This is a genomic window from Cryobacterium sp. SO1, from assembly GCF_004210215.2.
Taxonomy (GTDB): domain Bacteria; phylum Actinomycetota; class Actinomycetes; order Actinomycetales; family Microbacteriaceae; genus Cryobacterium.
The window spans coordinates 3,967,133-4,068,634 of record NZ_CP067394.1 but is presented as its reverse complement, the minus strand read 5'-3'; the positions used below and the strand labels follow the sequence as shown (position 1 = coordinate 4,068,634).

The following is a 101,502-nucleotide window of genomic DNA, read 5'->3' as shown; positions in this document are numbered from 1 at the left end:
GGTTCCCCACATTCTTTTTCTCATCCACCGGTCCGCGCGGCGCGGTCATCCATTTTGTGCACACAGGATGGCCCGTCGGGCGATTCATCCACAACGTTATCCACCGCCTGTGGGCAAATAACGACTGGATTCCCAGGGTTTACCCACAACCTGTGGATAACTTGTCCTCACGGTAGTCAATGACCGGCGGTCAGGCCAAATTAGCTTGCAGAATGCCAGCGTGTCTGTACCGGAAATGGGAATTCAATGGGCAGAATCGAGACTTTGGGCCTCGTCAGTTTGACCGCGGGCGAGCGAAGCCGTAGATTTAATCAGTTGACCCCAGCCCGTGGGCTACCTCACTCTTTCCCGGCCGCTCGTTTAGGCCTGCGGAGATCCAATACGTGGAGATTGAACAATGAGCAAGAGAACGTTCCAGCCGAACAACCGTCGTCGCGCGAAGGTGCACGGTTTCCGTCTTCGCATGCGCACCCGCGCCGGACGCGCCATCCTCGGTGCTCGTCGTCGCAAGGGTCGCACCGAACTCTCCGCGTAAGACCTCCCGTGCTCGCTCACGCCAATCGCATCACGAGCGGGAGCGACTATAAAGCTGTCGTTCGACGAGGTGTACGGGTCGTCGGCCCGCACACGGTGGCGTATCTGCGCCGCAACCCAGAACCCACTCCGGTGCGGTTCGGGTTCATCGTCGCCAAGAACGTTGGCGGCGCGGTAGTGCGCAACCGCGTGCGGCGTCGAATGAAAGCAGCAAGCTTCGATCTCCTTCCTGGCGTTCCAGCCGGGACGGAGATCGTTTTTCGCGCACTGCCCACATCGGTGCACGCCAGTTGGCCCGATCTTGTGGCCGAGCTGTCGAACGCCCTGATCAAGGGGCAGCGCGCACGATGAACAGGGCGATAGTCACGCTGTGGTTGCTCCCCCGGAACCTCGGGGTGATGTTGCTTCGCGTCTATCGCGCAGTAGTCTCACCGTTGTACGGCGATGTCTGCCGGTACTACCCGTCGTGTTCGGCGTACGCCCTTGGCGCCGTTCAAGAATATGGCCTGATCGTCGGCTCCTTTTTCGCCGCGCGCCGGGTTTCGCGTTGTCATCCTTGGGCTGAGGGCGGAATCGATGATGTTCCCCTGAAACGACACCGTCGCTATACCGTGACGTCGTTTGGATTTGTAGTTCCTTTAGCCACGGAAAGGGCTGACCCGCACGTATGGACCTCATAGGTACTATCCTCTGGCCGCTGAAATGGGCCGTTGAGCTTCTGCTCGTCGCCTTCCACTGGCTGTTCTCGAACCTGGGCATGGGCTACAACGACGGCCTCACCTGGGTGCTGTCCATCGTCGGCCTGGTCCTCGTGGTTCGTGCGGCGCTGATCCCCATCTTCGTCCGGCAGATCAAGAGCCAGCGCAAGATGCTCGAGGTGGCGCCGCAGCTCAAGAAGATCCAGGACAAGTACAAGGGCAAGAAGGACCAGTTCTCCCGCGAGGCCATGTCCCGCGAGACCATGGAGCTGTACAAGCGCACCGGGACCAACCCGCTCGCCTCCTGCCTGCCCCTGCTGCTGCAGATGCCGATCTTCTTCGCCCTCTTCTCGGTGCTGAACGACGCCCAGCGCTCCAACGCCGGTGTCGGCCCGCTCAACCAGGCCCTGGCGACGAGCTTCGGAAACGCCAACCTGTTCGGCGTCGCGCCCCTGCACGACACCTTCGCCCAACAGTGGGCGTTGTGGACCGGCGGAGCGGACTTCAACCTCTCCGTCATGATCATCGCGGCCACCATGGTCGTCCTGATGACCGCCTCGCAGTTCATCACTCAGCTGCAGATCGTCTCCAAGAACATGTCGCCGGAGACCAAGGCGAGCCCCATGTTCCGCCAGCAGAAGATCATGTTGTACCTGCTGCCGCTGGTCTTCGCCTTCTCCGGTGTGGCCTTCCCGCTCGGCGTCATGTTCTACTGGCTCACCTCGAACATCTGGACCATGGCCCAGCAGTTCCTCGTTATCCGCAACATGCCCACGCCCGGCAGCGAGGCCGCCAAGGCCCGCGAAGAGCGGCTCGCCCGCAAGGGCAAGCTCATCGCAACCGATGGCGACATCATCGTTGTCGATGAGCCCAAGAAGCCGGCCCAGCGTCAGCAGCCTGTTGGTAAGAACCGTGCCAAGAAGCAGACCGGCCCCAAGAAGTAAGAGGGATGGACAACGTGACTGAGAACACCGACGTGATCAATGCGGATGCCGCGTCCGACGCTGCGCCCACCATCGGCCAGCTGGAGCAGGAAGGCGACATCGCCGCCGACTACATCGAGGAATTCCTCGACATCTGCGACCTGGACGGCGACATCGACATCGACGCCCGGAACGGTCGGGCGTACCTTTCGGTGAACTCGTCCGAGCCGGAGAACCTGCGTTTGCTGTCCAAGCCCGACACCGTGAACGCCCTTCAGGAGCTCACCCGTCTGGCCGTGCAGAACAAGACCGGATCGTTCTCCCGGCTGATCCTCGACATCGGCGGATCCCGCGAGGCGCGTCAGGCTGAACTGACCCACCTCGTCGGCCACGCCATCGAGCGCATCGAAGGCGGCGCAACGGAGGCTTCCCTCCCCCCGATGTCGTCCTACGAGCGCAAGCTCGTGCACGACATCGTCTCGGAGCGCGGCTACGTGTCCGAGTCCCTGGGCGAGGGCCGCGACCGGCATACCGTCATCACGGCAGCGTAACCACGCCCCGTATGACTGAGACCCTCGAGGCTGAACCGGCGGTAGCCGTCGCCCTTTTCGGCGACCGCATCGAGGTCGCCAGAGAGTTCAGCCGGCACCTCGCCGAGCAGGGGGAGGAGCTTGGGCTGATCGGCCCGCTGGAACTTCCCCGGCTGTGGAGCCGGCACATCCTCAACTGCGCTGTCGTGGCGCCGCTTCTGAGGCCCGGCCTGGTCGGCGACGTCGGATCGGGTGCCGGCCTGCCCGGCCTGGTGCTGGCAATCGCGCGGCCCGATGTGTCCTTCGTGCTGATCGAGCCGATGGAGCGCAGGGTAGCCTGGCTCACCGGGCAGGTCGCCGCGCTGGGCCTGACCAACACGCGGGTGTTGCGAGCCCGCGCCGAAGACATCCGGTTGGACACCCCGCTGGACCAGGTCACCGCGCGCGCTGTAAGCGCATTCAAGACCCTCATCCCGCTGACCGCACCGCTGCTTCGCCCCGGCGGGGAACTCGTACTGATGAAGGGCGCGGGCGCTGCGGGGGAGATCACCAACGCGGCCAAGCCCATCGCGCGGTTCCACCTGCGCAATGTGGAAGTTCTCACCCTCGGCGAGGGCGTGCTCGAGGACGTCACTCGGGTCATAAGGGCTACAGTGGACTAACCCCCGGCAGCATCCGCTCGGTTCGAGAGGACAGTACCGGACGCCCTCACGGGTGGCTCATCAACCGTCGAACGCAAAGGTTTCACGTGAAACATCCTGGTGAAGACCAGCAGGCCGGCTCCACCGGTTCCGGCGTCGACAACAGCACCCCGCTGGCGCGGGAGATCTCAGATCTAACCCGCCGCCGCCAGGTGATCGCAGCGGAACGCCTGCCCAAACCGGACAGCACCCGTGTGATCACCATCTCCAACCAGAAGGGCGGGGTGGGCAAGACCACCACCGCCGTCAACCTGGCCGCGGCATTGGCGCGTCAGGGCGCGCGGGTGCTGGTGATCGACCTCGACCCCCAGGGCAATGCGTCCACCGCCCTCGGCGTGGAGCACCGCGCCGAAACCTCGAGCGTTTATGACGTCATCATCAACGATCTCCCGATGGTGGATGTGGTGCAGAAGAGCCCGGAGTTCGGTGCCCTGTATTGCGTGCCGGCCACTATCCACCTGGCCGGGGCCGAGATCGAACTGGTTTCCCTGGTCGCTCGCGAGCAACGCCTGCGCCGGGCGCTTGATCTGCACATCAAAGAAATGGCGGACCCGTACGATTACGTCTTCATTGACTGCCCACCGTCGCTCGGGCTGCTCACCATCAACGCCTTCGTCGCTGCGCGTGAGGTTCTCATCCCGATCCAGTGCGAGTACTACGCGCTCGAGGGGCTCAGTCAACTGCTCAAGAACATCGAGCTGATCGAGAAGCATCTCAATCCCGAGCTGGTGGTTTCGACCATCCTGCTCACAATGTACGACAGCCGCACCAATCTGGCCAACCAGGTGGCACAGGATGTGCGCGATCACTTCCCAAAGCAGGTGCTGGATACGCTGATTCCACGCTCTGTGCGGGTCTCTGAGGCGCCCAGCTACGGTCAGAGCGTCATCAGCTACGACCTGAACTCCGCAGGATCGCTCTCCTACCTCGAAGCAGCGGCCGAAATCGCCCGTCGGGGCGTTCCACGAACAGGAGATACCCAGTAATGGCGAAACGTACAGGGCTCGGTCGCGGTATCGGCTCGCTGATTCCAGTTCAGGACAACCCGTCGCAGGCTCGGCCAGTCGACGTGTTCTTCCCGTACAACGAGGTGCCGCATGCCGAGGGTACCGCCGGCGCTTCGCCGGTGGTCGGCGGGGCGCATTCCACAGCGGCGGAGATCGCTGTGGCGCCGGCGGCCGACGATGCGCTGGAGTTGCTTCCGGTTCCCGGTGCGCGCCTCGCCCATCTGAATCCTGCCGACATCGTTCCGAATGCCGTTCAGCCCCGCAGCGTGTTCGATGAGGACGACCTGGCCGAGCTGGTGCACAGCATCCGGGAAGTCGGTGTGCTGCAGCCCATCGTGGTTCGTCCCCTCGCCGAACAGCCCGGTAAGTACGAACTGGTCATGGGGGAGCGGCGTCTGCGGGCGACCAAGGAAGTCGGCCTCGACAGCATTCCGGCAATCGTTCGGGATACCGCCGACATCGACATGCTGCGGGATGCGCTGCTGGAGAACCTGCATCGTGCCCAGCTGAACCCGCTCGAAGAGGCATCCGCGTATCAGCAACTGTTGAGCGACTTCGGGATCACCCAGGAGGAGCTGGCCAGTCGCATCGGCCGGTCCCGCCCTCAGATAACCAATACCCTGCGCCTGCTGAAGCTACCGGAGGCCGTGCAGCTTCGAGTTGCGGCCGGAGTGCTGTCTGCCGGCCACGCTCGCGCGGTGCTGTCGGTGGGGGACTACGAGGGCATGCTTCACCTCGCCGACAAGATCGTGAACGAGGATCTGTCGGTGCGTGCGGCCGAGGCCGCCGCTGCCGCCGGACCCAAGACGGCGGTCGTCAAGCCGGCAGCCGGTAAGCGCCAGGGACACCTCAATGAGATCGCCGAACACCTCGGCGATCGCTTGGATACTCGCGTAAAGATCAGCCTAGGCGCAAGAAAAGGGCAGATCACGGTAGATTTCGCCACAATCGGTGATCTGAATCGAATCCTCGGCGTGCTCGGCGAGCCGGGCTTCGGAGCCAACTGAAGCCCAGTGTTTCACGTGAAACATTGCGGTTCCGCGCAGCCACGCTTTTGACCGGGCGTGTCAAGATCAGGTCATTCAGTGAGTCTTGTTAATATCGACCAGCGTGTGGGGCTCGTCCGCTGATTGAGCTCGTCGAAATCAGGTTACGTGCTGGTCTCGACGGGCTCGACCAACGTATGGGCAGCTTGCGCGGAGATGCTGGACCCCCTCCGCTGATTGAGCGCCTCGATGTCAGCCCCATGTAAGTTTCCACAAGCCCGACCGACGTGGGTGCACCTCCAGGCGTGCCCGCACGACCCCGCTGATTGAGCCTGTCGAAATCAAGGAGCGGCTGTGTGATCGGCAGGCGGGATGTTTCACGTGAAACACTGGCCGGCGGCGACAAGCAGCGGGACAGATGACCGACAAGACGTGGCAAAACCACTCAAAACAGGCTATTTTCGGTTCGCTGTACGCCACTCTCCCGATATTTGGGCATGCAGGGTTGTGCCGGATCGCGAGAGTGGCCGTCACATTGGCCCTCCCGACGCCATGTTTCACGTGAAACATGGCCGAACGCTACCTCTGGTCGGTGAACGCGGCGCGCGCCAGTGCAGCGTAGACGGTGCCGAGGGATTCGCCGGAGGCTTCGATGGACTGCGGGGCGAGGGAGGTTTCCGTCAGGCCGGGCAGCACGTTGGCCTCGAGGAACCAGGCAACACACTCGGCATCCACGATCAGGTCGATGCGGGAGAGTTGTGCCAGACCAAGCAGGGTATGGATGGCGACGGCCGTGTCGGCGATCCTCTGAGCCACCTCCGGTGCGATGCGCGCTGGCGTGAAGAACAGGGTCTCCCCGGCGTTGTAGCGGGCGTCGAAGCTGAACACGCCACTCACGGGAACGATCTCGACCGCGGGGAGAGCGACGGGCCCGGCCCCGGTGTCGATGACCGTCACGGCGAGCTCGGTGCCCTCGACCTTGGTCTCAACGAGGGCCGTTTCGTCATAGGTGTAGGCATCCACCATGGCACGGGGGAGACCTGCAGGGGTTTCGACGATCGTCACACCCTGGGCGGACCCGCCCTGCGCGGGCTTAACGACGAGCGGAATGCCAAGCGCGCGCACCAGGTGCTCGAGCACGCTGGCCGCGCCCAGGTCGCGAAAGGTCTCGCGTGAGAGGGCGATCCACGCCGGCGTGGCGAAGCCCGCACGACGCACGAGCTCCTTGGCCGTGGGCTTCGACCAGGCCAGGCCGGCGGCGGTGCCGCGCGGGCCCACGTGCGGGATCCCGGTCGTTTCGAGCAAGGAGAGCAGGGCGCCGTCCTCGCCGGTCGCGCCGTGCAGCACGGGCCAGATGACGTCGGGCCGGCGCGTGGCCAACTCGGTGAGGAGCCCGGCCTGGGGGTCGAGCACCGTCACGGTGTGGCCGAGCCCGGTCAACTCGTCGGCGACGCGGCGTCCGCTGCGCATGGAGACGTCGCGCTCGTGCGAGATTCCACCCGCGAGCACCACAATGTCAAGAAACTCTGATTCGCTCATGATCTGGGGTTTTCCTTAGCTCGAGCCGGAGAGAAACGCGGGGTCAGTTGATGTCTGGCGGCGGGGCGCCGAAGCGTCGTCCGTCATGGGCGGGATACAGCGAACCAGTGCCGGCGAAGGTGTCGAGCAGCTCGAGCTCGTCACGGATCACGGTGGCGAGGCGGCGAATGCCCAGACGGATGTGGTCCGGCGTCGGATAGCAGAACGAGAGCCGGATGTTCTGGCGCCCCTGTCCGTCGGCGAAGAAGGCGGTGCCCGGGGTGTACGCCACGAGTTCCTTGACGGCGCGGGGAAGCATGGCCTTGGAGTCCAGGGTGTCGGGCAGGTTGAGCCAGACGTAGAACCCGCCGTTGGGGTTGGTCCAGGTGAGCTCGGGCAGGTACTCCGTCAACGCCGAGAGCATGGCGTTCTTGCGTTCCCGATAGACGCCTCGGAAGGTGTTGATCTGGCCCTTCCAATCCGCGGTGGAGAGGTACTCGGAGATGACCAGCTGACTGAAGGAGCTGGGGGAGAGGACGGCCGCTTCGTTGGCCAAGACCAGCTTCTCCCGAATGGCGTGCGGCGCCAGCGCCCAGCCCACCCGGAAGCCGGGGGCGAGGGTCTTCGAGAAGGTGCCCAGGTACACAACGCCGTCCCGTTCGACGGAGCGCATCGCATCCGGCGCCTTCTGGTCGAAGTACAACAGTCCGTACGGGTTGTCTTCGAGGACCAGGATCTCGTTGGCCCTGGCGATCTCCAGGATTTCCAGGCGCCGAGCCCAGCTGAGGGTCACGCCGGCCGGGTTGTGAAAGCTCGGAATCGTGTAGAGGAACTTGATTTTGCGACCGTCGGTTTTGAGGCGGGCGATGTGCTCCCGGAGCGCCTCCGGGATCATGCCGTGCTCGTCCATCGGCACATGATCGACATCCGCTTGGTAGGACTTGAAGATCACCATGGCGGTGACGTAGCTCGGACCCTCAGAGATCACGACGTCGCCCGGGTCGAGGAAGAGCTTGCTCACCAGTTCCAGGGCGTGCTGGGAGCCGGTGGTGACGACCACGTCGTCAGCATTGGCTCGGATGCCCTCCAGGGCCATGACCTCGAGGATCTGCTCCCGGAATAGGGGAACTCCCTGACCAGAGCCATATTGCAGGGCCACGGGGCCCTGTTTGCGCATGACGCTGTCCATGGCGTTGATCACAAGGTCCTGCGGCAGGGCCGCAACGTAGGGCATCCCACCGGCAAGGGAGACGACCTCGGGGCGTGAGGCGACAGCGAACAGGGCGCGCACCTCGGAGGCCCGCAGGGCGGCGGCTCGCTCGGCGTAGTGGTGGTACCACGGGTCGAGGTTGTTACCGGCCTGGGGAGTGCCTATCGCTGTCACGTCATGTCCGTTCTGGTGAGGCCTCAATCGTATGGGGTGCGTTCCGCAGTGTACGCATTGCCCCGGATATGCGAAAACACCCGCCCGGCGGTTGCCGGGCGGGTGTGGGGTTCGGTCGGAACCTTCCGGCGGCTACTTGAGGTAGGCGGCCAGGTCGGCTTCGAGTGCGGGCTTCGGCTTGGCGCCGATGACGGTCTTGACGACCTCGCCCTTCTGGAACACCTTCATCGCGGGGATGGAGGTGATCATGTACTTCGCGGCCAGGGCCGGGTGGTCGTCGACATTCAGCTTGACGATGTCGATCTTGTCGGAGTTCTCTGCGGCGATCTGGTCGAGGATCGGGCTGACGGCGCGACACGGGCCACACCACTCGGCCCAGAAGTCCACCAGGACGGTCTTCTCGTTGTTGATGACTTCCGACTCGAAGGTGGCGTCGGTGACGGCGCGTGCTGACATGTGGTGCTCCTTAGTTGGTGACGCTTGCAAATTCGGGGTCGCCGGCAGCAGCCAGCAGATCCTCGGGAAGGGTGGCCAGGTAGTGTTCAGCGTCCAAGGCCGCCACGGTGCCGCTGGCGGCCGCGGTGACGGCCTGGCGGTAGGTGGGGTCGATGACGTCTCCGGCGGCGAACACGCCCGCCTGGCTGGTCTTGGAGGACCGTCCGGCTACGGCGATGGTGCCCTCGCTGGTGAGATCGAGCAGGTTGTGCACCAGATGCGTGCGCGGGTCGTTGCCGATGGCAACGAACAGGCCGCCGACCGGGAGGCTGGTCTCGGTGCCCGTGACGGTGTCGCGCAGGCGCAGCCCCTCGACGGCCTCCTCTCCGTCGATGCCGATGACCTCGGTGTTCCAGACGAATTCGATCTTCGGGTGCGACAACGCGCGCTCCTGCATGATCTTTGAGGCGCGCAGGGTGTCCTTACGGTGGATGATGTAGACCTTGCTCGCGAACCGGGTCAGGAAGGTGGCCTCTTCCATGGCGGAGTCGCCACCACCGACGACGGCGATGATCTTCTCCTTGAAAAAGAATCCGTCGCAGGTCGCGCACCAGGACACGCCCCGGCCACTCAGGCGCTCTTCGTCGTGGATGCCGAGCTTGCGGTAGGCGGAGCCGGTGGCGAAGATCACCGAGAGGGCCTCGTGCTTCTCGCCGTTGCCCAGTGTCACTGACTTGACGGTGTCGCCGAACTCGAGCTTGGTGACGTCGTCGTAGACGACCTCGGTGCCGAACTTCTCGGCCTGCTCCTGCATCTTGGCCATCAGATCAGGTCCCTGGATGCCATCGGCGAAGCCCGGGAAGTTCTCCACGTCTGTGGTATTCATCAGTTCGCCGCCGGCCTCGACCGAGCTGGCAATCAGGAGCGGCTTCATGTTGGCGCGCGCGGCATAGATGGCGGCCGTGAACCCGGCAGGTCCCGAACCGATGATGATGATCTGGCGCACGCGTAGACTCCTTGAAATCAGTGGGAGAGACGCCCTTCGGCGCCTCACATTCGGGTACAACACATCCTAATCGGATGCTATTCCGCCCCGTCCGGCCCTGGGCCGGTGTGCACAGCCGCCGTTCAGCAAGCGGTTAGCCGGCCGCCACTGGACGGGAGGGGCGGTTAGCGCCGAAGGCGGGCCTTCAGCGGGGCCAGGAAGGCCTGCAGTTCGCTGCTGCGCATCAGGAGCAGCAGGGCGAAGTACAACGCGGCCATCACCGTGCCGATCAGGATCATGGACAGGATCGCCGGGGCCACGGCCGATACCGCGAAGCCACCGTCAGTGGTGCCGCCCAGCGCGACCAGGACGCCCACGCCCGCGGCCACGGGGATGAGGACGGCGACGAAGTACTTCACCAGGCTGCGCAGGATGCGACGCCCGTCGATGCCGCCGAGCCGCTTGCGCAGCAACCAGGCGGCCAGGATCGCCTGGAGGGTCCCTGAGACGGTGACGACGAGGGCGATGCCGAACGCGATCCACTCGGGCGGAAGCAAAGCGCAACCGAGCACACCCGTGATGACGAGGACGACCTGGAACAGGGTGAAGAAGAACGGGGTGCGCGTGTCGCCGAGGGCATAGAACGTGCGCTGAACGACGAAGAGCACACAGAATGCCACCAGGCCCAGCAGGAAGGCGATGATCACGTTTCCGATTGCTTGCACCTGCGCGAATCCGGCCTCACCGAAGACCCTGGCGAACGGGTAGGCGCAGACCATGACGACCGCGCTGGCGAGCACGATCAGCAGGGTGGTCCCGCGGATGGCGGAGGAGGCATCCGTGCGGAGCTTGTCGGTGTCGTCGCGGGAGGAGTGCTCGCTCATCCGGGTGAAATACGCGGTGGCCACCGACACCGTGATGATCGAGTGCGGCAGCATGAAGATCAGCCAGGCCGTGCTCATGACCGTGGACGAGGCGCCCTCTCCAGAGGCGAGGGTCACCACCTGCGTTTCGACGATGCCGGCGACGGTGGTCAGGATGAGCATGCCGAACGTCCAGCTGGCCATCTTGCCGGCTGCACCTAGGCCGACACCCCTGAAGGCGAAGTCGGGCCGGTAGCGCAGGCCGATCCGGCGCCAGAAGAAATAGAGCACACAACCCTGCAGCACGACGCCGAGGGTGGCGCTGCCGGCCAGCAGGGCGGTCATGCCCGGCGTGAAATCGGCCGGCGGGCGCAGGCCGTTCGGGTCGACGCCGAACAGCAGACCGAAGAGCAGGAGTCCGCCGATGGAGATGACGTTGTTGATCACGGGGACCCAGGTGAACGGGCCGAAGGACTTGCGGGCGTTGAGCACTTCGCCCAGCACCGTGTAGAGACCGTAGAAGAAGATCTGCGGCAGGCACCAGTAGGCGAACCCCACGGCAAGGGCAAGCTGGTCGGGGGAGAAGCCCAGGCCGATGAACCGGGTGATCAGCGGGGCGAGCAGAGTCGCGGCCAGGGTTGTGAGCGCGAGGATGCTCAGGGCCAGGGTGACGAGCTTGTTGATGTAGGCGGTGCCGCCGTCGTCGTGCAGGCTCGCACGCACGATCTGCGGCACCAGCACCGCGGTGAGCACTCCGCCGGCCACGATCGTATAGACGGTATTGGGCAGTTGGTTGGCGACGGTGAACGCGTCGGGTACGTTTCCGATCTGGCCGACGATGTTGGCGAGGACGATGACCTTGAGAAACCCGAGCAGGCGGGAAACCATGGTTCCGGATGCCAGAATCGCGCTGGCGCGGCCGATGCCGCCCTGACTAGCCACGGGGTGCCGGGGGCAGGCTGTCGTCAGACGCCGGGGGAGTGGCGGCCGGGCCGGTGGGACGGTCATCGGGCGGCGCGGTGGTGAGGCGGGTCGGAGCTGAGCCGGCCGACGTGACCGCTGCGGCGTCGGCACCGGAGTCCAGGTCTGCTGTGGGATCGGCCTCGGCGGCGGCTCCTGCCCGGTCCCGGCGGCGGTGCACGATATTGCGCCACACTCCGAAGCCGAAGAACAACACGACCAGCGCAGCGAAGATGCGGGATCCGATGCCTTCCCAATCCGCGCGAACGTTGACCGAGATCAAGGAGGGCTGGCCCACCTCCGCGCCGGTGGGGGTGTAAAGCATCACTCGCAGGCTGACTGCGCCGTTGCCGACCGCAGCGGTCACGGGGATCGAGACTGTCCTGGCTGAATCCGCGTCGATGACGGCTTCGACGTCATTACCCACCACCAGGCGACCGTTGGACGGAAGGACCTGCACCCGCACGGAGACGGCCTGGCCGAGGGCGTTGTTCAAGGTGACGGGGATGTCGACCTTGCTTCCGACGACGTTGATCGGTCCCTTGGTGCTCACGGTCACCGAGCGCAGAACCTCGTGTGAGCTCGTCAGGGTGTCACCCACGGCGGTGCGCCACTCGTCGGGGGTGCTCTGCCAGGACGTCCCCAACAGGGCCAGCAGGGCGAGTCGGTACGGTGCGGTGACGGCCGCCGGCTCGGCGAGGGATCCGGAGAAGGCGACGACCTCGGCTTCTCGGTCGAGCAGTCGGTTCGCCAGGTCGACGCTGCCGGTCGGTTCGGCTTGCGGCACGAAGGTGACGTCGGCGGCCTCGGTCGCGACCGGGGTCGCGGCGGCCGCGGTGAGCGTGGTCGCCGCGTACCAGGGAAGGGCCGCCAGGCCGTCGATGGTTTGCGCCAGTCGCGGCGCGGTCGGCGGCCAACCGCGATCGAAGGTAGCGAGAAGGGTGCGGGCCTGGCCGGGGTTCGCGGATGCCACGACCGCGATCTGTGACGACAGTTCGGCCATGTATCCGCGCCAGGTGTCGTCGGTGGTGGCCATGACGGCCTTGCGCATCGCCTCCGAAACACCGGAATCCGCGACAAGCCCGAGCTCATTGGAGCCCAGTTCAAGCGCCGTGTTGGTGGTGGCCTCGGCGTCGTCCTGTGCCACATTCCCCGACTGAAGAATCGTGGTGGTGAGACCAGCGGCCGCGAATGCGGCCAAGTCGGACTGGGCGACGGCGTTGTCGGCGGGCCACGCGATGGTCGTCGCGGTGTAGTCCCAGGCGAGTATCTGCTCGAGGGTCGGGGCTGTGCTGCCGTCCTCGGGCTGCCCGGGCTGTGGCGCGCCCTCCGTAGATGTCGGTGCGGGAATATTCGGGTCGGCGGCGCTCTCGCCGGGCTCGGCGGCCGTGCTGGGCGCCGTCGGGACGAACAGGGCCGGGTCCATCGCGAAGGCTAGCGAGGTCGGCGCCAGCGGGCTCGCCGAACCGGCCTGAACGGCCAGGGACGGGTCAGAATCCGCATACCCGAGTGGGAATATGTCATTCTCCGCCAGAGTCAGCCGGTTCAGCCACGCCAGCGCGGATTCCGGGGCGCTGGTGCCGAGGACCCGGATGGACGCGATGATCATGGGGTCGATCGCGATGGCTACCGGCCGGTTGACCACCCCGTCCAGCTGACGGGTGAGGATTCCGGAATCGGCCGTGTAAGCGACAAGGTCCTCGGCGCTGATGAGGCCGGTGCTGTTCGCGGGGTGGTGATGGGCATTGCCACCGCGAGGTTGACCGGAGTGACCACGGGAGGCTGCACGACCGAGGCATCCGGATACCAGACGAAGGTGGACTGGCCTGATGCGCGCACCGAACCATCGGAGCTGAGGGATGCCGCGATGCCGCGCGGTCCCCACGGACTCCACTCGAAGAGACCCAGCGCGGCGCTTGGTACCGTGATGGCGATGGTGACGGTGCTGTGCGGCTGCACCGGAGCGGTGAGTGGGACGCTGGTCATCAGGTCGCCGGCGGCGTCGTCCTCGTCGGGGGTGAGCCAGCTGTCCAGGGCCGTCGAACTGGTCAGTGCGCGCTCCGCGAGGTAGACGTCGACGTTCCCGGCGGACACCGCGCTGGCCGAGTCGTTGGTGATGGTCACTGAAAGCTCGAGATCCTCGTTGAGGCGCAGGGCGGAGGAGTTGCTCGGTGTCACATGCAGCGCCACGGTGTCGTCGATGGTGGCCGCGACGGCAGGGCCGACCGCCGCGGCGGTTGCGGCGGTTGCCGGATTTGCCGTGGCCAGCGCCGGCCAGAGTAGTAGAAAGGCGCACAGTAGTGCGGCCACGATGCGACGTCTGGTTCCGGGGAGCGCAGGCCGACGCGCGTGATTGTGATCGGCCAGCATGTACGGGATTCTACGGCGTACCTGGGGGAGAACCCTCCGCGCTGGCTGGGCGGCGCGCGGGCACAGCGGGCGAGCAACTACCATTGGGGCATGCAGAGCGTCACGTCAGCCCTCGCAAGACTGGGCGACCTGGCTGCGTCCCCCACGGTGTCCCGTCTGGCGAACTCATTCGCCGAGGCCGGTTTTGAACTGGCCCTCGTCGGCGGTCCGGTCCGGGACGCGTTCCTGGATCGCGTCACCAATGACCTCGACTTCACTACCAACGCCACCCCGGATCAGATCCTCAGTATCGTCAAGCCGATTGCCGAGGCGCACTGGGATATCGGGCGGGCCTTCGGCACGATCGGCGCCCAGATTGCGGGTGAGAAGGTCGAGATCACCACCTACCGGGCCGACTCCTACGACGGCCAGACCCGTCGCCCGGATGTGGTCTTCGGCAGCAGCCTGGACGACGACCTGCTCCGGCGCGATTTCACGGTGAACGCGCTCGCCCTGCGGTTGCCGCAGATCACTCTCGTCGACCCGTCCAACGGCATCGACGACCTGCTCAACGGGGTTCTGCGCACCCCCACCGCACCCGAGATCTCCTTCGGTGACGATCCGCTGCGGATGATGCGGGCCGCCCGGTTTACCGCCCAGCTGGGCTTCACCCTCGACATCGACACCGCCATCGCCATGTCCGCCATGGCCGGGAGTATCAACATCATCTCCGCCGAACGGGTCGGCGACGAGCTCGGCAAACTGCTGCGCGCGGCCAACCCGCGGGCCGGCGTCGAATTGCTGGTCGAGTCGGGACTGGCCGCCATCGTGCTGCCGGAGATTCCGGCGCTGCGGCTGGAGATCGACGAGCACCACCATCACAAGGACGTGTATCAGCACACCCTGACCGTGCTCGACCAGGCGATCGGCTATGAGCATAGCCGCAAGAACCTCACCGAACCCGACCTCGTGGTGCGCCTGGCAGCGCTCATGCACGACATCGGCAAGCCGGCCACGCGGCGGCTCGAGTCCGGCGGGGTGGTGAGTTTCTACCACCACGATGTGGTCGGGGCCAAGCTGGCCAAGAAGCGCCTGCGGGCACTGCGGTTCGACAACGACACGATCGCCGCTGTCGGCAAGCTGGTGGAGCTGCACCTGCGGTTCTTCGGGTACACCGAGGGGGCCTGGACCGACTCCGCCGTCCGGCGGTACGTGCGTGACGCCGGCGACCAGCTCGAGCGGCTGCACATCCTCACTCGCGCGGACGTCACCACGCGCAACCGACGCAAAGCCGACCGTCTGGGCTTCGCCTACGACGACCTCGAGGAGCGCATCGGCGAGCTCGCGGCCCAGGAGGAGATGGACTCGGTTCGTCCGGACCTCGACGGCGAACAAATCATGACGATCCTGGGGCTGACCCCGGGCCGTGAGGTGGGCGAGGCCTACCGGTACCTCCTCGAGCAACGCCTCGATGACGGCCCGCTCGGCGCCGAGGAAGCCACCCGCCGCCTGCAGTCCTGGTGGGCGACCCGCACCGCCTGACCCCGCGTCGCACCCGCACCGCCCGGGACCACTTCGCCGAGTATCCCACCTGCGGACGAGCTGCCCCACCGCAGCAGGGCAACTCGTCCGCAGCAGGGCAACTCGCGGGCTGGCGCCCGTCCTCCACAGGCAGCGACGGCCTCTCGTTGGGCACCGCCTCGGTGGTGGTCGGGCCCCACCGGGTCCCTCGGCTGACGCTTGGCCGCATGGATAACCTGTCTTCCCGGCTGCCTCAGCTTCAGCTCACTCGCGATCAGCTCGGCCACGATGGGCGCGCCATCCGCCGCGACCGCGAGAACGGTGGCTCCGAGCGCCTGCGGCGCGGAATCTACGTGCCGCAGAGCATCTGGTCGAGCGCTGACGCGGATGCCCGCTACCTGCTGCGGATCCACGCGGCAGTGCTGTCCAGGCAGTCCCGCCCGGTGGCGAGTCATCTGTCGGCGGCTCGGGTCTGGGGTCTGCCGATCCTCGGGCAGTGGCCGTCCGAGGTGCATCTGCAGGGAGGCAGCGGGCAGACGCGCAGTTCGAAGAACGCGATCGTCTGGCATCACGACCCGCTGCCGGATGACGATGTCACCGAGATTGACGGCTTGCTGGTGACGACGAGGCTCCGCACCCTGGTGGACCTTGCTCGCAGCCAGCCCTTCCGGTCCGCGGTGATCAGCCTGGATGCCGGACTGCAGGAGCGGTTCGCGCGGCCCGGAGATGCGCAGTTGCCTGCCATCACGCGCGACGAGGTGCTGGACCGCGTCCTTCGGCTGGGTTCAGCGCGGGGCACGCGCCGTGCTCGCCAGTCCCTGGCCTTCGCCGACGCGCGGTCGGGATCGGTGGGGGAGTCCCTCAGCCGCACGGGCGTCTTCCTCGCCGCCATGCCGATGCCCGACCTACAGGTGGCATACCCCCACGCCTTCGGGGAAGACCAGGTGGACTTTCGGTGGAAGAGAAGGTTCCACGTGAAACGGATGCCTCTTCTCGGTGAGTTCGACGGGGAGATCAAGTACACCAGGGGCGAATTCATGGGCGGGCGCACGATCGACGAGGTCGTCTGGGCGGAGAAACGTCGGGAAGACCGGTTGCGCGCTCCCGGCCGGGGAATGGCCCGCTGGCTGTGGGCGGACGCTCTCCGACCCGAGCGCCTTCGAGCGTTGCTCGTCAATGCCGGACTGCGGCCAGAGCAATGACGGCGCCCAGGCGGGTGCGCACCGCGACCTGCCCGCAAACGGACGAGCTGCCCCGGTCTACCGGAGCAGCTGGTCCGCAGGAGGGCAACTCGCAACGAGTTTCCGGTGCGGAGGGCATCGGAAGGGATGGTGGCGATACGGCCGCGGTTCCGGTAGTCTTGGCAGGTTGTCTGTGTGCCGGATCCCGGCCTCCACGTTCAACACATGCACAACCCTCCTGTTGCAGAAATACTGCAGCCGTTTTAGTCCGAAGGAGGTGGGTTAGTCATGCACCAGTACGAATTGATGGTTATCCTCGATCCCGAGATCGATGAGCGCACCGTAGCTCCCAGCCTTGACAAGTTCCTCAACGTTGTTCGCAACGATGGCGGAACCATTGACAAGGTTGATGTTTGGGGTCGCCGCCGTCTCGCATACGAGATCAACAAGAAGGCCGAGGGCATCTATGCCGTCGTCGACTTCACCGCAAACGCCGCAGCAACTGCCGAGCTCGACCGTCAGCTGAAGCTGTCGGAAGCCGTCATGCGCACCAAGGTGCTTCGCGCAGAAGAGGGCATCGCCCAGGTTGCCGTCGCAAGCAAGCTTGCCGCCGAGAAGGCCGCCCGCAAGGCAGCCAACCCGAAGGCTGCTGCTGCTCCGGTCAAGGCCGACGCCCCTGCCGCAGCTCCCGCTGCCAAGGTCGCCGCATCCGCGAAGCCTGCCGCTGCCCCGGCAGCTCCGGTCGCCGTGGACGCTCCTGCCGAGGCAGACGCCGACAAGGCAAGCGACAAGTAGCCCATGGCCGGCGAGACCGTAATCACCGTGGTGGGCAACCTCACCAGCGATCCGGAACTGCGTTACACGCAGAACGGGCTGGCGGTAGCCAACTTCACCATTGCCTCTACTCCGCGCAATTTCGATCGCGCCACGAGTGAGTGGAAAGATGGCGAGGCACTGTTCCTGCGCGCGAGCGTTTGGCGTGAATTCGCCGAGCACGTGGCCGGTTCACTGACCAAGGGTTCCCGTGTCATCGCTTCCGGGCGTCTCAAGCAGCGTTCCTATGAGACCAAGGAAGGTGAAAAGCGCACGAGCATGGAGCTCGAGATCGACGAAATTGGTCCTTCGCTGCGCTACGCCACCGCCTCCCTCACGCGCGCGCAGTCGTCCTCTGCACCTCGCGGCGGCGCGCCCGTCGCGCAGCAGCAGGGTAACGACGAGCCCTGGGCACCCAGCGCCCCCGCAGCCAACACTGGCGGCGGAGACGTTTGGAACACCCCGGGCAACTTCAGCGACGAGACCCCCTTCTAAGCCGAACCTCACGGTTGACGGCTGCACTCACACGTTTTAGAAAGTTAGGAAATCATGGCTGGAAAGTCGAGCGGCGACCGCCGCAAGCCGCTCCGCGGTGCTAAGGGTGGCAAGAACGCCGCTCCCGCGAAGTCGATCCGGGTTGGTGTCATCGATTACAAAGATGTCCCCACTCTTCGGAAGTTCATCTCAGAGCGTGGAAAGATTCGCGCCCGCCGCATCACCGGCGTCTCCGTCCAGGAGCAGCGTCTGATCGCGCGCGCCGTCAAGAACGCCCGCGAAATGGCCTTGCTGCCCTACGCCGGCTCAGGCCGGTAAGGAGCCCTCACATGTCGAAACTGATTCTGACGCACGAGGTCTCCGGCCTCGGCACCCCCGGTGACATCGTTGATGTCAAGAACGGGTTCGCTCGCAACTACCTTCTCCCCCAGGGCTTCGCTGTTGCGTGGACCCGCGGTGGCGAAAAGCAGATCGAGCAGATCAAGGCCGCCCGCGTAGCCCGCGAGCACGCCACCCTCGAAGAGGCCCAGGCTCTCAAGGTCACCCTTGAGAACACCAAGGTCAAGCTGGTCGTCAAGGCCGGCGCCGGCGGACGCCTGTTCGGCTCCGTCAAGACCGCAGACGTGGCCGAAGCGGTTGCCGCTGCCGGTCTCGGTGCCATCGACAAGCGCAAGATCGAGCTCAGCCCGATCAAGGCGACCGGTGAGCACACTGCGACGGTTCGTCTGCGCGACGAGGTCAGCGCGACCATCAACCTTCAGGTTGTAGCCGCCAAGTAGTCTCGTTTCACTGAAAGTAGCGGCGGTTTCCGATAGGAGCCGCCGCTACTCCTTTTTAACGCACGCGCATAACCCCCATTCTTGGCACAATTTTCACCGGTTTTGCACGTCTTTGTGCACAGGCGACCACCTATTTCATCAACATTCAATAGGGTATTGAAACTAGTTTTTCCACACCCATGTGAATAGATTAATTAGCTGATCAAACCCAATTCGAGTTCAAAACTCCTGAGTTGTCCACAGCCGAGTGCACAGGTTGTGCACAAGTCACGCGGCGTTTCGCGCAGATTACTCACATAGTTATCCACAGGGTGGTTTGGCGGCGTGGAAGAGTCTCTCTATGGTGGGCAAGCAGGTATTCGCACCCGTGCGCCTGCGTGCCGGATGATCGCTGTCAGCGGCTCCTGATACACCAGAACCACACCAACACGAGGAGGCTCGGCGTGTCGATAGCTCACCTGGGTTACGCCGATCAACGCGGCTCAGATCAACGAGGCTCCGAGTACCGAAGCAACTCCGAACCCCGCCACTCCGAGCGCACCCCGCCGCACGATCTGCTGGCCGAGCAGAGTGCTCTGGGCGGCATGATGCTGAGCAAGGATGCCGTCGCCGACGTTGTCGAGACCGTGCGCGCCGCCGACTTCTACGTGCCCAAGCACGAGATCATCTTCGATGCGATCCTCTCGCTCTACGCGCAGGGTGAACCCACCGACGTCATTACCGTCACCGACGAGCTGACCAAGCTCGGCGAGATCTCCCGGGCCGGTGGCGCCGACTACCTACACACGCTCACCAGCCTGGTGCCCACCGCCGCCAACGCCGGGTTCTACGCGACCATCGTGGCCGAGCGGTCGATGCTCCGAAAGCTGGTCGACGCCGGAACCCGCATCGCGCAGATGGGCTACGCGGGGGAGGGCGAAGTCCTCGACCTGGTCAACACCGCCCAGGCCGAGATCTACTCGATCACCGGCAGCACCGAGACCGAAGACTACGTTCCCCTCACCGACGCCGTCACCGCCGCCATCGAGGACATCGAGGCCGCCAAGCTCAAGGACGGCCAGTTCACCGGAGTGCCCACCGGCTTCGCCGACCTCGACGAACTCACCAACGGCTTCCACGGCGGCCAGCTCATCATCGTCGCCGCGCGCCCCGCGCTCGGTAAGTCCACCCTCGCGCTCGACTTCGCCCGGGCCGCGTCGATCCACCACGACATGCCCAGCATCTTCTTCTCGCTCGAAATGGGCCGCAGCGAGATCGCCATGCGCCTGCTCGCCGCTGAGGCATCCGTGCCCCTGCAGAGCATGCGCAAGGGCAACGTCGAGGCGCGCGACTGGACCACCATCGCGGCCACCCGTGGGCGCATCAACGACGCCCCGCTCTACATCGACGACAGCCCCAACATGACCCTGGTCGAGATCCGCGCCAAATGCCGGCGGCTCAAGCAGCGGGTCGGCCTCAAGCTCGTCGTGATCGACTACCTGCAGCTGATGACATCGGGCAAGAAGGTCGAATCCCGCCAGCAGGAGGTCAGTGAATTCTCCCGAGCACTCAAGCTGCTCGCCAAAGAGCTGCAAGTGCCGGTGATCGCCCTGTCCCAGCTCAACCGTGGTCCCGAGCAGCGCGCCGACAAAATGCCCGCCATCTCCGACCTGCGCGAATCGGGCTCGCTCGAGCAGGACGCCGACATGGTGATCCTGCTGCACCGCGAGAGCGCGTACGAAAAAGACAACCCGCGCGCCGGCGAGGCCGACCTGATCGTGGCCAAGCACCGTAACGGTCCCACCCGCACCGTCACAGTGGCCTTCCACGGCCACTACTCCCGCTTCGCAGACATGGTGCCCGGCGCCTAGCGGGAGTTTCCTAGCTATCTCAGGGACGCCAGACTGCGCCGAATTGAATTCCGGTGTTGGTCTGGCGTTCTTCGGCGTGGTGGCGTGACTTTTGGTCCGTGAGAGCGTATGACCTAAAGTATGGCTAGTTTGTATAAGAAGACCATCAATGGGAAGCCGTACTGGTACTTGAGGGAGATGGCCCGTGTCGACGGCAAGCCCAAGATGGTCTCCGAACGCTATCTGGGGTCAGCGGCCGATATTGCGGCGTTGCATGACGGGCGCGAGGCCAAATCGTTGCCGTCGAAGTCGCAGCACCTGGGCTTTGGAGACACGGCCGCGGTCTGGGAGATTCTGAACCGGCTCGACGTGGCTGGGATCATCGACGATGTCGTCGGCGCGCGCCGCAGTGACGCGGGAGCGTCAGTGGGGACCTATCTGGTGCTGGCTGCGCTGAACAGGGTCGTGGCCCCGACGTCGAAGCTGGGCTTTGCGGAGTGGTGGAAAAGCACCGCCGCGGACCGGTTCACGAAGGTGCCGGCTGGCGTGTTGGATCATCGTCGGTTCTGGGACGCGATGCATAAAGTCACCGGGGACCAGCTCGCTGAGATTGAGCAGCGACTCGCGGTGGCGATGATCACCACGTTCGACCTGGATATTTCGGCGTTGGCGTTGGATATGACCAACTTCGCGACCTACATCGATTCCGCTAACGACAAGGCGCCCATCGCTCAGCGCGGCAAAGCGAAGCAGAAACGCACCGACCTGCGCCTGGTCGGTCTGGGTTTAGTCGTCACCCGTGATGGCGGCGTGCCTCTGGTCGCCCACGCTTACCCCGGAAACCGGCCCGACGTGACCCAGTTCCCACTGATGATCGACCTCCTCAGCGCCCGCCATGCAGCCCTCGCTGCCCAAGCCGGACGAGTGGCGCCAGCAGAGATGACGGTCGTCTTCGACGCCGGCCAAAACTCTCTGAGCAACTTCGCCCACGTCACCGCCACCGGTCTCTCTTTCGTGGGGTCCATCCCACCATCCGTCGTCGCCGATCTGCTTGCCCTGCCCGCGAGCGAGCGCCGCGTCGTCGATAAGGCCCGATTCGGCGGGCTCAGCGCGGTCGAGACCCGCCGAACGGTTTACGGCTCTGAACGGCGTGTGATTCTCACGCACTCCCCGACCCTGCACGACAAACAAGCCGTCGGATTCGTGCAAACCCTCCACAAAGCCCACGGCCTCCTGACTGAACTCGCCGCGACGCTGGCGCGTGGGAAAACCCGGCGCAGCACCGACCAAGTCACCGAGGAAATCCGAAGCATCACCCACGACTCCTGGGTTCGCCGCGTCCTGAACTGGGACCTGACCGGCAGCACGCCAGCCACGCATCAGCTCACGTTCACGGTCGATGATGACGCCCGCCTCGCGTTGGAGACAGAGGTGTTTGGCAAGCGCGTCCTCGTCACCGACCAGGACGAGTGGCCGATCGCTGATGTCGTGGCAGCCTACCGATCACAATCTGACGCGGAGTTCAGTTTCCGCCAGCTCAAAGACCCCCACGTGGTGTCGTTCTCGCCCATGCATCACTGGACCGAGCACAACATCCGCGTGCACACCTTCACCTGTGTCCTGGCACTGCAAATCGCGCACCTCATGCGACGCCAAACAGAGCAGGCAGGCCTGCACCTCTCGGTCCGGGAGCTCCTCGACCAGCTCGAGAAGATCCAAGAGACCCTCATGATCTACTCCTCGACCGGTGGGCGTCCCAAAGCGCGCCGAATGCTCACCACGACGACCCCCACCCAGGACCAACTCGCCGAGATCTTCAACCTCGACCAGTGGGCCCCGAAGAAAAGTTAGGTCATACACAACCCAGCCGCCAAAACCAGAGTTGACCAGCACTTCTGGAACTCTGACCGAGGCTAGCTAGGAAACTCCCGCTAGCTGTCATGTAGATTCCGGTCGAAGATCCAATACTCCGGTCGGGGATGCAACTCAGGTCAAGAACACGGACTGAGCCTGCCTCTAGTGCGACGAATCCTTGTCGGAGCCCGGACTCGGGATGGACCCTGTCGTGGCGGGGGGCTTCGTGGTGCTCGAGCATAAAGCCGGCATTCCAGCCGTAGCGGACGAAATCCAACGAAGAGAGGGCACAAATTGCCAAGTTTCGATGGGAACTCTCCCCCCGCGTTGCTGTCAAGCCTTGACGTCTTTGCATATGAGTTTCTCGCTCAGGCGGGCATCGACGAGCCTTTAAGCTGGGAGCCTGACGTCCCCGAATTCGGACAGTACAGCGGGACACGCGTCCACGAAGTCGACCGTTCTTCAATGAGAAAATTGCAGGAAAGCGGCGCGACACTCAGTGAGTCCGCCGGGAGGCTGGGGCCTCCCGCAGCAGTCGTGTTATATGCGCTCAAGATTGATCCAGGGCCCCAGTTGGAGTGCATCAACGAAGTTCCACCAAGAAATTGATGGGATAGCGCGATCGGCCTATTTGGCGTCCGTACAGGAAGGAGTATCAAGTCTCCCGTCGCGTCAGCCTTCCCGTAATTCCTCAGAACATTGCTGAGAGCGACTTCTTGGGACCTTGGACTACGGTCACGATATGTACAGACTCCAGCGGTTCATGAGAAACCTACAGGGCAATTCGTCGTAGCACCGCGGTCTCCGACTCACCGACGGGCTATTCGCTCCCGCGATCCTCGTCCTGCGCCCTTGGCTGCACCCTTCGACGAGCGGAGAGGTCGCGCAGCCCAGAGATCAACAAGAATAGGCCCAAAGCTGCGGCAGCAGCTGAGGTGATGAGCTGCCACCAGGGACCACCGGCGAATGCAGATGATGCGCCAAGTATCAGGACGCCCACACCGATGAGGATCTTTCCCCAGGCGAGACCGCCAGTTTCGTTCTTACCCGGGATCGACATGATCCGATGCTACAGCGTGAAAAGAGACGCGATATACGCGCCTGTCCTTAGTTCGTGCCGCGGTTGAGAATAAAAGCCTGTTACGACGGATGACGCGGCGGCGGTCACGTGGCTAACTGTCTTCCTCGACCGAACCTGGCAGCTCGCCGACTGCGCGTAGATCATTCCACTCTGCACGGAAGCGGGGGATAGACGTGATCCGACTTGTCCGTGTAGCCTGACCCAGGGGATCTCAGCAACGTCGTCAAGTGCTTCATCGCGACGATAACGGTGCTGAGATATGAGTAATTCTTGGGAGATCGGTATGTGGCGCCCTGCAACATTAAAGGGGGGGCCTTTTGAATACTGAAGTAAAAGATTCCATCGCAGCACGCACAATTCTCGAGTGGGTCAGCGGAGAGCGAACCGATGTTCGGCGCATCTTCTTTATCGCTGCCGAGGCGAATCCTGCCGGCCTCGAGCATGTGCTCGGCCGAGATGACGCAGTACTGCTCCCAGCTGGTTGCAGCTGGGTACCGACCCGCGGCAGGGTAGTGACCTACACCGGACAAATGTTAGATGCCGGTGATGAACTCTTTCTCAATGACCGTGGGGTCGAAGTGCAAGACTACTTGTCGGCAGGATTCATTGAGATCGTTGGCCCTACCGCCGTGCGCTTTTTTGACGACGCCGGCTGGCGAGCGTTCCTTGACGATGCGGATCTCGCCCGAATGACCGGCGTGTTTCCGTCCTCGCTCATTGATCCACGCGTGGTCTTGGCAGACCGCGACATGTTCGCCGCCGACCGCTTGACATCGCTTCCTCACGCGTTCCGGCTGGAAGCAGATGGAACCATCGGCCTGGGCATGCAAGGCATTCCGCTCGGGAACGCAGGGAACTGGGATGCCGCTGTTGGCAACCTCGTGTCCAAAGCTGACGCCTTAGGGGGCGCTGTCCCTCCAGAGGTCGTGCACGCCGACTTGGGAACCCATCCATGGCTTCCGCGGTACCTGAATGCCACAGAACTGATCAAGATGCTGCAGCTCGACAATGGGACCGCGAAGATCGACGGGTTCGGATGGTCCAATTTCGAGGACGAACGCGCGGACGCGGCACCACTGGCAGCGGACCCGTTCATGCTTGAGGCGTCAAGCGGACTCGTCTTGGCTGACGTCACAACAAGACGACGTCAGCTACTGACACCACTCACCGCCGAAATCGTATCGGCGATCCAGAGCTCCAGTTCGATGGAACTGGCGCGCGACCGCGTATCCGCCCGACGAGACATCGACGAAGATGCTGCCGCGAGGCTGTGCATCGACGCAATCGAGCTTCTCAATGTGAATCTTGGCTTGCAGAATGCACAGCTGATCGGTTCACCAAAGAACCTGGGATGAGCGCCCCGCAAGCGCTCTGGACCTCGCTTCTCCCCGCAGACGCAAGCTTCGCTGAGTATTAGCGCTTCTGGGGGCCACCGATATTGCCTTTGGGGGCCACCGGGCGATGTGCTCAGTAGCGCGCTTGGGGGCCACTGAATATTGCTGTTGGGGGCCATCTGCTTAGCTCCTTCCGCCGCGTGTATAGGCACGCGGCAGAAGGAGTAATCAACAATGGTACGAAGGATCAACGCGAAGCTCGTGCTTCAGCTCAGAGCCGAAGGTATGACCGGGCGGGCGATCGCGATCGCGCAAGGCATGTCGCGTAAGAGTGTGTTGGCGGTGTTCGATGCCGCCGAGAAGGCTGGCATTGGCAGTGACGGCCATGCCAGCCGCAGCGAGGCCGAGGTATATGCGCTGCTGTTCCCTGGTCGGGGCGAGCACGAGAGTGTGTTCGTGCAGCCTGATTGGGACGGGGTGCATAAAGAGCTCGCCAAGGTCGGGGTAACGCTGAAGCTGCTCCATGGCGAGTACGTCGACCGGTGCAAAGCGACGGGGCAGCCGGCGATGGGTTACGACCGATTCTGCAAGTCCTACGCGGCCCATGCTCTGGTCACTGGGGCGGCGTCCCGGGTGGGCCACAAGGCCGGGCGGACGGTCGAGGTCGACTGGTCGGGGCCCACGATGCAGCTCGTCAACCCGGTCACGGGCGAGACGTCGCGGGTGTATTTGTTCGTCGCGTGCCTGCCGTTCTCGAGGTATGCGTTCGTCGAGCCAGCGCTGGATATGCGCCAAGACACCTGGCTGCTGGCGAACGTGGCGATGTTTGAGTGGTTCGGTGGAACGGTTCCTAGGATCGTGCCCGACAATCTGAAGACTGGCGTGATCAAGCACCCTCGCGAGGGTGAGGTCGTGTTGAACGAGGCCTACCGTCAGATGGCCGCGCATTACTCGGCCGCGGTGCTGCCGGGACGCCCCCGGTCACCAAAAGACAAACCGTCCGTGGAAAACACCGTCTCTCATGTTGCGACCTGGGTCATCGCCGGGTTGCGGAACCAGAGCTTCGGAACCCTTCCCGAGTTGAGGGCCGCGATCCGCGAACGCATTGATGCTTACAACCGGGAGCCGTTCCAGAAGCGTGCTGGTTCGCGCCTGAGTGTGTTCGAAAGCGAGGAAAAAGCGTTGCTGCGGCCGTTGCCGGCGGCTCCGTATGAGATCAGCCGGTGGATCATCGGGCGCCGGGTGCAGAAGAACGGGCATGTGGTTTGGGAGAAGAACTTCTACTCCGCCCCCTACGCGCATATCGGACAGGCCGTCGACCTGCGCATCACCGCCCAAGTGCTGGAGGTTTACCGGAATCACGAGCGGCTCACCAGCCATCTGTTGTTCGGCGATCATGTCGTGAACGAATACCGCACCAACGATGCCGACCAGCCCCAGGGCGAGAAATATCGGGAGTGGGACACTGTCAGGATCCGGGCCTGGGCGGAGCGGGTCGGCCCGAACATGGTGACCGTGGTGAACAGGATCTTCGAGGCCGTGCCGGTGGAGGAGCAAGGCTTCGACGCCGCCCTGGCCGTGCTGCGGCTGAGCCGGCGCTACTCCAGCGAGCGAGTGGAAAGAGCGTGTCAGATCGCCCTGGAGGGTCGTGTTCGCTCGCCCCGGTATGCGCACTTGCAGCCGATCTTGGAGACCGGGCAAGACAAGACAGGCACCCGCAGGATTCCCCGTTTCGAGCCCACCGAGCCCGAACCGGGCGGATATGTCCGCGGGGCCGACTACTACGCCGGAGGCGGTGCACGATGAGCCGGCTCGATATCGAGACCAAACGGAAACTCCGCGAGATGGGCGTGACCACTCTGTTGGACGCGTTCAACGCCCAGGACGATGTCCTGACGCTGGGTTTGGCGTTCGAGGAAAAGATCAAACTGGCCGTCGATGACGCCCACTCCGTCTTCACCCAAACCAAGGTCGAGGGCCTGATCCGCCGGGCGAACCTACGCTACCCGAACGCGGACCTGCGTCGCCTGGACCTCGTCGAGGAACGCGGCCTCGACCGGTCGATGATCGCCGGCCTGGGCACGTGCTCGTTCATCGACCGGCAGCAGAACGTCGTGTTCCAGGGCTTCACCGGGTCGGGGAAATCGTATCTGGGCTGCGCGCTGGCGAAAGCGGCCTGCCGGCACCGGGTGCGAGCGCACTACATCCGGATGCCAGAGCTCGAAGAGGCTTGGCAGCTGGCCCGCGATAAGCCGTCCGGGTCGACGAAGTTCCTGAACAAGTACGCCGCGTTCTCGCTGTTGGTGATCGATGAGTGGCTCCTGGACGAGCCCGACGAGAGCACCAGGAGCATGCTGTTGGAGCTCCTGGAGCGGCGCTACGACCAGGCCTCAACGGTGTTCTGCACCCAGTACGCCCAGAAGGATTGGCATCAGCGTCTCGGTTCTGGAGTTCACGCCGACGCGATCATGGACCGCATCGTGCAGAACACCATTTGGGTCGAGACCGGCGGCCACAACATGAGAGAACACACCGCCGGCCAGGTCACGGCATAGACAGTCGCGCGGTCGGGCGCCGCTGGCCCCCGACCGCGCGACTGCGTGGCTCCCGAAGGCAATACCGGTGGCCCCCGAAGGCAATATTCACTGGCCCCCAAGCCTGCAAATACTCACGATGGTCGCGATCACCGACGCGGACCTGGCGAAGTGGTTCCCAGACGGGCGTCGGAAGGTTTCGGAGGAGTACGTCCAGCCCGATCTGGCCCGGGTGGTGGCGGCGATGAAGCAGAACCGGCACTTCACGTTGCTGTTGGCCTGGCGCCGATACGTCGATGCCAAGGACGCGGGAAAGAAGTATGGGTATTCGCAGTTCTGCGCCCTGTTCACCGATTACCTCCGCAGCCATGATCTGGTGGCGGTGCTCCGTCACGAACCTGGGCGGGCAATGCTGGTCGACTGGGCCGGAGACACGATGGACGTCGTGGACACGATCACCGGCGAGGTGATCCGGGCGGTGCTGTTCGTTGCGGTGTTGCCGTTTTCGGGGATGATGTTTTGCCGCGCTTATGCGGATATGAAGTCCCCGGCCTGGCTCGACGCTCACGTTCAAGCGTTTGCGTTTTATGGCGGTGTTCCGCAGATCGTCGTTCCGGACAACCCGACGACCTCGACCCATCAAACCCACAAGGGCGACGCAGAGCGGGTCGTGAACGCGAGGTATCAGCAGCTCGCCGATCATTATCAGTGCGCGATCGTCCCGGCTCGAGTGAAGCGCCCGCGCGACTATCCCGAGGATTCTGTTATCCCGAGTATCGGCCGCGATGCCTGTGCGGTGGCGGCCTGAGGGCTGATTTCCTCGGGATAATCACTTCAGCCCGGCGAGCTGCAGAATGAGGTCGTCGCCTCCGTTCCAGAGCGGTGCGAGGTCGGGTGTGGAGCTGCCTGCTTTCTGGATCGCCTCACGGACCATCTGGTTGTCGGCCGACGCATAAATGCTCGTGGTCGAGATGTTCGCGTGGCCGAGGAATTCCTTGATGTGGGGAAGGGGAACCCCGACGCGCAGCATCTGCATCGCGCGGGCGTGCCGAAGCTGGTGGGCATGGACCTTCTCCGGGACCTCCGAACAGTGTTGCCGTGCCGCGGTCGCGTGTTTGTTGAGCAGGTAGGAGATGTTGTCCTGGCTCATCGGGTGCCGGCGACCCGCCCGGACAGTGAAGAACAACAAGGCAGCCGAATTCGCCGCGCCGGGATGCAGCTCGGCCAGATACTGGTCGAGGTGGCGGGCGGTCTTGTCCATCAGCGGGACGGTCCTGCTCTTGCGGCCTTTGCCGGTGAGCGTCACCCGCGCGGCACCGATCGTGGTGTCGATATCCGCTGGGGTCAGGTCCAAAATCTCCTGGATTCGCGCGGCGGCGTCGAAGGTGAGCAGGATGAGGGTGGTGTCCCGGCGCCCGCGGCCGGTGTGCTGTCCGGGGGCGCGGATCAGCGCGTCGACGGCGGGCATGCTCAACCCGTCCGGGGCTCGCGTCGGCGTCCGGGCGGGTCTGACCTGGGTGACCTCCAGCCAGATCGACACCAGTGCCGGATCCTCGCCGGCGCAATACGACAGGAACGACTTGACCGCGGCCAGGCGCTGGTTCGCGGAGGAAGCTGCGAGATGCCGGGTCTCCAACAGCCAGGTGAGGAAGGCAGTGATGGTGGAGCGGTCGATGACCTCGAAGGAGACCTCGGCCAGGGCGAGGTGCTGCGACTCGCGCAGGAAGTCGAGCAGGGCGTTCAGCGCGGTTCTGTAGGAGCGGATGGTGTGCGGACTGAGCCGCCGCGACCGGGGCAGGTGGACCGTCAGCCAGGATCGGACCAGTCGGAAGAAGTCATCGGAGGCCATCGGGGGCCTCCAGGAGTGCGGATTCGATTCCGGTGTTGGCGATCCGGCGCAGGTCGACGTGGAAGTCCGCGGCAAGGTGGAAGTAGTACCAGGTGTCCTCCGTGTTGGCGTGTCCGAGATGCAGGCTCAAATAGGCCACCAACGCTTCCGGGTCCTTCCCGGCGAGGACCCACCGGTTGATGTTCTCGACCACATGGGCATGGCGGAGGTCGTAGACGCGCGGCGGCGAACCCGGGCTGGACACGACGGGCGGGTCGGCGGCGGCCAGCAGCTGCTGGAACCAGTAGTCGATCGTGCAGTCGCTATAGAAACCTCCGTAGCGATTCGGGAAGAACGGGACCCGGTCCGGATGGTGGACGCTGATCGTCGCGTCATAGTTGCGGCAGTATTCGTGCAGGTCTGGTGAGAGGAAGACGATGCGGTCCTTGTGCCCTTTGGACTGCCGGATGCTCACCGTGCCGCGGGCCAGGTCGACGTCGTTGCGGTGCAGCGTGCGGGCTTCGCTCGGCCGCAGCCCCAGGCAGTAGATCATCCGGAAGATCACCGGGATGATCACCTCCCGTCTGCCGCCATAGCCGGTGGCCTTGATGTCGTCGGCGGCGTCGAAGAGGGACCGTAGCTGCGCGTGGGAGTAGATGTGCGGGCGGTAACGAATTTGTTTGCCGGGGATGCCCGGCGGGATGACGAAGGCGCTCAGGCCGAGGGCGCCCATATGTTTGGCCAGTTGCCGGATCGGGGTGATCCGCCGCATCTGCCCGTTGACGTGCTCATCCGGGCGGGCGACGGCCCAGGACATGGCCATCTCCTTCGTCAGCGTCACCTCGCCCGGGTAAGTCTCAGCACACATCCTGTCGAAGCGGCGCAGATGCGACTCGGAGTTCACGTAGGGCAACCCGATCGCGTGCTTGAGCTCCAGCAGGGACTGCAGCGGAGCGGCCAGGCCGCTGACGAAGCCGCTCATCAGAGTGCTCCTCTCGGCTCGATACCGGCGAAGTCGAGGCAGCACTCCCGCATGCGCTCGTCGTCGGCCGAGAGGTAGTGTTTCGCCGAGGTGATCCCCCGGTGCCCGAGGGCGCCGGAGATCACCGGCAGCGGTGTGCCGTCCGCCAGCAGCCGGGTGGCGAACGAGGCCCGCAACACCCGGAAGCCGCGGCCGGTGCCGTTCTGGGTGACAGTGCCGGAGCGGGCGAAGGCCCGCGCGGCCACCCAATACAAACTGTGGGATAGGGTCAGGCCCACGTAGGGGGCATGGGAGCGCAGGAAAACATGGTCGTCGTCCCCGTCGACGGGTCTGCCATGCAACAGATACTCCGCAATCGCCTCACCGACCTCGGCCAGCAGCGGCAACGTCACCGACGCCCCCGTCTTGTGCTGGGTGAGAGTGATTCGTGCGTGCGGCCAGTCGATATCGCGCAACCGCAACCCTGCGATGTCCACCGGCCGCAGCCCCGTCCGGGCGCCAACCAGCAGCATTGCTCTGTCCCGTAAGCCCATCGGTGTGGACACCGCCGCGGAGTTCACCAGCGCGTCGACTCCGTCGGCCGAGATGACTCCCACCGAGCGGACACGCCGCACCCTCTGAGCCGGGACCGCCTGCGAGAGTCCGACGCCGTAGCCGGATTCCTCCCAGAAGCGACACAGCACGCGCAGCGCCGACAGCACTGTCCTCATGCTCCCCGGCTGGTACCGGCTGCCGAGAAACACCACCATTGCCGACACGTCCATTCTGGACAGCGCCCGAGCATCGGCCACGCCGCGGTCGGGCAGCCACGCCAACGCGGCGCGCGACACCGTCGCATACAGATTCTGGGTGCTGACGGCCAACGACCGGCCCTGCAGCCAGCGCTCGAACTGCTCCTGGACCGGGCGGAAGACCACGTCCAGCGCATCATTCGGATGCGCCGGGCGAGCCAGACACCACTCATAGGACCCGGTCCGTGCCACCTCCGACAGCACCAGAGCGGCCTTGCGCAGCAGCTTGCTTTTCCACCCTTTGAACCGGCCGTCCCGATACTCCGCGGCGACGAATTCAATAAACGCGGCGACGGCCTCCTCTCTGAACTCATCGATACCGTCGCGGGAACAGAACCTCGCGAACTGGGACCACGCCCACCGGTACTGCATCGTCGTCGATGGCGCATGCTGCAGTCCACTCATGGCAGCATCCGCCTGCACGATCAGCTCGCCAATAGAAACATTCATCTCGAAGCTCACCTCCAGTGAAATCGAAAGAGATGAGCCAGCGTAGGCGGGCCGCGATTATCCCGAGGAAATCAGCCCTCAGGCCGCCACCGCACAGGCATCGCGGCCGATACTCGGGATAACAGAATCCTCGGGATAGTCTTTGTTATCCCGAATTCGGGATAAGCGCGATAAGGCGGCGGCCGAGAACGCGGTGAACGTCGTGAACAAACGCGTCATCGGTTACCTCGACGACGATGTCTTCACGACCCTCAGCGAGCTCAACGACGCGATCAACGAGCGGGTGCGAGAGATCAACCACGACATTCGCCGCGCGGACGATACGACCCGGTGGGAGAGGTTCGACACCGAGGAACGAGACTTCCTTGAGCCGTTGCCGGACGCTGCTTTCGAGGACGTCTCCTGGAAGGAGCTCAAGGCCGGCCGGAACTACCACGTCACCGCCGACACGCAACGGTATTCGGTGCCGTTCGGCCTGGCGGGCAAGCTGCTGCGGGTGAGGCTGACCTCGTCACGGGTGACGGTCTTCGACGGGCACGAGATGCTCTGCGAACACCCACGGTTGACCGGCCGGAAGGGCCAGTACTCGACCCTGCCCGAGCACATTCCACCGCAGCACCGCAACATCGACGGGCTCTGGTCCCGACAGTGGTTCACCGACCGGGCCCGCAGCGTTGGACCGGCGACTGTGACCGTGATCGAGCAGATCCTCGACGGCCAGGCGATCGAGGCGCAGGGGTATCTGGCCTGCCAAAACATCCTGGACGGGCTCGGGAAGAACAATCGCGAGCGGCTGGACGCGGCCTGCCAAGAGCTGCTCAACCGTCGAGCCCATCCCACCTATACGACGCTGAAACACAGCATGGCCACGATCGACAGCGATGCGAAGAAGCCTCGCCCGGTGGTCCCGGCGGCCTCGACACGCAAACGCGTCAGCACCGTCGTTTTCCGCGACTCCATGCCAGACGTTTACGTTCGCGACGCCTCCCACTACGCACGCGACGAGGAGGGCAAGTGATGTTCACCAGCGTCGATTACGACAAGTTCCGGGCCCTGCGGGTGACGCACGTTGCGACCCGGCTGGAGGAACTCATCCAGGACGAAGATAACGACACGCTCACCCCCGAGCAGCTGTTCCTCACCGCCGTCGATGACGCCCTCGAGTCCAGGCGCATCAACAAGGTCGACAAACTCATCCGCCAAGCCGCGTTCCCTATCCCCGGCGCGACCGTCGCCGAGGTCGACTACCGCGAGGGGCGCGGCATCACCCCGGTCAGAATGCGCCGTTATGCGGACCATGCCTGGAGGGCAGACCCGACGAACCTGCTGATCATCTCGCCCACCGGCGGCGGCAAAACCTACCTCGCTTGCGCGCTGGCTATCGGCGCCTGCCAAAGCGAACACTCGGTCCTCTACTTCCGGATGGACGACCTCGCCCGACGGCTCATCATTGCCCGCGGCAACGGCATCGCTCACCAGAAACTGTTGAACGAGCTCTCCGACATCGACCTGCTCATCATCGATGACTTCCTCACCGTCGGCATCGACAGCGACGCCGCCAGCGATCTGTTCGCCATCCTCGCCAACCGAGAACACCGGCTGCCGACGATGATCGCCTCACAAACTGGGCCAACCCACTGGGTTGCCGAGTTGCCCGACCGGGTTGCGGCGGACTCGATCGTGAACCGCCTCGCCAACAACGCCCGAATCATCAACCTGGGCCAGATCGACATGCGCCGGCACCGCAACGATCAAGCGCGAGCCCAGGACGGCTACTGGGAGTGATACCCAAGCGGCCCGGGCACCCAACCCGGGCCGCTACCACCACCTCGGAATCCTGCTACCAAGTCGACAGATGTGTAATCGCATCACGTTGTTTACACACGTTCTCACCTCCTTGTTTACAACCGCTCTCATGACGTTGTTTACAACCTGTGTCGCCACGTTATGTACAACCAATCGCACGACGTTGATTACAGCCGGCGCAACTGCCCGGCCGACGAAGTCGGCAAGGACGTGTAGTCACGATCCGCCGGAAAATGCTCCTTCTCGTAGGTCTGATGTTTGTGGAGCCAGGCTGGTTTCGGGTCGCGGATTTTCGCTCCCTCGATTTGCCAGAGCGGGAAGGGTTCTTGGGCGGCGTCGGTGCGCATGGGCAGTGGGAAGTAGATGCTCTCGACTCCACTGAACGCGTCGAACATAGCGAATTCGGTCTCGGTGGTCACGACTTGGTAGGTCCCGACCAACGTCGTCGGGACCTTGATTCGGAGGCCGTGGAAGTAGAACTGCGGGTTGGCTCGCGTGATGACGACGTGGTCCGAGGAATCGCGCAACCGGCCACCATGCGGCACCTGCTGCGCGCCAGGCTCGGCGGGAATCGTTGTCTCCCTCAGATCGACACCTCCAAAGACAGCTACGCCCGACTGATCGGCGAGGGATTTGTCCCGGTACGAATCCGCTCGCGCCTGAAGCACGTCGTGGCTAATCGGGGTGCCATCGGCGGGGCGGTGTTCCGCGGCGTCCCAGGCCTGCCCGGGTGTCATCGATCCGGGCAGCGCCTGGTGCCGTCGGCGGTAGTTGTAATAGGCGCGGTAAGCAATGATCAGGGCGGTGAGCTGCTCCAGGGTATCGGGGGCGTTGGCATCGAGGAACCGCAAGATCGTTTGGTGGCTGCGTTCGTTCTTCCCCTGGGTCTGGGGGTGGCTTCCGCGCCCGGTGATGCCCAGACAGCCCCGGTCGGCGAGGAACCGTTCGGTGGCGGAGATGTTGCCGCGTCGGGCCTGGTTGAACGCAGTCCCGTTGTCGCTGAGTAGTTCTTTCGGAACCCCGTGGTCGGTGATGGCGGAACGAAGCGTGATGATGGCGTCGGTGCTGTTCTCCGGAGTGGCGAAGCACATCGTGCCGACGTCGAAGCGGGTGGAGTCGTCCAGCAGCTGGTAGACGGTGACCTTGGTGCCCAGCGCATTCGGGCCCTGCGCGTCGGCGAGACGGTACTCGAACGCGTCCAGCTGCCACATCTCCATCGCCGCGGCACGGGAGAACCGAAGCCAGGCCGTCCGTGGCCGTTTCCGCGGGTTCGCGTTCGTGACGCCGGATGAAGCGAGGATGCGGGCGATCGTCGCCACCGACGGGATGGGAGAAGCGAATTCGCCGGTGTCGATCCCGGTGAACCAGATTGATTTGGGCCCGTTGTCCCATCCTTCCTTCTTCAGTCGGGCGCGGATCCTCAGAACGATCTCGGTGGTCTTCTGGTCAAAGGTCCGCACCGGGTTCAGCGGCGCTGACGAGCGCGGATTCAGCGCCGTATTGCCCTCACGGAGGAATCGTCGCCGGATGTTGTAAAACGACGGACGGCTGATGTTCAGTCTTTGGCAGAACTCGGTAACGCTGGGCCCGTCGGCGGCAAGCGGGTCGTATTCAATGATCTGGCGGCGGACGGCGGGAGAAAGGGATCTAGGCACTCCCAATTATCAAAAACCACGTTCAGGGCGTGCTTCCTTGACCGCCGAACCTGTAATCAGGGTCGTGAGACATCCCGTAAAGAAGGTCCTGACACATGGTGACAACAACGTCGTGAGACAGGTTGTAAACACAGAGCTGAGACATCACATACCAAGTCGACAGAACACCGCTACCACCAAGCGCTACTCGCCACCAGATGGCATCCGCTGGCTCCGGCGTTACCTCCGTGACTTCGCGGAGAGCGGAGGAACAGTCCTGATCTCTAGCCACCAACTTGCGGAACTCGAACAGGTCGTCGACGAAGTCGTCGTCATCAAACGCCGAGCTCTTTTCGCGGGAAAGCTGGGGGACCTCGTGTCCCGCGAAGGCGACTCGCTCGAGAACAAGTATTTTGACCTCGTGGAAGAAGGTGTCGCGTGATCTCGGCAATCCGAAGCGAATCGCTGCGCTCTGTCAGTGGGCTCTCCCTCTCAGCGGTGTATCTCCTCGCGATCATTGTCCCCGTCGTAGTGCTCACCTCCGACCACTCCCTCACCGACCTGGACGGGTTGAGCGCCGGGGCCGCGACAGCCCAACTACTCCAGCCACTGGCATGGTCCTTCATCACCGCCTCGTTCGTGGGGGCGTATACGGTCACCCGCGAGTACTACTACGAGTCGATGGACCGCACCCTTGTCGCCCGTCGCGTTATTTGACGATGTCGGCGTCATCTCTGGTGACGATGCCGGGTCATGAAAAAGCCCCGCCGGAGGATTCCGGCAGGGCTTTCGTCAGGATGGTGACGTGGTGGTCGTCAGCCGTGACGCGGGCTCACTCGCTGTTCTCGGTGATCGCCGATTGCGCGGCGGCCAGGTCGACGATCGCTTTATCGGCGGCGTAGGTCGCGATCAAAGCGGCAACGGCGAGGTTGTTCACCGCCCGCGGATAACCGCGCGATGCGAGGTGGATGGCATGGATCGCGTCGTCGGAGAAGAGCGGGTCGGACCGGCCCGCGAACTTCAAGTGCTGACGGACGTAATCCGTGGTGTCGCCTGCGTTCATCCCGGTGATTGTGTAGCGCGTGGAGATGCGTTGATCCAGCGCCGAGAGCACCGCGAGCTTGAGCCTGCGCCGCAGCGTCGGCTGGCCGATGAGCAGCATCGCGAAGTGCGAGCCCGTGTCCATATCGCTGTTGGTGAGCATGCGAAGGGCTTCCAAATCGGTGTTGGTGAGCAGGTGTGCTTCATCGATCACGACCACGGGCAGGCGGGCGCGTTCGTCGAGCTCCCCGGCGAGCAGCGCCGCAGTTTGCGAGGCGAGCACTCCGGAGAAGAACGCGGGGGTGCCGCCGAGCGCGGTGACGATGCGAGTATGAATGCCGCGCATCGTGATCGTCGGATCGGGAATGTAGATCACCTGGTGCCGGGAGGGCTCCAGTTGAGCGAGGGCAGCGCGAACGGCGATGGTTTTCCCGGCGCCGACTTCACCGCTGATCACGCCGAGTTGGCGTTGACTGACGCACCAATCGATGCGGGCAATCGCTTCCCGGTGCGAAGGGTGCGGGTGCAAGGCTTGCGGCGGAATGTCCCGGGCGAAGGGCATGCGGGTGAAACCGTAGTGCGATTGCAGGGTGTCAATACTCATCGGACGGCCTCCTGGACGCTCGGCACGAAGACGACCGCGGCCCGTTTCGAGGTGGACGCTTTGACGAAACTGATCGGCTCGCCCGCCATGGTGCCCTTGTGACGGGTCTCGACCAGGCGGAGGTAGTCAATGCCGGAGACGGCGTTCTTCGCACCGGTCTCGATGCTGTCGGCAGCGGCCGTGGCGGCCTTTTTATGCACGTGCCGCCGGATCTCGCTCAAGACGGCGATGCCGGCCGGGACGCCGTTGCCGGCGGAGACGGTGATCAGCCCGGCGAGGTCGAAGGGGTCATAGACCAGCTCCACCCGTTTGCCGACGAGGAGCTGATCAACCTGGTAAGTGTTGGATTGCAACGACACCGTCGCGGACTTCGTCACGGTGCGGATCGTCGACCACCGGAACGCTTCCGCGATCTCGTCCCGCGATTTCCGCACCGGTTTGCGGCCGGCCCAGCTGGCGTCCCAGCGTTGCAAAGGTGTTTGCCCCGTCGTGGAGTGTGTGGCCTGGTGGTAAACCATCTCCACCCACGAGCTGAACAACGCATTCAACTCATCCAATGACGTCACCATGCTGCCCACCCCGGCATCGACGACGCCGGTCGCGGTGTCGACGACGGTGATCTCGGTGAGGAACTGCGAGTTGACGGTGTTGAAGAACCGCTCGATCTTCCCGCGGCCCTGCGGACGATACGGCTTCGAATGCGTCAACCGTATTCCCAGGCGTGCGCAGGTCCGAGAGAGGGACTCATCAACAAAAGCGCTCCCGTTGTCGACATAGATCGTGCCCGGAATACCGCGGGATTCCAACGCCGGGCGGAGGGCCGCCGTGAGGCGGACGGAGTCTTCGGCGTAGGCCCACCGGGCCGCGGTGACGAGGCGGGTGTGGTCATCGAGGAACGCGAACAGATACGTTTTCCGCCCGTTGATCCGGGGGCCGTGGAGGCCGTCACCGACCCACATTTCGTTGGGGTAGTCCGCTTCGAACCGGCCGAAGACCTCGCGGACTCCGGTCGGGAGTTCCAGCGTGCGGAAGTGCCGCAGCAACGTCGACTCGGAAGGTGCGTCGCCGAGGGTATCGATCATGATGCGGCGCACCTGCGCTGAGGTGCGGGCGGGCCGCTCGCGTTTCAGGGTCGCGGCCAAGGACAGGATCTGCGCCGGCGTCACGGCGCCCTGGGCGCGGCCGCGGGGTTTCAACGCGTCGAACCCGCCGGCCCGCCAGGCCCGAATCCACCGGTCGATGGTGTCTTTAGAAACCGTCACCGTGCCGCCAAACGGCCCCGGATGCACCATCGCCGCGAGGTCCCGCACCATCGGACCGCGCTGCCGCGTCGTGACGCTGGCATCGGCGGCAGCGCGGATGAGCTGATACCGGAACAGGGCGATCTTCTCCGTCCGGTCGCGGCGCACTGCCGTTTCCGACGGTGACCCGGCCGGCACGAGCAAAGACACGGCAGGGCGTGCCGGGGAAACCCGCGGCACTGCCGGTGGCAGCGTCGGAGGGAGGGTCGGCGGTGTTGCGGGCATGAAAGGTCCTCTCAAACAGTGAAGACGCCCATCACAGGGATATGGCAGGCGCTCCTGCCACCCTTCCCGCCGCCCCGGTCTGGCATAAGGGCCTGTTGGTGTTGGGAGCGCCAGCCCACCAGCTCGAGCAAAACAGCCGCCCGTTCGTCGTAGCGATACCCGCCTGGATCCACGTCACCGTGACGGTCGCGGCAAACCGACGCCCCAGTCCCTCCGCATACGCCATCAACACCGACAACGCCTCACCCCGAGCGGTGCCGGCCGGTTTGGGCCACAGCACCACCGAATCGGGAGCGTCCCGCACCAACAACCCCGTGAACCGCTCGCCGATCGCACCGGCCGAGGCGGCGAAAGCGCGCAACCAACCACGGACCGTCGAGACCGGCCTGCCGCAGCCCGCGGCAATCTTCCGGTGGCCCCAACCCAGCACTGTCCTCGCCTCGACCGCCGCCGCGATCACCTCGGCCGCATCGGCCCGCCGCACGGCCAACCGCACCTCGAGCAGCACATGCGTGCCGCCGCAGACCGCGCACCTCGACCTGCGCGGGCGAAGGCGACGACAAGCCCAATCCGTGACGAGGCCATCGCGGATCACACGCGCCCGGGCCCACCCCCACGGACGTAATCGGCCACCACAATCCGGGCAGACCACGCGCCCGACCCGCAGGTCCAACTCGACAACAACAGAATCATGACTTACCGTGAGCATCAGCGCGCCTTTACGCGTCAGAATGGCCCGGCGTGATCCGCAAAGATCGCACGCCGGGCCCTTCGTCTATCCGGACATCGTCAGCCTGACGCCGCCGACGAGCAGACACCAAATCCGGTCGCGCTAAAACACATCGTCACCGGCGACGACGCCTACATCGTCACCCCGCGAGACGTACAACAACCCTCACCGAACTTGGATACCGCCGAGCCTTCTGGGGCAAGATGGTTGCTGGGTTGATCACAGCCGTCGCTCTCGCGCTGTGCATGTTCGCGATCTGGACCGTAGTCGTGTTCTTCATTCTCAAGCAAGGAGGGCTCGCACTTAGTATCGATGAGGCAGGACTGCGGATCTATGCTGGTGCGCTCCTTGGCGTAATTCTGGGCGCTTTCGTCGGTGCGTCCGTGGGATGGATCTCACGCAACTATTACGTCGGCGCAGCGGTCGTCCTCGCGTTCCCGATTGGCGTGGAGTTTGCGCTCCTTGGGACGGCACCCGAGGTCGCGCGCTTTTCGCCAGGCATGGCAATCGCCGCGTTGAGCGTCCCGGAGTTTAAGGACCGTCTCCTTGAGTTCGCTTCCGCCGCGGGAATTGCAGGTGTTTGGACCGTCGGATTGGTGCTGATCGCTTGGCTCGTGGGACGTCGGCGCGTCGCATGATGGCCACCCAAGCCTTTCGTGCTCAGGCGCGAAGCCTTGCAGGGGATGTAGTTCTCCTATCGGTGGTCGGCGCAGCTTTCGTGATGGCGCTCTCGTTGGCGACAAGTGTCCCGACGGACTTCTCGGACGCTCCGGGTAGTGCTCGTCAAGAGTTCCTCGCTCCGTTCGAAACTGTGATGGCAACCTACGGTGCAGTCCTTGCAGCAATCTACGGTTCCTTCCGCTACACGGTCGACAGGCGAAACGGTGTTGTGGCGCAACGGCTCACGCTGCAGCCGCGGTGGGCTACCCTGGCGGCGAGGGTTCCGGCCGCAGCTCTTGGAGGAGCGCTCGTTGCCTTGAGTACTATAGTCGGTGGTCACGTGGCCCTCGCGGTCTCGATGGGCGGTACCAATGTTGACTGGCCAACTACCGCAGCGTCAGCTGCTGTCGGTGCTGCCGCCGGCATTTGGGGCCTCGGAGTCGGGCTCGTGGTCCAACAGCATCTCTTGGCTCTGTTTGTCGCTCCCGTGACTCTCGCGGTCGCTACGGTGGTCGCGATTTTCTGGAAGGCTGGCGCCGTATGGTTCCCTCTTCCAACGATGCTGTCCGCATTCGGGTTCGATGTCAGTGAGATCGGGTTCCAGGATGGGGCCGCTCTGGACCGACCTCTAGCGGCGACTTTTTCAGTCGTATGGATCTTCTTGATCCTGACGGTTGGTGCAATGTCATTTCTTCGTCGTGATGTGAAGTAGTAGCTTGGGCTTATCGAGCTATCGAGTCACCCCGCCTTCGACGAGGAGAGTCTGGACGTAATCTACGGCCTTGGCGTACGGAGGCTCGCCGCTCACTGCGGGGTGTCCCTCAAGCTCTTCCGCGGACAAGCGCCTCAGCCTTGGAGTCAAACCAGCGGCGGCCTATGTCGGGTGGCTCTGTCCGAATTTGTGGTGAGTACGATCGTCTGGTGGCAACGGCGACTCGGTCGTGGCTAACGAGGCGTTTTGGCCTGCCGCCCCCGGGATACTCCATAAGCGATCATGAATATCGTTGCTATACACGTTACAGTCCTTTGGTTTGTGATGTTTTGTGGCTCACAAGGAAAATCCAATTGCAAGTAGGCGTGGAATCTTCATGTCAGCTGACCGCAGGGTGTGTCGCGGCCCTAGCCCAGGGCAGCGCGGCGCGTGGTGTGCCGGGTGGGTACGGCGGACCAGGGGTCCTCCGGCCAGGGGTGCTTCGGGTAGCGTCCGCGCATCTCCGCTCGTACCTGCGAGTACGGACCTGCCCAGAAGGATGCGAGGTCGTCGGTCACGGCAAGGGGATGCCCGGCGGGGGAAAGCAAGTGGAACAACACCGGCACTTGTCCTCCGACGATTCGTGGGGTCTCTGCCCATCCGAAGCATTCCTGGAGTTTCACAGCCACAACGGGACGAGCCGACGAATCATCGGCGGGTGGGTAGCTGAGACGGACATGCGAACCGCTGGGAACCCGGAGCCGCTCCGGAACCAGAGCGTCAAGGTCGACCGCGGCGGGCCAGGGCAGAGTACGGCGGAGTGCAGGGGCAAGGTCGATGCGCGCGGCCGAAATGCCGGCGGCCAGGTCTGACAGCTCGGGGCCGAGCCAGGCATCGAGCGTAGCGAGCAGAACGGTGTCTGAGACATCCGGCCAGGGCGATCCGAGCTCGCGATGCAGCAGCGCGAGGCGACGCCGCAGAGCGTCCGCGGCGTCTGACCAGATGAACACTCCGAGGCCGTGCGCTGTGACGGCACGGCGGACGGCATCCCGTCCGCCCTCGTCCGCCGGTACGCGCACCGGCACGGACGAGCGAATGATCGCACCGATCCGACGTTCGCGGCGGGCCACGACGCGCCCGTCCACGAACCGTGCTTCGACCCGGTCTGTGCAGAGATGGGGCGCCACCTGCTCCGCCTGCTTCTCGGAGATGATGGCGGCAGAGCGGATGAGTGCTCCGGTTCCTGCGGCCGCTCGTCCCTCTGCCCGAGTGACGTCCGCCACCGCCAACCAGTCGGCACTCGCGAGCTGACCGGTGATCCCGGCACGGGTGCCGGAGGCGAGAAGAAAGGTTGCACCGTTGGGCGATTGATCGACGCGGCGGGCGATCCACGCGGGAAAGGCGAGCGCGATGATCAGTCCGGTCTGATCAGCGCCTCCTCGCGCCGTGTCATTCGCCCCGGCGAAGCGCTGGAGACGGCGGACGTCCTGCTCCCATCGGCGGGCATCCGGGCTTCGTCCAGTGCGTAGCGCGTTGAGGGTGGCCTGGGCGTCTCCGTCGTGAACGCGGAGGTCACCTGTGAGCAGCGCGATGACCTCGGCCGCTGTGCGCCCGCCGACCAGGGCACTCCCGGCGCGCAGTGCGTGGGCGAGGCGCGGAGCCGTCGGGACGCGGGCGAGCGCTCGCCCTTCGTCGGTGGCGCGTTCAGCGGCATCGATCGCGCCGAGCCCACGCAGCGCGGCGAGGGCCTCGTCCAGGCTGCCAGACGGGAGCGGATCGACCAGCCGCAGGCCCACGCCACTTGGGGCGCCCCAGCAGGCGAGGAGCAGGGCTGCATCGGTGAGATCTGCCGCCTGGATCTCGGGGGCAGCGTGCGACGGTGCCGTGGCGAAGGTGCGCTCGTCGACGCAGCGGACCACGACGCCAGGCCCCTGCCGGGTGGCGCGCCCCGAGCGCTGGACGGCGGAGGCCTTGGGCGTCGGGCCGGTGACGAGACCGCTCATGCCGCGCGCAGCATCCCGCTGCGGAGCACGAGACAGGCAGGTGTCGACGACCAGGCGTACGCCGGGCACGGTCAGAGATGATTCGGCCAGTGACGTCGTGACGATGATCCGTGCCGCAGCACCGGGGCTCCGCCCACTGATCACCGCATCCTGCTCTGCAGCGGGGATCTGGCCGTGCAGTTCCCGCACGTCGAACTCCGCGGCGAGAGAACGGATGCGTCCGGCGATCTCGGAGACCTCACGCGCACCCGGCGCGAAGACCAGAGCATCGGCGGCCGGATCGGTGCGCACGAGGGTGCGGTGTGCGGCAACCGCGGTGCTCGCGACGTGGTCGAGGAACGCCCAGGTGACCCCCCGCTCATCCAGTCGAGGTGAGGGAGAGGGCGCCCAGCGCACCTCGAGCGGATGGGCCGGTGCGCTCTGGGTCACGATCGGGGCCGGGCACGCATCCGTACCGAGAATTGTCGCGAACCTCTCGGCGTCGAGGGTCGCGGACATCGCGATGAGAACGAGGTCGTCGCGCAGCTCGCGGACCTCGCCGAGTAGCCCGATCAGCAGGTCCGTCTCCAAAGCCCGTTCGTGCACTTCGTCGATGATGACCGCATCGATCCCGTCGAGACCAGGGTCATCGAGCAGTCGGCGCAGAAGCACGCCGGCGGTAACGAACTCGATCAGGGTGGACGGACTCACCTGATGTGCGCCACGGACGGTGTATCCGACGCGAGAGCCGAGAGAGGATTCGTCCAACTGCGCGAGTCGTCGGGCGGCAGCGCGGGCAGCGACCCGGCGGGGCTGAGTGACGATCACACGACCCGGAACCCGATCGGCGAGGATGGGCGGCACGAGTGTGGTCTTTCCCGTGCCCGGCGGCGCACTGACGACCACGGTGCTGCTCCGATCAAGCGCAGCACTCAGATCATCGATCGCCGAGGCGAATGCGAGCCCGCGACCAAGTCTCGACGGATCGAAGGAAAGACGGGTCACGTCCTCAGTCTGTCGCGTTTGGGGGGTGTGTGCTCACGTGTCGCAGGTACCGAGCCTCGACTCTGGGCCCACCAGACGCAACTCAGAGCCAGTGGCCCGCTTCGGCAACCGACGATAAAGGCCTGACAGCGGGGATGGCCCCGCCTGTCAGGCAGGCTCTGTGAGCCACCCTTGGCTAACTGGGCTGGGTCTTTGGGCCCTGATAATCGCCGGGGGCCGGGGGAGCCCGACGGTACGCTACGAAGTGAGATCGCCCTGGGACGCGCGAACGACCCCGTTTGCGCTTGTCCGGTGGAAGATGCGTCAAAGGAGTGGTTGCTCGTGAAAGTTGGCATTGGGCGTGAACGCCGAAACGGCGAAAAACGTGTCGCGGCAACACCGGAAACGGTGACCCAGCTCATCGGCCTCGGGGTCGACGTCACCGTCGAAGCCGGCGCAGGACTGGCCTCCGGCTACTCGGACGCGGCCTACCAGAAGGCCGGCGCGCAGCTCGCCCCGGACTTCGACGCCACCGCGGTCGACGTGCTCTGCCACGTGCGCCCGCTGAGCCCGGAGCTGGCCGCCACGCTGCCGGCCGGCCTCATCACGGTGGGCCTGGCCTCGCCGGCCTCCGAACTGCCCACCGTGGCCGCCCTGGCCGCCGCGAAGGTCACCGCTTTCGCCCTCGAGCTGGTGCCGCGCATCTCCCGGGCCCAGTCGATGGACGCGCTCACCTCCCAGGCCCTGGTCGCCGGTTACCGCGCCGTGCTCGAGGCCACCATCCGCTTCCCCCGGTTCTTCCCGCTCTACATGACCGCGGCCGGCACCATCCCGCCGGCCCGGGTGCTCGTGCTCGGCGCCGGTGTCGCCGGGCTGCAGGCCATCGGCACCGCCAAACGGCTCGGCGCCCGCGTGTCCGCCTATGACGTGCGCCCGGCCTCGGCCGACGAGGTCACCTCGATGGGCGGCACGTTCATCACGCTCGACCTCGCCGCCGTCGAGGGCGCCGGCGGGTACGCCGGCGAACTGGCCGAGGACCGTGCCGTGCGCCAGCGCAAACTCCTGGCTCCGCACGTGGCCAAAGCGGATGTGCTCATCACCACCGCCGCGATTCCCGGCCGCCCCGCCCCGCTCCTGGTGACCCGCCAGATGGTCGCGGCCATGCCGGCCGGCTCCGTGGTCATCGACCTCGCCGCCGAAACCGGCGGCAACGTCGAGGGCGTGCAGCCCGGCGTCGACCAGCTGGTGCCCACCACGGCCGGTGACGGCTTCGTCACCCTGGTCGGCATGCAGGACGCCGCCTCTGCGATGGCCTCGGACGCGTCGCGCCTCTACGCCAAGAACGTGGCCAACCTGCTCGCCCTGATGACAAAAGACGGCCAGGTCGTCCCCGACTTCACCGACGAGGTCATCGCCGGCGCCTGTCTCACCGCCGACGGTGTGGTGCGTCACGCACCGACCGCTGCCGCGCTGGAAGGAACACACTGATGGATCCGATTACCCTCCTGACGGTCATCGTGCTGACCGTTTTCGTCGGCTTCGAGGTGGTCTCCAAGGTGTCCAGCACCCTGCACACCCCCCTGATGAGCGGCGCCAACGCCATCCACGGCATCATCCTGATCGGTGCGATCATCGTCGCCGGCCAGCTTGACGACCCGTGGTTGATCGCGCTCGCCCTTCTCGCCGTCGCTCTCGCCACCGCCAACCTCGTCGGCGGCTTCGTCGTCACCGACCGGATGCTCGGCATGTTCCGCGGACGCAAGCCCGCCGCCACCCCGAAGGACACCACCAAATGAGCATCCTGAGTGCCGAGTGGACCGCACTGCTGTACCTGGTCGCTGCCATCTGCTTCATCCTCGCCCTCAAGGGCCTGAGCTCGCCCAAGACCGCCAGGCGCGGCAACCTGATCGGCGCCGCCGGTGCGACGCTCGCCGTGATCACGGTGTTCCTGTCGGCCAAACTCGACAACATCCCGCTGATCCTGCTCGCGATCGCAATAGGATCCGCGATCGCGGCGCCCATCTCCCGCCGGGTGCAGATGACCCAGATGCCCCAACTTGTCGCCTTGTTCAACGGCGTCGGCGGTGGCGCCGCGGCGCTGGTCGCGATGCTCGAACTCGGCCACAGCGACGGCCCCTGGGTGCTCGTCGCCGTGGTGTTCACCATGCTCGTCGGTGCGGTCTCGTTCGCCGGTTCCGCGATCACCGTGGCCAAGCTGCAGGAACTGATCACCACCAGGCCCGTGGTGTTCCCCGGCATGAAGTGGGTCATGACGCTGGCCGCCGTGGCCGCGCTCGTTGTGGGCGGTTTCGTCGTTGCCACCGGTTCGGCCGGCTGGGCGGTGCTGCTGCTGGTGCTCGGCCTGATCCTCGGCCTGCTGCTGGTGCTGCCCGTCGGCGGCGCCGACGTGCCGATCGTGATCTCACTGCTCAACGCCTTCACCGGTCTCGCCGTCGCCGCATCCGGTGTGGTGCTGGACAACGTGCTGCTCGTGGTCGCCGGCACCCTCGTCGGCGCCAGCGGTACCATCCTCACCCGCGCCATGGCCTCCGCCATGGGCCGCGGTGTCAGCGGCATCATGTTCGGCGCCTTCCGCGGCGGCTCGACGGCCGGCTCCACGGTGCAGAGCGACCGCCCGGTTCGGTCCTCCAACGCCGAGGACGTGGCCGTGATGCTCGCCTACGCGCAGCGGGTCGTGATCGTGCCCGGCTACGGCCTGGCCGTCGCCCAGGGCCAGCACACCATCGCCGAACTCGCCACGACCCTCGAGGCGCGCGGCGTCGACGTGGACTTCGCCATCCATCCCGTCGCCGGGCGGATGCCCGGTCACATGAACGTGCTGCTCGCCGAGGCCAACGTGCCCTACGAATCGCTCAAGGAGATGGCCGAGGTCAACCCCGAGTTCAAGAACACCGACGTGGTGCTCGTGGTCGGCGCGAACGACGTGGTCAACCCGGCCGCGAAGACCAGCCCGGGGTCGCCAATCTACGGGATGCCGATCCTGGAGGTCGAGGACGGCCGCCAGATCGTCTTCCTCAAACGGTCGATGCGCCCCGGGTTCGCCGGTATCGAGAACGAGTTGCTCTTCGACCCGAAGACCACGCTGCTGTTCGGCGACGCCAAGGACTCGCTCACCAAGGTGCTCGGCGCGGTCAACGCCCTGTGACGGCGCGGCTCAGCCGAGCGTGCCCCAGAGGTTGCGCTCGGCGAGCACCGACCGTAGTCGCGCCTTGGTGAGGTTCGACCGCACGACCCACCGGGCATCCGGGTTGTCGCTGGCGCTCAGTCCGTGGAACGTGGCAAGGCCGGCCTTCGGACTCGCAGCGATCGCCACGCTCCAGCCGTAACCCAGGGCCTGGCGCAGCACCCGGTGCGCCTCGCGGGAGCGTACCGGGTCGGCCTCCGGCGGTTCACCGGCGAGCAGCAGGGTCGTGGCCCGGTCGCAGACCTGCAGGGCGAGGGCCTGGGCGTCGGAGCCGGTCAGCAGCCGGGGCTCGCAGATCGCGGCCACAGCAGCCCGGGCCAGCCACGCATCCCGCGCTGCCGACCAGTCCTCGACGATGGTGTGCATCAGGGCCGGGTCGGCATCGCCGACCAGCTGCACTGCCCGGGCGGCGCCCTCCCGCACCCGCCAGCGGTCGTCGGCTGCTGCGCGGCGGAGGGCCGTGAGAGCCTCGGGCCGGTCCGGGGCAGCGAGAGCGAGCCGGCCGAGCCCCTCTGCACCGCAGAAGGCCAGGTACTCGTCGGGGGAGTCGGCCAGGCTCCAGATCAGCTCGGCCGGCGCCGTTGCGGCGAAGGCGTCGGCAAGGGGCAGGTTGGCCCGCGGCCCCGGCAGGCCGGAGCGGCTGCTGAGAAAGCCGGGCACGTCGCCGGGCGCCCGCGCGAGCAGGTCCGCCAACGCGTCCGCGTCCTCGCCGGGACTGACCCGCACGCTGCCGGCCGGAACATTCGATGTGACCACCATGAACCCCTTTGTCGAGCCTGACGGTAGTCGCGGATGCCCCGGCCCGCTACGTGCGGGCACCGAACCCGGTCAGATGCGCCGCGTAGACTGGGAGGACTCCCTGCGACGAAAGAGGTGCCCGCGTGGCGCATGCCCCGGTAGGAGCCGTCATCGGTGCCCGGTACTGGACCGTGCCCGTCGCGCGCGCCGTCGTGGCGTTCGTGCCGGCGGCCGTGATCACGTTCAACGCCGACCACTCCGCCGAGTTCGGGCTCCTGGTGTTCGGTGCCTTCGCGCTGGTCAACGGTCTAGTCACCGGGCTGCTCAGCTGGCCGACCGTCACCGACCGGAGTGACCGCAGCATTTTCGCCATTCAGGGCGCCGTCGGCGTTCTCGCCGGCGTGCTCGCGCTCGCCCTGAACGCCGGCGGGCTGGGCTTCTTCCTCTACATCGTCTCGGTGTGGGCGGCGGTCACCGGTTTCCTGGAGCTGTACTCGGGCATCCGGGTGCACGGACGCGGCCAGGTCGCCCGCGACTGGCTGGTCGTCGGTGCTCTCACCGCGGTGCTGGCCCTGGTGTTCCTGCTCCTGCCGCCGAACGCCGTCGTCGCGGTGGGCCTGCTCGGCGCCTACCTGGTGATCACCGGGGTGTACCTGGTCATCGCCGGTGTCTCCCTCTCCTCAGCGCCCGTGGATGCGCGGCGCGACCTGGCTTCTTCCCCCACAGATTCGGACACCCCGTGACCCAGAACACCCCGCACAAGCCCACCAGGAGCGAGATCCTCAAGCCCGTTGAGCTGGTCGCCATCTCCGCCGTGATGGGCCTCTTCGTCGGTCTCACCATCCTGCTGGCCACCCGCAACTGGGCGCTGTCGTCGATCGCGCTGGGAATCACCTTCATCATCGCCCTGGTCGTCATCGCGATGCTCGCCCTGGGCATGAAGCCGAACGCGGCCGAGAAGAGCGACCTGGACGAACAGAACCAGAACGGCGACAACAAGGGCCATTAGCCCCCAGTCTCGCGCCGGCCCGGTGCTTTAATGGAACCATCGTGGTCCTGTTCCCGGTGTTCCTTCCCCTGAGGGGGCAGCTATGACCACCGAGGGCCGTGCGCGGGCCGCCGTGCCGGCGATCCCCGCCCGGCCGTACGCCCGCAGCGTCGACGAGGTGTGCGCCGAGCTGCAGACCAGCCGGCACGGTCTCGACGAGTCGGAGGCTGCCGAACGGCTGGCCCGGTACGGGGCGAACGCCCTGCCCGTTGTAGCCAAGCAGAATCCGGTGCTGCGCTTCCTCGGCCACTTCAACGACGTGCTCATCTACGTGCTGCTCGGTTCGGCCGTGCTCACGGTGGTGTTCGGCGACTGGGTCGACGCGTCGGTGATCCTGGCGGTGGCCGTGATCAACGCGGTGATCGGGTTCCTGCAGGAGGGCCGGGCGGAGAAGGCGCTCGACGGCATCCGCCGGATGCTGTCGCTGAACGCGAAAACCCGCCGGGGAGGCCACTGGGTGAACACCGACGCGGCCACCCTCGTGCCCGGCGACATCGTGCGGGTGAAGTCCGGCGACAAGGTGCCCGCCGACCTGCGCCTGATCGAGGGCACCAACCTCAGGGTCGAGGAGTCCGCGCTCACCGGGGAATCCGTTCCGGCCGGCAAGGACGTCGCCGCCGTCGCCGCAGACGCCGGACTCGGCGACCGGCACTGCATGTTGTACTCGGGAACGATCGTGGCGGTGGGCAGCGGCCGGGGGGTGGTGACGGCCACCGGACCGGCCACCGAGATCGGACGCATCCAGACCCTGGTCACCGACACGGAGGCCCTGGCCACCCCGTTGACTCGCCAGCTGGACGTCTTCAGCACCCGGATCTCGCTGGGCATCCTTGCCATCTCGGGCCTGATGCTCGTGATCGGCCGGCTGGTGCACGACCGCGGCTTCGCCGACCTCTTCGCCGCCACGATCGGTTTCGCGGTGGCGGCGGTGCCGGAGGGGCTCCCGGCCCTGGTGACGATCACGCTGGCCCTTGGTGTGCGGCAGATGGCCGCCCACAACGCCATCGTGCGAAAGCTCACCGCCGTGGAGACTCTCGGCTCGGTGACCACGGTCTGTACCGACAAGACCGGCACCCTCACCCGCAACGAGATGACGGTGCGCGCCGTGATCACCGGCGCGGCCCGGTACGAGGTGCGGGGGATCGGCTACGACCCGGCCGGCGCCGTCATCCTGGACGGCCGGCTGGTGACGGTCGCCGACCAGGATGACCTGGCCCGGCTGGTAGAGGTCATGGTTGTCTGCAACGATGCCAGGGTCAGTGCCGACGACGGTGTCTGGAAGGTGGTCGGAGAACCGACGGAGGGGGCGCTCTGCACCCTCGGCCACAAGGCCGGCTTCGACCCGGCGGGCGCCCAGAGACTGGCCGTGATCCCGTTCGAGTCGGCCAACAAGTTCATGGCCACCCTCAACCGGTGGGATGACGAGCCCGCCCGGATCCTGGTGAAGGGGGCACCAGCCCGGCTGCTGGAGCGGTGCAGTCTGCAGCTGGATGCCGCAGGCATCCCCGAACCCCTCGACGAGGCGCTCTGGGAGCGGCGGGTCGACGAGCTCAGCTCCACCGGGCTCCGCGTCCTCGGGGCGGCCGTGGGCGACGCTCCGGCCGGCCTGGGCTCCCTGCACCTTGGCGACATCGACGACGGCCTGGTGTTCCTCGGCGTGGTCGGCATCGTAGACCCACCCCGGCCGGAGGCCATCGCGGCCATCCGGATCATGCACGACGCCGGCATCCGGGTGAAGATGATCACCGGCGACCATCACGGCACAGCCGTGGCGATCGCCACGGAAATGGGGATCGTGACCGAAGCCGCGCGGGTGCTCACCGGCGGCGAGCTGCAGAAACTCTCCCAGGACCAGCTGGCCCAGGTCGTGCGGGACGTGGACGTGTTCGCCCGCACCAGCCCGGAGCACAAGTTGCGCATCGTGAAGGCGCTGCAATCGCACGGCGAGGTCGTGGCGATGACTGGCGACGGCGTCAACGACGCCCCGGCGCTCCGCAGGGCGGATGTGGGTGTGGCGATGGGGATCAAGGGCACGGAGGCGACCAAGGAGGCCGCCGATATCGTGCTGGCCGACGACAACTTCGCCACCATTCAGAAGGCCGTCGAAGAGGGCAGGCGCATTCGGGACAACCTGCAGAAATCCATCATCTTCATCCTGCCGACCACCGCTGCGCAGTCCCTGGTGGTGCTGCTGGCGGTGCTGTTCGGCTTTGCGCTGCCGTTGCAGCCCACCCAGATCCTCTGGGTCAACCTGATCACCGCGGTGACCCTGTCGTTGGCCCTGGCCACCGAGCCCGCCGAACCCGGCATCATGCTGCGCCGACCGCGCCCGCCGGGCGGGTCGGTCCTCGACTCCGAATACCTCGGCCGACTGGTCTGGGTGTCTGTGCTGATCACGACGGCGACCATCGGGGTGTTCTTCTACGAGCAGTCGATCGGGTCGTCCCGAGCGGTGGCGCAGACCACAGCGGTGACCATGCTGGTGCTCAGCCAGCTGGTGTTCCTGTTCAACTGCCGGTTCCTGCGGGCGTCGAGCCTCACACTGGGCGTGCTGCGCGGCAACCGGGCCGTGTGGATGTCGGTGGGCACGATGCTCGTGCTGCAGCTGATCTTCGTGTACACCCCGGTGATGAACGTGTGGTTCAGCTCCACGCCGATCGGCCTGCGCGAGTGGGCCTACACGCTGGGCCTGGCCCTGGTGATCTTCGTTCTTGTCGAAGTGAACAAGCTGATCGGCCGGCGCCGGGCTCGCCGCCGGCCGATGCGTGCTCAGCCCAGGTAGTCCACCAGCGGGTCGGCCAGGCCGACGTAGCCCGCCGGGGTGAGCTCGAGCAGGCGGGCCTTGGCGGCGTCGCCGATCTCGAGGTCCTGCACGAACGCCACCAGGTCGGCACGGTTGATCCGCTTGCCGCGGGTCTGCTCCTTGAGCAGCGCGTACGGGTCGGCGATCGTGGACCGGCCGGCGCTGACCTCGGCGCGGATGACCGTCTGGATGGCCTCGCCGAGGATCTCCCAGTTGGTGTCCAGATCGTGCGCGAGCAGGTCACGGTCGAGGTCGATCTCACCCAGGCCCCGCACCAGGTTGTCCAGCGCGAGCAGCGAGTGGCCGAAGCCGACCCCGATGTTGCGCTGGGTGGTCGAGTCGGTGAGGTCGCGCTGCAACCGGGAGGTGACCAGGGTCGCGGCCAGGGAATCCAGCAGGGCGCTGGAAAGTTCGAGGTTGGCCTCGGCGTTCTCGAACCGGATCGGGTTGATCTTGTGCGGCATGGTCGACGACCCGGTCGCGCCGGCCTGGGGCACCTGACGGAAGTAGCCGATCGAGATGTAGGTCCAGATGTCGGTGGCGAGGTTGTGCAGCACCCGGTTGGCGTGCGACACCTTTCCGTACAGCTCGGCCTGCCAGTCGTGCGACTCGATCTGGGTGGTCAGCGGGTTCCAGCCCAGGCCGAGGCCCTCGACGAACTCGCGGGACACTGCGGGCCAGTCCACGGCCGGATCCGCGGCGACGTGCGCGGCGAAGGTGCCGGTGGCGCCGCTGAACTTGCCGAGGTACTCGTTGGCCTCGATCTGCTTCTGGATGCGCTCGAGCCTGTAGACGAAGACCGCCAGTTCCTTGCCCATGGTGGTGGGGGTGGCGGGCTGACCGTGCGTGCGGGCGAGCATGGCGTCGGCGCGGTACTCGGCGGCCAGGCGGCGGAGGGCCCCGATCAGGGCGCGGAGCTTGGGCAGCCAGACCTCGCGCACGGCCGCGGAGACGGTGAGGGCGTATGCCAGGTTGTTGATGTCCTCGCTGGTGGCGGCGAAGTGGGTCAGCTCGCTGATCGGCTCTAAGCCCAGCGGCACCAGGCGGCGGCGCACGAGGTACTCCACGGCCTTGACGTCGTGCCGGGTCACGGCCTCGAGGGTGGCCAGTTCATCGATTTCGGCCTGGCCGAAGTCGGTGACCAAGGCCTTCAGGCCCTTCTTCTGCACGATGCTGAGCGGCGCGGAGCCGAACAGGCTGCGGTCGGTGAGGGCGATCAGCCACTCCACCTCGACCTTGACCCTGGCGCGGTTCAGTCCGGCCTCAGACAGGTGCTCGCCCAGTTCGGTGACCGCGGCTTGATACCGGCCGTCGAGTGGACTGAGGACCTGTGGGGGTAGAGGACTCATCGGACTCCCTGTCTGATTGCGGGTGCGAGCTGCGCGAAGAGCGCAGAATTGGCTCTCTCAATCATGCCTAAAACGGAGTCAAACAGCGCATCGTCGGAATAGTACGGGTCGGGCACGTCCCGCAGGGCCGCCTGGTCCCTGTCGAAGCTGAGCAGCAGGCGCACCTTGTTGCGGTCGCGTTCGGTGGGCGCCCAGTTCCGCAGGATGCGCTCCTGCGACCTGTCCAGCACCACGACGAGGTCGAGGTCTTCGAACCAGCCCGCGTCGAATTGCCGCGCCCGATGGTGGCTGCCGTCATAGCCGCGCTTGGCCAAGGCTGAGACCGTGCGGGTGTCGGCCTGCTCGCCGACGTGCCAGTCGCCGGTGCCCGCGGAGCTCGTCGTGATGAGCCGACCCAGTCCGGAGCGCGTGACCAGGTCACGCAACATCACCTCGGCCATGGGCGACCGGCAGATGTTGCCGGTGCAGACGAAAATGATCCGGAATGGCGTCGACTCATCTGGACTGAGCGCCGCAAAATTCATGTGTCCATTGTGTTCCACATTCCCCTCCTCCACATCCGCCCCCCCAGAGGCAACTTTCCCCCGGATCCAGCGCCGGCCGCCACCCTCCCGGCCGACCGGCGCAGTCTGGCCGAAACGAGGAGGTGCGATGGAATCAGCGGGCGGCAGCATCCTGCCAGATGTGAGCGGGCCGGATGTAAGCACAGGGCCGGATGCCGAGACTCTGGCCCGGCTGCGTGAACAGCGGTGGCTCTTGCGCGGGGTGCGGGACGCGGTGGAGGTCTCGGGGCGCCGGCTAGCCGGCCAGGAGACCGGGCCGGCGTGGCGGTCACCGGCGCAGCGGGCCTATGGCGCCGTCCTGGGTGAGCTGAGCGCCAACCTGCGCGGCGCCTGGCGCGCCCTGGACGACGCGCTGTGGGCCGTGGACGAGGCCATCGGCCGGGTCAAGGCGGCGCCGTGACAGGCCCGGTCGGCGACGGCGGCCCTGGCGGGAACGACGGCGCGCTCATGGTGTCGGGCGGCGGCATCCGGGTGGCCACCGACACGGTGTTCACCGAGATGGCCGCACTGCGCCTGCTGCAGGGTGAGGCGGAGCAGTGGCGGGGGCAGATCGGTCGGGTCCGGTCGCTGGGTGTCGGCCCCGCGCCGGCCTGGCAGCCGGATGACCTGGGCGCCTGCGTGTTCGGCGCGTCGGTGGCGATCGACGCCGTCGCCGACCGGAGCGGGGAGCTGGCCGATGCCCTCGAGCAGGCCGCAGAGGAGTACGGCCGCCTCGAGAACGGATTGGACACCGCGCTGCGGGGTACTGGCGCCTGGATGGCCCACACCCTGGGGGTTCCGGCGCCGGTTCTGGCGCTGTGGGCGGCGACCCCGATGGCCTATCTGGCGGTCGGATCGCTGCTGTCCAGCGCCGCACTGGGCCGCACACCGTCGGTGGTGCCGCCCTGGCTGACCGACTGGCTGCGGGAGAACCCGCGGCTGCTCACCAACCCGGCCACCGTCGCGCTGGTGCGGACGTTGGTGTCCTCGGCCGATGAAGCGGCGCTGGGCCGGCTGGGCGTGCCGTACCCGGTGGCCGCTGCGGTGGGCGACGAGGGTGCCGGGATACTCGGCGCCCAGTCCTCGGCGTTCGGCCTGCTCGTGGCAGCGCAGGCGGCTGGACTGCTGCGCGAGACGCCCGTGCGGGTCAGCCAGGTCGGCTCGTCGACCGGACGGGCAGGCGGCGCAGATGACCCGGCCCGGGTCGCCCGGGCGGGCCTGGCCGGGGCCGGCGCGACCGGCGGCGTCCCGGTCGCACCGTTCGGCCCGGCGGCCGTTCCGTTGCAGGGCCCCGCCGCCGGTTCAGCACCGGGGCCGCTGGGCCTGCCCCCGCGCGGCCCGGCCGCCGATCCGACGCCCCGGCCCGGCAACAGGCTCGCCACCGAGCCGGCGGCCGGCATCGCCCCGACAGCCGAGTTGGCGCCGCCGAGCCCACCCACCGGATTCGCCGACCTGGCCGACCGCATCCCCACCGAGGACGACGGCGGCCAGGTGCGCATCGAGCGGTACGGCGACGCGGAGCATCCGTCCTGGCTGGTCTACATCGGCGGCACTGTGGAGTGGAGCCCGACCGGCTCGACCGAGCCGTGGGACATGGCCTCCAACGTCGCGGCCGTGGCCGGGCAGGATGCCGGCTCCTACCGGGCGGTGCTGCAGGCCATGCAGGCGGCCGGGGTGCAGCCCGGTGACCCGGTGCTGCCGGTGGCGCACTCGCAGGGCGGGCTGATCGCCAACCAGCTGGTCTCCAACGGCGACGTCAGCGCCGTGGGGATGCTCACCTTCGGGGCGCCCGAGACCGACCTGCCGCTGCCCGATGGCATGCCGGCGATCGCGGTCGAGCACGCCGACGACATCGTCCCCGCGCTGGGGCCCAGGGCCCAGGAGGACCAGCGTGTCTACGTGCGGCGGGAGCTCTTCGCTGGCCGGGAAGTACCGGCGGCCGAGACGCTGCCCGCGCACCAGCTGGCGGGCTACCGCGAGACCGCCCGTCTCGTCGACGTCTCACCGGAGCCCCGGCTTGTCGCGTTCCGCGCGCAGCTGGACGAGATCGTGGGCACCGCGCCCGGCGAGCAGACCGTGTGGCGCGCCGAACGGGTCGGGTGACCCAGGCTGCGGGCCGGGTTGCTTAAGAGCTGGCTCTGTTCAACGGTCGCACCAGCAGGCCGAACAGCCAGCTGAAGACGCCCAGCACGAACGCGCCGAGCACGCCCCACCAGAAGCTCTCCACGACCAGGCCGAAGCCGAGCAGGCCGGAGATCCAGGCCACCAGCATCAGCAGCAGCCCGTTCACGATGAACGACAGCAGCCCGAGGGTGAGCACATAGAGCGGGAAGGCCACGATGCGTACGAAGCCGCCGACGAACCCGTTGACGAACCCGAAGATCAGCGAGATCAGCAGGTAGGTCAGGACGACGGCCACGGTGTCCGGCGCGTACGCGTCGACCCGAACGCCCGCCACGATGAGCGTCGTCACCCAGAGGGCGACGGCGTTGACGATGAGCTTGATCAGGAAACTTCCCATGGTTCCATACTGTCAGCCCGCGCCCGCTTCGGGCTGGTTTCCGGCGCGGCATATACGGCCGGAGCATGCGGCACCGCGAATATGCCGCGGCGTAGACTCGCCGAGTGAGCCCTTCTGACCAGCCCTCGGTCCGCCTGCGCCCTGAGATCGTTGCGCTGCCGGCGTACCGGCAGGGCAAGGCGGCCTCCGCCTCCGCCTTCAAGTTGTCCAGCAACGAGAACCCGTTCGACCCGCTGCCCGGCGTCGTCGACGCGGTGAACGCCGTCTCGGCCTTCAATCGGTACCCGGATGCCTCCGCCCTCGCCCTGCGCGAGCGGCTCGCCGCCCGGTACGGCCTGACCACCGACGAGGTGCACATCGGCGCGGGCTCGGTGGCGCTGCTGGCCCAGCTGATCCTGGCCGCGGCCGGGCCCGGTGACGAGGTGCTCTACTCCTGGCGCTCGTTCGAGGCGTACCCGAGCCTGGTGACGGTGTCCGGCGCCACCAGCGTCACCGCGCCGAACCGCGCCGACCACGGCCACGACCTGCCCGCGATGGCCGCGCTGATCACCCCGCGCACCCGCGTCGTGATCGTCTGCAGCCCCAACAATCCCACCGGTGTGATCGTCACGGCCGACGAATTCGAAGCGTTCATGGAGCAGGTCCCCGCCGACCTGCTGGTGATCCTCGACGAGGCGTACGCCGAATTCGTCACCGATCCCGCCGCCGTCGACGGCACGAACCTGCTGGGTCGCTACCCCAACCTCGTGGTGTTGCGCACCTTCTCCAAGGCCTACGGCCTGGCGGGCCTTCGGGTCGGCTACGGCCTGGGCCCGGTCGGCATCCTGGACGCCGCCCGCGCCACCGCGATCCCGCTCTCGGTCACCGGGCAGGGCTCGGCCGCCGCCCTGGCCTCGCTCGACGCCGAACCCGAGCTGCTCGCGCGGGTCGGCGTGATCGCCGCACAACGCGACGGCATCCGCGCGGCTCTCGTCGCCGCTGGACTGGACATCCCCCGGTCGCAGGCCAACTTCGTCTGGCTGCCGCTGGGCGCGGCGACCGCGGCGACCGCCGACACGTTCACGAATGCCGGACTCGTCGTCCGGCCCTTCCACCCGGAGGGCATCCGGGTCTCGATTGGCGAGGAGGAATCTGTGGCCACGCTCCTACGGATCGGCGCTGAGATTGTTCAGGATCTACCAACGGGGCATCCGGCCCGGCGGCTAGGTTAGTACGGTGCCAGTGACCTCCAACGACGCACCCGTGCGCACTCTGACCTCTCCGACCGTGCAGCTCCTGTCGACGGAGGGGGCGTTCGCGCCGTCCGACTCGGCCGCCGAGTTCCTGCCCTACTTCGAGCGCCTCACCGAGGCCGACTACCGCAGGTTCTACCGCGACATGGTCGTCGTGCGGAAGTTCGACACCGAGGCCGCGAACCTGCAACGCCAGGGCCAACTCGCCCTGTGGGTGCCCAGCCACGGCCAGGAGGCCGCGCAGGTCGGCTCCGCCTACGCCACCCGGGCGCAGGACCACGTGTTCCCGTCCTACCGCGAGCACGTTGTCGGCATGATCCGCGGCCTGGACATGGTCGACATCCTGCGGATGCTCCGCGGCGTCACCCTGGGCGGCTGGACGCCAGAGGAGCACGGTAACTTCCACCTCTACACCCTGGTGCTGGCCTCGCAGACCCTGCACGCCACCGGCTATGCCATGGGAATGCAACTGGACGGCGCCACGGCCACGGGCAACCCGGAGACCGACCAGGCGGTGATCGTCTACTACGGCGACGGCGCCTCCTCGCAGGGTGACGCCAACGAGGCCCTGGTCTTCGCGGCCAGCTACCAGACCCCGCAGGTGTTCTTCATGCAGAACAACCACTGGGCCATCTCGGTGCCCGTCTCCCGCCAGTCGCGCACCCCGCTGTACCTCCGCGCCGGCGGCTTCGGCATGCCCGGCATCCAGGTCGACGGCAACGACGTGCTGGCCAGCTACGCGGTCACCGCCAAGAACATGGACGACGCCCGCGCCGGCCACGGCCCGTCACTGATCGAGGCGCTCACCTACCGGGTCGGCGCCCACACCACCGCCGACGACCCCACCAAGTACCGTGACCCCGACGAGCTGGCCTACTGGGTCGCCCGCGACCCGATCGTGCGCTTCCGTGCCTACCTCAAGCGCCTCGGCGTCGAGCAGGAGTTCCTCGACTCCGTCGACGAAGAAGCCGCAGACCACGCCGCGGATGTGCGCCGGCGCGCGCTGGAGATCAGCTCGCCGGACCGTTCGGTCATCTTCGACAACGTCTACGCCGAACCGCATCCGCTGGTCGTGGAACAGAAAGCCTGGCTCGACGCCTACGAAACGTCGTTCGACGGGAGTGAGTCCTGATGACCACACTGACAACCGACCGCGACGCCGCGCCGACCCGCGCGAACCTGCCGATGGCCAAGGCCCTCAACGCGGGGCTGCGCCAAGCGATGCTCGACGACCCCCAGGTGCTCATGATGGGCGAGGACATCGGCCCGCTCGGCGGCGTCTTCCGGGTGACGGAGGGCCTGCACGCCGAGTTCGGTGAGAAGCGGGTGCTGGACACCCCGCTGGCCGAGTCCGGCATCATCGGCACCGCCATCGGCCTGGCCCTGCGCGGCTACCGGCCGGTCTGCGAGATCCAGTTCGACGGCTTCGTCTTCCCCGGCTTCGACCAGATCACCAGCCAGCTGGCCCGGATGCGCAACCGGCACGAGGGCGGCGTCACCATGCCCGTCGTCGTGCGGATCCCCTACGGCGGCCACATCGGCTCGATCGAGCACCATCAGGAGAGCCCGGAGGCGTACTTCGCGCACACCCCGGGGCTGCGCGTGGTGAGCCCGTCCAACCCGCACGACGCGTACTGGATGATGCGGGAAGCGATCGCCTCGAACGACCCGGTGATCTTCTTCGAACCCAAGAGCCGCTACTGGCCCAAGGGCGAGGTGGACTTCACCGCCCCCGGCACCCCGCTGCACGCCAGCAAGGTGGTCCGCACCGGCACGAGCGTCACCGTCGTCGGCCACGGCGCCATGGTGAGCGTGCTGTTGCAGGCCGCCGAACTGGCCGCAGCCGAGGGCATCAGCCTCGAGGTCATCGACCTGCGCTCGATCTCACCGATCGACTACGCACCGATCCTCGAGTCGGTGCACAAGACCGGCCACCTCGTCGTCGCGCAGGAGGCTGCCGGCTTCGTCAGCGTCGGCTCCGAGATCGCCGCCACCGTCACCGAGCGGGCCTTCTACTCGCTCGAGGCGCCCGTGCTGCGGGTCTCCGGCTTCGACACGCCGTTCCCGCCCGCCGCGGTGGAGACGCACTACCTGCCCAGCCCGGACAGGGTGCTCGAAGCCGTCGACCGCTCCCTCGCCTTCTAACCGTCCCCCGCTGTGAAAGGCACCCCATGAGCGTCTCCCGATTCACCCTCCCCGACGTGGGCGAGGGCCTGACCGAGGCCGAAATCGTCGAGTGGAAGGTCGCCCCCGGCGACACCATCTCGATCAACCAGGTGCTCGTCGAGATCGAAACCGCCAAGTCCCTCGTTGAACTGCCCTCACCCTACGTGGGCGTCGTCGGCGAGATCCTCGTCGAACCGGGCACCACCGTCGATGTGGGCACCGTCATCATCACGATCCTCTCCGAGGCCGGCGCCCCCGACAGCGCCGCACCCGCCCCGGCTGCCGCGACTCCGGCCGCCCCGGCCGCCGACGACCTCGCCGATGCCGCTCGGGATGCGGGCGGCACCATCTCGCAGGAACCCGCCGAAGAGTCCCCGGCCGTGCTCGTGGGTCGCGGCGCCGCTGCCTCGATGCCCACCCGCCGGCGCCGGCACGTGGTCCCGACCGCGGCGCACGAAGCCCTCGCCGCCGCGGCGACCGCACCCCCGCAGGGCGGCGCGGCCGCCTCGGGTCCCCGCTCGACCACCGCCGCGACCGGCCCGTCGCGGCCGGTGCCGCCGGCTCGGTCGGCCGCCGCCCCCGCCGCATCCGCGCCCGCCAAGCCCGCCGGTCCCGTGATCACCAAGCCGCCGATCCGCAAGCTCGCCAAGGACCTCGGCGTCGACATCAGCCAGGTCGAAGCGACCGGCCGGTTCGGCGATGTCACCCGGGAGGACGTGCTGCGCGAGGCCACCCAGGCCAGCGTGTTCCGCAATATCCAGACGCCGGAGTGGCCGACGGACCGCGAAGAGCACATCCCCGTCAAGGGCGTGCGCAAGGTGATCGCCCAGACCATGGTGAAGAGCGCCTTCACCGCCCCGCACGTGAGCCTGTTCGTCGATGTGGACGCCACCCGCACGATGGAGTTCGTCAAGCGGCTCAAGGTCTCCACCGACTTCGCCGGGGTCAAGGTGTCGCCGCTGCTGATCATGGCCAAGGCCATGATCTGGGCCGTGCGGCGCAACCCCACGGTCAACTCGGTCTTCACCGACGAGGAGATCGTGATCAAGCACTACGTGAACCTCGGCATCGCCGCGGCCACCCCGCGCGGCCTGATCGTGCCCAACATCAAGGAAGCCCAGGACATGAGCCTGCTCGAGCTGGCCGGTGCCCTGGAGAAGCTCACCATCACGGCCCGCGACGGCAAGACCAGCCCCGCCGAGATGGCCAACGGCACCATCACGATCACCAACATCGGTGTCTTCGGCATGGACACCGGCACGCCGATCCTCAACTCCGGCGAGGCCGGGATTGTGGCGCTCGGCACGATCAAGCTCAAGCCCTGGGTGGTCGACGGCGAGGTGCGCCCGCGCTTCGTGACCACCATCGGCGCCAGCTTCGACCACCGTGTGGTCGACGGCGACGTGGCCAGCCGCTTCCTCGCCGACGTGGCCAGCATCATCGAGGAGCCGGCGCTGCTCCTGGAGTAGCCGACGGGGTGGTCCGCCCTCCGCGACGCTCGCTGCACCCCGCACGGCCCGATGCGCCAGCTATAGCTGGTGCATTGGGCCACAGGGGGCGCAGCGAACGCTCACGCACTCGAGAGTGACCTGGTCAGCCTCGTTGAGCAGGCATCCACCGTGGGCGGGGTCTGGTGCACGCTGCCCAACTGGGCCGCGTCGAATCCGGCGTGGAACAGGATCGCCGGCCAGATGCTGCCGACGCGCAGATACATGCACGCCGCGAAGAGCCCGCCGGTGGTCGCGACGACCAGTGCCAGAACCAGCACCAGGGGCAGCGCCACCGGGAGCCACGCTGACCCGCTGACGGCGCCCCGCGGCGGACGGGAGAGGCCGAGCCGCTGCCAACGGTGGGTCCAGGTGGCCCAGAGGACCAGGCCACTGGCGACCGGGGTGAGGACCAGCGGCACGGGCGATGTCAGCGGCAGCTCGGCGAGGAAGACCGCGGTGCCGCCGACCGCGAGGACTGAGGCGCGCGATGGTTGGGCCTGGCGGGTGCCGCTCACGTGGCGCCCATCACACGGTGCCGATCACACGGTGCCGATCACCACGGTGGCGTCCAGCTTCCGGGAGTGCACGACGCGAGGGGCGAGCCCGTGCCGTGCGAAGATCGCCGCGGTGTGTGCGGCCTGCCCCGCGCTGGTCTCCACGAGCAGATGCCCGCCGGGCGCCAGCCAGTCCGGCGCCGCCGCCACGAGGCGCCGCTGCACCTCGAGGCCGTCAGGGCCGCCGTCCAGCGCGATCCGGGCCTCGTGCAGCCGCGCTTCCGGCGGCATCCGCGCGATGGCATCCGTCGGCACGTAAGGGGCGTTCGCCACGACGACGTCGACCCGGTCGAGCAGGCCGGGCGGCAACGGGGCGAACAGGTCTCCGGTCAGTGCCGTACCGCCGCTCGGGGCGATGTTCTCCCGGGCGCACGCCGTGGCCGCCGGGTCGATGTCCACGGCGTAGAGGGTCAGCGTGGGCTCCTCGATGAGAAGAACGGCGCCGACGGCGCCCGTGCCGCAGCAGAGGTCGACCACGACCGCGCCCGGCCGGATGAGCCGGGCCGCCCGCTTCACCAGCAGGCCGGTGCGACGGCGGGGCACGAACACTCCCGGCCGCACGGTGATCCGCAGATCACAGAAGTCCACCCAGCCGAGCACCTGTTCGAGCGGCAGGCCGGAGGTGCGCAGGCGCAGCAATCGTTCCAGATCGGCTGGGTCGCCGGCGGCCGCGAGCAGCAGCCGGGCCTCCTCCTCGGCGAACACGCACCCCGCCGCGCGCAGCCGGTCGATCACCTCGGCGGGGGCAACGGAGTGCGGCGACATGGCTGGTCGGTTGCTCGGGCCTAGAAGGTGGCGGTGGGCAGCGGGCGGACCGGGGGAGGGGTATCCGTGCGGAGCCTGGCGTGCGTCTCGACGTCGAAGCGCTCGGTGCCGTACTTGAGTTTCTGCCGCTCGATGCCCTCGAAGGCGAAGCCCGCCTTGGCGGCGACCCGGCAGGAGGCCGGATTGTTGGTGCGATGCCCGAGCTCGAGCCGGTGCAGACCCTGCTCGGTGAAGGCCCAGGCGGCGATCGACGCGAGCGCGAGCGTCGCCAGGCCCTGCCCGCGCGCCTCGGCCGAGACCCAGTAGTAGACCCAGCCGGTGCCGTGCCGGTGCTCCATGCTGCCGATGCCCACGTTGCCCACCGCGATGCCGTCGACGCTGATGGCGAAGTTCTGCCGGGAGACCGTGGCCGGTGCGAGGTTGTCGGCGATGAAGCTCTGGCAGCGGGCGATCGTGGACAGCTCGAAGGCGCCGAACTGGGCGGCGAGGTCGTCGCTGCCTGCGAAGGCGCTCTGCAGGCCGGCCGCGTCGCCGAGTCGCCACGGACGGAGCATCGCGGTCGGGGCCGGCTGTGCAGAGTTCGGCTGTGCAGAGTTCGGCTGTGCAGTGGCCGGCGGCGCCACCCTGGCGGCCCGACCGACCCGGGCAATCCGACCGGAGCGGGCCGGGCCGGGCAAGCTTCCGGCGGGTGGGGTGGTGCCCTTGCCGGCGCGTGCTCTCATGGCAACAGAGTAGACGGCGGGCGTCGCCACCGCGAGTTGCCGCAGAATTCCCCATCGGGAGTGCTGATGGGGGCTCGTGGCTGATGTCGCGGATGGCTGGCTCGCCGAGATGCGGCAACGTCTCCCTTCGACGCCGCTGACGGGGGGGTGCAGCAAGCGGGCGCACCTTGCGGCCCGCGAGCCTGGGCCCGCGGGCGCCGCCCCACTACGTCGAGAGCGGGATGCCCCGACCGCCGGGCGGCGGGGGAGGATGGGGCATGGCCTTTGAGAGCACGCCCCTGCGCCGGATTGAGGAAGACCCCCTGCATCCGCTGGCCAGGAGTGCCTGGCCGGCCACCCTGCCGCCGGTGGCGCAACTGCTCGAGAGCGGACTCGACCTGGGGCCGGCCACGGTCTTCGTCGGCGAGAACGGTGCCGGCAAGTCCACCCTGGTGGAGGCCGTCGCCCTGGCCTGGGGCCTCTCGCCGGAGGGCGGCTCCACCGGCGCACGCAACTCCTCCCGGGTGAGTGAGTCACCGCTGCACGATCACCTGCGGCTGGTGCGCAGCGGCGGCAGCACCCGCCGCGGCTACTTTCTGCGCGCCGAGACCATGCACGGCTTCTTCACCTACCTGGAGGAGAACCCGGGCAGTAAGCCCGAGCCGCGATTCCACGAGTTCTCGCACGGCGAATCGTTCCTCGAGCTGGCCATCGACAAGTTCCGCGGGCGGGGTCTCTGGGTGCTCGACGAACCGGAATCGGCGCTCTCCTTCTCGGGCTGCCTGGCGCTGCTCGGCCACCTCAAGGGCCTGCTGGCCGACGGCGGCTCGCAGGTGATCATGTCGACGCACTCACCGCTGCTCGCCGCTCTGCCCGGCGCACAGATTCTCGAGGTGGGTGAGTGGGGGCTGCGCGAGATGGCGTGGCGGGACCTCGACCTGGTCACCAATTGGGCCAGTTTCCTTGATGCCCCTGAGCGGTATCTGCGGCACCTATGAGCCCCGAACGCCCGTTCTAATGGTTTTGACAATCATTATCAATAGGCGTAGCGTTCCACAGGTGAAGACCCCCAAGTTCCTCCTCCCCGCCCTGGCCGCCTCGGCCGCCCTCGCGCTGGCCGGATGCGCGACGACCGCCACCAACGCCGCGACGGGATCGGACGGCGACCTCAAGGTCGTCGCCACGACCACCCAGATCGCCGACCTCACCCGCAACGTCGTCGGCGACACCGACGGCGTCAGCATCACCCAGCTGATCCAGCCCAACCAGAGCGCGCACAGCTACGACCCCTCGGTCGCCGACCTCACGGCCCTCGGCGAGGCCGACGTGCTCGTGATCAACGGTGTGGGGCTCGAGGAGTGGCTCGACGACGCCATCGAGGCCTCCGGCTTCGACGGCATCACGATCGACTCCGACGAGGGCATCACCATCCTGGACGGCGAGGCCGGCCACGAGGACGAAGCCGCCCACGACGACGAAGCCGCCGGGGAAGCCACCGAGGAACACGACCACGACCACGCCGGCGGCAACCCGCACATCTGGACCGACGTGTCGAACGCCGAGACCATGGTCGCCACCATCGCCGACGGCCTGGCCGCGGCCAGCAGCACGCACGCCGCGGACTTCGAGGCGAACGAGGCCGTCTATGCCGGCCAGCTCGCCGAGCTCGACGCCTGGATCCGAGAGAACATCGACACCGTTCCCTCCGACGAGCGCCTGCTGGTGAGCAACCACGACGCCTTCGGCTACTTCACCGCCGCGTACGACATCACGTACGTCGGCAGCGTCATCCCGAGCTTCGATGACAACGCCGAGCCGAGCGCCGCCGAAATCGACGCCCTCGTCGCCGCCGTCAAGGCCACCGGGGTCGAAGCCGTCTTCTCCGAGGCCTCCATCAACCCGAAGGCGGCCGACACCATCGCCGCCGAAGCCGGGGTCGCCGTCTACTCCGGCGAGGACGCCCTCTACGGCGACTCGCTCGGACCGGCCGACAGTGACGGCGCCACCTACGTCGCCACCCAGCTGCACAATGTGCGACTCATCCTGGAGTCCTGGGGTGTGACGCCCAGCGCCGTGCCCGCCGACCTGCAATAGTTGAACCGTGAACGAGAACCCTTCTCAGCAGCGGATGGCCGCACCGCTCGCCCTGCGCGTCTCCGGGGCCTCGTTCGCCTACGCCCAGACTCCCGCCCTCACCGGCATCGACTTCGATCTGCATGCCGGTGAGGCCATCGCGCTGATCGGCCCGAACGGGTCGGGCAAGTCCACCCTGCTCAAGGGCATCCTGGGCCTGATCCACCGTACGGAGGGCACCGTCGAGGTGCTCGGCCAGGCGACGGCCCCGGCAGGCACCGTCGGATACGTACCGCAGACCGACGAGCTCGACCCCGAGTTCCCGGTCAGCCTCGAGCAGGTCGTCATGATGGGCCGCTACCGCGCACTCGGCTGGCTGCGCCTGCCGGGCAAGAAGGACCGCCATGCCGTCGCCGCGGCCCTGGAGACGGTGGGCCTCGGCCACCTGGCCAAGACCCGGTTCGGTGAGCTCTCCGGCGGTCAGCAGCAGCGCGGTCTGCTCGCCCGTGCCGTGGCGGCCGGCCCCCGGCTGTTGCTGCTCGATGAACCCTTCAACGGACTGGACCAGTCCAACCGGGATGCCCTCGTCGGCACCGTGGAGCGGCTCAAGGCCGACGGCGTCGCCGTGCTCGTCTCCACCCACGACCTCGAACTGGCCAGGGCCGTCTGCGAACGGGTGCTGCTGCTCAACGGCAGCCAGGTGGCCTTCGGCCCCCGCGAAAGCGTGCTCACCCTCGAGAACGTGCAGCGCACCTTCCACGAGGTCGGCGTCGAGATGGACCAGCACACCCTGGTCATCCCCGGCCACGAAGGCCACTGAATGGCCGACCTGCTCGGGCCCCTCGTCACAGCGTTCTCCCTGCCGTTCATGGCGCGGGCGCTCGTGGTGCTGCTCGCCCTCAGCCTGGTCGCCGGCATTGTCGGCGTGCTCGTCAACCTGCGCAGCCTCGAATTCATCAGTGACGGCCTCACCCACTCGGTCTTCCCCGGCATCGCCATCGGGTTTGTCTGGGGCGGCCGCGAGGGACTCTTCGTCGGCGCCATGATCGCCGCCGTCCTGGCCGCGATCGTGCTCACCGTGATCACCCGGCGGGCCGTATCGGGGGATGCGGCGATCGCGATCGTCTTCACAGCCATGTTCAGCATCGGCATCCTGGTGGTCTCCCGGCAGACCAACTACGCCGGCCAGCTCGAACAGCTGCTCTTCGGCCGGCTGCTCACGGTGACGGCAGCCGAGGTGACCCAGACCCTCGTCATCTGCGCGATCGCCCTGCTCCTGGTGGGCCTGACCCTCAAGCAGCAGGTGTTCCGGGCGTTCGACCGCACCGCCCTCGCCGCGGCCGGTTACCGTCCACTGCTGCTCGACCTGGTGCTCAACGTTGCCATCGCCCTCGTGGTGGTCGCCGCGTCGAGCGCGGTCGGCAACCTGCTCGTCCTTGCGGTGCTCATCGTGCCCGGCGCCGTCGCCCGGCTGATCACGGTGCGGCTCTGGCTGCTCTTCCCGCTCGCCGCCGGCTTCGCCGCGCTGTGCGCCTGGGTGGGGCTGGCCGTGGGCTTCGAGGCGTCCGTTTCCGCCGGCATCGACCTGCCCAGCGGCGCCACCGTGGTGCTGGTGCTGGTGGCCGGCTACCTGCTGGTGCTGCTGGGCCGGCTCGTCTTCGACCGGATGCGCCGTCCCGCCCTGTCCCTGACCGAGCCGGAACCGGCGGCCGGCTGATGGGTTACTTCGAGAAGGCCCTGTTCGCCGCGGCCGTGATCGGCGCGCTCAGCGGCCTGGTCGGCACCCTGGTGCTGCTGCGCCGGCGCACGTTCTTCGCCCAGGCGCTCACCCACGCCACCTTCCCCGGCGCCGTCGCCGCGGCGCTGCTGGGTGTGAGCATCCCGCTCGGTGCCGCCGTGGCCGCCGCGGTGATCGTGGCCATCATGACCCTGCTCGGCCGGGTGCGCAGGCAGGGCAGCCAGGTGGCCTCCGGCATCATGCTCACCGCCGGGTTCGCCCTCGGAGTGCTGCTCCAAGCGCTCAACCCGTCGCTGCCCGTGCAGGTGGACTCGTACCTGGTCGGCTCGATCCTCACCGTCACCGACAATGACGTGTTCCTGGCCGCTGGGGTGCTCGTTGTTGCGGTGCTCGTGACCCTGTTCTGGGGCAAGGAGATCCTCTTCTCCACCTTCGACCGCACCGGCTTCCGCGCCGCGGGCTACCGGGAATGGCCCATCGAGCTGCTCACCCTGGTGCTGATCACCGCGACCGTCGTCACCGCGATGCCCGCCGTCGGCGCGATCCTCGCGATCGCCCTGATCGCCGCACCCGCCGCCGCCGCCCGGCTGCTGGTGCGCACGGCCGGCAGGATCGCCGTGCTGGCGCCCCTCCTCGGCGCCGGTTCCGGCGTGATCGGGGTGCTGCTCTCCCGTGCGCTGGACGTGGCCGCGGGCCCGGCCATCGCGCTCACCGCCGCCGCCTGCTTCCTGCTCGCGCTGGGCATCCGTTCGCTCAGCGCGCGTGCGCCGAGGGTACCCGAGCCGGCTCGCGCCGGGCTACGGTTGGAGTCATGAAGCGAAACACCTGGCAGCGAGAGGCCGTGCGCACCGAGCTCAGCCGCGTCGAAGGGTTCGTCAGTGCCCAGGGCCTGCACTCCGCCCTGCACACCAGCGGTTCGCCGATCGGACTGGCCACGGTCTATCGGGCGCTCGCCGACCTGGCCCTCGAGGGTGACGCGGATTCACTGCAGTCGCCGGACGGCGAGAGCCTGTACCGGGCCTGCAGCACCACCGAGCACCACCACCACCTGATCTGTCGCAACTGCGGGCTCACGGTGGAGATCGAGGTGGCGGCCATCGAGAACTGGGCCACAGAGGAAGCCGCCAAGCACGGCTTCACCGAAGCCGCCCACGTCATCGACATCTTCGGCCTCTGCGCGGCCTGCACCGCGCTTGCGTCCGCCCGCCCGACCACGTAGGCTGGGTAGCTGCTGCGCATATCTGTGCGTGCATTGCTTGTTCGTGTCTTTTCCTCCCATCGAATCAGCCGCCGAGACTCACGTTTCGGCCGGCCGTTTCCGGGCGGAATCCAACGCGAACCGGCCGACAAGAGATCTTGGGAAGGGCATTCGCCCTTCGGTATTGGAGGAAAACCATGGCAGCAACCTGCCAGGTGACCGGAGCCGTTCCCGGCTTTGGACACAACATTTCGCACTCGCACCGGCGCACCAAGCGTCGTTTCGACCCGAACGTGCAGACCAAGAAGTACTTCGTGCCGTCGCTTCGCCGCAACGTCACGTTGACCCTCTCGGCAAAGGGCATCAAGGTTATTGATGCTCGCGGCATTGAGTCGGTCGTCAAGGACCTGCTCGCACGTGGGGAGAAAATCTAATGGCTAAGGCTCAGGACGTACGTCCGATCATCAAGCTGCGTTCGACGGCAGGAACCGGTTACACCTACGTGACCAAAAAGAACCGTCGCAACAACCCCGACCGTCTCGTGCTCAAGAAGTACGACCCGGTCATCCGCAAGCACGTTGACTTCCGTGAGGAGCGCTAAAAATGGCGAAGAAGAGCATGATTGCCAAGAACAACCAGCGCAAGGTCATCGTCGAGCGTTACGCCGTCAAGCGCCTCGAGCTGAAGAAGGCTCTTGTCGACCCGGCCGGCACCGACGAGTCCCGTGAAGAGGCTCGCAAGGGCCTCCAGAAGCTGCCCCGCAACGCCTCGCCGGTTCGCCTGCGCAACCGCGACGCGGTTGACGGTCGTCCCCGTGGCCACCTCTCCAAGTTCGGCATCTCGCGCGTACGTTTCCGCGACATGGCGCACCGCGGCGAGCTGCCCGGCATCACCAAGTCCAGCTGGTAACCAGCTGGTGATCGTGTAAACGATCGCTGCAGCATCCACAGGGGATGTCCGACTTCCGTCGGGCATCCCCTGTTCTTTCGTTCCGGCGCTGGCCCACGAACGGGGGCGCACAGTTCGCGCACAGCATAAACTCACCCAATCCACCGAGCAAAGCGGCCCGAAACGCCGTAAATCCGCGGAATCCTGCGGATCAATGCTAGATTCAACCCGGTCAAACCGACCAACGGAGGCGTTTTCGCAACGTCGCCCGCTTTACGTGAATACCTGTTTTTTACAGACGAAGGTCCGAGGAGGACACTCAATGGCTGACAAGTCGCTGAACAAGACCGAGCTCGTTGCCAAGGTTGCCGCAGACTCTGGCCAGAGCCAGGCTGCTGTCGACGGCGTTCTGAACGCTTTCTTTGCAACCCTCGCCGACACCGTTGCGAACGACGGTAAGGTCACCATCCCGGGATGGCTCGGCGTCGAGCGCACCGCAACCGCTGCTCGCACCGGCCGCAACCCGCAGACCGGCGAAGAAATCGCCATCGCTGCCGGCCACCGCGTCAAGCTGACCGCTGGTAGCAAGCTCAAGGCTGCCGCCAAGTAGGTAGCAGGTCTCGAACTACGGTGGGCGTCGACTTCGGTCGGCGCCCACTGCTCGTTAAGGCCCGCTCGTTAAGGCCCGCTCGTTAGGGCCCGCTCGTCAAAGGCCCGCGCGCGAACTGCCCGCGCGAACTGCCCGCTCGCGAACTGACCGCGGGTGCCAGGCCCGGCCGGATCCGCTTCCCCCGCCGGTTAAGCTGGAGTGGTGCCCCGTTATCTGCGAATCATCGGGCCGGCAGCGCTGCTGCTGGCCGCGATTGTGGCGACGCTGGCGGGCCTGGCCTACGGCGGCGGCGCCCAGGCCCAGCTACTCGCCGACCCCGGCGTCGTGGTGCGCTGGGGTCTTCCGGTGGCCAAGCTGCTCGTCAACCTCGGTGCGGCCGGCACCATCGGCGCCCTGGTGCTCACCTGCTTCGCACTGAGCCCGAAGGAACGCGAGTACGGCACCGCGATCGACCTGGCCGCCGCCTCGGCCGCCTTCCTCACCATCGCCTCGGCGATCACCGGCTTCCTCACCTTTCTGCAGGTGACAAACGCCACGGTCAGCTTCGATGACCAGTTCAGCGCCACGGTCGGCCAGTTCTTCAGCCAGATCGAGATCGGCCAGGCCTGGCTGACCACCACCCTGATCGCCGCGGCCATCACCGTGCTCTGCTTCGCCGTGCGCAACCAGACCGCGCTGGTCTTCGTCACCGTTCTGGCGCTGCTGGCGCTGCTGCCGATGGCCCAGCAGGGCCACTCGGCCGGTGCAGAGGGCCACGACGCGGCCATCACCGCGCTGGGCCTGCACCTGGTCTTCGCGGCCGTGTGGCTGGGCGGCCTGCTCACCGTGATCCTGCTGCACAAGCAGCTCCCGCCGGCGCGCCTGCGCGAGGTCATCGGTCGGTACTCCACCCTTGCGCTGGTCAGCTTCGTCGTGGTCGCCGCGTCCGGCTACGTCAGCGCGGAACTGCGCATCGGCAGCTGGGACAATCTGCTCACCGGCTACGGCATCCTGGTGCTGGCCAAGGCGGCTCTGCTACTCGTGCTTGGCGGCTTCGGTGTGCTGCAGCGCCGGTACCTCATCGGCCGGATGCAGAGCGGCGCCGGCCGCGCCGACCCTTTCTTCTGGTGGCTCGTCGTGGGCGAAATCGCCTTCATGGGCCTGGCCAGCGGCGTGGCGGCGGCTCTTGCCCGCACGGCCACCCCGGTGGCCCAGGTGGTCACCACGGCGGTCCCCACCGCCACCCCGGCGCAGATCCTCACCGGCGAGCCGCTGCCGCCCGAGCTCACCTTCGCCAGGTACTTCACCGAGTGGAACTTCGACCTGGCCTGGGCGCTGTTCTGCGCCTTCGGCATCTTCTTCTACCTCGCCGGGGTGTGGCGGCTGCGCCGCCGCGGCGACACCTGGCCGCTGCACCGCACCATCCTCTGGGTGGTGGGCATGATCACCCTGTTCTACATCACCAATGGCGGCGTGAACGTGTACGAGAAGTACCTCTTCTCCACCCACATGCTCGCGCACATGGCCCTGACGATGCTGGTGCCGGTGCTGCTGGTTCCCGGCGCGCCGGTCACCCTGGCGGCCCGCGCCATTCGGATGCGCCGTGACGGCAGCCGCGGCCCTCGCGAGTGGATCCTGCTGGCCGTGCACTCCAAGTTCGCCGGGATCGTCTCGAACCCGCTCGTGGCCGCGGTGCTGTTCGCCGGGTCACTCTGGGTCTTCTACTACACGACGCTGTTCAGCTGGGCGACGACCGACCACATCGGCCACCAGTGGATGATCGTGCACTTCCTGATCACCGGGTACCTGTTCGTGCAGTCGCTGATCGGCATCGACCCCGTGCCCTACCGCCTCCCGTACACCTTCCGGCTGCTGTTGCTGCTGGGCACCATGGCATTCCACGCCTTCTTCGGCCTGGCGCTGATGACCGGCACCGGCCTGCTGTTGGCGGACTGGTACGGCGCCATGGGCCGCGACTGGGGGCTGAGCGCCCTGGCCGACCAGCAGGCCGGCGGTGGCATCGCCTGGAGCGTCGGTGAGATTCCGACCATCGCGCTGGCCATCATCGTGGCCATCCAGTGGGGGCGGAGCGACGAGAAGGAAACCAAGCGCAGGGACCGGAACGCCGACCGCACCAACGAGGCCGAACTGAACGAGTACAATGACCGCCTCGCCCGCCTGGCCACCCACGACCGGTGACAACCGGCTGCATTAGCGCAGTTGGATAGCCAAGGCGCCGCCGGGCTGGATCGTGACGGTGAGGGCCACCGAGAACGGCACGTCCTCGTCGCGGGTGCTGAGGTCGCCGTCGTACAGCGATTGCACCTCGACCACGATGTGAGCCTGGCCCTCGGTTCCGGTCATGTCGAACGATGACTCGCCGCCGGTGAGGGCGACCTCCGGGTACTCGGCGATCGACCAGGCCGGTGCGGACTTGACCCGGTTGTCGATCTCGATGCCGAACGGGCAGTTGGACGGCTGCAGCACCTGCTGGGTGGCGCACTCGTCGAGGAACTCGTTGAGCTTGGCCTGCACCTGGGCGGTGAAGGTGTCGTTGGGCAGCGCATCCACCGTCACGTCGGCGGCCCCGGAGGCGACGACGGGCACACTCTGTACCGGTGCGCTGAGCAGGGACGAGTCGTGGGAGACGTTGTAGACCGCCGGGGCGAAGGCCAGGTAGGCGGCCTGGTTCGAGAATGTGATCGGGGCGTCGGCCGCTGCACGCGCCCGGGTGTCGAGGGTCAGGCCGTTCACCGAGAAATCAGCTTCGTGCAGCACGGTCACCTGCAGCACCGCGAGTGGGCTCGTCGCGAATCCCCACCGGCTGAACAGCCCGGCTACGGTGCCGAGGCGCTCCACGGTGAACTCCATCGAGGTGTCCTTGCCGTCCAGGTTGAAGCTGAACACCACGGTGTGCTGCCCGGTCCGGCCTGATGCGGCATCCGCGGGGACGGCGGTGTCGCTGACGAATTCGATGTCGGTGATCGACCCCAGCACCGACGGGCGCAGCAGTGTGCGGGGGAGATCCTGGGGCAGACCGGCGGCCTCGAGGTCGGCGTTGGTCGGTTCGGCGCCGGGCAGGGCCAGGGCGGTGTCGGTGTCCTGGGTCGCGAGCGCCTCGAGGTACTGCCGCACGAACCCGCCGGCGCTGTACAGATCGCGGTTGAGCGCGCCGATGGCGGCAACCAGAGCGGCGCAGAGCAGGGCACAAATGACGGTCACCGCGAGTGCGGCACGCAGATAGCGCGCCCGTCTCACCCCGTTACCGACCCCGTAGCTCACCTCCACATCCTACGGGGCCACCCTGGCGGTCGGTGCGGATGCGCCGCCAGAGCTGCGCCGCCAGAGCTGCGCCGCCAGAGCTGCGCCGCCCTGCCCGGCTGCCGGCACGCGAGCTACACTCCCAGGGTCGGATGAGAGGAGCGTTCAATGAAAAGCAGCCGCTCGCAGCGGTCCGGGCGACGGCACACGGCCCGGCACACGGCCCGGCACACGGCTCGGCACACCGCCCGGCATACCACAGCCCTGCTGGCCGCCCTCCTGGTTTTGCCCCTGGCCGCCTGCGCGCCCGGGCCGGCGCCCACCCCCACCAGCACCACCCCGACGAGCACGGCCGGTACCGCCACATCCACCGCCACGCCAACCGCCGGTCCGGCCATCACCATCGACAGCCCGGTGGCCGACTCACCGGTCACCATCCCGGTGACCGCCCGCGGTACAGCCGCCACCGTCGAGGCTGCCCTCGTCATCGACTTACTCGACGAGGCCGGGCAGACACTCTGCGTGCGGCACCTCACGGCAACGTCGGGCTCGGGCACCCCCGGCACCTGGCAGAGCGACCTTGCCTTCCCCCCACCGGAGAATGAGGAGGAAGTGACGTTGCGGGCCTATCAGCTCAGCGCCGAAGACGGCAGCGAAACCAACGTGCTGGAACGATCCCTCACCCTCACCCCCGAACGGCCGCCGATCATCATCACCACGCCGGCCTGCGGTGCGAGTGTCGCCCCTGGCGGCACCCTGGAGGTCACCGGACGGGCCATGGTTCCCGAGGCGCAGTTCACCCTCGAGCTGCGCGACCCGGCCGGCGCGGCGGTGCTCACCCAGCAGGTCTTGGCGGCCAGCGGTACCGACGAATCCGACTTCAGCAGCACTCTGTCGGTGCCGGCAGGCCTGGCCGGAGGCTTCTACGATCTGGTCGGGTTCGACAACAGCCTGAAGGACGGCAGCGTGCAGTACGAGTTCCCGGTGCAGCTGCTCGTGCAGTAACCCGCACACCCGTCCCGGCCGGCGCGTCCCCGCAGACCCGGCTCGAGTTATCCACCGGCGGGCCGGGGCGTGGACCGTGCGGGCGGCCGGACGGTTACAGTGGAAGGGAATCGCGATGTTCGGGTTGCCACCGCCCGCATCGCCCCGAATCCCACCGAAAGTTTCCCGTGACCGCGCTTCCCCCCGAGATTCCGCTTTCGCGCGAGCAGGCCGAGGTGTTCGCCGCCATCGAGGGCACCAAGCAGAACGTCTTCGTCACCGGCCGGGCCGGAACCGGTAAGTCCACCCTGCTCAACCACCTCTCCTGGAACACCAGCAAACAGATCGTCATCGCCGCACCGACCGGGGTCGCCGCGTTGAACGTGGGCGGCCAGACCCTGCACTCACTGTTCCGTTTGCCGATCGGCGTCATCGCCGACCACGCCATCGACCAGAACGACCAGCTGCGCAAACTGCTCAACACGATCGACACCGTGGTCATCGACGAGGTCTCCATGGTCAACGCCGACCTGATGGACGCCATCGACCGCAGCCTCCGCCAAGCCAGGCAGCGCCCGCACGACACCTTCGGCGGGGTGCAGATCGTGCTCTTCGGCGACCCGTACCAGCTCGCGCCGGTGCCGGGCGACCCCGAGGAACGCGCCTACTTCGCCGACACCTACCGATCGATGTGGTTCTTCGACGCCAAGGTATGGCAGAGCGCCGAACTGAAGATCTTCGAACTCACCGAGATCCATCGGCAGCACGACGCCGGCTTCAAGACCATGCTCAACGCGGTGCGGTACGGCCAGGTGACGCCCGAGATCGGTGGGGCGCTCAACGGTGCGGGCGCCCGGACCCCGCCGACCGAGGGTGTCATCACCCTGGCCACCCGCAACGACGCGGTCAACCGCATCAACGCGTCCGCGCTCAAACGGCTTTCCGGCAAGTCCCTCTCGGCCAAGGCCGAGGTCACGGGCGACTTCGGCGGCCGCACCTACCCGGCCGACGAGGTCCTGGAGCTCAAGGTCGGCGCCCAGGTGATGTTCCTGCGCAACGACAATCCCCTCGACGGCGGTCCGCGCTGGGTGAACGGCACCATCGGCACCGTGACGCGGGTCGACTCCACGGTTTACGTCGACATCGACGGCACCACCCACGAGGTGGAGCCCACGGTGTGGGAGAAGTTCAAGTACACCTACAACGCCGCCACCAAGAAACTCAGCAAGGATGTCGTGGCCGAGTTCACCCAGTTCCCGCTCCGGCTGGCCTGGGCGGTCACGATCCACAAATCGCAGGGTGCCACTTACGAGCGGGCGATCGTGGACCTCGGCACCCGGGTGTTCAGTCCCGGCCAGACCTATGTGGCGCTGAGCCGGCTGACCAGCCTGAACGGCCTCTACCTCACCAGGCCGTTGCGTCCGAGCGACATCATCGTCGACGAGAACGTGCTCCGTTTCATGGAGGGCCTGCGCGTCACGCCCGCCGTCGAGGGCGTGGCCGGAAAATAGTCCGGGTCGCGCCGGTGCCGGGCCTCCGCTAGAAGATCACCGGGTCTACGGCGAGGGCGCCGGTGCGCACGAGCTGGATGGTGGGGTCATCACAGCCCGCGATGGGGTTGGGGGTGCCCACCCGGCTGGACTGGACGGTGGCGGCGGAGATCAACTGCACGCTGGGATACCCCTCCGCGGTGCAGGCGGCGTCGCCGGCATTGGTCAGGCGGAGATCCCAGAAGAAACTCCCCGCCCCACTGTCGCCCGGGCGCTCCTGCGGCGCCGGGGTGAGCCGGTCAGCGCCACCGTTGCGCCGACAAGCACCAAGGACTCTGCCGAGTCTGAGGGCCGAGAAGCGGGCCGGGCGACCCGTCCCTGCGCGGATCATGCGGCCAGTATTGCACCGACCTGTGTCCGCGTCGCCGCGGGCGCGGCAGACCTGTGCTCTGGGTACACTCCCGGCAAAGGACAGCATCCGGCACTCCCCGCGGGGGTGGAGTGCCGGGGTCCGGAATGGGCATCGGGTGCCATGACAGGTCGACAGGTACGACGGCGCGACGGTCGTCAGGGGAGCCGCACCGTTGAGGCCGGCCGGATGCGCCGCCGGCCGTTGGCGCCCGGCCTGGCGCTGCTGACGGCCGGGCTGACGCTGTCTCTGGCGGGATGCATCGACGGCAGGGTGCCGTTTCCCGTGGGTCCGGACTCTGCGACGACCGCGCTGGGCCCGGAGACCAGCGCATCCCTGGATGCGGCACTGGCCGAAGGGCTCGATCTGGCCGGGGCGACCGGCGCGATCGCGGGGGTGTGGGCGCCGTGGGCGGGCGAATGGCTGGCCAGCCCCGGCAGTGTGGGGGCCGGTATCGACCCCGCGACGGGTCGCCCGGCCGGCGGCTCCGCCCTCACCACCGACATGCAGTTTCGCATCGGCACCCTGACCGCTTCGATGACCTGCACAGTGCTGCTCGGGCTCGTCGAGGACCAGCGGGTGGGGCTGGACGACCCGGTCTCGGAGCACCTGCCCCGACTGCCGGGGGTGCAGGGCATCACGCTGCGTCAGCTCTGCCAGAACACCGCGGGCCTGGGCCAGGCGAGCCTTGAGCCGCAGTTCGTCAACAATCCCACCCGGCACTGGCCGCCTCTGGAGCTGGTGTCGGGCGGTCTGGGGTCCACCAGGGCGGGGCAGCCCGGACGTGTCTGGACCCGGTCGGACGCCGGTGTGCAGCTCCTCGGCATGGCGTTGGAGGAGGCGACCGGTGACAGCTGGTCGGAGCTCTACCGGCGGTACCTGTTCGAACCGCTGGGGCTGGCTGACACGTCGTATCCCGACCCCCGGGACGTCGACTTGCCCGGTGCCCACCCGAACGGCTGGGCGGCTGCCCTCGACGCCGACGGCGTCCCGGACTGCACGCGTCCGCTCGACGTGACACGGTTGTCCAACTCGATGAGCGGGGTCGCCGGCGGGGCCGTGTCCACGCTGGAGGACCTGCGGACCTGGTCGCGGGCGTTGGCCACGGGCAGCCTGCTGTCGCCGGAGCTGGTCGCGCAGCAGTGGACGAGCGTGCGGGAAGGCGACGCGCCCGAGTGGCGGCGGTACGGGTTGGGGGCCGAACAACTGGGCCCGATGCGCGGCGGGGCCGGCGCGATCCCGGGCTTTCTGTCGGCGACGCTCTCCGACCCGGAGAGCGGCCTGACCGTGGTGGTGATGGTCAACGATTCCAGCGCGGGCGCGGAATTCGTGTTGGCCCTGGCGCAGCGACTGGCGGCGATCGCCGCCGCGGCCCCTGTCGTAGACGGCCGGCCGAGCATCCGGAGCGACGTGCCCTGGACCGCGGTGGAGGCGACGGTTCGGATGCGGGCTTACGCGGCCTGTCCGACCGGCGCCGCCGAGGATGCGGCGGCGCCGGTTGGGTGACCGGTCAGGGACCTACTTCTTGAAGGCGTCCTTGATGTTCTCGCCGGCCTGCTTGACGTTGGCGCCGGCCTGGTCGGCCCGGCCCTCGGCGACCTTGGAGTCGTCGTTGGTGACCTTGCCCAGAGCTTCCTTCGCCTTGCCCTTGAGGTCCTGTGCGGTGTTGTCGGCCTTGTCTGATGCACTCATAGTGTTCTCTCTTTCTCTGTGGGGTTGGTCAGGACGGTCGGATTGGCTGTGGGGTGGCGGCCCTGCGGTGAGGGTTGCTTGGAGCCGAGCAGAGTGTCCGGGCCCCGGGTAGCGGCCGTTCGCGAGCGTAGCGCGTCGTAGGCGATCGCCTCCGCGATGGCCTTGGCCGCGGTGAACCGGTTGAGAGCGGCCCCCGCCTGCGGAATGGGTTGCGTCGCGGTGCCGGGGCGGGACACCGGGACATCCACGTCGTCGACGATCACGGCGGCCCGGTCTGAGCCGGCCTCATGCCGCGCCAGGCGACCGGGCAGCAGAGCCACCAGCACGAGCACCAGGCCGGGGATCGCTACCAGCACGCCGACGGTGAACAGGATGGCCGGGGCGATCTGGTTCACCTGGCTCACCACGGGCAGGACAGCACTCGGAGCAGCGAGAAGCGGTTGTCGGCCGGTCAGCTCGAGGACCAGTTCGGTGCCGCTGTACAGGCATCCGGCGATGATCACCGAGGCCAGGGTGATGGCGACGACCGAGCCTGAGGAACGGATCTCGGGCCGTATCAGCTGCCTGTGGGTCGACCGGGTGGAACGGCCTTCCGGGTCACCCAGCTGCACCGCCGCAACCGCGCGGCGCGCCGGCACGCTCTCGGGTGCGGAGGTGCTGATGGTGCGGGTCATGGCTAACCATTCTGTTGAAGTGCGGAGCGCAGCGGTGGCGGGCGGCGGACGGTTCAGTCCGCCCGTTTGGGCCAGCGGATCTTGGCGCCGGTCAGGCGCACGGTGACCCCGGCGATGTCCGCCCCGGTGAGGGTGGCCACGGTGCCCCGGATGTCGTGCTGCGCGCGTTCGGTCCGGTCGAGGACGGCGCCGTCGGCCGGTGCCGTCCCGACCTGGTCGGGGGGAAGCACCCGGAGGGGGGTGCGCACGGTGAGGTCGAGGCGGCCGCCGACGTCGGCCAGGTCGACGGAGACCTGGCTGGGCTTCACGCCGAGCGATTCCGCGGCCACGGCCGAGACTACCCGGGTCATGGCACGGGCGGTGACGCGGGTGCGTCCTCGAGTCGCGAGTGTCTCTATCGAGCCGCTCACTGGGCGTCGGCCTTGCCGGTGTCGTCGGCCTCGTCGGTCAGGTGCACGTCGGTGATGGTCACGTCGACCGCGGTCACCTGCAGCCCCACGAGAGTCTCGATCGCTTCGATGATCGCGGTGCGGGCATCCTCGGCGACCTGCTGCAGCGGCGCCGGGTATTCGGCGACGATGCTCAGGTCGACGGCGATCTGGCTTTCTCCCACCTCGACACTCACGCCCTGGCTGTGGTCGGTGCTGTTCATAGCGTCGCGGATGGCGCCCAACGCGCGCGCGGCTCCGCCGCCGACGGCATGGATCCCGGCCACATCGCGCAGGGCGAGCCCGGCGATCTTCGCGACGACTGCATCGTTGATGACGGTCCTGCCGCGCGGCAGGCCGTTCGGCGAAACGATTTTGTCGATGCCGGGGCTGGTGGTGGGGATGAGACTGTTCATGAGGCGGGCTCCTGTGCTCGTCGGCCGCGCTGGCGCGGATCAGTTGTGACAATAAAGCTGGATGGTGAGATTGTCACTATGCTGCACGGAAGGGTGCTGGCGAGCGATTTTCTCTTGCCGAATCTCATTGATACTCTTCAGACGCATCTCACGGATGGTTCGTCACGAACACTGGCAACTTGCCCCGAGATTGTTTTGAGAAAAGAGAGGTCTCCGGTGCCAGTCACGGGGTCACACGAGCGCTCGCCACTCAGCGACGCCACAGACGCGATACTCGCCGCCCGCGCCGCGGACGGGGACCTGCGCGCCTTCGAGGTGCTCGTGCGTCGCCACGGGCCGCTGATGCGCGCCTACGCGACGCGGATTCTGGGCTCCAACAGCGATTCAGACGATGTGGTGCAGGAAACCTTCATCACGGCCTGGGAACGGCTGCCCGAGCTGCAGGACCCCGCCGCCACCAAGGCTTGGCTGATGAGAATCACCAGCCGCAAGGCGATCGACCGCATCCGCGCCCGCCGGCAGGACCAGCCTCTCGGCGAGTGGGATGCGCCGGCGCCGGAGTCCGAATCCCCTCATCAGCGGGCCGAAGCGGCGTCACAACGCGAGCGGCTCACACGTGCACTCGGTACTCTGAGCGAAGCACAGCGTCAGTGTTGGACGCTGCGGGAGATCGGTGGGCAGAGTTACGCCGAAATAGCCGAGGAGTTGGACTTGCCTCCGTCGACGGTTCGCGGCCTGCTGGCCCGGGCCAGGCAGAAGCTTATGCAGGAGATGGAGGAATGGCGATGACATCCCCCCACGACGGCCACGCCGACAACAACCTCATCGAGCAGCTCAGCGACTACATCGACCGCGGCGAGACCCCGCCGGATGATTTCCTCAACAGGGCACCGGAAAACCGGATCGCCTTCGACGCGCTCAGCAGATTCCGGTCGATGGCCCATGACATCCTCGACGAGGACGTCTCGGCCGAACCCGACCGGGACGACAGCTGGGTCGCCGGGATCCTCACCAACATCCACCGAGAGGCCAGGGCCGGGCGCTCGATCCCGGTGTCACATTCCTCGCCCAAGGCCAAACTGAGCCTGACCGAAGGCGCCGTCAGAGGCTTGATCCGGGCCGCCGGTGACTCCGTCGCCGGCACCTTCATCGGCCGCTGCCGGCTCGAGGGCGACGTGACGACCCCCGGCAGTCCGGTCACCGTGAACGTGGATGCGAGCGTGTTCTGGGGCGAGCGGATGCCGCAGACCGCGCAGCGCCTGCGGGACGCCATCACGACGTCGCTGCTGCACCACACCGAACTGAACATCGTGGCCGTGAACGTGACCATCACCGATGTGCACCTGCGCCGGAACCCGAAGGACGCCTAGCCCGACGACCGGTCCGGGATCCTAGGGCAGCCGGCGCGTACTGATCAGTGTGCGGTATCAGAGCGCACTGTCCTTGAGGGTGCGTTCCTGGGTCTGGTAGTCGACGCGCACGATCCCGAATCGTTGGGAGAAGCCGTAGGCCCACTCGAAGTTGTCCCTCAGCGACCAGACGAAGTAGCCGCGCAGGTCGACGCCGTTCTGGATGGCGCGGTGCGCCGCGGTGACGTGCCGACGCAGATAGTCCACCGGGTTGTCGTCGTGCACCTCGGTCAGGCCCTGGTCGTCGACCGTGACGACGGTATCGCCGTTCTGCACGGCGCCGGGCGTGTGCGAGAAGGTGTCCCAGATCGAGGGGCCGCGGCCGTCTTCGTCGACGGCGCCTTCGATCTGGTACGCGGCGGTCGCCGAACCGAAGACAAACGAATCGGGGAACTGCAGGCCGTTGTCGTGGAAGTCGGGGGTGCCGGCGGTCTGGTGCGCGTGTTATCAGTTCTGTTTTCGGATCGTCTGCGGCCGTGTTGCGGCCGATGTCTTCACTGGCGCCGGGTGACGGCGGGCGGATCAGTCCGCCGCGCCACCAGAGGCGGTGTCGTCTCCGGTGGAGGCGCTGCCGTCGCTCTGTGACCCGTCCGCGAGCTCCTCGGTGTGGGCGGCGTCGGCGCTGCTGAGGTCGGTGGAGCCGTCCGGTACCTTCGGGTGGTTCTTGTCGTCGGTATTCATCCCATCACTATAAACACCGGCGGTGACAGTCGGGCCGGGGCAACGCTGCCTCCTCCGCCCGCCTTAGAGTGGGAGCATGGCGGGGTTCGTGCAGCGGATTCAGCAGCGTCAGGTGACGCTGTTCCTCGCGGCCATAGCGCTCGGCGTGCTGGTCGGCTGGCTGGCACCCGCCGCCGCCCCCGTCCTCTCGCTGACCATCACCCCGGTGCTCGGGTTGCTGCTCTTCGCCACCTTCCTGGGCGTCCCATTGGCGGCCGTTGGGCGGTCGTTCCTCGACCGGAGGTTCCTGGGCAGCGTGCTGTCGGTCAACTTCGTGCTCGTACCGGCGGTGGTCTTCGGCCTCAGTCGGTTCGTCGCCGATGACCGGGCCCTGCTGCTGGGGGTGCTGCTGGTGCTGCTCACCCCGTGCGTGGACTACGTGATCGTGTTCACCGGCCTGGCCGGTGGGGCCAGCGACAAGCTGCTGGCCGCGACACCGTTGCTGATGCTGTTGCAGATCGTGCTGCTGCCGGGGTACCTGTGGCTCTTCGCGGGGCCGGACGCCGCTGCGTTGATCGAGGTGGCCCCATTCGTCGAGGCGTTCCTGGTGCTGATCGTGCTGCCGCTGGCGGCCGCGGCCGCGGTGCAGTGCGGCAGTCGGCGGCGCCGGTGGGCCCGCAGTGCCGGCTCCATCGAGACGTCCATGCAGGCGGCGATGGTGCCGCTCATGATGGTCACCCTCGCCGTGGTCGTCGGGTCTCAGATCGCCGCGGTGGGTGCACAGGCCGCCGCATTGCTGGCCGTGGTGCCGGTCTACATCGCCTTTCTGGCCATCATGGTCGGGGTCGGCCTGGTCGCCGCCCGGCTGGCCCGCCTTGACGTGCCGGCCTCGCGTGCCCTGGTGTTCAGCGGAGCAACCCGCAACTCGCTGGTGGTGCTGCCGTTGGCCCTGGCACTGCCGGCTTCCCTGGCCCTGGCGCCGCTGGCCGTGGTGACGCAGACCCTGGTCGAGCTGCTGGGCATGGTGGTCCTGGTGCGGCTGGTGCCCCGCCTGGTGCCGGGTTCCCGGCCGGATGCGGCCCGGCCGTAGAGTGTTGCGTTCTGTGACGACGGCCCGTGACAGGGCAAAATCGCGAACCTACACTCGAGGCAACGAAGCCCAACGGTGAAGGAGGCCCAATGATCACGCAACCGCTGCACGTCCTGCAGTGCAACAGCACGGGAGGCGAGGGCTGCGTCAACCACGGAGCCGGTCACACGACCCAGCCCATTCACGTGCGGGTGGCCGAGGCCACGCCCAGCAAGTGGACCGACGGTCTCGTGGTGCGCGCCACATCCGATGGCTGGATCGGCGTCAACCTGTTCGGGTACGGCGACGCGGCCGACAGCGACACCGCGACGGTATGGGTGTGGAACCACGCCGATCACACGGCGCACCTCTCCTCTGGAGCGCCGGTTGCGTTGTACTCCGTCTATAACGTGCTCGCAAGTGCCCGTAGCCGGATCAGCGTGGTGCGGCTCTAACGTGACGCCCGCCGCGGCATCCGTAAGATGGCCGCATGGTGGGCATGCAGGACCGGATCGTTCTCGACGTGAGCGTCGAGGACTGGGAAACCTATCTGCGCGGCCGGCCCGATGACGGCGGCGTGCGCCTGAAGCTGCGCAAGAAGAGCTCGTCGGCGCCGGGGATGACCTGGTCGGAGGCCCTGGACGTGGCGCTCTGCTACGGCTGGATCGACGGGCAGACCAGCCGGCTCGACGACGACTACACGCTCACCGGTTTCTCGCCGCGGCGGAAGAACAGCCCGTGGTCGCAGATCAACCGGGAGCACGTGGCGCGCCTCATCGTCGAGGGGCGGATGCAGCCGGCCGGGCTGGCCGAGGTCGAACGCGCCAAGGCCGACGGCCGCTGGGACGCTGCGTACCGGCAGAAGGATGCCGTGGCGCCTTCCGACCTGCAGGCGGCCCTGGACGCCGACCCGGTCGCGGCCGCGTTCGTCGCCGGGCTCACCAAGGTCGAGCGGTTCCGGATCTACTTCCGCCTGAACACCATCAAGACCCCCGCGGTGCGGGCCGCGCGCATCCGCGACGTGATCGACAAGGCTGCTCGCGGCGAGCAGCACTACCGCTGAGCGGCGCCCCGCTGCCGAGCGCAATGCGCTCCGCCGCTCCGCCGCTCCGCCGCTCCGCCTGACTCGCCCATTCTCGCTAGTGCGCGCCCGGCTGAACTAGCAAACTCGGGCGAGTCACCGCCTCGGGTGGGTTGACTTGCCCGTTTTCGCTAGTGCGCGCCCGGCTGGACTAGCAAACTCGGGCGAGTCGCCCCCTCGCCACCTCGCCACCTCGCCTGACTCGCCTGACTCGCCTGACTCGCCCGTTTTCGCTAGTGCTGGGGCGGCTGGACTAGCGAAAATGGGCGAGTCACGAAAGGGTAGGAGGGGATCAGGGGTGGGCGCCGGGCACCAGCAGGCCCGATTCGTAGGCGATGATCACCAGCTGGGCGCGGTCGTGCGCGCCGAGCTTGGTCATCATGCGGTTCACGTGGGTCTTGGCGGTGTGCGGGGAGATCACCAACTCGTCGGCGATGGCGCCGTTACCGTGGCCGCGGCCCACGAGCAGCAGGATCTCCAGCTCCCGCTCGGTGAGCAGCGCCAGGGCGGCGGGAGCCTCGAGCGTGGCAGGCACGGCGGGTGCGGTGTAGCGGTCGATCAGGGCCCTGGTGGCGCGCGGCGAGAGCAGGGCGTCGCCGCCGTGCACGATGCGGATGGCGTTCATCAGGTCCTGCGCCTCGGTGCCCTTGCCGACGAACCCGCTGGCGCCGGCTCGCAGCGCCTGCAGCACGTACTCGTCCTCCTCGAACGTGGTGAGCACGATGATGCGGGTCGCCGCCAGCGCCGGGTCGGCGCAGATCGCCGCGGTCGCCTGGATGCCGTCCATCACCGGCATCCGGATGTCCATCAGCACGATGTCCGGCCGCGTCTCGCGCACCACCTGCACGGCCTCACGACCGTTGCCGGCCTGGCCGGCCACGCGGAATCCCTCCTCGTGCGAGACCAGCTCGGCCACGGCGGTGCGGATCAGGGACTGGTCGTCGGCGAGGACTACGGAGATCATGAGGCACCATTCGGTTGCAGATCCACGGCCGGATCGGGGAGGGGACGGTCGGTGTCGGTGGGCAGCCAGGCGGTGAACCTGAACACCGGGCCCGGCCCCCTGGCGGCGCTGAGCCGGCCGCCAACCGAGCCGACCCGTTCCCGGGCGCCGAGCAGACCGTGCCCGGCACCGGCCGACGGCTCGGCTGACGATATGGCGGTCGCGGGCGGATCCACGGTGTTGGTCACCGTGACCTCCACGGCGGCCGGCTGGTAGTCCAGGTGAAGCAGCGCGGAGCGGTCGGCGCCGTGTTTGTGCGCGTTGGTCAGCGCCTCCTGCACCACGCGATACGCCACCATGTCGACGGCGCCGGGCAGCGGCCGGGGTGTGCCGACCACCCGGTGGTCCACCCGCAACCCGCTCCGCTCGAAGTCGATCAGCAGCGGCTCGAGGTCGGCGAGCCCGGCCACCGGCGCCGTCGTCAGGCCGGTGCCGCCGGCATCCGTGGCACGCAGCACCGACAGAAGGCTGCCGATTTCACCGAGCACCGTGCGGGCGGCCTCGCGGATGGTCGCCAGCGACTTCTCGGCGTCGTCGGGCCGGGCGGGCAGCGCCTGGGAGGCGACGCTGGAGTGCAGGTTGATCACGGCGATCTGGTGGGCGAGCAGGTCGTGCAGGTCGCGGGCGATGCGCAGGCGCTCCTCGGCCACCCGACGGAGCGCCTCGGCCTCCTTGGTCTCCTCGGCCCGGCGAGCCCGCTCGGTGATGCCGCGGATGTAGGCCGCGTGCGACCGGTTGGCGTCTCCCGCGGCGGTGGCGAAGCCGACGAACGCGGCCAGCTGCAGCATGGCGCGCGCGTCGTGCCACGTCGAGTCGAGGAACACGAGGGTGGCCGCGCCGATCACCAGCACGGTGACGCCGGAGAAGATCAGCGAGGTGCGTCGCGGCAGCCAGCGCGCCACCGCGAACACCCCGATCAGCACAGCAATGAGGTAAGTTACGACCGGCCCGTCCACTGCGAAGCCGAGCGCGCACGCCACGACAGCCGCGGATGCGCCCACCAGCGGCGCCCGCCGGCGTAGCAGTACCGCGCCCGCCGAGACCAGCGCAAACCCGAACGCCGCGGGGCTGGAGATGATGTTGCCGCCGATGTCGGTGCGGGCGAAGCTGGGACCGAGCACGACAAGCAGCAGGATGCCGTGGCGAAGCCAGGCGGGCAGCCTGGACAGCGGCGAGAAGTCGCGGCCGGCCGGGTCGGCCTCGGCGTGCCCGGACGCAGTGCGAGCGGAGGAGCGGGGGTGCCGTCGTGTCGGTGCCTGGTCGCGTTGGGTCCGCACGGTGTCCTCCCGCCCGAAGAATCGGGCTCGATCACCATTCTGTCAACCGATCGGCGCCGCGTCAGCCCACCATCGCGGGTGCCGCACATACTGCGTTCGTGGTAGGCCGGCTCCGGCTCGCGGCGAGACCGTGCACCTCGTGGTACGGCCGGATTGCCACAACGGGAGGATGACCGGGCTTGGCGGGTCCGGGCAGACTGGAGTCGTGCCGTTGGGCCGGCCCGATCCGGGTCGGTCCGGCCGGCACGCCTACTCGCGCAGCGCCCATCAGCGCAGCACCCATCACCGCAGCACCCATCACCGCAGTGCCCATCACCGCAGCACCCATCAGCGCAGCACCCATCAGCGCACCAACCAGGAGAGCCCACCCATGACCGTGCCAATTCTCGCAGCCCGCGACATACACAAGTCGTACGGCCGCGGCGCCACCCGGTTCGACGCCCTCAAGGGCGTCTCCCTCGACGTCCAGCAGGGCGAGTCCATAGCCATCGTCGGCAAGAGCGGGTCGGGCAAGTCCACCCTCATGCACCTGCTGGCGCTTCTGGACAACCCCAGCGCCGGTGCCGTGGAGCTCAGTGGTCGCGACGCCAGTGCGCTGAGCGGCAAGGTCGTCAACCAGACCCGCAACGAGACCTTCGGTTTCGTCTTCCAGCAGTTCTTCCTCACGCCCAACACGAGCGTGCTGGAGAACGTGACGCTGCCGCTGCAGATCGCCGGCATCGGCGGTGCCGAGCGCAAACGCCGCGGAATGGCAGCCCTGGAGCAGCTGGAGCTGGCCGACAAGGCCAAGAACAAAGCCATCGACCTCTCGGGCGGGCAGAAGCAGCGGGTGGTGATCGCCCGGGCGCTGGTGAACAACCCCAGCGTCATCTTCGCCGACGAACCCACCGGCAACCTCGACTCCGCCACCGGCAAGGTCGTTGAGGACATCCTGTTCTCGCTGCAGAAGGAGAACGGCATCACCCTCATCATCGTGACCCACGACGAGGATCTCGCGGCCCGGTGCGACCGCCGCGTGTACATCCGCGACGGCCTCATCGTCGACAGTCTGCACGCGGTGCCCGCAACCCCGGCCGCAGCGTCAAGTGGTGAAGAGGTGCGCTCGTGAACGTCTTCGACCTCGTGCGCTCGGCCGTGAAGAACAGCCTGCGCAGCAAGACCCGCACCACGCTCACGGTGCTCGCCATCTTCATCGGCGCCTTCACGCTCACCCTCACCAGCGGGGTCGGCACCGGCATCAACCAGTACATCGACACGACGGTGGCCTCGATCGGCGCCGACGACGTGCTCACCGTCACCAGGGCTGCCGAAGACGCCGCGGATGGCCCGGTCGAATACGACCCGGACGCCCGGGCCGTCGCAGCCGCCACGGGTCGCCCGGGTTCGACGGTCGTGGCCCTCACCTCCACCGACCTCACCGCCATCGAGGACGTGGACGGCGTGCTCTCGGTCGAACCGCAGCTGCGGGTCAGCCCCGACTACGTGCAGGTCGGTGACGGCACGGCCTACGAGGCCACCGTCGGCAGCTTCATCCCCGGCATGGCCCTCGACCTTGCCGCCGGCGCCGAACCCGCCGCGGCCAGCAGCACCAACGAGGTCGCCATCCCGGTCTCCTACGTCGACGCCCTCGGCTTCGCCGATGCGGATGCCGCGGTGGGCCAGACGCTGACCTTCGGCGTGACGGATGTGCAAGGCACGCAGTCACAGGTCACCGCCACGATCATGGGTGTGGCCGAGGAGGGGCTGGTGGGTTCGACGGCGTTCACCGCGAACGAGACACTGACCCAGACCCTCTACGACACCCAGAGCGTCGGCCTCTCCGACGCGGGCAAGGACAGCTACGCACAGGCCATCGTGCGGTTCGACCCCACCGGTACGGATGCCGACCTCACCGCGCTGAAGGAGTCGCTGGGCGATTTGGGCTACACCGGCACCACCGTCGAGGACGCCATCGGCGCGTTCAAGGCCGTCATCGACGGCATCGTGCTGGTGCTCAACGGGTTCGCCGTGATCGCCCTGCTGGCCGCCGGTTTCGGCATCGTGAACACCCTGCTGATGAGCGTGCAGGAACGCACCAGGGAGATCGGCCTGATGAAGGCCATGGGCCTGGGCGGCGGCAAGATCTTCGGCCTGTTCAGCCTGGAGGCCGTGTTCATCGGCCTGATGGGCAGCGCACTCGGTGTGGGTGTCGGCATGCTGGCCGGCCTGGGCGCCAACGCTCTGCTCGCCGACACCCTGCTGGCCGACCTGCCCGGGCTCACCCTGGTGGCCTTCGACCCGGCGGCGCTCGCCACCATCGTGCTCACCGTGATGGGCCTGGCCTTCCTGGCCGGCACCATCCCGGCCCTGCGCGCCGCCCGGCAGGACCCGATCGAGTCGCTCCGCTACGAATAGTCTCCGGTCGCTCGCCCTGAGCCCGCCCCGCCGAAGCGGCGGCGGGCTCTTGCGTGCGCGGAGCTCACGCGGTGAGATGGGCGCCATGAAGGTGACGAGCGCAACCATCGGCCTGCCCGTCCGCGATCTGGCGGCCGCCGAGGCCTGGTACAGACGGGTGTTCGAGTTGACCGTGCCGGCGGTGGAACCCGCCCCGGGGGTGATTGAAATCGTGCTCGGGCCTATCGACCTGCAACTCAGCGAGGAACCGCCCGGGCGCACCGGGGCCCAGGTGATCCTGCGGCTCGGCGTTCCGGACGCATCCGCCGAGTACCGCCGCCTCACCGGGCTGGGCCTGACGCTCGGCCCGCTGGAGCACGTGCCCGGCGTTGTGGACTACGTCGACTTCGTCGATCCGGACGGCAACGCGCTCAGCCTGTACTCCCTCAACGGCTGACCGGGCGCCGGCTGCTGGTAGACGTCGGGGATGCCGTCGCCGTCGGCATCCACCGCGTCGGCCTGCTCGATGCGGCGGTAGACGCGGTTGCGGGCGCGGAGGATCACCGAGGCGAGCAGGGCGGCGGTGATGGAGGCGACCAGGATGCCCACCTTGGCGTGGTCGTTGGCGAGCCCGCCGGCCCCGAAGCTCAGGTCGGCGATGAGCAGCGACACCGTGAAGCCGATGCCGGCGAGGATCGCCACGCCGATCAGGTCGATCCAGCGGAGCGCCGGGTCGAGCTTCACCGGGGTGAGCCTGGTCAGCAGCCAGGTCGTGCCCACGATGCCCACGGGCTTGCCGAGCACCAGTCCCACGATGATTCCGATCGCCACGGGGTCGGTGAGCGCGCCGACCAGGCCGGCCCAGCCGCCCACGGTGACGCCGGCGGAGAAGAACGCGAAGACCGGCACGGCGAAGCCGGCCGAGAGCGGGCGGAAGCGGTGCTCGAAGTTCTCCGACAGGCCTGGTCCCTCCGCGGCGGGCCGGTCGGGGCGGGCGCGGCGGTGGATGACCGGCACGGCGAAGCCGAGCAGGACCCCGGCCACGGTGGCGTGGATGCCGCCGGCGTGCACGAGGGCCCACACGGCGAAGCCCAGCGGCAGCAGGATCAGCCAGGCGGCCCAGGCCTTCTCGGCGAAGAAGCGCCGGTACTTCTGGGCGAGGACGGTGTACAGCGCGAGCGGGATCAGCGCGAACAGCAGCGGGCTGAACTGCACGTCATCGGAGTAGAACACGGCGATGATCGAGATGGCCAGCAGGTCATCGACCACGGCCAGGGTGAGCAGGAAGAGGCGCAGGGCGCTGGGCAGGTGCGAGCCCACGATGGCCAGCACCGCCACAGCGAAGGCGATGTCGGTGGCGGTGGGGATGGCCCAGCCGCGCAGGGTCTCCGGGCTGACCAGGTTGACTCCGGCGTAGAACAACGCGGGCACGGCCACGCCGCCCATCGCTGCGGCGACGGGCACGATGGCCCGGGACGGGGAGCGCAGGTCGCCGTCCACGAGTTCCTTTTTGAGCTCAAGGCCGACCAGGAAGAAGAAGATCGCCAGCAGTCCGTCGGCCGCCCAGGCGCCCAGACTGAGTTCCAGGTGCCACGGTGCGTAGCCGATCCGGAAGTCGCGTAGGGCGAAATAGGCCTCGGACGCGGGCGAGTTGGCCCAGATCAGGGCGACCGCGGCGGCGGCGACCAGCAGGAAGCCGCCGACGGTTTCCTTGCGGAGGATCGCGCCGATGCGGAGCTTCTCGCGGTAGCTGCCGCGGGAGGGAACCGTGTCGGGGGTCAGCGGGTGGGGGGTGTCGTGTGTCAAGGCACTCCAGAGGGTGTGGGGGGTCGGTCGTGCGAGTGCTGACCAGACTTCCCAGCTCACCTGTCGATAATTTACCCGAGTTCCCTGATCAACCCGTGTGTGGTCTGGGCACGCGGCGTGGGCAGGGTGAGGATCTCTGCGCCGTCGTCGGTGATCGCGATGGTGTGCTCGCTGTGCGCCGTGCGGCTGCCCGTCGCGCTGCGGAGGGTCCAACCGTCGGCGTCGGTGATCAGTTCGGCGGTGCCGACCATGACCCACGGCTCCAGGGCCAGCAGCAGCCCGGGGCGCAACCGGTAGCCCCGCCCGGGCCGGCCGGTGTTCGACACGTGCGGGTCCTGGTGCATCGTCGAGCCGATGCCGTGACCGCCGAAGTCCACGTTGATCGGGTAGCCGGCCTCTTTGAGGACGGAGCCGATGGCATGGGAGAGATCGCCGATTCGGGCTCCGGGTGCGGCGGCGGCGATCCCCGCGACCAGTGCACGTTCGGTCGCGTCGATCAGTGCAAGGCTCTCCGCCGGCTCCGAGTCACCCACGACGAAGCTGATGGCCGAGTCCGCCGCGATGCCATCGAGGGAGACAGCGAGGTCGAGAGTGAGCAGGTCACCGTCCGCCAGCGCGTAGTCGTGCGGGAGCCCGTGCAGCACGGCGTCGTTCACGGCGGTGCAAATGTAGTGGCCGAACGGGCCGCGCCCGAAGGACGGCGCGTAGTCGACGTAACAGGACTCGGCGCCGGCCAGGGCGATCATGGCCTGGGCCCACCGGTCGATGTCCAGGAGGTTGGTGCCCGCCGTGCTGCGGCTCTTCAGGCTCTGCAGGATGTCGGCGACCAGGGCGCCGGACATCCGCGCTTTGGCCAGCTCGGCGGGGTTCAGGATCTCGATCATGCGGTGCCCTTCTCGTGGAACCAATAACTATACCGGCCATATTATCCCGGTAGACTGATCGTCATGGTCAGGTTGCCGCTCACCCCCGCCGAGCTCGAGCGCGGCGCGCGCCTCGGCGCGCTCCTCCGTTCCGCCAGGGGCGAGCGCTCGATGCTGCACACCGCCCTGGCGGCCGACGTCTCGCCGGAGACCCTGCGCAAGATCGAATCGGGCCGCATCGCGACCCCGGCCTTCCCGACCATCGCGGCGATCGCCGAGGTGCTCGGCCTGTCCCTCGATGCGGTGTGGGCAGAGATCAGCCAGTCAGAAGACGGTGTGGCGCCGGCCGGCGCCGGCACAGGAACGGCCGAGCGACTGGCCTCCTGAGCTCCTCGTTGAACGAGGGAGAAGTAGATTTCAGCGTCACTCGGCCAGGATGCGTGCACGGGCACGTGCAGCGGATTCTCGAATTCCTGCCGGCGACTGAGTGCTTGGAGCTGGTCCCAGACTCGGGCATACCGGTCAAGGACCCGGCTCGCAGCGATCCAAAAGATGAAAAGTGGCGGCCCGGGTGAGACCCGGGCCGCCGGTGGTGCTCCTATCGACAGTCGTGGGCGCGGGCTCAGTCGTGGCGGAGTCTGCGCGAGTCGATGAGGCGGAGGTTGACATTCCGACGTTGTGGCGAGCCGGTTTCACGATCGATTCGGTCGTGGCATTCTCGAACCGCATCGTGCGGCTCAGGGGCGCTATGCCGCGTAAGAACCAATGATGCTGAACAGGTTGGCCAGGGCTAGGAGAATTTCTTGAATGGTCTGCATGATTGCTCACTCTCGATTTGGTTGTGATCCGAATTGACGCGCGGTCAGGGATTCCGACGAGATCTCGGGTACTTGAGGCCCTAAACGGTTCAGATGAATCGTTGCATCGGACCTTCGTCTGGTCATCAGTAATTTGACTTAATTCGAGGTCCACGACGTGATGCAGCCCCTTTTCGCCATAGCTGGTCGTGTGACACGTAGGCATGTGACGACGCTGCGCCTATTGGCTTGAGACTTCGTCGACACCGGACCGGGTGCGAGCGAGCGCTGCGTGAAGCTGAGACCGGTTCGCGATTCCTAACTTTGGATACGCTCGGTAAAGATGCGAGTCCACGGTCCTGCGCGATATGTACAGTTGATCCGCGATGTGCTTATTGGACAGCCCAGCTGCCGCCAACCGAACGACCTGTGATTCCTGCGCGGTGAGATCGAAAGCTCCGCTACCAGGCTCCCGATCAGTCCAGGTTGAGTCTCCTGCCGCTCGGAGCTCGGCGGCAGCCCGATCCGAAAATGCGCGAGCGCCGGATGCTGCGAAAACGTGCCGCGCCGCCGTGAGGTGCGGCCGGGCGTCCACGATTCTTCGGTCGCGGCGAAGCCACTCTCCGTAGAGAAGGTGGGTTCGGGCTAGTTCAAGAGGCATTTGGCAGTTAGTGCCCGCTTCGAGAGCTGCTTCGAAGTGCTGTGCTGCTGCTATGCCCGGAGTGAGAAGAGCTCGACCGCGATGGGCAAGCATGCGCAGATGAGGCGCGTCGAACGTATCCGCAATGTGCGCGGCCCTCCGCACGGCTTCCTGTGCCAGGGCCGGTTCCCCGCAACCAGCGGCTGCCTCGGCCACGTCAGCAACAACCAAGGGCTCGAGGCTTGACCAGAGCTGGGCCGCCTCAAGGTCCTTCAATGCATCGCGATATCGGCCGTCTAGCAAAGCGAGCAAGCCAGCCGCCCAGTCGGCTTTCGCTCGGGCGGCGGCAAGATCGTTCTTGGAGAGGAACCGGGTAGCCTGAATGGCCCGCCGTGCGGCAGGGCCACAACCCGACCACGTATGGATTAGCGCGGACACGGCCTGACCCGCGGCGCCGACGGGGTCGAGGGATAGGTCCGCGCTGATCGAGATGGCTTTTTCGGCGTCAGCATGTGCTTGGTCCAGTTGCCCACGATACATCCGGCTCGTGGCGAGACCAGCAAGCGCCGTGGCTTCATCAGCCGGGGACTGCATTGCGTGGAAACGAGCACTGGCCGAGCTGAAACCCGCCTGGGCAGTAACGTGATCATGCTGATGGTCGGCAGCGTACCCGAGCGCCATCGAGGCATACGGATCGACGCCTAATGCCGACATTATGCCGGGGAGCGCGAGTCGTATTTCGGGGCGGGCCATGGGATCGACGACAGCGATGGAGAGCATCGCGGTGGGGTGCTGTGACAACCCGAGTGCTTCAATACCTTCGCGAATTCTCTGCCGTGTGACCGGTTCGGTTCGATACGGACCGGCTGCGAACGCGGCCGCGGTGAGCACCATTCGGCGTTCTGCAGCGTTCGCCGTTCCATGCGGTCCGGCAAGCTCGGCGGCCAAGGTCAGTGCTCCACCTAGTTGATGGTCAGCCGACAACCCGTCGGCAGGCAGATCTACCAGCTGCTGCAAAATGAACAGACGCGCTCGAGCCATCGGTTCCGTCACCAAGACGGCCGCCTCCTTCAACGTGGCGCTGGCTGCATGAGTGAGTCCCGCTTGGCGGAAGAAGTCGGCCGATCTCAGCAATCGTCCGACCTCCTTGGCGCCGTCCGGAGAAAGGATCGCGGCGCGTCGAAGCATCACGGCGGCGTCGGGTCGGGCACCCCGGTTGGCCGCACGATCTGCGACTACGTCGAGCTCCACAGCCACAGTCTCGTCACGGTTCAGAGACGCTGACGCCCTGTGCCAAGCCCCGACATCACTCTGGAGTGTGGCCCCGAGGGCCTTGTGCGCCTCGAGGCGTTCGGCCAGGGACGAAGCATTGAGTACAACGGATCGAAGCAGCGGGTGTCTGAAACAAACTCGGCCCGATGACACGTGCAGGATGTTCACTTTCTCCGTCTCGTCGAGGTCCGCGAGTGAGCATCCCAATAGGCTTGACGCTGCAAGGATGTCAGAGAATTTGATGTCTGGAGCCGAGGCAGCGACGAGCAGTACTTTCTGGCCTCGATCTGACATCTCCTTCAGGGTGGCGAGGAAGACGGCCTCAAGGCGACTCGAGACAAGCAGCGTTTCATTGAGAGTTCGATTGCCGTTTGTGTCACCGACAGGAACCTCGGCGGCCGCGGCAAACTCCTCGAGGGCGAGCGGATTTCCCGCGGCGGCCACGAGCGCACGGCGGCGTTCAGCGGCCGAGAGGGATAGGTCGAGAGAATCGAGAAGAAGCTCAGCATCCCGGTCGAATATGGGACCGAGGGGTACGACCGTTGACGCAAGCCGCAGCGAGCGCATTTGGTCAGCGGTGGGCAAGCCGATTTTTATCGGTGCCGAACGCGCCGTCGCGACGAGTAGAGCTCGGCTCCCCCGCAGACGGGGTGCAATGAACGCCAGAACCCGGGCTGTGGCCACGTCCAGCCATGGAGCGTCTTCCACCGCCAGGAAAACGGGTTGCACCGCTGCTGCTTCTTCAATCAAACCCAGGGCAGCGATGGCAACAACGAATGGATCCGGCGACAAGCCCTCGTCCACCGCGAAAACCGACCGTAACGCGTCGCGTTGTCGCGGTGGAAGCGCATCCATCATCGGAAGGATCGGATACAGCAGCTCATGCAGACCAGTGAACCCGGCCGCCGCCCCGAAATCGATTCCGGTGCACTGCAAAACCTGAAAATCAACCAGACGCGCGTTCTCAATGACAGCCGAGAGCAAGGCCGTCTTGCCCACTCCAGCTTCGCCCTCAATCAGAACAGACAAGACACTGGTTTCCGCACTGAGAACGCTCTCGAGGGTCTGCTTTAGCGCAGTAGCTTCTCTGTCCCGCCCGAAAAGTTCCACTGTCGCATCCCCGCTTTTCGTAAGCCGCAGTGCAAAAATCACCAACCACGCAGTTGCAACCCTATTGGCCTCCCGCGCGTCGTCAAGCACATGAGGCGCGGGCTTCACGATGCTGATTCCCCGGGTTTACGGCGTGTTCTTCAGAGGTGTGCGGGGTGGGCGCCGCTAGGCGGGTGGCATGCCACCCGCACAGCGGCGCCTACCCCGCAGTCCGCATTCCTGCCGGTCCGCATCCGTGCCGGACCGCATTCCTCCCGGTCCGCATCCGTGCCGGACCGCATTCCTGCCGGTCCGCATCCGCGGCCCTGCTCAGGCCACGGAGTAGCTTACGCTGATCTCGTGGCTTTCCCCGGGCGCCAGGGTGATCGTGTTGTCGCGGATGTTGCAGGTCTCCACGCACACCATGCCGGTGTACTCGGTGTCGCCGAAGTCCGCCATGGCGGCGGCCTTGTCGATCCACGGGTTCCAGACCACGGTGCTGGCCGAGCCCTGCTTGGCGACGGTGATGACCCGGCCGGTGGCGGCATCCGTCACCGTGGTGGTGGCCTGGCTGTTCAGGTAGATGCGGTCGGTCTCGGCGTCGAAGCGCACCGGGGTGCTCTCGGCGGGGCGCGGGCCGGTGAGGCGGTCAGTGTACGGGGCGCCCTCGAGGCCGGCGACCTCGGTCTGGCGGATGTCGGCGACCGCGAGGTAGGTGTGCAGGGCCTCCTCGAAGCTCAACTTCGTGCTGCCCCGGTTGGTGACCCGCAGGGAGAGCGACAGCCGGGCCCCGACGGTGACCGTGTAGCGTGCCTCGAACGGGTGCGGCCAGGCCGAGGCGCGGGTGGCCTCGGTGTCGGTAAGCAGGAACACCAGCACCACGTCGTCGCCGGCCTCCCGAGCCTCGGCGAGCTGCCAGTCGGCGAGGCGGGCGAATCCGTGTGACGGGGCCGTGGCGTCCGTGGGGTGTGCGGCGAACCAGGGGAAACAGATCGGCACGCCACCGCGCAGGGGCACGCCCGGTGCGTACTCGCTCTGCTCGCTCATCCAGATCACCGGGGTGCCGCCGGTGGGCGTCCAGGAACTCAGGTGCGCGCCGCGGAGGTAGATCTCGGCGGAGCCGGCCGGGCCGAACACCCGCGCCACGGCCAGGCCGCCGGGGCCCATCCCCAATTCGACGGAGGACGGCAGTTCGGGCAGGTGCGGGACGATTGCAGACATAGTGACCTCCGTGGTTGTTGGGCGTGTTCCCATCCTAGGAACCGGGCCCCTGCTGAGGGACTCGTAAGCCACAACGGCGCCGGAGCGCGTCGTTCTCGACGCGACGCGCACCCTGTCTGCCGGTATGCGGGCAAGGCGCCGTTATGCGGGTGGCGCGCCACCGGCGTAACGGCGCCTGACCCGCAGATCGCGCGGCCGCTCGCCTCACGCTGCGGGTGGCGGATCGGGCGCGTAACGGTAGCCCATGCCCGCCTCGGTGAGCAGGTAGCGCGGGTGGGACGGGTCGGCCTCGAGCTTCTTGCGCAGCTGGGCCAGGTAGAGGCGGAGGTAGCCGGTGTCGGTCATCTTGTGCTGCCCCCAGACCTCGGCGTACAGCGCCTGCCGGCTCACCAGCTTGCCCGGCGTGCGCAGCAGCAGCTCCAGGATCTGCCACTCGGTGGGGGTCAGCCGCACGTGCTCCGGCCCGCCGGGTGCGGCCCGCACGATGGTCTTGGCCGGCAGGTCAACGGTGATGTCGCCGAAGGTGACCACGGGTTCGTCGCCGCTGGTGGGCATCCGGCGGGTGAGGGCACGGATGCGCGCCAGCAGTTCGTCGATCGAGAACGGCTTGGTGACGTAGTCGTCGGCGCCGCGGTCCAGGGCCTCCACCTTGTCCCAGGCTCCGCTGCGGCCGCTGACCACCAGGATCGGCACGCTGTTCCAGGCGCGCACAGAGTCGATCACGGCGAGGCCGTCGAGGGCGGGCATGCCGAGGTCGAGCATCACCAGGTCGGGGTGGTATTCCACGATCGCCGCCAGCGCGGCGGGGCCGTCGTGGGCGGTGACGATCTCGTAGCCGTGGGCGCCCAGGGTGATGCGAAGCGCCCGGAGGATCTGTGGGTCGTCGTCGGCGATCAGGATTCTCATGCGGTGACCTCGTCGCTGGCGGGGGGTGCGGTGGGGGCGGCGGCCGGCAAGGAGATCACCATGGTGAGCCCGCCGCCGGGGGTGTCGTCGGCGTCGAGGCTGCCGCCCATGCCCTCGACGAATCCCTTCGACAAGGCCAGGCCGAGACCGAGACCGGTGGAGTTGTCGGTGTCGCCGAGCCGTTGGAACGGCACGAACACCTCATCGCGCCGGCCGGCCGGGATGCCGGGCCCCTGGTCCATGATGCGCAACTGCAGGGTGTCGGCGAAGCGGCTGGCCGATACCCGGGCGGGTGTGCCGGCCGGTGAGAACCGGATGGCGTTGCTGAGCAGGTTCACCACCGCGCGCTGCAGCAGACCGGGGTCGGCGAGCACCGGCGCGAGATCGCCCGGCAGGTCGAGTTGCACGGTGTCCGGGCCGAGGCCGAGCTCGTCCAGGGCCGGCAGCACCACGTCGGCGAGATCGACGGGGCCCAGCGCCACGGCCAGCGCCCCGGCCTGCAGCCGGCTCACGTCGAGCAGGTTGGTCACCAGGGAGGCGAGGGTGTCCAGGCTTTCCCCGGCGGTGTCAAGCAGCTCGGTGCGGTCGCTTTCGGGGAGGGTGATGTCGGTGGCCCGCAGCCCGCTGATGGCCGTCGTCGCGGCGGCCAAGGGCCGGCGGAGGTCGTGGCCGACGGCGGCGAGCAGGGCGCTGCGCATCCGGTCGGCCTCGGCGAGCGGACCGACCTCGCTGGCCGTCTGAGCCAGATCCCGGTGCTCGAGGGCGGCTTCGATCTGGCTGGCGATGACGCTGAGCAGCCGTCGTTCGGAGGCGGCCAAGTCGGGTCCGTCGAGCTCGAGGCTGGCCCGGGTGCCGATGGGCACCGTGGTCGCCGCCGCGCCCGGCACCCCCGGGGCCGCCGCGGGGCTCGCATCCGCCCCGCCCGCCTCGACGAGCACCGCTCCGTCGGCGAGCAGCCGCACCCGGTTGAGCCCGAATGCCTCGCGGGTGCGGGTGACCAGCGCCTGCAACGCATCCTCGCCGCGCAGCACGCTGCCGGCCACGGTGGCCAGCAGCTCGGACTCGGCCGCCGCCCGCCGGGCCGTGCGCGTGCGCCGGGCCGCCTGGTCGACGACGTAACTCACCAGCAGGGCGTTGACGAGGTAGAGCGAGAGCGCGAACAGGTGCAGCGGCTCCGCCACGGTGACCGTGTAGAGCGGTTGCACCAGGAAAAAGTCCAGGGTGAGACCCGACAACAGTGCCGCGAACAGCGCCGGCCAGAGCCCGCCGACGAGGGCGACCACCACGACGAGCAGCTGGTAACTGAGCACGTCACTGGTGATCGACTCCTCGCTGCGGAAGCTGACCAGCAGCCAGGTGAGCAACGGGCCGCCGGCCAGTGCCAGGGCGAAACCGGCCAGCCGGCGCCGCACGGTGAGCGAGCCGCCGAGCCTGGGCAGCGCAGCACCGCCGCCGGCCGCCGAGTGAGTGACGATGTGCACGTCGATGTCGCCGGATTCGCGGGTAATGGTGCTGCCGATGCCGGGACCGGACAGCGCCGCGGAGACCCGGTTGCGGCGGCTGACGCCGATCACCAGCTGGGTGGCGTTTGCCGCGCGGGCGAACTCCACCAGCGCCCGGGGGATGTCATCACCGACCACCTGGTGATAGCTGCCGCCGAGCTCCTCCACCAGCGCCCGTTGAGCCGCAAGGGCGCCCGGATGCGGCGAGGCCAGGCCATCCTGGCTGATCACATGCGCGGCGATCAGCTCGCCGCCGGCCGAACGGGCCGCGATGCGAGCGCCCCGGCGAATGAGGGTGTCGCCCTCCGGCCCGCCGGTGAGCGCCACGACCACGCGCTCCCTGGCCTCCCACTTGTTCGAGATGCCGTGCTCGGCCCGGTAGCTCTTCAGCGCCGTGTCGACCTCGTCGGCCAGCCAGAGCAGCGCCAGTTCCCGGAGCGCCGTGAGGTTGCCGAGCCGGAAATAGTTCGACAGAGCCGCGTCGATACGGGTGGCCGGGTACACGTTGCCCTCCGCGAGCCGGTCGCGCAGAGCCTGCGGGGCCAGGTCGACGACCTCCACCTGGTCGGCCGCGCGCAGCACCGCATCCGGCAGCGTCTCTCGCTGCGGCACCCCGGTGATCTGCTGCACGACGTCGCCCAGCGATTCGATGTGCTGGATGTTGACGGTCGAGATCACGTCGATGCCCGCCGCCAGCAGTGCCTCAACGTCCTGGTAGCGCTTGGTGTGTACCGACCCGGGGGCGTTGGTGTGCGCGAGCTCGTCGACCAGGGCGATCTCGGGTCGGCGGTCGAGCACTGCGGCGAGGTCGAGTTCGCTCAGCTCGACGCCGCGGTGCCGCACGAGCATGCGGGGCACCACCTCCAGGCCCTCGGCCATGAGCGCGGTGGCCGCGCGACCGTGGGTTTCCACGACGGCGACGACCACGTCTTTTCCCTCGCCCTGCAGCCGGCGGCCTTCTTCGAGCATGCTGTAGGTCTTGCCCACGCCGGGGGCGGCGCCGAGCAGCACGCGCAGTCGACCGCGTTTCATAGGTTAGCCCTTTCCCTGCTCCGACTCGAGCTGTGCGAGCGAGAGGTTCAAGTTGAGCACATTCACGGTCGATTCGCCGAGATATCCGAGGTCGGGGCCCCGAACGGAGGCGCCCACCAGGGCACGGACCTCGGCCTCGGGCAGGTCGCGGGCCGCGGCCACGCGGGGCACCTGCAGCAGGGCATAAGCCGGGCTGATGTGCGGATCGAGGCCAGAGGCCGAGGCGGTGATGGCCTCCGCGGGGATCTCGTCGGCCGTCACCCCGTCGAGCTCTTCGACGGCGGCCTGCCGGTCGCCGATCGCCTGGATCAGGTCGGGGTTCTCCGGCCCCCAGTTGCTGCCGCTGGACGCGGCGCCGTCGTAGCCGTCACCGGCCGCGGAGGGGCGGGACTGGAACCATTCGGGCCGGGCCGCACCGTCGGCATCCGTGAAGGACTGCCCGATCAGGCCGGAGCCGACGACGGTGCCGTCGGCGGCGCGCACCAGCGCACCGTTGGCCTGCGCGGGCAGGGCGAGCTGGCCGATCAGGGTGATGGTCAGCGGGTAGGCCAGGCCGAGCACCACGGTGAAGGTGAGCATGGCCTTGATCGCCACCCAGTAGGGCCGGGTGAGCGGGCCGGTGCGAGGTTTGAAGGCGTTCATCGGGAGATCCGTTTCGGTTGGTCGAGTGTGGGAGGGGTGAGCATGGCCTAGAACCCGGGCAGCAGCGACACGACGAGGTCGATGAGTTTGATGCCCACGAACGGGGCGATCACGCCGCCGAGCCCGTAGATCAGCAGGTTGCGGCCGAGGATGCTCGACGCGCTCGCCGCGCGGTAGGTGACTCCGCGCAGCGCCAGGGGAATCAGCACCACGATGACGATGGCGTTGAAGATGATCGCGGACAGGATCGCCGACGCGGGGGAGCTCAGCTGCATGATGTTCAGCACGGCCAGGCCCGGGAACACCCCGGCGAACATGGCCGGGATGATCGCGAAGTACTTGGCGAGGTCGTTGGCGATCGAGAAGGTGGTGAGTGCCCCGCGGGTGATCAGCAACTGCTTGCCGATCCGCACGATGTCGATCAGCTTGGTGGGGTCGGAGTCGAGGTCGACCATGTTGCCGGCCTCCTTCGCGGCGGAGGTGCCGGTGTTCATCGCCACCCCCACGTCGGCCTGGGCCAGGGCGGGCGCGTCGTTGGTGCCGTCGCCGGTCATCGCCACGAGGTTGCCGCCCTCCTGCTCCCGGCGGATCAGCGCGAGCTTGTCCTCCGGGGTGGCCTCGGCGAGAAAGTCGTCCACGCCGGCCTCGGCCGCGATCGTGGTGGCGGTGAGGGCGTTGTCGCCGGTGACCATGATGGTGCGGATGCCCATCGCGCGGAGTTCGGCGAAGCGTTCCTTGATGCCCTCCTTGACGATGTCCTTGAGGTAGACCACGCCGAGCACGGTGCGCTCGCCGGATGCTGTGGTGCCTGGGGATGAGCCCGTGGCGACCACGAGCGGGGTGCCGCCCAACCGGGAGATGCGTTCCACCTCTGCGGTCAGCTCGGCCAGCACAGCCTCAGGCACCGGGCCGGCCTCGCCCACCCAGGCCAGCACGGCGGAGCCTGCACCCTTGCGGATCTGCCCGCCGCCGGCGCCGCCAGCCCCGTCGGCCAGGTCGATGCCGCTCATGCGGGTCTGCGCAGTGAACGGCACGATGTCACCGGCCAGGCTGTCCGGCCGGTGGAAGCCCCGCTCGGCGGCCAGGTCCACGATGGATTTACCCTCCGGGGTGGGGTCGCTCAGCGAGGAGAGCGCCGCGGCCCGCACCAGCTCGGCCTCGGTGACGCCGGTCAGCGGCGCGAACTCGCGGGCCTGCCGGTTGCCGTACGTGATGGTGCCGGTCTTGTCGAGCAGCAGGATGGTGACGTCGCCGGCGGCCTCGACCGCGCGGCCCGACATGGCCAGCACGTTCCGTTGCACGAGCCGGTCCATGCCGGCGATGCCGATCGCCGAGAGCAACGCCCCGATGGTGGTGGGGATCAGGCAGACCAGCAGCGCGATCAACACCGGCAGGCTCACCGTGGCGGCGGAGTAGCTCGCGATCGGGTTGAGGGTGAGCACCACCACCAGGAACACGATCGACAGGCTGGCCAGCAGGATGTTCAGCGCCAGTTCGTTGGGCGTCTTCTGCCGCGCCGCGCCCTCGACAAGGGCGATCATCCGGTCCACGAAGGTCTCGCCCGGTTTGCTCGTGATGCGCACCACGATGCGGTCCGAGAGCACCCGGGTGCCGCCGGTGACGGCGCTGCGGTCGCCGCCGGACTCCCGCACCACCGGGGCAGATTCGCCGGTGATCGCGGACTCGTCGATCGAGGCGATGCCCCAGACGATGTCGCCGTCGCCGGGGACCAGCTCCCCGGCCACGAGGATCACGACGTCGCCGAGGGTGAGGTCGGCCGAGGAGATCGTCTGCACCGACGCCCCCTCCGCGCCGGGGTTGGTGTCGGGGTTGTAGCCCTGCACCTGGGTGGCGCTGGTGCTGGTGCGGGTCTGCCGCAGGCTGTCGGCCTGGGCCTTGCCGCGGCCCTCGGCCACGGACTCGGCCAGGTTGGCGAAGATCACCGTGAGCCAGAGCCACACCGCGATCCCCACCGTGAACGAACCGGGTACGGCGGAGCCGCCGGATTCGCCGGGTCCGCCGAGGAACGGCTCGGCCACCGCGAGCACGGTGGTGAGCACGGCGCCGATTTCGACGATGAACATCACCGGGTTACGCCACATCAGGCGCGGGTCGAGCTTTCGCACCGCGCCGGGCAGCGCGGCCACGAGCTGGCCGGCGCTGATCGCCTTCGTCGGTTTCGACGCGTGGGGTGCGGGGTGCTGGTCGGGGGCGACCGGCTTGTGGGTGTTCGACAGTGTGGTCATGGCTTACTGCAGCCCTTCCGCCAGGGGACCCAGCGCGAGTACGGGGAAATAGGTGAGGGCGGTGATGATAATCGTCACGCCGAGGAGCAGGCCCACGAACTGGACCCGGTTGGTGGGCAGGGTGCCCACGGTGGCCGGCACCCGGTCTTGCGCGGCGAACGAGCCGGCCAGGGCCAGAACGAACACCATCGGCAAGAACCGGCCGAGCAGCATGGCCACGCCCAGAGCGGTGTTGAACCACGGAGTGTTCGCGGTGAGACCGGCGAACGCCGATCCGTTGTTGTTGGCCGCGGAGGTGAACGCGTAGAGCACCTCGGACAGCCCGTGCAAGCCGGGATTCCAGATCGAGGTGGCCTCGACATCCGCCCGCACGGCGGGAATAGCGAAGGACAGCGCGGTGCCGACCAGCACCAGGGTGGGGGTGACCAGGATGTACAGGCTGGCCAGTTTGATCTCGCGCGGGCCGATCTTCTTGCCCAGGTACTCCGGGGTGCGGCCGACCAGCAGGCCGGCCACGAACACCGCGATCACCGCGAGGATCAGCATGCCGTAGAGGCCGGAGCCGGTGCCGCCGGGCGCGACCTCGCCGAGCATCATGTTCAGCATCGGCATCATGCCGCCGAGCGCCGTGTAGGAGTCGTGCATCGAGTTGACCGC

The 101,502-nt window shown here is 67.4% G+C and carries 101 protein-coding genes and 1 pseudogene (1 of these 102 running past the window's edge); 61 read left to right on the top strand and 41 right to left on the bottom strand.

Annotated features, from left to right (window positions below; translation table 11 throughout):
- The first annotated feature begins 397 nt into the window (after positions 1 to 397).
- From rpmH to BJQ95_RS19370, 8 genes are all read left to right on the top strand, one after another.
- Positions 398 to 535 carry a 50S ribosomal protein L34 gene (gene rpmH, locus BJQ95_RS19405; protein WP_010204566.1) on the top strand — a complete coding sequence of 46 codons (138 nt, stop codon included), beginning with the start codon at positions 398 to 400 and terminating at the stop codon, positions 533 to 535.
- 8 nt (positions 536 to 543) lie between these two features.
- Positions 544 to 885: a ribonuclease P protein component gene (gene rnpA / locus BJQ95_RS19400; protein WP_130177662.1), complete on the top strand. Its 342-nt coding sequence runs from the start codon at positions 544 to 546 to the stop codon at positions 883 to 885.
- Positions 882 to 1,214: a membrane protein insertion efficiency factor YidD gene (yidD, locus tag BJQ95_RS19395; protein ID WP_130177661.1), complete on the top strand. Its 333-nt coding sequence runs from the start codon at positions 882 to 884 to the stop codon at positions 1,212 to 1,214. Before rnpA ends, yidD begins: the two co-directional genes overlap by 4 nt.
- The gene (gene yidC, locus BJQ95_RS19390) at positions 1,202 to 2,176 is read left to right on the top strand and encodes a membrane protein insertase YidC (RefSeq protein WP_130177660.1); all 975 of its coding nucleotides are present in this window, start codon (positions 1,202 to 1,204) and stop codon (positions 2,174 to 2,176) included. The genes yidD and yidC overlap by 13 nt, the downstream gene beginning before the upstream one ends.
- Positions 2,177 to 2,181: 5 nt before the next feature.
- Positions 2,182 to 2,706 carry a R3H domain-containing nucleic acid-binding protein gene (locus tag BJQ95_RS19385; protein WP_130177659.1) on the top strand — a complete coding sequence of 175 codons (525 nt, stop codon included), beginning with the start codon at positions 2,182 to 2,184 and terminating at the stop codon, positions 2,704 to 2,706.
- Between the two features lie 11 nt (positions 2,707 to 2,717).
- Positions 2,718 to 3,347, top strand: a complete 630-nt coding sequence (gene rsmG, locus BJQ95_RS19380; protein WP_130177658.1) for a 16S rRNA (guanine(527)-N(7))-methyltransferase RsmG — start codon at positions 2,718 to 2,720, stop codon at positions 3,345 to 3,347.
- A gap of 86 nt (positions 3,348 to 3,433) precedes the next feature.
- Positions 3,434 to 4,372 carry a ParA family protein gene (locus tag BJQ95_RS19375; protein ID WP_130177657.1) on the top strand — a complete coding sequence of 313 codons (939 nt, stop codon included), beginning with the start codon at positions 3,434 to 3,436 and terminating at the stop codon, positions 4,370 to 4,372.
- Positions 4,372 to 5,400, top strand: a complete 1,029-nt coding sequence (locus tag BJQ95_RS19370; RefSeq protein ID WP_130177656.1) for a ParB/RepB/Spo0J family partition protein — start codon at positions 4,372 to 4,374, stop codon at positions 5,398 to 5,400. Before BJQ95_RS19375 ends, BJQ95_RS19370 begins: the two co-directional genes overlap by 1 nt.
- Before the next feature lie 558 nt (positions 5,401 to 5,958).
- Here BJQ95_RS19370 and BJQ95_RS19365 read toward each other — a convergent pair.
- The 7 genes from BJQ95_RS19365 to BJQ95_RS19335 all read right to left on the bottom strand — a co-directional run bounded on the left by BJQ95_RS19365 (position 5,959) and on the right by BJQ95_RS19335 (position 13,834).
- Positions 5,959 to 6,918 (bottom strand): ATP-grasp domain-containing protein, encoded by a 960-nt coding sequence (locus tag BJQ95_RS19365; RefSeq protein ID WP_130177655.1) that lies wholly within the window; start codon positions 6,916 to 6,918, stop codon positions 5,959 to 5,961.
- A 43-nt stretch (positions 6,919 to 6,961) separates the two neighbouring features.
- Positions 6,962 to 8,281 (bottom strand): PLP-dependent aminotransferase family protein, encoded by a 1,320-nt coding sequence (locus tag BJQ95_RS19360; protein WP_130177654.1) that lies wholly within the window; start codon positions 8,279 to 8,281, stop codon positions 6,962 to 6,964.
- A gap of 132 nt (positions 8,282 to 8,413) precedes the next feature.
- Positions 8,414 to 8,737: a thioredoxin gene (trxA, locus tag BJQ95_RS19355; RefSeq protein ID WP_130177653.1), complete on the bottom strand. Its 324-nt coding sequence runs from the start codon at positions 8,735 to 8,737 to the stop codon at positions 8,414 to 8,416.
- 10 nt (positions 8,738 to 8,747) lie between these two features.
- Positions 8,748 to 9,722, bottom strand: a complete 975-nt coding sequence (gene trxB / locus BJQ95_RS19350; protein ID WP_130177652.1) for a thioredoxin-disulfide reductase — start codon at positions 9,720 to 9,722, stop codon at positions 8,748 to 8,750.
- A 164-nt stretch (positions 9,723 to 9,886) separates the two neighbouring features.
- Positions 9,887 to 11,506, bottom strand: coding sequence for a murein biosynthesis integral membrane protein MurJ (gene murJ, locus BJQ95_RS19345; RefSeq protein ID WP_240694732.1), 1,620 nt, complete (start codon positions 11,504 to 11,506; stop codon positions 9,887 to 9,889).
- Positions 11,499 to 13,133, bottom strand: coding sequence for a DUF6049 family protein (locus tag BJQ95_RS19340; RefSeq protein ID WP_256041473.1), 1,635 nt, complete (start codon positions 13,131 to 13,133; stop codon positions 11,499 to 11,501). Before BJQ95_RS19340 ends, murJ begins: the two co-directional genes overlap by 8 nt.
- A 17-nt stretch (positions 13,134 to 13,150) precedes the next feature.
- Entirely contained in the window at positions 13,151 to 13,834 is a 684-nt protein-coding gene (locus BJQ95_RS19335; RefSeq protein WP_256041472.1) for a DUF6049 family protein, read from the bottom strand.
- Between the two features lie 150 nt (positions 13,835 to 13,984).
- Here BJQ95_RS19335 and BJQ95_RS19330 point away from each other — a divergent pair, with 150 nt between their 5' ends.
- The 12 genes and pseudogenes from BJQ95_RS19330 to BJQ95_RS19275 all read left to right on the top strand — a co-directional run bounded on the left by BJQ95_RS19330 (position 13,985) and on the right by BJQ95_RS19275 (position 28,102).
- The gene (locus BJQ95_RS19330) at positions 13,985 to 15,415 is read left to right on the top strand and encodes a CCA tRNA nucleotidyltransferase (protein WP_130177649.1); all 1,431 of its coding nucleotides are present in this window, start codon (positions 13,985 to 13,987) and stop codon (positions 15,413 to 15,415) included.
- A gap of 206 nt (positions 15,416 to 15,621) precedes the next feature.
- On the top strand, positions 15,622 to 16,596 hold the full coding sequence (locus BJQ95_RS19325) for a hypothetical protein (RefSeq protein ID WP_130177648.1): 975 nt from the start codon (positions 15,622 to 15,624) through the stop codon (positions 16,594 to 16,596).
- Positions 16,597 to 16,863: 267 nt separating this feature from the next.
- Positions 16,864 to 17,232, top strand: a pseudogene (gene rpsF / locus BJQ95_RS19320) (30S ribosomal protein S6); the annotation flags it as partial.
- Positions 17,233 to 17,373: 141 nt separating this feature from the next.
- Positions 17,374 to 17,883 carry a single-stranded DNA-binding protein gene (locus BJQ95_RS19315; protein ID WP_088457765.1) on the top strand — a complete coding sequence of 170 codons (510 nt, stop codon included), beginning with the start codon at positions 17,374 to 17,376 and terminating at the stop codon, positions 17,881 to 17,883.
- Between the two features lie 54 nt (positions 17,884 to 17,937).
- Positions 17,938 to 18,201 carry a 30S ribosomal protein S18 gene (gene rpsR / locus BJQ95_RS19310; protein ID WP_035835236.1) on the top strand — a complete coding sequence of 88 codons (264 nt, stop codon included), beginning with the start codon at positions 17,938 to 17,940 and terminating at the stop codon, positions 18,199 to 18,201.
- Between the two features lie 11 nt (positions 18,202 to 18,212).
- Positions 18,213 to 18,662: a 50S ribosomal protein L9 gene (gene rplI, locus BJQ95_RS19305; RefSeq protein ID WP_130177646.1), complete on the top strand. Its 450-nt coding sequence runs from the start codon at positions 18,213 to 18,215 to the stop codon at positions 18,660 to 18,662.
- Between the two features lie 443 nt (positions 18,663 to 19,105).
- On the top strand, positions 19,106 to 20,512 hold the full coding sequence (gene dnaB / locus BJQ95_RS19300) for a replicative DNA helicase (RefSeq protein ID WP_130177645.1): 1,407 nt from the start codon (positions 19,106 to 19,108) through the stop codon (positions 20,510 to 20,512).
- A gap of 177 nt (positions 20,513 to 20,689) precedes the next feature.
- Positions 20,690 to 22,342, top strand: coding sequence for an IS1634 family transposase (locus tag BJQ95_RS19295; RefSeq protein ID WP_256041429.1), 1,653 nt, complete (start codon positions 20,690 to 20,692; stop codon positions 22,340 to 22,342).
- Between the two features lie 1,401 nt (positions 22,343 to 23,743).
- Positions 23,744 to 24,781, top strand: a complete 1,038-nt coding sequence (gene mpaB, locus BJQ95_RS19290) for a daptide biosynthesis RiPP recognition protein (protein WP_130177844.1) — start codon at positions 23,744 to 23,746, stop codon at positions 24,779 to 24,781.
- Positions 24,782 to 24,994: 213 nt separating this feature from the next.
- Positions 24,995 to 26,566 (top strand): IS21 family transposase, encoded by a 1,572-nt coding sequence (gene istA, locus BJQ95_RS19285; protein ID WP_256041471.1) that lies wholly within the window; start codon positions 24,995 to 24,997, stop codon positions 26,564 to 26,566.
- The gene (locus BJQ95_RS19280; protein WP_256041470.1) at positions 26,563 to 27,315 is read left to right on the top strand and encodes an ATP-binding protein; all 753 of its coding nucleotides are present in this window, start codon (positions 26,563 to 26,565) and stop codon (positions 27,313 to 27,315) included. The genes istA and BJQ95_RS19280 overlap by 4 nt, the downstream gene beginning before the upstream one ends.
- A 67-nt stretch (positions 27,316 to 27,382) precedes the next feature.
- Positions 27,383 to 28,102 carry a DDE-type integrase/transposase/recombinase gene (locus tag BJQ95_RS19275; RefSeq protein ID WP_130178884.1) on the top strand — a complete coding sequence of 240 codons (720 nt, stop codon included), beginning with the start codon at positions 27,383 to 27,385 and terminating at the stop codon, positions 28,100 to 28,102.
- A 21-nt stretch (positions 28,103 to 28,123) separates the two neighbouring features.
- Here the strand turns inward: BJQ95_RS19275 and BJQ95_RS19270 are convergent, their stop codons facing one another.
- Genes BJQ95_RS19270 through BJQ95_RS19260 form a run of 3 tightly spaced genes read right to left on the bottom strand, consistent with a single transcriptional unit; the run spans position 28,124 to position 31,345 of the window.
- The gene (locus BJQ95_RS19270) at positions 28,124 to 29,143 is read right to left on the bottom strand and encodes a tyrosine-type recombinase/integrase (protein WP_130177780.1); all 1,020 of its coding nucleotides are present in this window, start codon (positions 29,141 to 29,143) and stop codon (positions 28,124 to 28,126) included.
- On the bottom strand, positions 29,130 to 30,104 hold the full coding sequence (locus BJQ95_RS19265; protein ID WP_130177781.1) for a tyrosine-type recombinase/integrase: 975 nt from the start codon (positions 30,102 to 30,104) through the stop codon (positions 29,130 to 29,132). The genes BJQ95_RS19270 and BJQ95_RS19265 overlap by 14 nt, the downstream gene beginning before the upstream one ends.
- Positions 30,104 to 31,345, bottom strand: coding sequence for a tyrosine-type recombinase/integrase (locus tag BJQ95_RS19260; RefSeq protein ID WP_256041343.1), 1,242 nt, complete (start codon positions 31,343 to 31,345; stop codon positions 30,104 to 30,106). Before BJQ95_RS19260 ends, BJQ95_RS19265 begins: the two co-directional genes overlap by 1 nt.
- A gap of 202 nt (positions 31,346 to 31,547) precedes the next feature.
- On the opposite strand from BJQ95_RS19260, the gene BJQ95_RS19255 reads away from it, so the two are divergent.
- Together BJQ95_RS19255 and BJQ95_RS19250 are read left to right on the top strand one after the other, a co-directional pair.
- Positions 31,548 to 32,363: a hypothetical protein gene (locus BJQ95_RS19255; protein ID WP_130178885.1), complete on the top strand. Its 816-nt coding sequence runs from the start codon at positions 31,548 to 31,550 to the stop codon at positions 32,361 to 32,363.
- The gene (locus tag BJQ95_RS19250; protein ID WP_130178886.1) at positions 32,363 to 33,130 is read left to right on the top strand and encodes an ATP-binding protein; all 768 of its coding nucleotides are present in this window, start codon (positions 32,363 to 32,365) and stop codon (positions 33,128 to 33,130) included. Before BJQ95_RS19255 ends, BJQ95_RS19250 begins: the two co-directional genes overlap by 1 nt.
- A 188-nt stretch (positions 33,131 to 33,318) precedes the next feature.
- On the opposite strand, the gene BJQ95_RS19245 is transcribed toward BJQ95_RS19250, so the two are convergent.
- On the bottom strand, positions 33,319 to 34,806 hold the full coding sequence (locus BJQ95_RS19245; protein ID WP_240694581.1) for an integrase core domain-containing protein: 1,488 nt from the start codon (positions 34,804 to 34,806) through the stop codon (positions 33,319 to 33,321).
- A 37-nt stretch (positions 34,807 to 34,843) separates the two neighbouring features.
- Here BJQ95_RS19245 and BJQ95_RS19240 point away from each other — a divergent pair, with 37 nt between their 5' ends.
- Both BJQ95_RS19240 and BJQ95_RS19235 read left to right on the top strand, forming a co-directional pair.
- A complete protein-coding gene (locus BJQ95_RS19240) occupies positions 34,844 to 35,227 on the top strand; it encodes a hypothetical protein (RefSeq protein WP_256041469.1) in 384 nt (127 codons plus the stop codon).
- Positions 35,224 to 35,502 (top strand): hypothetical protein, encoded by a 279-nt coding sequence (locus BJQ95_RS19235; protein WP_130178137.1) that lies wholly within the window; start codon positions 35,224 to 35,226, stop codon positions 35,500 to 35,502. Before BJQ95_RS19240 ends, BJQ95_RS19235 begins: the two co-directional genes overlap by 4 nt.
- Positions 35,503 to 35,617: 115 nt before the next feature.
- Here the strand turns inward: BJQ95_RS19235 and BJQ95_RS19230 are convergent, their stop codons facing one another.
- The 3 genes from BJQ95_RS19230 to BJQ95_RS19220 form a co-directional block, all read right to left on the bottom strand.
- Positions 35,618 to 36,430, bottom strand: a complete 813-nt coding sequence (locus BJQ95_RS19230; protein ID WP_130176659.1) for an ExeA family protein — start codon at positions 36,428 to 36,430, stop codon at positions 35,618 to 35,620.
- Positions 36,427 to 37,839 carry a DDE-type integrase/transposase/recombinase gene (locus BJQ95_RS19225; protein WP_165384866.1) on the bottom strand — a complete coding sequence of 471 codons (1,413 nt, stop codon included), beginning with the start codon at positions 37,837 to 37,839 and terminating at the stop codon, positions 36,427 to 36,429. Before BJQ95_RS19225 ends, BJQ95_RS19230 begins: the two co-directional genes overlap by 4 nt.
- 148 nt (positions 37,840 to 37,987) lie before the next feature.
- Positions 37,988 to 38,464 (bottom strand): hypothetical protein, encoded by a 477-nt coding sequence (locus BJQ95_RS19220; RefSeq protein ID WP_205750046.1) that lies wholly within the window; start codon positions 38,462 to 38,464, stop codon positions 37,988 to 37,990.
- A 437-nt stretch (positions 38,465 to 38,901) separates the two neighbouring features.
- Here BJQ95_RS19220 and BJQ95_RS19215 point away from each other — a divergent pair, with 437 nt between their 5' ends.
- Both BJQ95_RS19215 and BJQ95_RS19210 read left to right on the top strand, forming a co-directional pair.
- Positions 38,902 to 39,324: a hypothetical protein gene (locus tag BJQ95_RS19215; RefSeq protein ID WP_130176378.1), complete on the top strand. Its 423-nt coding sequence runs from the start codon at positions 38,902 to 38,904 to the stop codon at positions 39,322 to 39,324.
- Positions 39,325 to 39,500: 176 nt separating this feature from the next.
- Positions 39,501 to 40,058, top strand: coding sequence for a hypothetical protein (locus BJQ95_RS19210; protein WP_256041468.1), 558 nt, complete (start codon positions 39,501 to 39,503; stop codon positions 40,056 to 40,058).
- A 407-nt stretch (positions 40,059 to 40,465) separates the two neighbouring features.
- Here BJQ95_RS19210 and hrpB read toward each other — a convergent pair whose 3' ends face one another.
- The gene (gene hrpB / locus BJQ95_RS19205; protein ID WP_130176377.1) at positions 40,466 to 43,024 is read right to left on the bottom strand and encodes an ATP-dependent helicase HrpB; all 2,559 of its coding nucleotides are present in this window, start codon (positions 43,022 to 43,024) and stop codon (positions 40,466 to 40,468) included.
- A 321-nt stretch (positions 43,025 to 43,345) separates the two neighbouring features.
- On the opposite strand from hrpB, the gene BJQ95_RS19200 reads away from it, so the two are divergent.
- Genes BJQ95_RS19200 through BJQ95_RS19190 form a run of 3 tightly spaced genes read left to right on the top strand, consistent with a single transcriptional unit; the run spans position 43,346 to position 46,169 of the window.
- Positions 43,346 to 44,491, top strand: a complete 1,146-nt coding sequence (locus tag BJQ95_RS19200) for a Re/Si-specific NAD(P)(+) transhydrogenase subunit alpha (protein WP_130176376.1) — start codon at positions 43,346 to 43,348, stop codon at positions 44,489 to 44,491.
- On the top strand, positions 44,491 to 44,799 hold the full coding sequence (locus tag BJQ95_RS19195) for an NAD(P) transhydrogenase subunit alpha (RefSeq protein WP_130176375.1): 309 nt from the start codon (positions 44,491 to 44,493) through the stop codon (positions 44,797 to 44,799). The genes BJQ95_RS19200 and BJQ95_RS19195 overlap by 1 nt, the downstream gene beginning before the upstream one ends.
- Positions 44,796 to 46,169 carry an NAD(P)(+) transhydrogenase (Re/Si-specific) subunit beta gene (locus tag BJQ95_RS19190; protein WP_130176374.1) on the top strand — a complete coding sequence of 458 codons (1,374 nt, stop codon included), beginning with the start codon at positions 44,796 to 44,798 and terminating at the stop codon, positions 46,167 to 46,169. The genes BJQ95_RS19195 and BJQ95_RS19190 overlap by 4 nt, the downstream gene beginning before the upstream one ends.
- 9 nt (positions 46,170 to 46,178) lie before the next feature.
- Here BJQ95_RS19190 and BJQ95_RS19185 read toward each other — a convergent pair whose 3' ends face one another.
- Positions 46,179 to 46,967, bottom strand: a complete 789-nt coding sequence (locus tag BJQ95_RS19185) for a HEAT repeat domain-containing protein (protein WP_205750029.1) — start codon at positions 46,965 to 46,967, stop codon at positions 46,179 to 46,181.
- A 122-nt stretch (positions 46,968 to 47,089) separates the two neighbouring features.
- Between BJQ95_RS19185 and BJQ95_RS19180 the strand changes: the two genes are divergently transcribed.
- From BJQ95_RS19180 to BJQ95_RS19170, 3 genes are all read left to right on the top strand, one after another.
- Positions 47,090 to 47,689 carry a DUF308 domain-containing protein gene (locus tag BJQ95_RS19180; protein WP_130176373.1) on the top strand — a complete coding sequence of 200 codons (600 nt, stop codon included), beginning with the start codon at positions 47,090 to 47,092 and terminating at the stop codon, positions 47,687 to 47,689.
- A complete protein-coding gene (locus tag BJQ95_RS19175; RefSeq protein WP_130176372.1) occupies positions 47,686 to 47,955 on the top strand; it encodes a hypothetical protein in 270 nt (89 codons plus the stop codon). The genes BJQ95_RS19180 and BJQ95_RS19175 overlap by 4 nt, the downstream gene beginning before the upstream one ends.
- A gap of 82 nt (positions 47,956 to 48,037) precedes the next feature.
- A complete protein-coding gene (locus BJQ95_RS19170; RefSeq protein WP_130176371.1) occupies positions 48,038 to 50,776 on the top strand; it encodes an HAD-IC family P-type ATPase in 2,739 nt (912 codons plus the stop codon).
- Here the strand turns inward: BJQ95_RS19170 and purB are convergent.
- A complete protein-coding gene (purB, locus tag BJQ95_RS19165; RefSeq protein ID WP_130176370.1) occupies positions 50,764 to 52,146 on the bottom strand; it encodes an adenylosuccinate lyase in 1,383 nt (460 codons plus the stop codon). The genes BJQ95_RS19170 and purB overlap by 13 nt on opposite strands.
- A complete protein-coding gene (locus BJQ95_RS19160; RefSeq protein ID WP_130176369.1) occupies positions 52,143 to 52,670 on the bottom strand; it encodes a low molecular weight protein-tyrosine-phosphatase in 528 nt (175 codons plus the stop codon). Before BJQ95_RS19160 ends, purB begins: the two co-directional genes overlap by 4 nt.
- Before the next feature lie 127 nt (positions 52,671 to 52,797).
- Here BJQ95_RS19160 and BJQ95_RS19155 point away from each other — a divergent pair, with 127 nt between their 5' ends.
- Both BJQ95_RS19155 and BJQ95_RS19150 read left to right on the top strand, forming a co-directional pair.
- Positions 52,798 to 53,109: a hypothetical protein gene (locus tag BJQ95_RS19155; RefSeq protein WP_130176368.1), complete on the top strand. Its 312-nt coding sequence runs from the start codon at positions 52,798 to 52,800 to the stop codon at positions 53,107 to 53,109.
- Complete coding sequence (locus BJQ95_RS19150; RefSeq protein ID WP_130176367.1) at positions 53,106 to 54,791, top strand: hypothetical protein; 1,686 nt, start codon at positions 53,106 to 53,108, stop codon at positions 54,789 to 54,791. The genes BJQ95_RS19155 and BJQ95_RS19150 overlap by 4 nt, the downstream gene beginning before the upstream one ends.
- Before the next feature lie 22 nt (positions 54,792 to 54,813).
- Here the strand turns inward: BJQ95_RS19150 and BJQ95_RS19145 are convergent, their stop codons facing one another.
- Positions 54,814 to 55,209 (bottom strand): phage holin family protein, encoded by a 396-nt coding sequence (locus BJQ95_RS19145; RefSeq protein WP_130176366.1) that lies wholly within the window; start codon positions 55,207 to 55,209, stop codon positions 54,814 to 54,816.
- A 104-nt stretch (positions 55,210 to 55,313) separates the two neighbouring features.
- Here BJQ95_RS19145 and BJQ95_RS19140 point away from each other — a divergent pair, with 104 nt between their 5' ends.
- Genes BJQ95_RS19140 through BJQ95_RS19125 form a run of 4 tightly spaced genes read left to right on the top strand, consistent with a single transcriptional unit; the run spans position 55,314 to position 60,076 of the window.
- A complete protein-coding gene (locus tag BJQ95_RS19140) occupies positions 55,314 to 56,420 on the top strand; it encodes a histidinol-phosphate transaminase (RefSeq protein WP_130176365.1) in 1,107 nt (368 codons plus the stop codon).
- 4 nt (positions 56,421 to 56,424) lie between these two features.
- Positions 56,425 to 57,573, top strand: a complete 1,149-nt coding sequence (locus BJQ95_RS19135; protein ID WP_240694592.1) for a thiamine pyrophosphate-dependent dehydrogenase E1 component subunit alpha — start codon at positions 56,425 to 56,427, stop codon at positions 57,571 to 57,573.
- Positions 57,573 to 58,586 (top strand): alpha-ketoacid dehydrogenase subunit beta, encoded by a 1,014-nt coding sequence (locus tag BJQ95_RS19130; RefSeq protein ID WP_130176364.1) that lies wholly within the window; start codon positions 57,573 to 57,575, stop codon positions 58,584 to 58,586. The genes BJQ95_RS19135 and BJQ95_RS19130 overlap by 1 nt, the downstream gene beginning before the upstream one ends.
- A 26-nt stretch (positions 58,587 to 58,612) precedes the next feature.
- On the top strand, positions 58,613 to 60,076 hold the full coding sequence (locus tag BJQ95_RS19125) for a dihydrolipoamide acetyltransferase family protein (protein ID WP_130176363.1): 1,464 nt from the start codon (positions 58,613 to 58,615) through the stop codon (positions 60,074 to 60,076).
- Positions 60,077 to 60,177: 101 nt separating this feature from the next.
- Here BJQ95_RS19125 and BJQ95_RS19120 read toward each other — a convergent pair whose 3' ends face one another.
- The 3 genes from BJQ95_RS19120 to BJQ95_RS19110 are packed head-to-tail and all read right to left on the bottom strand — an operon-like array spanning position 60,178 to position 62,138.
- The gene (locus BJQ95_RS19120) at positions 60,178 to 60,612 is read right to left on the bottom strand and encodes a type II CAAX prenyl endopeptidase Rce1 family protein (RefSeq protein ID WP_130176362.1); all 435 of its coding nucleotides are present in this window, start codon (positions 60,610 to 60,612) and stop codon (positions 60,178 to 60,180) included.
- Between the two features lie 24 nt (positions 60,613 to 60,636).
- Positions 60,637 to 61,416: a putative protein N(5)-glutamine methyltransferase gene (locus BJQ95_RS19115; RefSeq protein WP_130176361.1), complete on the bottom strand. Its 780-nt coding sequence runs from the start codon at positions 61,414 to 61,416 to the stop codon at positions 60,637 to 60,639.
- A gap of 20 nt (positions 61,417 to 61,436) precedes the next feature.
- Entirely contained in the window at positions 61,437 to 62,138 is a 702-nt protein-coding gene (locus BJQ95_RS19110) for a GNAT family N-acetyltransferase (protein ID WP_240694591.1), read from the bottom strand.
- Between the two features lie 257 nt (positions 62,139 to 62,395).
- On the opposite strand from BJQ95_RS19110, the gene BJQ95_RS19105 reads away from it, so the two are divergent.
- The 11 genes from BJQ95_RS19105 to BJQ95_RS19055 all read left to right on the top strand — a co-directional run bounded on the left by BJQ95_RS19105 (position 62,396) and on the right by BJQ95_RS19055 (position 70,802).
- The gene (locus BJQ95_RS19105; RefSeq protein ID WP_130176360.1) at positions 62,396 to 63,115 is read left to right on the top strand and encodes an AAA family ATPase; all 720 of its coding nucleotides are present in this window, start codon (positions 62,396 to 62,398) and stop codon (positions 63,113 to 63,115) included.
- Positions 63,116 to 63,176: 61 nt separating this feature from the next.
- A complete protein-coding gene (locus tag BJQ95_RS19100) occupies positions 63,177 to 64,211 on the top strand; it encodes a metal ABC transporter substrate-binding protein (protein WP_240694590.1) in 1,035 nt (344 codons plus the stop codon).
- 7 nt (positions 64,212 to 64,218) lie between these two features.
- Entirely contained in the window at positions 64,219 to 65,010 is a 792-nt protein-coding gene (locus tag BJQ95_RS19095; protein ID WP_240694589.1) for a metal ABC transporter ATP-binding protein, read from the top strand.
- Complete coding sequence (locus BJQ95_RS19090) at positions 65,011 to 65,907, top strand: metal ABC transporter permease (RefSeq protein WP_130176358.1); 897 nt, start codon at positions 65,011 to 65,013, stop codon at positions 65,905 to 65,907.
- The gene (locus BJQ95_RS19085) at positions 65,907 to 66,743 is read left to right on the top strand and encodes a metal ABC transporter permease (RefSeq protein WP_130176357.1); all 837 of its coding nucleotides are present in this window, start codon (positions 65,907 to 65,909) and stop codon (positions 66,741 to 66,743) included. Before BJQ95_RS19090 ends, BJQ95_RS19085 begins: the two co-directional genes overlap by 1 nt.
- On the top strand, positions 66,740 to 67,147 hold the full coding sequence (locus BJQ95_RS19080; protein WP_130176356.1) for a Fur family transcriptional regulator: 408 nt from the start codon (positions 66,740 to 66,742) through the stop codon (positions 67,145 to 67,147). The genes BJQ95_RS19085 and BJQ95_RS19080 overlap by 4 nt, the downstream gene beginning before the upstream one ends.
- Positions 67,148 to 67,323: 176 nt before the next feature.
- Positions 67,324 to 67,560, top strand: a complete 237-nt coding sequence (rpmB, locus tag BJQ95_RS19075; RefSeq protein WP_066598603.1) for a 50S ribosomal protein L28 — start codon at positions 67,324 to 67,326, stop codon at positions 67,558 to 67,560.
- The gene (gene rpmG / locus BJQ95_RS19070; RefSeq protein WP_130176355.1) at positions 67,560 to 67,727 is read left to right on the top strand and encodes a 50S ribosomal protein L33; all 168 of its coding nucleotides are present in this window, start codon (positions 67,560 to 67,562) and stop codon (positions 67,725 to 67,727) included. Before rpmB ends, rpmG begins: the two co-directional genes overlap by 1 nt.
- Before the next feature lie 2 nt (positions 67,728 to 67,729).
- Complete coding sequence (gene rpsN, locus BJQ95_RS19065) at positions 67,730 to 68,035, top strand: 30S ribosomal protein S14 (RefSeq protein ID WP_104164519.1); 306 nt, start codon at positions 67,730 to 67,732, stop codon at positions 68,033 to 68,035.
- Positions 68,036 to 68,336: 301 nt separating this feature from the next.
- Positions 68,337 to 68,624: an HU family DNA-binding protein gene (locus BJQ95_RS19060; RefSeq protein ID WP_066598601.1), complete on the top strand. Its 288-nt coding sequence runs from the start codon at positions 68,337 to 68,339 to the stop codon at positions 68,622 to 68,624.
- Positions 68,625 to 68,825: 201 nt separating this feature from the next.
- Positions 68,826 to 70,802 (top strand): cytochrome c oxidase assembly protein, encoded by a 1,977-nt coding sequence (locus BJQ95_RS19055; protein WP_205750028.1) that lies wholly within the window; start codon positions 68,826 to 68,828, stop codon positions 70,800 to 70,802.
- A gap of 12 nt (positions 70,803 to 70,814) precedes the next feature.
- Here BJQ95_RS19055 and BJQ95_RS19050 read toward each other — a convergent pair whose 3' ends face one another.
- Positions 70,815 to 71,885 carry a hypothetical protein gene (locus BJQ95_RS19050; RefSeq protein WP_130176354.1) on the bottom strand — a complete coding sequence of 357 codons (1,071 nt, stop codon included), beginning with the start codon at positions 71,883 to 71,885 and terminating at the stop codon, positions 70,815 to 70,817.
- 147 nt (positions 71,886 to 72,032) lie between these two features.
- On the opposite strand from BJQ95_RS19050, the gene BJQ95_RS19045 reads away from it, so the two are divergent.
- Both BJQ95_RS19045 and BJQ95_RS19040 read left to right on the top strand, forming a co-directional pair.
- Positions 72,033 to 72,869 (top strand): Gmad2 immunoglobulin-like domain-containing protein, encoded by an 837-nt coding sequence (locus BJQ95_RS19045; protein WP_256041467.1) that lies wholly within the window; start codon positions 72,033 to 72,035, stop codon positions 72,867 to 72,869.
- Positions 72,870 to 73,036: 167 nt separating this feature from the next.
- The gene (locus BJQ95_RS19040; RefSeq protein WP_240694571.1) at positions 73,037 to 74,359 is read left to right on the top strand and encodes an ATP-dependent RecD-like DNA helicase; all 1,323 of its coding nucleotides are present in this window, start codon (positions 73,037 to 73,039) and stop codon (positions 74,357 to 74,359) included.
- A gap of 28 nt (positions 74,360 to 74,387) precedes the next feature.
- Here BJQ95_RS19040 and BJQ95_RS19035 read toward each other — a convergent pair whose 3' ends face one another.
- On the bottom strand, positions 74,388 to 74,729 hold the full coding sequence (locus BJQ95_RS19035; protein ID WP_165384834.1) for a DUF4232 domain-containing protein: 342 nt from the start codon (positions 74,727 to 74,729) through the stop codon (positions 74,388 to 74,390).
- A gap of 141 nt (positions 74,730 to 74,870) precedes the next feature.
- On the opposite strand from BJQ95_RS19035, the gene BJQ95_RS19030 reads away from it, so the two are divergent.
- Complete coding sequence (locus BJQ95_RS19030; protein ID WP_130176153.1) at positions 74,871 to 76,253, top strand: serine hydrolase; 1,383 nt, start codon at positions 74,871 to 74,873, stop codon at positions 76,251 to 76,253.
- 12 nt (positions 76,254 to 76,265) lie between these two features.
- Here BJQ95_RS19030 and BJQ95_RS19025 read toward each other — a convergent pair whose 3' ends face one another.
- Genes BJQ95_RS19025 through BJQ95_RS19010 form a run of 4 tightly spaced genes read right to left on the bottom strand, consistent with a single transcriptional unit; the run spans position 76,266 to position 77,957 of the window.
- Entirely contained in the window at positions 76,266 to 76,439 is a 174-nt protein-coding gene (locus BJQ95_RS19025; protein WP_130176154.1) for a CsbD family protein, read from the bottom strand.
- Entirely contained in the window at positions 76,436 to 77,113 is a 678-nt protein-coding gene (locus tag BJQ95_RS19020) for a hypothetical protein (RefSeq protein WP_130176155.1), read from the bottom strand. Before BJQ95_RS19020 ends, BJQ95_RS19025 begins: the two co-directional genes overlap by 4 nt.
- Positions 77,114 to 77,166: 53 nt before the next feature.
- Positions 77,167 to 77,463 carry a hypothetical protein gene (locus tag BJQ95_RS19015; protein WP_130176156.1) on the bottom strand — a complete coding sequence of 99 codons (297 nt, stop codon included), beginning with the start codon at positions 77,461 to 77,463 and terminating at the stop codon, positions 77,167 to 77,169.
- Positions 77,464 to 77,519: 56 nt separating this feature from the next.
- Entirely contained in the window at positions 77,520 to 77,957 is a 438-nt protein-coding gene (locus BJQ95_RS19010) for an Asp23/Gls24 family envelope stress response protein (protein ID WP_130176157.1), read from the bottom strand.
- 45 nt (positions 77,958 to 78,002) lie between these two features.
- Between BJQ95_RS19010 and BJQ95_RS19005 the strand changes: the two genes are divergently transcribed.
- Together BJQ95_RS19005 and BJQ95_RS19000 are read left to right on the top strand one after the other, a co-directional pair.
- Positions 78,003 to 78,746 (top strand): RNA polymerase sigma factor, encoded by a 744-nt coding sequence (locus tag BJQ95_RS19005; RefSeq protein ID WP_370688353.1) that lies wholly within the window; start codon positions 78,003 to 78,005, stop codon positions 78,744 to 78,746.
- The gene (locus tag BJQ95_RS19000) at positions 78,743 to 79,327 is read left to right on the top strand and encodes an Asp23/Gls24 family envelope stress response protein (RefSeq protein ID WP_130176158.1); all 585 of its coding nucleotides are present in this window, start codon (positions 78,743 to 78,745) and stop codon (positions 79,325 to 79,327) included. Before BJQ95_RS19005 ends, BJQ95_RS19000 begins: the two co-directional genes overlap by 4 nt.
- 57 nt (positions 79,328 to 79,384) lie before the next feature.
- On the opposite strand, the gene BJQ95_RS18995 is transcribed toward BJQ95_RS19000, so the two are convergent.
- Together BJQ95_RS18995 and BJQ95_RS18990 are read right to left on the bottom strand one after the other, a co-directional pair.
- On the bottom strand, positions 79,385 to 79,642 hold the full coding sequence (locus BJQ95_RS18995) for a family 1 glycosylhydrolase (protein ID WP_370688352.1): 258 nt from the start codon (positions 79,640 to 79,642) through the stop codon (positions 79,385 to 79,387).
- Between the two features lie 246 nt (positions 79,643 to 79,888).
- The gene (locus BJQ95_RS18990) at positions 79,889 to 80,047 is read right to left on the bottom strand and encodes a hypothetical protein (protein ID WP_165384835.1); all 159 of its coding nucleotides are present in this window, start codon (positions 80,045 to 80,047) and stop codon (positions 79,889 to 79,891) included.
- A 76-nt stretch (positions 80,048 to 80,123) separates the two neighbouring features.
- Here BJQ95_RS18990 and BJQ95_RS18985 point away from each other — a divergent pair, with 76 nt between their 5' ends.
- From BJQ95_RS18985 to BJQ95_RS18975, 3 genes are all read left to right on the top strand, one after another.
- The gene (locus BJQ95_RS18985) at positions 80,124 to 81,116 is read left to right on the top strand and encodes an arsenic resistance protein (protein WP_130176160.1); all 993 of its coding nucleotides are present in this window, start codon (positions 80,124 to 80,126) and stop codon (positions 81,114 to 81,116) included.
- A gap of 89 nt (positions 81,117 to 81,205) precedes the next feature.
- Entirely contained in the window at positions 81,206 to 81,550 is a 345-nt protein-coding gene (locus BJQ95_RS18980; RefSeq protein WP_130176161.1) for a hypothetical protein, read from the top strand.
- 35 nt (positions 81,551 to 81,585) lie between these two features.
- A complete protein-coding gene (locus tag BJQ95_RS18975) occupies positions 81,586 to 82,158 on the top strand; it encodes a YdeI family protein (RefSeq protein WP_130176162.1) in 573 nt (190 codons plus the stop codon).
- A gap of 310 nt (positions 82,159 to 82,468) precedes the next feature.
- On the opposite strand, the gene BJQ95_RS18970 is transcribed toward BJQ95_RS18975, so the two are convergent.
- Both BJQ95_RS18970 and BJQ95_RS18965 read right to left on the bottom strand, forming a co-directional pair.
- Positions 82,469 to 83,140, bottom strand: a complete 672-nt coding sequence (locus BJQ95_RS18970) for a response regulator transcription factor (protein ID WP_130176163.1) — start codon at positions 83,138 to 83,140, stop codon at positions 82,469 to 82,471.
- Positions 83,137 to 84,456 (bottom strand): sensor histidine kinase, encoded by a 1,320-nt coding sequence (locus BJQ95_RS18965; protein ID WP_130176164.1) that lies wholly within the window; start codon positions 84,454 to 84,456, stop codon positions 83,137 to 83,139. The genes BJQ95_RS18970 and BJQ95_RS18965 overlap by 4 nt, the downstream gene beginning before the upstream one ends.
- A 370-nt stretch (positions 84,457 to 84,826) precedes the next feature.
- Here BJQ95_RS18965 and BJQ95_RS18960 point away from each other — a divergent pair, with 370 nt between their 5' ends.
- From BJQ95_RS18960 to BJQ95_RS18950, 3 genes are all read left to right on the top strand, one after another.
- Positions 84,827 to 85,564, top strand: a complete 738-nt coding sequence (locus BJQ95_RS18960) for an ABC transporter ATP-binding protein (protein WP_130176165.1) — start codon at positions 84,827 to 84,829, stop codon at positions 85,562 to 85,564.
- Complete coding sequence (locus tag BJQ95_RS18955) at positions 85,561 to 86,850, top strand: ABC transporter permease (protein WP_130176166.1); 1,290 nt, start codon at positions 85,561 to 85,563, stop codon at positions 86,848 to 86,850. Before BJQ95_RS18960 ends, BJQ95_RS18955 begins: the two co-directional genes overlap by 4 nt.
- Before the next feature lie 85 nt (positions 86,851 to 86,935).
- Positions 86,936 to 87,286 (top strand): VOC family protein, encoded by a 351-nt coding sequence (locus BJQ95_RS18950; RefSeq protein WP_130176167.1) that lies wholly within the window; start codon positions 86,936 to 86,938, stop codon positions 87,284 to 87,286.
- Here the strand turns inward: BJQ95_RS18950 and nhaA are convergent.
- Together nhaA and map are read right to left on the bottom strand one after the other, a co-directional pair.
- A complete protein-coding gene (gene nhaA / locus BJQ95_RS18945) occupies positions 87,226 to 88,635 on the bottom strand; it encodes a Na+/H+ antiporter NhaA (protein WP_130176168.1) in 1,410 nt (469 codons plus the stop codon). The two genes, BJQ95_RS18950 and nhaA, sit on opposite strands and share 61 nt — an antisense overlap.
- A 71-nt stretch (positions 88,636 to 88,706) precedes the next feature.
- Positions 88,707 to 89,519, bottom strand: coding sequence for a type I methionyl aminopeptidase (map, locus tag BJQ95_RS18940; protein WP_130176169.1), 813 nt, complete (start codon positions 89,517 to 89,519; stop codon positions 88,707 to 88,709).
- A gap of 63 nt (positions 89,520 to 89,582) precedes the next feature.
- On the opposite strand from map, the gene BJQ95_RS18935 reads away from it, so the two are divergent.
- A complete protein-coding gene (locus BJQ95_RS18935) occupies positions 89,583 to 89,885 on the top strand; it encodes a helix-turn-helix domain-containing protein (RefSeq protein WP_130176170.1) in 303 nt (100 codons plus the stop codon).
- 651 nt (positions 89,886 to 90,536) lie between these two features.
- On the opposite strand, the gene BJQ95_RS18930 is transcribed toward BJQ95_RS18935, so the two are convergent.
- From BJQ95_RS18930 to kdpA, 7 genes are all read right to left on the bottom strand, one after another.
- Positions 90,537 to 93,317, bottom strand: coding sequence for a LuxR family transcriptional regulator (locus BJQ95_RS18930; protein WP_130176171.1), 2,781 nt, complete (start codon positions 93,315 to 93,317; stop codon positions 90,537 to 90,539).
- Between the two features lie 309 nt (positions 93,318 to 93,626).
- A complete protein-coding gene (locus BJQ95_RS18925) occupies positions 93,627 to 94,517 on the bottom strand; it encodes a D-hexose-6-phosphate mutarotase (RefSeq protein WP_165384836.1) in 891 nt (296 codons plus the stop codon).
- A 204-nt stretch (positions 94,518 to 94,721) separates the two neighbouring features.
- Positions 94,722 to 95,423: a response regulator gene (locus BJQ95_RS18920; protein ID WP_130176173.1), complete on the bottom strand. Its 702-nt coding sequence runs from the start codon at positions 95,421 to 95,423 to the stop codon at positions 94,722 to 94,724.
- Entirely contained in the window at positions 95,420 to 97,957 is a 2,538-nt protein-coding gene (locus tag BJQ95_RS18915; RefSeq protein WP_256041466.1) for an ATP-binding protein, read from the bottom strand. Before BJQ95_RS18915 ends, BJQ95_RS18920 begins: the two co-directional genes overlap by 4 nt.
- A gap of 3 nt (positions 97,958 to 97,960) precedes the next feature.
- On the bottom strand, positions 97,961 to 98,599 hold the full coding sequence (gene kdpC / locus BJQ95_RS18910; protein WP_130176238.1) for a potassium-transporting ATPase subunit KdpC: 639 nt from the start codon (positions 98,597 to 98,599) through the stop codon (positions 97,961 to 97,963).
- A gap of 47 nt (positions 98,600 to 98,646) precedes the next feature.
- Positions 98,647 to 100,845, bottom strand: a complete 2,199-nt coding sequence (kdpB, locus tag BJQ95_RS18905) for a potassium-transporting ATPase subunit KdpB (protein WP_130176237.1) — start codon at positions 100,843 to 100,845, stop codon at positions 98,647 to 98,649.
- Positions 100,846 to 100,848: 3 nt separating this feature from the next.
- Positions 100,849 to 101,502 carry the end of a potassium-transporting ATPase subunit KdpA gene (gene kdpA, locus BJQ95_RS18900; RefSeq protein ID WP_130176236.1) on the bottom strand. It continues 1,020 nt past the right edge of the window, so 654 of the gene's 1,674 nt are visible here — the last part of the coding sequence; the start codon falls outside the window, past its right edge — the gene reads right to left on this strand; it ends in the stop codon at positions 100,849 to 100,851.

Bases quoted from the DNA above. Each gene is read 5' to 3' on its own strand.
- rpmH (WP_010204566.1), top strand. From the start codon at position 398: ATGAGCAAGAGAACGTTCCAGCCGAACAACCGTCGTCGCGCGAAGGTG.
- yidD (WP_130177661.1), top strand. From the start codon at position 882: ATGAACAGGGCGATAGTCACGCTGTGGTTGCTCCCCCGGAACCTCGGG.
- yidC (WP_130177660.1), top strand. From the start codon at position 1,202: ATGGACCTCATAGGTACTATCCTCTGGCCGCTGAAATGGGCCGTTGAG.
- BJQ95_RS19385 (WP_130177659.1), top strand. From the start codon at position 2,182: ATGGACAACGTGACTGAGAACACCGACGTGATCAATGCGGATGCCGCG.
- rsmG (WP_130177658.1), top strand. From the start codon at position 2,718: ATGACTGAGACCCTCGAGGCTGAACCGGCGGTAGCCGTCGCCCTTTTC.
- BJQ95_RS19370 (WP_130177656.1), top strand. From the start codon at position 4,372: ATGGCGAAACGTACAGGGCTCGGTCGCGGTATCGGCTCGCTGATTCCA.
- BJQ95_RS19365 (WP_130177655.1), bottom strand. From the start codon at position 6,918: ATGAGCGAATCAGAGTTTCTTGACATTGTGGTGCTCGCGGGTGGAATC.
- trxA (WP_130177653.1), bottom strand. From the start codon at position 8,737: ATGTCAGCACGCGCCGTCACCGACGCCACCTTCGAGTCGGAAGTCATC.
- BJQ95_RS19340 (WP_256041473.1), bottom strand. From the start codon at position 13,133: ATGATCATCGCGTCCATCCGGGTCCTCGGCACCAGCGCCCCGGAATCC.
- BJQ95_RS19330 (WP_130177649.1), top strand. From the start codon at position 13,985: ATGCAGAGCGTCACGTCAGCCCTCGCAAGACTGGGCGACCTGGCTGCG.
- BJQ95_RS19325 (WP_130177648.1), top strand. From the start codon at position 15,622: ATGGATAACCTGTCTTCCCGGCTGCCTCAGCTTCAGCTCACTCGCGAT.
- BJQ95_RS19315 (WP_088457765.1), top strand. From the start codon at position 17,374: ATGGCCGGCGAGACCGTAATCACCGTGGTGGGCAACCTCACCAGCGAT.
- rpsR (WP_035835236.1), top strand. From the start codon at position 17,938: ATGGCTGGAAAGTCGAGCGGCGACCGCCGCAAGCCGCTCCGCGGTGCT.
- rplI (WP_130177646.1), top strand. From the start codon at position 18,213: ATGTCGAAACTGATTCTGACGCACGAGGTCTCCGGCCTCGGCACCCCC.
- BJQ95_RS19295 (WP_256041429.1), top strand. From the start codon at position 20,690: ATGGCCCGTGTCGACGGCAAGCCCAAGATGGTCTCCGAACGCTATCTG.
- istA (WP_256041471.1), top strand. From the start codon at position 24,995: ATGGTACGAAGGATCAACGCGAAGCTCGTGCTTCAGCTCAGAGCCGAA.
- BJQ95_RS19280 (WP_256041470.1), top strand. From the start codon at position 26,563: ATGAGCCGGCTCGATATCGAGACCAAACGGAAACTCCGCGAGATGGGC.
- BJQ95_RS19270 (WP_130177780.1), bottom strand. From the start codon at position 29,143: ATGGCCTCCGATGACTTCTTCCGACTGGTCCGATCCTGGCTGACGGTC.
- BJQ95_RS19265 (WP_130177781.1), bottom strand. From the start codon at position 30,104: ATGAGCGGCTTCGTCAGCGGCCTGGCCGCTCCGCTGCAGTCCCTGCTG.
- BJQ95_RS19260 (WP_256041343.1), bottom strand. From the start codon at position 31,345: ATGAATGTTTCTATTGGCGAGCTGATCGTGCAGGCGGATGCTGCCATG.
- BJQ95_RS19250 (WP_130178886.1), top strand. From the start codon at position 32,363: ATGTTCACCAGCGTCGATTACGACAAGTTCCGGGCCCTGCGGGTGACG.
- BJQ95_RS19230 (WP_130176659.1), bottom strand. From the start codon at position 36,430: ATGAGTATTGACACCCTGCAATCGCACTACGGTTTCACCCGCATGCCC.
- BJQ95_RS19210 (WP_256041468.1), top strand. From the start codon at position 39,501: ATGGCAACCTACGGTGCAGTCCTTGCAGCAATCTACGGTTCCTTCCGC.
- BJQ95_RS19195 (WP_130176375.1), top strand. From the start codon at position 44,491: ATGGATCCGATTACCCTCCTGACGGTCATCGTGCTGACCGTTTTCGTC.
- BJQ95_RS19190 (WP_130176374.1), top strand. From the start codon at position 44,796: ATGAGCATCCTGAGTGCCGAGTGGACCGCACTGCTGTACCTGGTCGCT.
- BJQ95_RS19185 (WP_205750029.1), bottom strand. From the start codon at position 46,967: ATGGTGGTCACATCGAATGTTCCGGCCGGCAGCGTGCGGGTCAGTCCC.
- BJQ95_RS19170 (WP_130176371.1), top strand. From the start codon at position 48,038: ATGACCACCGAGGGCCGTGCGCGGGCCGCCGTGCCGGCGATCCCCGCC.
- purB (WP_130176370.1), bottom strand. From the start codon at position 52,146: ATGAGTCCTCTACCCCCACAGGTCCTCAGTCCACTCGACGGCCGGTAT.
- BJQ95_RS19160 (WP_130176369.1), bottom strand. From the start codon at position 52,670: ATGAATTTTGCGGCGCTCAGTCCAGATGAGTCGACGCCATTCCGGATC.
- BJQ95_RS19155 (WP_130176368.1), top strand. From the start codon at position 52,798: ATGGAATCAGCGGGCGGCAGCATCCTGCCAGATGTGAGCGGGCCGGAT.
- BJQ95_RS19145 (WP_130176366.1), bottom strand. From the start codon at position 55,209: ATGGGAAGTTTCCTGATCAAGCTCATCGTCAACGCCGTCGCCCTCTGG.
- BJQ95_RS19130 (WP_130176364.1), top strand. From the start codon at position 57,573: ATGACCACACTGACAACCGACCGCGACGCCGCGCCGACCCGCGCGAAC.
- BJQ95_RS19125 (WP_130176363.1), top strand. From the start codon at position 58,613: ATGAGCGTCTCCCGATTCACCCTCCCCGACGTGGGCGAGGGCCTGACC.
- BJQ95_RS19115 (WP_130176361.1), bottom strand. From the start codon at position 61,416: ATGTCGCCGCACTCCGTTGCCCCCGCCGAGGTGATCGACCGGCTGCGC.
- BJQ95_RS19110 (WP_240694591.1), bottom strand. From the start codon at position 62,138: ATGAGAGCACGCGCCGGCAAGGGCACCACCCCACCCGCCGGAAGCTTG.
- BJQ95_RS19105 (WP_130176360.1), top strand. From the start codon at position 62,396: ATGGCCTTTGAGAGCACGCCCCTGCGCCGGATTGAGGAAGACCCCCTG.
- BJQ95_RS19090 (WP_130176358.1), top strand. From the start codon at position 65,011: ATGGCCGACCTGCTCGGGCCCCTCGTCACAGCGTTCTCCCTGCCGTTC.
- BJQ95_RS19085 (WP_130176357.1), top strand. From the start codon at position 65,907: ATGGGTTACTTCGAGAAGGCCCTGTTCGCCGCGGCCGTGATCGGCGCG.
- BJQ95_RS19080 (WP_130176356.1), top strand. From the start codon at position 66,740: ATGAAGCGAAACACCTGGCAGCGAGAGGCCGTGCGCACCGAGCTCAGC.
- rpmB (WP_066598603.1), top strand. From the start codon at position 67,324: ATGGCAGCAACCTGCCAGGTGACCGGAGCCGTTCCCGGCTTTGGACAC.
- rpmG (WP_130176355.1), top strand. From the start codon at position 67,560: ATGGCTAAGGCTCAGGACGTACGTCCGATCATCAAGCTGCGTTCGACG.
- rpsN (WP_104164519.1), top strand. From the start codon at position 67,730: ATGGCGAAGAAGAGCATGATTGCCAAGAACAACCAGCGCAAGGTCATC.
- BJQ95_RS19060 (WP_066598601.1), top strand. From the start codon at position 68,337: ATGGCTGACAAGTCGCTGAACAAGACCGAGCTCGTTGCCAAGGTTGCC.
- BJQ95_RS19045 (WP_256041467.1), top strand. From the start codon at position 72,033: ATGAAAAGCAGCCGCTCGCAGCGGTCCGGGCGACGGCACACGGCCCGG.
- BJQ95_RS19035 (WP_165384834.1), bottom strand. From the start codon at position 74,729: ATGATCCGCGCAGGGACGGGTCGCCCGGCCCGCTTCTCGGCCCTCAGA.
- BJQ95_RS19030 (WP_130176153.1), top strand. From the start codon at position 74,871: ATGACAGGTCGACAGGTACGACGGCGCGACGGTCGTCAGGGGAGCCGC.
- BJQ95_RS19025 (WP_130176154.1), bottom strand. From the start codon at position 76,439: ATGAGTGCATCAGACAAGGCCGACAACACCGCACAGGACCTCAAGGGC.
- BJQ95_RS19020 (WP_130176155.1), bottom strand. From the start codon at position 77,113: ATGACCCGCACCATCAGCACCTCCGCACCCGAGAGCGTGCCGGCGCGC.
- BJQ95_RS19015 (WP_130176156.1), bottom strand. From the start codon at position 77,463: ATGACCCGGGTAGTCTCGGCCGTGGCCGCGGAATCGCTCGGCGTGAAG.
- BJQ95_RS19010 (WP_130176157.1), bottom strand. From the start codon at position 77,957: ATGAACAGTCTCATCCCCACCACCAGCCCCGGCATCGACAAAATCGTT.
- BJQ95_RS19000 (WP_130176158.1), top strand. From the start codon at position 78,743: ATGACATCCCCCCACGACGGCCACGCCGACAACAACCTCATCGAGCAG.
- BJQ95_RS18990 (WP_165384835.1), bottom strand. From the start codon at position 80,047: ATGAATACCGACGACAAGAACCACCCGAAGGTACCGGACGGCTCCACC.
- BJQ95_RS18985 (WP_130176160.1), top strand. From the start codon at position 80,124: ATGGCGGGGTTCGTGCAGCGGATTCAGCAGCGTCAGGTGACGCTGTTC.
- BJQ95_RS18980 (WP_130176161.1), top strand. From the start codon at position 81,206: ATGATCACGCAACCGCTGCACGTCCTGCAGTGCAACAGCACGGGAGGC.
- BJQ95_RS18975 (WP_130176162.1), top strand. From the start codon at position 81,586: ATGGTGGGCATGCAGGACCGGATCGTTCTCGACGTGAGCGTCGAGGAC.
- BJQ95_RS18970 (WP_130176163.1), bottom strand. From the start codon at position 83,140: ATGATCTCCGTAGTCCTCGCCGACGACCAGTCCCTGATCCGCACCGCC.
- BJQ95_RS18960 (WP_130176165.1), top strand. From the start codon at position 84,827: ATGACCGTGCCAATTCTCGCAGCCCGCGACATACACAAGTCGTACGGC.
- BJQ95_RS18950 (WP_130176167.1), top strand. From the start codon at position 86,936: ATGAAGGTGACGAGCGCAACCATCGGCCTGCCCGTCCGCGATCTGGCG.
- map (WP_130176169.1), bottom strand. From the start codon at position 89,519: ATGATCGAGATCCTGAACCCCGCCGAGCTGGCCAAAGCGCGGATGTCC.
- BJQ95_RS18935 (WP_130176170.1), top strand. From the start codon at position 89,583: ATGGTCAGGTTGCCGCTCACCCCCGCCGAGCTCGAGCGCGGCGCGCGC.
- BJQ95_RS18925 (WP_165384836.1), bottom strand. From the start codon at position 94,517: ATGTCTGCAATCGTCCCGCACCTGCCCGAACTGCCGTCCTCCGTCGAA.
- BJQ95_RS18920 (WP_130176173.1), bottom strand. From the start codon at position 95,423: ATGAGAATCCTGATCGCCGACGACGACCCACAGATCCTCCGGGCGCTT.
- BJQ95_RS18915 (WP_256041466.1), bottom strand. From the start codon at position 97,957: ATGAAACGCGGTCGACTGCGCGTGCTGCTCGGCGCCGCCCCCGGCGTG.
- kdpC (WP_130176238.1), bottom strand. From the start codon at position 98,599: ATGAACGCCTTCAAACCTCGCACCGGCCCGCTCACCCGGCCCTACTGG.
- kdpB (WP_130176237.1), bottom strand. From the start codon at position 100,845: ATGACCACACTGTCGAACACCCACAAGCCGGTCGCCCCCGACCAGCAC.